Source organism: Paenibacillus sp. FSL W7-1287, assembly GCF_038004245.1.
In the GTDB taxonomy this organism is placed as follows: Bacteria; Bacillota; Bacilli; order Paenibacillales; family Paenibacillaceae; genus Pristimantibacillus; species Pristimantibacillus camelliae.
The window spans coordinates 3,276,717-3,392,059 of sequence record NZ_JBBORD010000001.1 but is presented as its reverse complement, the minus strand read 5'-3'; the positions used below and the strand labels follow the sequence as shown (position 1 = coordinate 3,392,059).

The following is a 115,343-nucleotide window of genomic DNA, read 5'->3' as shown; positions in this document are numbered from 1 at the left end:
GAATGCGGTTCGTTACCTGCTTGTACGCGATGGTGCACGTATTCCTGATGCACAGATGAAGGCGCTTATGAATTTGGCTGATGGCAAGGAGCCTGTCACGCGTCTAGAAAAAGAAGTGAAGTCCTCTTATGGCGAGGAGACACCTGCTGCTGCGGTTGTTCTATTGCAGCAAGAAGATATTTCGTATAAGGATATGTTCACAGGCCCTCCAACTGAGTCGATGAACAGCAAGCTTGATTATTTGAAAAAGCTTGAGCTGACAGCATTTAACGAAATCATTTACGGTAATAAGGACATTAGTGCGTTTGATGATTTTGTCAAGCAATGGAAAGCTGATGGCGGAGATCAGATAACAGCCGAAGTCAATGAGTGGTATAACGGCGTGAAGTAGTAGCTTCACACCCTACAAGTGAGGATCATTTACAAGCTCGTTCAGTGCTGGTTACTAGCTGCTGAACGAGCTTTATTTTTCAGACATTCTTGCTTTTCAAAGATGTTGTAATCGTGCCATGAATATTGGTTTTGTGGGCTGTCGAATGGTCAGCACCTCTAGCTATAATTTTCTTATTAGGGATGTTAAGCAAAGTAGTATATCGAAGCAGTACATGAAATGTTTAAGGAGGCGTTGTTATGAAGCGAATAAAGGATTGGCCCTTTCATCTTATGATTTTGCCATCGCTGCTGTTTCTCATCGTGTTTAACTATGTGCCTATGCTAGGGATCGTCATTTCGTTTCAGGACTTTAAGCCTTGGCTTGGTATTACAGGCTCCCCTTGGGTTGGCTGGGATAATTTCAAGCTACTGTTTGAACGTCAGGATAGTGTACAGGTCATATGGAACACCTTCATTATTGCAGGTCTAAAAATTGTGTTTAACCTGCTCGTACCTTTTATATTTGCACTATTGCTGAATGAAATTCGTAAGGCGTATTTAAGCCGCACTATTCAAACGCTCGTTTATTTGCCTCACTTTTTATCATGGGTCATTCTGGGCGGTATTCTCGTTGATATTTTATCGACAGATGGAGGGCTCGTTAATCGCTTCTTAATGTCCATGCTTGGCATAGATCCTGTACCGTTTTTATCGAACGGTAACTGGTTCCGATTTACGGTGGTCGTCTCTGAGGTGTGGAAGGAGTTTGGTTACGGAACGATTGTGTTCATTGCTGCTCTAGCGAATATTAATCCTTCATTATATGAGGCTGCTGAGGTTGACGGAGCATCACGCTGGAAGCAAACCATCTACATTACAATTCCGGCACTGCTGCCAATGGCTGTTGTCGTTGGTACACTATCGCTTGGCAACGTCCTCAATGCGGGCTTTGATCAAATTTTCAACCTTTATAACGCGCTTGTATACGAGAAAGGCGATATTATTGATACCTTCGTCTATCGAACAGCTATTTTGGAAGGAAAGTTTGGTATTGCAACAGCGGTCGGTTTATTCAAATCCGTTGTGTCTATGGTGCTCATCGTAATCTCGTACCGTCTAGCTTACAAGCTGGCCAATTACCGAATTTTTTAGCTAAAGAGAGGTGGAGCGGAAATGTATCATAAAACATTACCTTATCGTGTGTTCAATGTGTGCAATACCATTATTCTGCTGTTAGTCGCTATTTGCTGTGTATTGCCTGTCTGGCATGTGCTGGCTGTATCCTTTAGTGCTAAGGCTGCTGCGGATGGCAATTTGGTCAGTCTATGGCCAGTAAATTTTACAACGATTGCTTATGAAAAAACATTAAATAACCCAGTGTTTCTTGGCTCGATCTGGGTAGCTGTTAAACGAACAGTTATCGGCACGCTTATTACACTCACACTAGCCTGTCTAGCAGCCTATCCATTATCGAAGGAATCTCGAGCGTTCCGTGGTAGAAATGTTTACGCATGGATATTCGTATTCACGATGATCTTTAACGGTGGACTTGTTCCGTTCTATGTCGTTATTCAAAAGCTGCAGCTAGTCAATTCCTTCTGGGTGCTTGTTCTACCCGGTGCGGTCAATGTATGGCTAACGATTCTTCTGCTTAACTTCTTCCGAGGAGTACCGAAGGAGTTGGAGGAAGCGGCACTTATTGATGGTGCGGGACATTTCAGAACGATGTTTAGTATTTATTTACCGGTATCACTACCCGCACTTGCTACTTTAGGGCTGTTCAGCATTGTATTCCATTGGAATTCATGGTTTGATGGACTGCTATATCTTAATGATAAAACCGACTATCCACTAGCCACCTTCTTGCAAACCGTAATCGTACAGCGCGATATGAGCTCGATGAGCTTTAATCCGAAGGAAATGGAGCTATTATCTCAAACAACCGTACGTGCGTCGCAAATCTTTCTAGGTGCTTTACCAGTAATGATTATTTATCCGTTTCTGCAAAAATATTTTGTCAAAGGACTAGTGCTCGGTTCGGTTAAGGAATAAGTCTAGGCAGATTAGCTAGAGTAGGTAGATTAGTAAAGCAAGTCAGGTAGTTTATGTGGGCACAAGTCTAGTAGCATGATGAAAAGTATAAATAATCAATGTAATGGAGGAATGGTTTATGAGGGCACGTCCTTGGTTTAGTATTGTTCTAGCAATCGCAATGTTTTGCTCTTTGTTTCAAGCAGGGCTTACAGCGGTCTATGCGGCAGATGAGACCTTTTACAATTCTAAGTATTTAACGGTAAACGGCAAAGAGACGAACTGGCAGCTAATTGGTCAGCAACCAGAAACCTTTGGTGACAACGAGGCTGGACCTGTACGGCTAGAGTATTATAGCGACAACGCGCTAAATTTTGAATTGAAGTCAGTGCAGACTGATATTTCGGCAGGGGTGTATCAGCTGTCGATGGAGCTGTTCAGTGAGGATGCCTCACCAGGGGCAGATGCAATGTTCTATGCAGAATCAAGTGAAGGAACATACTCTACATCAATCTCTTATTCAGGGAGCGGCTGGGAAGAACCAGCTACGATTAGTATTCGTGATATAGTCGTTGGTGAAGATGGTGAGCTAACGATCGGAGTAAAGATGATTAGCACAGAAGCTCATTATGGCTACGTTCGTAATATTCAATTGACGGAATGGGAAGAAGCTCCAGCAGCACCTGTAGAAGTGGCTGCCGTAAAGCCTAACTCCGCCATTCTTAGACCGAGCTATACCGTGCAGCTAACGACGAGCTTGGGCGATGATCAACGTGTGAGCTATGAATCCAGTGATGTAACGATTGCTACGGTTAATGAGCACGGCTTAGTTACAGCAGTTGGTGATGGAGAAGCAATTATTCATGCCACTGTATATGAGCAAGAGGAAGCGATTGCTGCCGGCACTAGTGCAATCTATGTTTCTAGCACATTGCAAAGCAGTGCTGCACCAATCAAGGTAGAGCCTGTTAATGAGTTAAGCGAAGGTAAGCGAAGTGATTTTATTATGGGTGCTGATATATCTATGCTTGATGCTTTATTAGAAGTGGATCGAAAATTTTATAATGAAGCTGGAACAGAAAGTTCTTTAATTGATGAGCTAAAAGCTAGCGGTGTGAATTGGGTTAGGCTTCGTTCCTGGGTAAACCCTTCAGATGAGCATGGCAACCCATACGGAGCGGGCAATATTGACACCGCTGCGCTAGTAAGAATGGCTTCTCAAGTAAAGGCTGCGGATATGAAGCTGCTTGTTGACTTGCATTATAGCGATTTTTGGACGGATCCAGGCAGACAAAGCACTCCTAAAGCATGGAAGGACTTAAATGCGGAAGAGCTAGAGCAGCAGGTCTACACGTATACGTATGAAACGCTTCAAGCTCTTGCTGACGCGAATGCCTATCCAGATATGATTCAAATTGGCAATGAAACAAACGGAGGGATGCTATGGTCGTTAGGTAACTCACCAGAAAAAGCGAAGCGATATATTGCTCAAGGCATCCAAGCCGTTCGTGATTTTGAGACGGCATCAGCAGGCGAGCATATCGATATCGTCATTCACCGCGCGAATCCAGGTGATGGTCTACAGCGTGTTAGCAGCTTTTTCGGCATATACGATGATCTAGACTATGATGTCATCGGACTGTCCTATTATCCATTCTGGCACGGTTCATTGGACAATTTACAGACGGTGATGGATGAACTAACAGCTGCTTATGATAGAAAGGTAGCTATCGTGGAAACGTCATATGCGTACACATTGGAGGAGCCAATTCACAACGGTCCGACAGGTCATATCTTCGGTCAAGCGCAAGCAGATGCTGCCGGATATTTAGCCACAGTACAAGGGCAGGCAAGTGCTATTCGTGATGTGATCGCAGCAGTTGCTGCTGTCCCAGACCAGCAAGGGATAGGAATTTTTTATTGGGAGCCAGCATGGCAGATGGGGACCGATACAGGCTGGGCAACAAGTCATGCCGCAAGCTATCAGGGTGAAGCAATTCCTGTTGACGGAGGTAGTGGCTGGGCCAATCAAGCTCTGTTCAATTATTTTGGTGAAGCACTGCCATCACTCAATGTATTCACCGCGGTTAGAGCACCAAGAGACAGCTATGTGGCACCAACGATTGTAGCGGTCGATGACATCGAGCTGACAACAAGTCAGGATGAGTATATTGAGCTGCCTAAGACAGTGAAAGCACTATATAGTGATGATACTTACCGCACGACGGAGGTCATATCTTGGTCGCCAAGCAGCTATGACTATACCGTTCCTGGACAATATGAATTAACGGGGACGTTGCACGATAATCGCAGCATTAAAGCATACATTACGGTACGCCCAAAAAACTATGTTATTAATCCGGGATTAGAACACGGTGATATGAGTGCTTGGGAGCTCGTTAATAGCTCAAGAAGTACAGATGCTGCTTATTCTGGCAGCTATGCGATACATTTTTGGGATCAGGACACGTTAAGTGCGAAGCAGCACTTCACGAATTTGCCAAACGGAGAATATGAGCTATCTGTTCAAACTCGAATTGGTGTGGATGAGCATCCAATAGCTGAGTCAAGTGTGCTGTATGCAGTAGCTGGAGATAAGCTTTATGCAACGCTATTGGAAGTAACGGGCTGGGACAAATGGAAGAAAATTACCGTTTCTAATATCGTCGTTGAAGACGGTACCTTAGAAATTGGCGTGCTCGTTAATGAGGCGAATAATGATTATGGAGATTTTGATGACTGGGAGCTTATCCGCATCTCAGGGGCAGAGCCGACTCCTTCCCCAAGCAATCCAGTCACAGTACCGGTAGAAGCACCTATATTAACAGCAGCAACGATAGATGGTAAAACCGTACTGACGGCAAAGCTATCGGATACTGCAACAGAGCTAAAGCTATCGATTCATGAGCTTAATCGAGCTGCTGATGCTGATATCGTTATAGAATGGGGACAATCGACGCTTGTTATTGGTCGTGAACAGCTTAAGCAGGCTATCAAAGATATAACGATTCAAGGGATAACAATTAAAAAAGAAGCAATAATTGACCAGAAGCAGCACGCTGGCCATGCTGATGTAGCTGTGTTAAAGGCTGCAGGATGGCAAATTATAGCTGAAACAATGGATGGTAGTGAAGCACTACATCTTTCGCTTCTGTGGACAGATAAGCTGCAAACAAGTGAAGCAGCTGCAAGTATAGCACTGTACCAAGCAAGTAATGATCAAAAGTTAATCTATAAGCAAGGAATTGGAAGTGACTATTCACTGCAGGCAGTGATTCAGTCTAACCAACTTTATATTGTTGCAGCTGTTACACGCAGCTATGTGGATGCTCCGGAGCAAAGTGATGCTGTACGCAGGCTGACAGCCATGGGCATCGTGCAAGGCAATCAACAATCAAAGCTTCAGCTGCACCAAGCTGCGACACGAGCAGAGGTCAGTAAGCTAACTGCTCTTCTACTAAAGCTGCAAGGAGAGTCAATTGCGGTTAAACCTGCTGGCGAACCGAAGCTATTTTCCGATGTGCCACAATCGCACTGGGCTAAACCATACATCGATCAGCTGACCCAGCAGAGGTGGTTGCTCGGCGTTGGGGAGAACAGCTTTGCGCCTAATGCTGCGATGAGCCGTGAGTCGCTATATGTAATGCTTGCACGCATACTGGGCCTATCAACAGAGGAAACTGAAATAGGCGAGCTCCCTGCTATTGCCGCTCATTCATGGGCGATGGATTCAATTCTTGCGCTACATGAGGCGGGCTGGCTGCAAGGGCAGCTAGAAGAAACTGATTATACAGCAGCGATTACGAGAGAAGAGCTATTTGAGCTATTCTATCAGGTGATTATTTTACTAGAGAAGTAATTATAAGTAGTTGGATAAAGCAATAGCAAATTAAGCTTATTGACTAGGGGGCAGGCACTCCCAAGCGATAACCGAAAATCCTCTTTAAGCATCGCAGGCACCATGTCTTAGCGAAAAGCTTAAAGAGGATTTTTTCACTTATGATTTATTTGTTGCAGTCTATGAGTGATTTATCCAATCTGAACTCAATAATAGTAAGATTAAATTGTAACACTGCGTTCTAATTTCGAGGTAAGCCCTCTATAAGTGACAATATTGTTGTTAGCTGTGTGTAATGCAGTAATAAAGGAGGAGGCTATGAAAAAAATATTAGTACTAGTATTTATATTCTTGTGTTCATGTGGTGCAAATCAAACTTCCAATATAAATACGTTTGACGGTTCACACTCCTCTATATATGAAGCTAACATAAATGAGAAGCTTCCCGCCCCGTTTACAGTTGAAGCCTTGGAAGCAGCATTTGTAGAATATGTAAACTATTATAGTTATTACTATCCGGAAGATAACAACATTAATCTTTATCAAGATCGAATGAATGATCCGGTAAATATTGAAATAAGAGACTACAGTCAACCAGTGTATCAAAAAAATTCAAATAAGTTTGAAGTACCTGTAATTTATGGTGTGGATAAGAAGACTGGTGACTATATTTCTTTTTAATATAATAAGGAAAGTAAGCAGGTGTACGTCAATACGATCACTGAAGCGCAGTATACCCCATTTTTAGACTCTACTGCACCTTATGATTCGTTAGGAGATGTTCAAGTTCGAATTCCTGAAGTAAAATTCCCATTTACAGAGGAAATTTCAGAATATAAAGCAAAGAAACTTTCAGCTATAAAAGTAGAGGTAAAGCGTACATTCGATATCTTGCAAATGGATTATCCAGACGCCAGGTTTACGATTAAAATTATGAATTTTCTTGACAACCAGCATGAAACCTGGATGCTAATCGAAGGCTCGAATAATATGAATATGTATGCTTTACTAGTAATTGACGAGTATTTATATTCAACAAATGACATAGCGAAGGATGCTAATACTTTAGTAGATATGGAAGTTACGCGCGGTGAACTCATGGAGATAACTTTAGATGAAGCTTGGTTTAATTTACAGCTGGAATCAGACGCTTACTACCTCAAAAAAATGTTTCTAGAAGACCCTCCATTATCAACTTTGGAAATTGATGGAATAAAGAGTTAATTATTAGGAAGTGTCCGATATAGTTTCTACAAAAAAAGTTGGGAGGAAAGTTATTTTTCACCCAACTTTTTTTGCATCTGCTTATAGATTAAACTAACGAAACAGCAAAGAAGATTGAAAAGTGATAGTGGTGAATTAAACCTCTTCAAAAAGGAAGCTTCCTCACAAAGACTTAAAAACTAAAAAAATCTCAGGCTTTAAACGTGAGTGAAGAACACTTTGTTCCATAGCGTCCTATTAGTTCTTGCAATTCAAACACCATCGCCATATAGTAAAGATGAAAATGCTGTAATATATGCTAGCAGAGTATCTTAAAACTCCTAATTTATTAGATTCAGTAGATATAGGAATGAGGGATTTTGAATGCGCTTTCGCCAATCTGTCAAATACCGGTTAATGATAGGCTTTGTGCTTGTGATGATCCCAATTATTGCTTATATGCTGTTCAACAACAGCATCTCTCGTGAGCTTGTTAAAACAAAGGTTTCGGAAACCTATAGCAACACTTTAAGCATTTTTTCAGGTCAAATCGATCACTACTTAATGCAGATCGATGATTATTTGTACAAGATGGCTGTTCTAGATCCAGATATAGGCTTACTCTCGTCGTATCCTGTGAACAGCAATGAATATACGCTGACCAAGGTACGCATTGATGCAAAGCTTAATCGTGACGTTGGTGTATATAACCTGCTTAATTCAGTTTTTTTATTCCAGCCTAATGACATCATATTCGGAACAGAAAGCTTATACGGTGAAACGCATAAGCTGATCAATGCACATATGCTTGCTGATAAGGACAGACAAGATGAGATGCTGCTATACGGAAAAACGAACTGGTACATTGGAGAAAGTGAGCGAATTGATGGTAAGTACTTTCTTATCAACTACATAAAGATTAACGATAGCATTTACTTTGGAGCAATCGTAACGATTAAGGCAATTCATGAGCTGCTGCTCATTCAATGGAACGATGGAGAAATTGGCTATAGTGATATTTATTTAACGGAAGAGAATGGGCTGACAGCAGCCTTAACGGGACTAGAAGGACTAGAGCAGGATTCTACATCCTCAATTATTGAGAGTAATGAGCGTGAATTTGTCATTATGGATCAATTCAGTGATGTGACCAATGTTGCTTATCGACTAGCGATTCCAGAGAAGACAATAATGAAGGAGCTGCTGTTTTTCCGCAATGCAACGCTCGTTGCACCAATCTTTTTCTTAGTCGTACTAGGGCTGTATGTATTGTTTATGCAGCGTATGCTGTTCAAGCCGCTTCATGAACTCATGCTTGGGATGAAGAAAATATCGCTCGGTAATCTCGGTGTGCGCTTGAAGCACAATAAAACCGTTGAATTTGATTTTCTAGCTAATACATTTAACGATATGGCAGAACAAGTGAAAAACTTAAAAATTGATGTGTATGAAGAACAGCTGCGTGTAAAGCAGGGTGAGCTCAAGCAGCTGCAATCTCAGATTAATCCTCATTTTTATATGAACTCCTTAAATATCATTTATAACTTTGCAGTGCTTGAGGAGATGGAATCAGTAAAGAAAATGTCGCTTCATCTTGCGGATTATTTCCGCTTTATTATGACGTCGAATCAAGAGATGATTACATTACGAGAAGAGCTGAAGCATATCGAAAATTATATCGTCATTCAGCAGCTCCGCTTTCCTAATCGACTAGAGATGAACATGCTCGATGTCGAGCCCTATCTTGATTATCGCATTACAGCATTAACGATTCAGCCCTTTATTGAAAATGCGATCGTTCACGGCTTTAAGAATCGCAAGCAAATGTTCCGGATTGTGGTCACTGCAAAACAAGCGACAGCAACGACATTCACGATTACGATTGCTGATAATGGAACGGGCTTTACAGCAGAGGTGCTAGAAAAGCTGCAAAGACGAGAGCCAATTGTGGATGAGCAGCGCAGAAGTCTTGGCATCGGCAATGTGATCGAGCGGCTTGAGCTTCTATATGGCGCACGAGCAAGCATTGCCTTTTCCAATCATGCTGAAACGGGTGGCGCAGTTGTGGATATTACTTTTCCTATCCAAGAGGAGGGATCATAATGGGCTTTAATTTGTTAATCGTCGATGATGAGGAGATAGCGATTCGCGGTATTGTAAAAGGAATTAAGTGGGAGGAGCTGCCATACGAAAACATCTATACAGCAATGGATGCAGATGAAGCACAGGACATCATGCGAGCGAAGAAGGTGCATGTTGTCCTATCCGACATCGATATGCCTAACCAGAACGGATTGGAGCTGCTAGAGTGGATCAATGAGCAATTCCCACATTGTGTTACATTGTTTTTGACGGGGCACGCTGATTTCAAATACGCACAGCAGGCGGTACAGCTGTCGAGCTTTAATTATTTGCTCAAGCCTATCGATCACCGGCAATTGCAGCTGGCGCTACAGGAAGCATGTGAGAAGGCCGCAGAGATTGCGTCCTTCGATTCCATACGAGCAACGTATAATCAATTCTATCAGCAGTGGCAGCTCGAACGTCCATTGCTTATCGAGCGATTCTGGCAGGATCTCATTCATTACCGCCAATCTTTAGCTAGTGCATACCTTGATTCAGCGTTGAAAAACTACAATCTTCCGCTGCAATCTGATAGTCATATTATGCTTATACAAATCAGTATCGAGCAATGGAAGGAAGAATGGTCTGCTCGTGATGAGGAGATTATGACGTACGCAATAAAAAATGTAGCAGAGGAATTCTTTCTCAAAAATACAGAAACGAAGGGTCACTGTATTCAGGATGGTCATGGCATCCTTTACTTGATTATTTATGAGCCCCAGCAGCTTGCTAGCAGAGATATTGAGCAGCTCGGACAGTCATTTATCGAGCATTGCAGAGAATATTTACATTGCTATCTTTCCTGCTATATTGGAAAGGACATCCCACTAGCCTCCATACGTGAAGGCATTCGTGCACTGCTTCAGATCGAGCGGCAAAATGTTGCAGAGTCTTGTACAGTTCAGCTGGAACAATCACTTAGTCAGCGCACAGAAAGCGCAATTGCAGCGATGGTTCACTTTCCAGATTGGCTGGTCATGCTCGAAACGGGGAAAATGACACAGCTTAACTATCAAATTGATGTGTACTTCGATAAGCTTCTGCAAGCGAAGGTGGGCTATCACGAGCTAGCAGCGTTTTACTTCGGATTTATGAATGCAATATTGCAATGGCTGCAGTCGAAGGGCATTAGCAGTACAGATGTGATGCAGGAGCAGAACTGGGATTTGAAGGAAGGAAATTTGAAGTCATTAGTTCGATTAAAGAGCTGGACCTCGATGATCTGCCAGCAAATTAGCAGCTATATCGATGCGGAAGGTAAGCAGGTATCAAGTGTAGTAGACAAGGTAAGGCAGTATATGCTTGCGCATTTGGATGAAGAATTCAGCAGAGAAAAGCTAGCTGCACAGGTTTATCTCAATCCTGCTTATTTATCGCGATTGTTTCGCAGAGAGACCGGTTTGTCGTTAACGGATTATATGGTAAAGCTAAGAATGAATAAAGCGAAGGAGCAGCTTGAGAGCAGTAATCTTAAAGTTAGTGATATCGCCTATCTCGTTGGTTACGCGAACTTCTCACACTTCTCAAAGCTGTTCAAAAAGACGACAGGGCTTACGCCGCAAGAATATCGGAAGATGTACGGAAAGGTATAACCTCTGCTTACGAATCGAGTAAATAGTCATTATAGCGTTAATCAGGTCACGACACCGACAGTTTTCGGTGTCTTTTTTTTATACAATTTGGCTATAGCAGCTAGAGAAAAGAAGGAAAGGGTGGGGTTATGAGTACACAAGCTGTACATTTGGATCTGGAACAGCCGCCGAGAAGGAAAGCTAAGTTTATTCGGACGGTGAAAAAGTATTGGATGTTTTACCTGATGATGCTCCCCGCATTACTCGTACTGCTACTTAACAACTACATCCCCATGTTTGGGATCATCATCGCCTTCAAAAATATTAATTACACCGATGGGATATTGGGTAGTCCATGGAGCGGGTTTTCTAACTTTAAGTATTTGTTTATGACCTCAGATTCTTGGGTTATTACGCGCAATACGTTGCTGTACAACAGTGGCTTCATTATTCTGAATTTGATCTTCCCACTTGCCTTCGCCATTATGCTCAATGAGATCAAGAATCGTTTTCTAGCGAAGATGCATCAAACGGTTATGTTTTTACCTTATTTTCTATCGATGATCGTCATTAGCTATCTGACCTACGCATTTTTAAGCGACACAAACGGATTTTTCAATAAGACGCTGCTGCCCATGCTCAATATCGATCCGGTAAATTGGTACTTTACGAAGGAAGTATGGCCTTATATCTTATCAATGGTCAATACATGGAAAAGTATGGGTTACTATACGGTCATCTATATGGCTGCCATTATTGGCATCGATGAAGAGTACTATGAAGCCGCTACGATTGATGGGGCAAGCAAGTTCAAGCAAATTTTCACGATAACGATCCCACTGCTGACCCCGATTATTACCATTATGACCTTGTTGCAGATCGGTCGAATATTTAACGCAGACTTCGGATTGTTCTTCCAGGTTCCAAGAGAATCGGGTGTCCTGTTCCCAGTGACGAACGTTATTGATACGTATGTTTATCGAACCTTTATTACAGTTGGAGATATAGGCTTATCCTCAGCTGCCGGGTTAATACAGTCCGTTGTAGGCTTTACGCTTGTATTTCTGTCGAACTGGATTGTTCGAAGGATTGATAGCGACAACGCATTATTTTAGGAGGTGGACCGATGAGTGCAGAAACCGAGAAAGCTATTCATATATCTAATCCGAAAAATCGACTGCCTAAGCTGGCTACCTTCGGAATTCATACGATGTTTACCATTTACTCATTGCTGTGTATCATCCCACTTATTCTCGTTATTATGGTTTCCATCTCAGATGAAACTGCGATTGTCAGGAGCGGATATAGCTTCTGGCCAAGCGAATTCAGTCTAGATGCCTACCAATTTTTATTCAAGGATGCAACAGCAATCGTTAGAGCGTACGGAATCTCAATTGCAGTCACGTTAATCGGCACGATCACCAGCATGATTATTATTGCCTTATATGCCTATCCGATCTCACGCAGAGATTTTCCGCATGCTAAATTTTTTACCTTCTTCGTGTTTTTTACGATGCTGTTCAACGGTGGCTTGGTGCCTTGGTATTTAGTGTACGTTCAGCTGCTTGATCTGAAGAATACGATGCTGGCGCTTATTGTACCGCTGCTCGTTGCAGCATTCTTTGTTTTAATAACACGCACATTTTTTCAGACAACGATTCCACAAGCGATTTTGGAATCTGCCAATATGGATGGAGCAGGCGAGCTCACGATCTTCTTCAAAATTGTATTGCCGCTATCTCTGCCTGTGCTTGCCACGGTCGCCTTATTCCAAACCTTAACGTATTGGAACGATTGGTTCCTCAGCCTTGTGTTCATTACGAAGGAAGCTAATATTTCAATTCAGTATTTAATGTACAAAACGATGCTGAACATTCAATATTTGGCCAATAACAGCACAGCTGCCGCAGCGATAAGGGCAGCGGGGGGAGAGTTTAAATTCCCGAGTGAAAGTGTTCGGATGGCAATGGTTATTGTCGGAATTGGTCCTATCGTATTTGCTTATCCTTTCTTTCAAAAGTATTTTGTTAAAGGTCTCACGGTAGGCGCAGTAAAGGGTTAATGGAACAACGATTCATGATGACAGTGAAAGTGAAAAGATGCTTTAGATTAGGTAGGTGGCTATATCCAGCTTATTGCTGGTTAGCATATTAAAATTTATTGGGAGGTCAGTACAAATGAGAAAAAACAAGCGTGCTTCCTATGTAGCTGCAATCATCCTTACAATAGCACTCATTGTCACAGCTTGTGGCGGAAACAACACAAAGAACACCGGCGAAAATACGAGCAATAATAAAGAGCAAACTTCAACGAACACAGAAAATAAGCAAAATAACAATACGGAGGTAGTGACAGATTCCGAGCTTAAGCCATATAAGCTATCCATCGTATACCCTGGTCCACCACAAAAGGACGAAGCGTTAATTGAAGAGGAGCTTAATAAGCTGCTTACTGAAAGAATTAATGCGACAATCGACCTAATGCCGATTGATTGGGGCAGCTGGGATGAAAAGGTTAACCTCATGATTGCTTCTCGTGAAGAGGTTGATATCATCTTCACCGCACAATGGAATGGTCACGCGATGAATGTTGGGAAGGGTGCGTTCCTTGAGCTGAATGATTTAATCGAACAATACGGTCAAGGTGTGCTTGATTCTCAGGACCCGGCATTCCTAGAGGGTGCAAAGATTAACGGTAAAAACTACGGCGTTCCTACTACGAAGGAGCTAGCAGCTTCCGGAGGAGTCGTGTACCGTAAGGACATTACGGATGAGCTGGGCATTGATATGACAGAGATTAAGACGATTGAAGATCTTGATGCTGTTTATGCTAAAGTGAAGGAAGCACATCCAGAGCTTACACCGCTATATATTTCCTCGACGGACAATACATTTAACTCTCACTTCTTCGGCAACTATGACTTCCTAGGAGATGCCACGATTCCAGGTGCAATCTTCAAGGATGGCAACGAAACAACTGTTGTACCGATTGAAACGACAGATCGCTGGCTAGAGACAACGCGTCTCACTCATGAGTTCTTCAAGAAGGGCTATATCAATGCCGATGCGGCAACAAGCCAAGTATCTTCTGCTGATGCTTGGAAGGCAGGAATTGTTTTCTCTGCGATAGAATCATTGAAGCCGGGTAAGGACGAAGAGGTTGCAGCAGCAGCTGGACTTAGTGGCAAGCTAGGACAGATCGAGCTTACGAATAAAACGATCGCTACCTCTGAGACAGCCGGCTCTATGCTTGGGATTTCTTCAACTTCACAGGATCCAGAGCGTGCCATGATGTTTATTAATTTGCTGCATACAGATAAAGAAGTAAACAATTTGATTAATTTTGGTATTAAAGATGTTCACTATACACTGAATGGTGAGATCATGTCGAAAACTGATCGTACTGGGGATTACAGTCCAGGTCATGCTTGGATGTTCGGTAACCAGTTCTTGAACTATCTATGGGATACCGAGGATCCAGAAAAGTGGGAGAGATTCAAGGAGTTTAATACAGGTGCCATTAAGTCTCCAGCACTTGGCTTCGTATTCGACAGTGAGCCAGTTAAAAATGAGGTCGGTGCTCTAGCCAACGTCATTAAGCAGTATCAAGTGGCCATTGATCGTGGTGTTGTAAATGTGGATGATGTGCTTGATGAGTATATTGCGGCACTAAAAGCGGCTGGACTAGATACCGTCATTGCGGAAAAGCAAACTCAATTTGATGCATTCCTTGCAGGTCAATAAGGAGAAAAAGCTGGAAGCTCATTGATTCATAGAGCAAATAGCTCATGTTGTTGTGAGAGAGAGCAGTTCGGTACGATATGCCGGGCTGCTCTTATTTTCGTGATGTAAATCAAGCTATTGCTAGCATATAGGTATAGTAGGCGGTATGAATAGTCACAATAGGAGTAGATCACTACGAAGGAGGCGTAAGCATGCTGTCAATTCCATCTACTTTTATTGAAGGAAAAAGAGCGTTCTATGGAGAGGTGAGAGAGGATTTTGAAAGCTTAGGTTTTGTTATTAATGGAAATTGGGAGTATCATAAGGCTATTTTCGATAACATATTGAGTCAGCATGAGGGCGTAACGATTTATTTGCGCATACCTATTTATGTGCTGCAAGGCCAGCTTGATCGGGACGATGCATTTTTTGAGTTTGGTGAACCATTTCTGCTAAAGCACGTCATGCATACAGGCATTGACCCGGATTCTGATTTTAGTGTTATGGAGGTTATTGGCTTAAGCCAGTTCCAGCCACCACTAGATCCTGATGATAAAATTGAAAATGTAGACAAATGGCGCCATGCAGGAAAAACATCAGTAGAACGCTTGGCAACGTTTTTTTGTTAATATCATCGCCTGAGCTGTAGCAGCTCAGGCGATGATTTGTTGAGAGCCCTTTTTCTACCTTTAAATATGACGGTGATTTAGATAAAATAATTGTATTATGTTTATTTCTGGAAATGTGGGGTGATGTCGATGAAGGTACGAACGATACAACGTTTCTTATGTTGGGCTAGCGTATTGTTGCTAATCTTCTTAAGTGCTGCGTGCACGAATCGTGAGCCTTCCCAGGTTGTAGTCGAGCATTATGAAAGCGTTTTAGACGAGGGTGCACAACGAGATCTCAAGGATGCCTACACCTTAAAGCTTGTCTATATCGGCACACCACAGCTTGATGAACAGCTTGTGGAGCGGGAAGCGAGTCAGTATTTGATGGAAAAGCTAAATGCAAAGCTGGATATCATTGTTCTAGATTGGGGCTCTTGGGATAATCGGCAAAATATTATGATTGCATCACGCGAGGAATTCGATGTGATCTTTACGTCACAATGGAGTCGTCATTCAGTCAATGTGTCCAAGGGAGCCTTCATTCCACTTAATGATTTGCTCGAGCAGTACGGGCAGGATATTATCGCATCGCTAGATCCGATTATCCTGCAGAGTGCCCAGCTGGATGGGATCAATTACGGTATTCCTACTAATAAGGAGTTTGCAGCACAGGGAGGAATTGTGTATCGCAAGGATATAGCCGAGCAGCTGAAGCTGAATATGAACTCCGTGCAAACGATTATGGATTTAGAACCGATTTATGCTGCCATTAAAAGAGATATGCCTCAGATCACACCATTGTTCGTTAAGCATGGTGAAAATTTAAACTCTCATTATATGAACAACTATGATGCACTCGGAGATACTTCGATTCCAGGATATATATTGAAGGACGATACCTCAACGGTTGTGAAGCCGCTCTATGAAATCCAACGCTATATTGATAATTTATACTTGGCAAGATCCTTCTATTTAAAAGGCTACATTAATATGGACGCGGCCACGACGCAAATGATGGTCAGTGATGCGCTCGCCTCCAATGAATACTTTTCTATTGTATCCCCAATTAAGCCAGGCAAAGCTGAAGAATTAGGTGTACAAACAGGCTTAGCTGGAAAGCTTGGCCAAATTGCTATCAATCAAAAATCGTTAGCGACATCAGAAACAACTGGCTCCATGCTCGCCATCTCATCGACCTCACGACATCCTGAATTAGCGATGCAGCTAATTAATCTACTCCACACCGATATATATTTGAACAATCTTCTGAACTTCGGGATCGAAGGCATTCATTATGAAAAGCTGTCTGACAATGTTATAACGATGACAGAGGCGACATCTCGCTATAGTCCAGGGGTGAATTGGATGCTTGGGAATCAATACATTAACTATTTATGGGATAGCGAGGACCCAATGAAGTGGGAGCAGTTTAAAGCTTTTAGTGAGGGGGCGGTCATCTCTCCAGGTCTAGGCTTCGTATTTGACGGGGAAGAGGTAAAGTCAGAGGTAGCTGCAGTTGTTAATGTAGATAAGCAGTATTTGATCGCTTTGGAATCTGGCTCGGTTGATCCTGAGGTCGTTCTGCCCGAATACATGAAGAAGCTTCAGATCGCAGGCATCGATAAAATCATTCAAGCAAAGCAAAAGCAGTTTAATGCGTTCCTTATTAAAAATGGAAGAGAGCTGCACACGGAGTAAACAGCAATAACGGATCTCTTGGAACCTATGTAATAGTAATGACCTGACAAACCAATGAGAGGTGACGTGCAGAGGCGTATATCTCTTAATGACTACATGCTGCTTGATAGCGACTTTAACACAGGTCCTAGACCACCTCCGACCATGTAACTAGAGGCTTCCTCGACCATGGTCTAGGTCAAAAACCGCCGTTAGTCCGTTTTGCATCTTACCGAATCCATCTATACTAAGTACATAAGCAAACAACGCAAACAACAACAGCAAAAACAAATTAGGGATGAACGAGGTGATACGAAAAAATGAATGGCAAATCATTGATCGGTGTGATCTGTATCTTAATCGGAGGATTGCTAGCACTGAAGTTTCTAAGTATAAATCTAGGTGCGATCTTCAGTTTCTTGCTTCCAATCATATTGATTGCATGCGGATTTATCGGATTGAAAAACGGTCAGAAGGTAATCGGAAGCATATTTCTAGTCATTGGATTTGTAATGCTTCTAGGAAAACTTGGTGGTTTCATGACACTGATCTTCTCAATCGCGTTGATCGGAGCAGGTATTTTCTTCATTACAAAGAAATCGCGCCACCATTAATAATGCAAATAGATTAGAGTTTAGGAGGTTATAAGATGGGAATTTTTAGACGCATCCGAGACATATCAGTGGCGACGCTGAATGATCGTCTAGAGAAGGCTGAAGATCCTGTCAAGCTGATTGACCAATTTCTATGGTCTACACGCGATGACATAATTCAAGCAGAGCGATTGCAGCAACAATACATGATGCATACGAATCAGCTCAAGGCACAATGGCTGCAAGCTGAGCAAAACATTGAGCAAAAGGAAAAGCAAGCAATGATCGCACTTAAAGCAGGTGAAGAGAATATTGCACGCTCCTTGCTCACTGAAAAAACGATGCACGTTGAGACAGCTAACAATTATCGTGAGCTGTACGAGCAAAACAACAATTCTTTATTAGAGCTAGAGGCACAGCTTAAAGAGCTGCGCACCGAATATCAAATGGTTTACGATAAGCGTGCTTACTATGTTGCCCGTATGGAATCCATTCGTCTGCAGCAGCGCTTAAACCAAAGAATGAGCTTCAACAACGGCCAACAGCCTGGTGAAGTGATGCGTAAGATGGAAACACGCATTCAGGATATGGAATATGAGACGCAAAGCTTGCGTGAGCTTAGACAACAAAACAATGGCTTATATGGCAATTCACTTCAAACAAATCGTCGCAGCGAGGAAGTTGATCTTGAACTGCAGCAGTTGAAGGAGAAGTTAAATAAGGAAGGATGGTCCCTGTGAGAAAGCAGTTATATCGCTCTAGAGAAAATAAAATGTTCACAGGACTATGCGGTGGATTGGGAGAGCTAACGAATGTTGATGCGACATTGTATCGTGTGCTGCTAGTTGTACTTACGATTTTATCAAGCGGGATATTCATTGTACTGTATTTCATCGTAAGCGCAGTTGTACCTAAAACACCAAGTTTGCACACACCATTCGGGCATCACCAGCGTCCTTACGGTGGAAACACGTACGGTGGCAATCCATATGGCGGCAATCCATATGGCGGTACTCCATACGGCAGCAATCCGCAAGGCTATCAAGACCCAATGCAGCAACAGCGTCCAAATTGGAATCAAGGCGGACCAGGACCAAACTATACGCAACCGCATGGTCAAGCACCGTTTCAATCAACAAGTACATCAGATCAAATGATGGATGATCTTGAAAAGAAAGCATTACGCCGTGAAATAGAAGAACTAAAAGAAAAAATTTCCAAGTTAGAGAAGGGAGAATAATACGATGAGTATTTTCAAAAGAATGAAGGATATGACAAAGGCTTCAGTGAATGATTGGTTAGATAAATTAGAGGATCCAGTTGTTATGCTTAATCAGTATCTTCGTGACATGGAGGCAGAGATTCATGCAGCTGAGGTAACGGTTGCTAAGCAAATGGCTAGTGAGCGCAGCATGAAGCAGCGCTTAGACGACAGCCTTCGCAATGCATTTGATCGTGAGTCAAAAGCAGAAGCTGCACTTCGCAACAATCATGAGGAGCTTGCACGCAAGCTACTAGAAGAAAAACTATACTTCGATCAAAAAGCAAGCGAATATTCTGAGCTTCATGCGAATGCAGTTGCACAGGCTGAAGAGCTTAAGCTACAATTACATTCAATGAAGGATGAGTTCTACCAGCTTCGCAACAAACGCAATGAGCTTGCTACAAGAGCTCAGCTTGCTAAAGCACAGAAGCAAATGTCTTCGATTAGCTCTAACCATACGATTGATGGCGGAACAGCAGCAAGAGGCTTCCAACGTATGGAAGAAAAAATTATGCAGCTAGAAGCTGAAGCAGATGTTGTTCGCTCACCATATAGCTACGCGCCAACAAGCAATGGCTCCGCGCCATCTGCACCTGTAACGGTTGCAGACCTTGAGCGTCAAGTGAAGGTTGATGAGCAGCTAGCAGCATTGAAAAATAGATTGAATCCAAGCAACGCTGAAAAAAACACGGAAAACAAAGCTGAAAACAACGCTGAGTAATGGAACACGTTGAATAGCAAATGGGAAGGCGGACCGATGCTCGGTCTGCTCTTTCCTGTGTTATTAGCTAAAGCGATAGAACAGGAGCGCTGGCGCTGTGAAAAACAATGAATCTAATGATAATGAGCAAAAGCTATTTAGAAAAAGAAAGCTGCTTGAGACAGGGCTATGGCTGCTAATTATAGGCTGCTTTCTAATAATTATTTTACAGGCCATCGGCATATTAGAGTTTTTACGCTTGCAAGGTCGCTGGATCATCATCATGCTGACCGCCGTTGGTATTGGGCTTGCGTTTTCTGCTATTTATCAATACACAATCAATTCAAGACTTAAGGCTTCCCTCCAGAAGCTTATGCAGCAGCGAAATACATACTCACCCATTACAATCGGTGGCACGGGGAATGAGGAAGATGAAGCTAATGCTGAGCCGAACAGTGAGGAAGAGCGAGTATGGAAGGAACAGGTTCGGTTTAATGCCGTGATCGAGGAAAGACAGCGTCTCGCACGAGAGCTCCACGATGCAGTGAGTCAGCAGCTGTTTGCGATATCGATGACTGCGACTGCGGTTGGCAGAACGATCGAGCATGATTGGCAAAAGGCACAGCGTCAGGTACAGCTCATTGAAGAGATGGCCTCTGTAGCGCAATCTGAGATGAGAGCATTGCTGCTGCATCTTCGTCCTGCTCATTTGGATGGAAAAAGCTTAGGCTCTGCACTGGCTACGCTTGTTAGCGAGCTGCAGCAAAAAATACCGATGCAAATTGAGATGGATGTCGATACGACAATTGTGATGAGAGAAGAGAATGAAGACCACTTATTCCGTATTGCTCAGGAGGCATTATCTAACGCACTTAGACATGCGAAAGCAGATCATATGCTCATTAAGCTGTACCGTCTTGAGGAAGAGATTAATATGGTTATTCAGGATGATGGAATCGGATTTGAATTAAAGGGCAGGAAGCAAGGCTCGTATGGCTTGTTAACGATGGAGGAACGAGTCATTGAATTAGGCGGACAGTTTCGCATAATATCTGAAGTTGGTGAAGGTACAGCGATCTATGTGACAATACCGTATGAACCACCAATGGTAGGAAGCAATGGCTAACTGAGAGGAGAAATGGAATGGAAAGACCGATAACGGTACTATTAGTAGATGATCATGAGATGGTTCGTATAGGATTAGCAGCTGTGCTAGATACAGAGGATGGGATTGAGGTTGTAGGTGAAGCGAGCAATGGTCATGATGGTATTCGTTTTGCAGAAAGCTATAAGCCTGATGTTGTGTTAATGGACCTTGTCATGGAGCCAATCGATGGTGTTGAGACTACGCGTCAAGTTCTTGAGGTGCACCCAGAGTGTAAAGTTATCGTGCTAACAAGCTTTATTGACGATAGTAAGCTCTATCCAGTAATTGAAGCTGGGGCATTTAGTTACTTGCTGAAAACATCTCGAGCAACAGAAATCGCTAATGCGATTCGCGCTGCTGTTCGTGGGCAGTCCGTTATTGAAGCTCAGGTTGCAGCCAAAATGATGAACCGTTTGCGTCAGCCTAAAGTAGAGCCAGCATCTGTATTGCATGATCAGCTAACGGATCGGGAGATGGATGTTCTGAAGGGTGTAGCTAGAGGCTTGTCGAATCAGGAGATCGCAGATGAATTATTTATCGGGGTAAAAACCGTAAAGTTCCATATAACGAACATATTTAACAAATTAGAAGTCGAAGATCGGACACAAGCAGCAATCTATGCTCATAAGCACGGTATTGCTGAGTAGAATTTTATAGATGATAACGAGACGCCAGCTGCTTAAGAGTAGAAAGGATTAGCAGCTAGCGTCTTTTATTGTGTGGATATTTAAGCCGATGATGTCGAGAAGAGTTGACCATTGGAATGTAGCCTTAGAGCAAATGACATATTGTTAATGAGGCTGTCGAAACGAAAAAACGTGACTGAATTTGCTTCGGCTTTGTCGTACGAAAGTGACCTGTAACTAGCAGGAGGCGCCCTTTTAATCTCGTATATGTTAAGTGAAATATGTGATTAGGGGGCATTAACGTGATGTATATGATGACACCTCATAATGAACAAAGTCAGAAGAAAAGAAAGCCGAAACGCAAACAAACAAGTAAAAGAACGTCAAGCAGATTGCCATGGAAGCTCATGCTAAGTGTGCTGCTTGTTGTTGTTCTTATGCTCACCGCTTGGATTCAGGAACGATCGATATCAGGTAGTCAAGCAGACGATGCAGCGATTCAAGATTTTGAATTGCTACTGGATTGGAGCAACGAGCTAATAGATGGAGGAACGATGACTGGACAATGGTCATTTAGATGGGATGCTACCTTATTAAATGGTTCGATGGAAGGGCTTGCAAAAGAGCTGTTTATAACGCCAAAGGGAGAGCTGCTGCATCGCAATATACGAGAAAACGGCAATGCTATGGATGGGCAGTGGCAGCTTCCAGATAGTGTTATTAAGCTAGTTCGTACTGATCAAGATAAGATAGCTGAAAAAGTAACGGTTATGCTACAATTGGATGCCAGTGAGCTCGAGAAGGCTGCCGAGCTAAAGAAGTCAGTGCGTGACCTGCATCGTCTTCTGCAAGAGAAGGATCAAAATGTACAAATGAATATGAAGGTTTTCGGGCAAGCTAAGCATAATCAAGTGTTAAGTGATCTAAAAAGTCTTGCTGTTGCGCAAACGTTAGAGGAATATGGAGATCATGGGACAACGAGTGTTACCTATTTCTCTAATAGAATCAAGCAATTTCGCTGGCTAAGCAACGGGAAGATGGTTAATATTCAAGCCTCTCTACATAAAAGCTCTATTGATGGAGATTACACCCTCACGATTGGCGTACCGTTAATCAGTGGAGAATTCGGTGAAATCGTTGAAGAGCAGCCTCCTATTAATTAGCTGTACTGAATAAGACGATTAGTATTTTTTATGGAAACTTCATGGCGAATTCAGGATGAATATGCTAAACTACATTACATGTAAATATGTATAAAAAATTTTAAAGAAAGAATGAGATAAATGACCTACACAACTTCAATGGAATCCGTAGCACCAGAAGGCGCAATTTATTATTTGTTTGGTGCAACTGGTGATTTAGCACGTCGTAAATTGTTCCCAGCATTGTTCAGTTTATATAAAGAAGGCAAGCTATCTGAAAATTTTGCGGTCGTGGGACTTGCTCGACGCGCTCGTACGAATGAGCAATTTCGTTCTGACCTCTATGATTCAATTCAAGAGTTCTGCCGCTATAAGGCTGACGATTTGACGATGTGGAATCGATTTGCTGAGCATTTTGTTTATATGTCCTTGGATATTAACGATGTTGAAGGCTTTAAGGAGCTGAATAAACTGTCTGACGAGCTGGACCAGCAGTTTAATATTCCAGGAAATCGTCTGTTCTATCTAGCACTTGCTCCATCCTTATTTGGACCAGTATCGTTTAATATGCGCGATGGTGGCATGCTAGAATCTAAGGGGTGGCACCGCCTTGTCATTGAAAAGCCATTCGGCTATGATCTTCCATCCGCTCAAGAGCTGAATGAGCAGCTAAATCAAGTCTTTAAAGAAGAAGAGATTTTCCGCATTGACCATTATCTTGGAAAAGAGATGGTACAAAATATTCAAGTATTGCGCTTCTCGAACTCCTTCTTCGAGCCGCTTTGGAACAACAAGCATATTGCCAATGTTCAAATTACACTTTCTGAAACTGTAGGTGTTGAAGAGCGTGGTGGCTATTATGATAAATCTGGTGCTCTTCGTGATATGGGGCAAAACCATATGCTGCAAATGCTGGCGATGATCGCAATGGAACCACCAAGCCGACTAATTGGTGAAGATATTCGTGATGAGAAGGTTAAGGTGCTTCGTTCACTACGTAACTACGAATCGAGCGAGGAAGTACGTGAAAACGTCATTCGTGGTCAATATGAAGCAGGGAAGTTCGGTGATAAGCAGCTTCCGGGCTATCGTGAAGAAGAGTCCGTGGATGCTGCATCTACTACGGAAACATACTTTGCTGCTAAAGTATTTGTTGATAATTTCCGTTGGGCTGGCGTTCCGTTCTATATTCGTACGGGCAAGCGTCTCCCTGTAAAAACGACGGAGGTTGTTATTGAATTCAAGCCAGTTGCGGATAATATTCTATTCGGCACTCGTCATGATCTTGCTCCAAATCTACTCGTTATTCGTGTTAACCCGATGGAGGGTATTTACATTAAATTAAATGCCAAAAAGCCTGGCTCCGACACAGAAATTCAAGCGGTCAATATGGAGTTTTGTCAAAGCTGCCTAATCGGCATTAATACGCCAGAAGCTTATGAGCGCTTAATTCACGATGCTGCACGTGGGGACTCTACATACTTTACTCGTTGGGATGAAGTCGCACAGGCATGGTCATTCGTAGACAGAATTGCGAAGGCATGGCGTGAAGAAAGCTCCGATCTAGCCTTCTATCCTGCTGGCTCATGGGGACCTGAATCTGCAGAAGCATTGCTCAAAGCAGATGGCTTCCAGTGGTGGCCGGTGAATGGGCAGGAGGAGGATAACGTCATCTGGATCACCAACAGCCGTTAAGAGGACGTTCAAAACATTGGAAAAGGACGATCAAAACGTCCGACTTTGATGACGATGAATGGCGTTGTAGCGTATTCGACGGCGAATATTGAAAGCTAGCGATAAGCTATTGCTTCCGATGCATGTTTTCTTCGAAAACATTGTAGGTGCTCACTTCTAAGAATGTACGCTGCGCTCCTGGATTTCTAGTATTAACCCCAGCGGAGCTCAATGTCTCCATCAGCGACCCTCATTCCATAAGAATGTTCGAGCGAGGGAGATATTTGAGCGGAGCGCTGAAAGCCGAGCTTTTTAGACCTCGATTGGAAGGGAAGTCTAAAAAGCACGACTTTGATGACGATGTTAAAGCACTAATCATAAAATAATTAAGAACTTTCTGTAATGAAGGGAAGGCAAGTATGAGTCTAAGCGAAGAAATTAAAAAAGAGGTCGAGAAACGACGCACATTTGCTATCATCGCCCATCCCGATGCAGGTAAGACGACATTAACAGAGAAGCTCCTCCTATTCGGAGGAGCTATCCGTCTTGCAGGCTCCGTTAAAGCCCGTAAGGCAAATCGTCATGCCACATCAGACTGGATGGAAATTGAAAAGCAACGTGGGATTTCGGTTACTTCCTCCGTTATGCAGTTTGATTATAAGGGTCATCGTGTCAACATCTTGGATACACCTGGTCACCAAGACTTTTCTGAGGATACGTATCGTACATTGACAGCAGCAGATAGTGCAGTCATGCTTATCGACGTAGCTAAAGGGGTCGAGGCGCAAACAATTAAGCTTTTCCAAGTTTGTCGTCAACGCGGAATCCCTATCTTTACATTTATTAATAAGCTGGATCGTGAAGGGAAAAGTCCATTCGATCTAATGGAAGAGCTTGAGCAGGTACTAGGCATACGCTCCGTTCCAATGAACTGGCCGATTGGTTCAGGTCGTGAGCTTTGCGGTGTATATGATCGTATGAAAAACCAAGTGGAGCTGTTCCAGGGGAAAGATCATGAAACGATCGAGGTTAAAAAGGTCGAAGACTATAATGACTCGATCATTCGTGACATGGCTGGAGATTATTTAACTGATCAGTTAATTTCTGATCTTGAGCTGCTTGACGTTGCAGGCGATCCATTCGATTATGAAAAAGTACGTAATGGTGAGCTAACACCGATCTTCTTCGGAAGTGCGGTTAACAATTTTGGTGTGCAAACCTTTCTAGAAAACTTCTTAGAGCTCGCACCACAGCCTGGAGCTAAAGTGAGTGAGGAAGGTCCTGTTGATCCTACAAGCGATAAGTTTAGTGGTTACGTATTTAAGATTCAAGCTAATATGAATCCCGCGCATCGTGATCGTATTGCGTTTTTACGTATTTGCTCTGGTCGTTTCGAACGTGGAATGGCGGTTAAGCATGTGCGCAATGGAAAGACAATTAAGCTTTCTCAGCCTCAACAGTTTCTAGCTCAGGATCGTGATATTGTTGACTTAGCTTATCCTGGTGATATTATCGGTTTGTTTGACCCAGGTATTTTCCGAATTGGCGACTCCTTAAGTCAAGGCACTGATATTGTGTACAATGAGCTGCCAACGTTCTCTCCTGAGATATTTGCAAAGGTTACAGTGAAAAATGCACTGAAGCAAAAGCAATATCAAAAGGGCTTGGATCAGCTAACAGAAGAAGGTACTATTCAAGTTTTCTATTCTGTAGGTAGCTTTAGTGATACGTATGTAGGGGTAGTTGGTCAGCTGCAATTTGAGGTGTTCCAATACCGAATGCAAGCGGAATATGGAGTTGAAGTCATGCTTCAACGTATGAGCTATCAGTTTGCTCGTTGGATCGTCGATGAGAAGATTGATCCGAGCAAGTTCCGTATTAATTCTACGCTTGTACAAGATAAGAAGGATAATTACGTTGCGCTATTCGAAAACGAGTATGCTATGCGAACAGCAATGGAAAAAAATCCAAACACTAAATTTCTTGAGGTCGCTCCATAGGAGCGATCTTTTTTATTGATTTTGAATTGACAAGTAAACGATTACATGAAATAATGTACGCGTGTACACTATCATATTTTCGCAAATTTATTCGAAAAGGAGGTTTATGAATGAGCAGAAAAGACGTTGCTAAGCTAGCAGGGGTGTCGGAGGCAACCGTATCGCGTGTGATGAACAATGTCGGGCCTATAAAAAAGGAAACGCGTGAAAAGGTGCTGCAAGCCGCATCACAGCTCGGTTATGAATTAAATGCGTTAGCTCAGCAGCTGGCTCGTCAAAAAAGCGGAAATTTAGGTGTTGTTCTTCCACATGTACCTAAAGTTCATTTATTCTCAACCTATTACTTTTCAGAAATATTAAGCGGGATTGCAGAGGTCGCACGACATGCAAATGTTAATTTGCTAATGGTGTTTCAGGACCCTGCGCAGCACAGAGATTATACTAAACTATTTCGCTCTAAAAAGATAGATTCCTGCATCATTCTTGGTTCGACTGACAATGAGGAGGAGCGCGCAGCATTACAGGAGTTAACTGACAATGACTTCCCGTTCGTTATCATTAATCAACGATTTCCGGGGCAATCCTATCGATTTGTTGATGGAGATCATGAATACGGTAGTTATTTGGCGGTTACTCATTTAATTGATCAAGGAAGCAGAAAGGTAGCATTACTGAACGGACCTAAGCAATATTCTAATAGTATAGATCGTTATAAAGGTTATATTAAGGCACTTCAGGAACATAATATACAGCTGAATGATCAGTGGCTACTCGAAGGGAATTACGGTCGTAAAAGTGGGATTACCGCTGCTGATGTTCTTGCTGAGAGAATTAAGGACGGCACGATAGACAGCATATTTGCAGCAAATGATCGAATGGCGATCGGCGCGATGGAGGGCTTAGCGTCACACCAGCTTGAAGCTGGCAAGCATTATACCATTATCGGCTATGATAACTCCGATGGTGCGAATATTGTAACCCCTAAGCTGTCCAGTGTCGCGGTTCCTTTCTACGAGATGGGCGTTAAAGCCGCAACTATGCTGCTTGATGAGGAGCATATGGGGGAGACGCAGGTGATTGTTCCTGTGTCGCTCGTAGTACGACAAAGCTCAAACTTGTAAGGGGAAGTTCAAAAGCTCGAATTTGATGACGATGTTAGACATTGTAGTGGATTCGGCATCGAATATGTCTCGCTACCGAAAGCTACAGTGCTCACGTACCAAAAACGTACGCTGCGCTCCTCGCTTTCTAGTATCGTGCCATCTTCTTGGTCCTGAAATCCAAGCTTTTGAACACATATTGAAAGAGGAAGTTCAAAAAGTACAGTCTTGATGACGATGTAACTCGGTGCAGCTTAGTCGACGTCGAATATGAAGCCCTACCGAAAGCTCTGTTGCTCACGTACCAAAAACGTACGCTGCGCTACTCGCTTTCTAGTATTGCTTCATCTTCTCGGTCCTGAAGCCTGAACTTTTTGAACACATATTGTAAGGGGAAGTTCAATTCCTATAAAAGAAAGGTGGAATTATAATGACTCAAGTTCGAATTGGTATGGTCGGTTATAAATTTATGGGTAAGGCACATAGCAATGCATATCGTGTACTGCCAATGTTTTTCCCTAATAGTGCAGTTCCACAAATGAAGGCTATCTGTGGCCGTAATAAGGAAGCACTTGAGGTTGCTCGCAAGCAGTTTGGCTGGGAAGAAGCTGTAACTGATTGGCGTGAGCTACTGCAGCGTGATGACATCGATCTTATTGATATTAATGCACCAAGTGACGCACATAAAGAAATTGCTATCGCTGCAGCAAAAGCAGGCAAGCATATTTTCTGTGAGAAGCCACTTGCTCTTACTCTTGCAGATTCAAGAGAAATGCTAGAAGCTGCGGAAGCAGCCGGTGTTAAGCATATGGTTGGCTTTAACTATCGATTTGCACCGGCCGTTCAGCTAGCGAAAAAGCTAATCGAAGAAGGTCGCATCGGTAAAATCCATCATTTCCGTGGACAGTTTCTACAGGATTGGATCATGGACCCACAATTCCCGCTTGTATGGCGCTTGCAAAAGGAAATTGCAGGCTCAGGCTCGCTGGGTGATCTTGGTGCGCACACGATCGACTTGGCACGTTATCTAGTTGGAGAGTTCTCCGAGGTAATCGGTATGAGTGAAACGTTCATTAAGCAGCGTCCACTTGCCGCTGAGATGACTGGACTTAGCGCAAAAAGCGGCGGAGCCTCTACTGAGATGGGCGAGGTAACGGTCGATGATGCTACGTTGCTTATGGCTCGATTTGAAAATGGTGCGTTAGGCAGCATTGAAGCGACACGCTTTGCTGGTGGACACCGCTGCACAAACGGCTTTGAGATCAACGGCAGCAAGGGCAGCGTACGCTTTGATTTTGAGCGTATGAATGAGCTGGAAGTATACTTTACGGATGATGCAGAGGATGTTCAAGGCTTCCGTCGCGTGCTTGCTACAGATGCCGCTCATGCGTATATGGACGCTTGGTGGCCAGCAGGTCATACGATTGGCTATGAGCATACTTTTACACATGAGATGGTTGAGCTTATGGATGCCATTAGCAACGATCGTCAGCCGGTTCCGAACTTTGTAGACGGTGTAAAATGCCAAGAGGTACTTGAAGCGGTAGAGCGTTCGATCGAGGAGCGTCGCTGGGTATCAATTAGCGAGATGTAACGACGGAATGGAAACGAACGATATTCAATCGTACGCTACTGGTATAGTGTACGAACATAAAAGCGATATGTGTCTAAACATAACGCTCTAACTATTGCAAGCAACAGAGGGGGATAAATAATGCGCAAGGCATTAATCGTATGGGGTGGCTGGGATGGTCATCAACCTGAGCAGGTAGCAAATATTTTTAGAGGACAGCTAGAAGCAGAGGGCTTTGAGGTAGATGTACAGGATACGCTAGAGGCGTTTCGCGATGTCGAGTATCTGAAAGGACTTGATCTCATCATCCCTGCATGGACGATGGGGGAGATTGATCAAGAGCTTGTAAACAATGTTTCCGCAGCTGTACAGAGCGGTGTTGGCTTAGCAGGCTGTCATGGCGGCATGTGCGATTCTTTCCGTAAAAACGTAGACTGGCAGTTTATGACCGGTGGACAATGGGTTGCTCACCCAGGTAATGATGGGGTGCGCTATACTGTTGAAATGTGCAACACCTCCAGTCCGCTAGTGGATGGCATACCTAATTTTGAGGTTTCATCTGAGCAATATTATTTGCATGTTGATCCAGCAGTTGAAGTGCTGGCTACAACACGATTCCCAACGGTTGATGGCCCGCATGTACTGAACAAAGCGGTCGATATGCCAGTGGCTTGGACGAAGCGTTGGGGAGTTGGACGCGTGTATTATAATTCCCTAGGACATCAGGCGAACATCATGGAAATACCTGAAGTGATGGAAATGATGCATAGAGGCTTCTTATGGTGTGCCGACGGAAAAGCGATTGCTCTACAATCGGGAGAGCAAGGCGGTACGTATACTGGTATGCAGGACAATCAAGTCAATTAGGCGGATAGGGTGACGATGCGATGAATAAAATAAAAGTTGGTATTATTGGTGCAGGCAACATTAGCGGTATTTATCTTGAGAATGGTCGTAAGTTTGACAGCATGGAGGTTGTAGCGATTGCTGATCTAGACCTTGACCGTGCTCGGGAAAGAGCTGAAAATTTTAGCATCAAGGGCTATTCTGTTGAAGAACTGCTTGCTGACCCAGAAATTCAGATGGTGATCAATCTAACGATTCCGCAAGCACATGCCTCGGTTTCCCTACAGGCATTGGAAGCAGGAAAGCATGTCTATGTAGAAAAACCTTTCACAGTTACTCGTGAGGAGGCGCAACAGGTTCTTGCACTAGCCGAGAAGAAAGGTCTTATCGTCGGAAGCGCACCAGATACATTCTTAGGCGGAGGCATTCAGACCGCTGTTAAGGTTATTGAGGATGGCTGGATCGGCACGCCGATTAGTGCATCAGCATTTATGCTGTCTGGTGGCCACGAGCGTTGGCATCCTAATCCTGAGTTCTATTATCAAGTTGGTGGCGGACCGATGTTTGATATGGGACCGTACTACTTAACAGCGATGGTTGCAATGCTAGGACCGATTCGTCGCGTCACAGGTGCAGCTAACATCTCTTACCCAGAGCGCACCATTACAAGTCAGCCGAAGTTTGGGCAAAAAATTAAAGTTGAGGTGCCAACGCATGTCGCTGGAATTATTGACTTTGCGGGCGGTGCGCTTGGAACGATCATAACTTCGTTCGATACGCCAGCTCATTCCACACTGCCTCGTATTGAGGTGCACGGCAGCCACGGCACGCTCGTTGTACCTGATCCTAACAACTTTGGCGGTGAGGTTCGCATTCATCGAGCGGGCACAAGTGAATGGCATAACGTGCCGCTGCTGTATGGCAATACGGAAAATAGCCGTGGTCTTGGAGCAGCAGACATGGCCGCTGCTATTATCGAAGGACGCCAGCATCGTGCAAGCGGTCAGCTAGGCTATCATGTGCTTGAGGCGATGCACGGTATTCATGATGCGGCTAGTGAAGGCAAGCATTATATGATGCAGAGCTCCTGTGAAAAGCCGCAGCTGCTACCACTTGGTATGCGCAACTTTCAGCTGCTTGATTAATACATGCAAAACTTTTATAGCATATAAATTAAGTAGTGAGTCATCGCTATTATAGTTGTTCAAAATCAGAAGCAAGCAATGCCAGCGTTGTCGTAAACGCTGGCATTTTTATTCCCTCAGTGATCTCAAACATCTACATTAAGTAGTACAAGGAGTAAGTATATCTATAATTCAAGCGGCACGGACCGAGCTCTAGCATTTTACAATTACTTCAGAACAATTTACAATTAATTTAACTCTACATAGGAAGGATGAATCAGGTGAATGGGTTAGAGAATAACGGTATTAATAATACGTTAACGATCATTGCCTCTGGTGTAGTTGTGCTAGAAAACGAATGTGTTTCTGCTACAGTTGTCATTGTAAATGATCGCATCCATCGTATAGTCGATGCTTCCATTTCTATGGATGATATCGTAGCTGAGTGCGAACAAAGCATGAGCTTCAGCTCGAAAACAATCATCGATGCGTCAAGTAAATACATATTTCCAGGCCTAATAGATATTCATTGTGATGCAATTGAGAAAGAGGTTCAGCCGCGTCCTAACACGTTGTTTCCTCTAGAAATGTCACTTCTTGAGTTTGAGCGGAAGCTTCCAGTGCATGGCATTACGACGATGTATCACTCATTGTCGCTTGGTGTTGGCTTAAGCCTGCGCGGCTACCATCTCGTTAACGAATTGATCGAGCTTATTCATAAGTATAATGCAGAGCGAAGTCTAGTACGTAACTACATCCATTTACGCTATGAGGTGTCCTATCAGGATGGACTGCCTTATATTGAGCGCTATATACAGGATAAGCTTATTCATTATCTATCGTATATGGATCACTCACCTGGCCAAGGTCAATATCGTCAGGAGGGCTCCTTCGAGCGGTATGTGATGAAAAATCAAGGGGTGACGTTAGCAGAAGTAAAAGGCATCGTCGATGCACTGATGGAGCAGCGCCAAGCGATTGATTGGGATCGGCTAACGCAGCTATCGCTATTAGCGAAGGAAAGCAGCATCGCTGTTGCTTCACATGATGATGACAGCTATGAAAAAATCGATCGCGCTAAAAGCAGTGGAGTTACCGTAAGTGAATTCCCGATCACCTTGGAGGCAGCACAGTATGCAGTTCAGCAAGGGCTTCAGGTATGTGTAGGCGCACCCAATATTGTTCGTGGTGCTTCGCATGATCATAATCTACGGGCAGTGGATGCGATTAAAGAAGCTGGCGCTCAGATTATATGCTCGGATTATCACCCATCCTCTATGCTGCAGGCGGTGTTCAAGCTAGAGCGTGAGGCGAATATTCCGCTGCACGAGGCCGTAAAGCTTGCAACCCTACATCCCGCTGATGCAATGGGAATTGCTGAAGAAGTCGGTTCGATCGCAAAAGGAAAGAAGGCCGACATCATTATTGTCGACCAATTTCATGAGCTGCCATTTGTGGAGATGACCATCGTGAACGGCAACATCGTTTATACGTCACAGCCTTATTTCAAGGCTTAATCTGCAACAAGCGACATATGGCTCTTTCTCTAAGATTGATTATAGAGATACATGGAGTAATCAAGTCGATTGAATTCAGGCGGGATACGCTTAGCGATCCCTGTCTGGATTGCCGCTTCAATGACGGCTGTTCTTACTTGCTGTACTACTTTTTCATTAAAAATACTTGGAATAATATAGTGCTCATTCAATTCTTCCTCTGTCACAATCGAGGCTATCGCTTGAGCAGCTGCAAGCTTCATCTCATCATTGATCTTTGCAGCTCTGCAATCTAGTGCTCCACGGAAAATACCAGGAAAGCATAGGACATTGTTAATTTGGTTTGGAAAATCACTTCGGCCAGTAGCAAGAACTCGGACATAGGATTCAGCCAGTTCAGGGTCAATTTCAGGCTCAGGGTTTGCCATGGCGAATACAATGGAATCCTCAGCCATTTGCTGTATATCCTCTACGGTAATGACTCCAGGAGCTGACACACCAATAAACACGTCTGCGCCTTTAATTACATCAGATATGGACCCCTCTACTTTATCTGGGTTCGTAACCGAAGCAATTCGTTCAAGTGTAGGATGATCATAGCTGTTTCCAGCAACAAGAGCACCGCAGCGATCTACCGCTATTAACTGCTTTACACCAGCAGCTAGCAGCATATCGATACATGCCGTTCCTGCGGCGCCAACTCCGCACACTACCACCTTAATCGTATCCAAGCTTTTACCTACTAGGCGAAGAGAATTAATGAGTCCCGCCAAGATAACAACAGCTGTTCCATGCTGATCGTCATGAAATACGGGGATTTCAAGCTCTTCCTGAAGTCTACGTTCAATCTCAAAGCACCGCGGAGAGGCAATATCCTCTAAATTAATACCGCCAAAGCTAGGGGAGATTGCTTTAATGATGCTTACGATTTCGTCCGTATCCTGAGTTTGCAGGCAAATCGGGAATGCATCTACATCAGCGAACTGCTTAAAAAGCATCGCCTTTCCTTCCATTACGGGCATAGCTGCCTCAGGACCGATATTGCCAAGTCCAAGCACCGCTGTTCCATCTGTTACAACAGCAACCATGTTGCGTTTAGAGGTAAGTGTAAATGCTTTGGATGGATCCTCATATATTGCCATACAAACTCTAGCCACGCCTGGTGTATACACCCTTGAAAGATCTTCGCGGTTTTTAATCGGTATCTTAGGTGTAACTTGAAGTTTTCCGCCAAGATGAGCAAGAAATGTACTGTCGGATTCATGAATGATTTTCACCCCAGCAAGTGAGCGAATATGGCTTGTAACTTTTGAATGAGCTTCAACGTTTAATTTAACGGTAAGGTCTCTGACGGTAATATGCTTGCTGGAGCGAATAACGTCAACTGCAACAATATCTCCGCCGGCATCATTGATCGCCGTTGCTACTTCGCCAAAGCTAGCTTGATGTTTATCCATTTCGATTCTAAAGATAATCGTAGTATTAATTGACATCCTGAAACCTCCTTAACCATTTACTAACGCTGTTGCACTGTGTTACTAAGAGTACCTAGTCCGTCTACAATACATTCAATAGTATCCCCAGCTCTCATAAAATCAGCCCCTGCAGGTGTGCCGGTCAAGACGACATCACCAGGCATCAAGGTCATAAAGCCACTAATATAGCTAATCATTTCATGGATTGGAGTAATGATCTGCTCCATCGTACTGTTTTGTAGCTCCTTTCCATTCAAGCGCGCTATAATTCTAGCGTTATTATAATCAAACTCTGTATCGATATAAGGACCTAATGGACAGAACGTATCGAACGCTTTTCCGACGGTCCAATGTCCTTCCTCGTGAAAAAATTGAAACGCTCCAACATCATTGGCAATCGTGCTGCCCAGTATATAATTTGAGGCCTCATCAGGTGTAATCGCTTGAGCGGTTTTACCGATGACGATTGCAACCTCCGCTTCAAACTTTGCTTCTGTTACGCTGCTCGGGAATAAGATCGGATCATCAGGACCAATCACTGTCGTTATAGGCTTAAAGAAGAAAATAGGCAGCTCGGGCATTGGTGGCTTAATCGATCCTTCTGCTACAAAGTTTTTGCCTATTCCAATAATATGTCTTGGAATAATAGGTGAAAGAAGCTTAACCTCATGGAGAGCATATTTCTCCTGCAAAATCTCAATTTGCTCGAATGGGCTGCCGCTATATGTATGAATGAAATCTCCCTCGATAACGCCGTTATACACTTCAGCTTTGCCTTCAAATGAAAATCTAGCTAGCTTCATGATAAGAACCTCCCTTTTTTGAATTGTTCATCATAATAAACAATGTATCTTAAAATTGGAGATGGGCTTGAACAGGAAGTGTTTCTCGGGCCTGTTATCCGGCAGGAGCATAAGGAAAGAACGATAAAGTATATAGAGTCTGGCATTCAGGACGGAGCACATCTACTGCTTGACGGCAGAAAGGTGGAGGCAGCTAATGGGCCAGGGTATTTTCTAGGAGCAACGATATTTGATCAGGTGAAGCCAAGCATGAAAATTTGGCAGGACGAAATTTTTGCTCCAGTGTTAAGTGTCGTACGGGTCAATAGTCTTCAGGAAGCGATTGAGCTTACGAATAGCTCGGAGTTTGCCAATGGCGCTTGTCTATATACAGATAGTGCTAAAGCAATTAGACAATTTCGTGAGGAGATTGATGCGGGTATGCTCGGCATAAATGTTGGTGTTCCCGCCCCAATGGCGTTCTTCCCATTCTCTGGCTATAAGAAGTCCTTTTATGGTGACTTGCATGCAAACGGTAAGGATGGTGTAGAATTTTATACACGCAAAAAAATGGTTACAGCTAGGTATTAACGAATAGTTAAATGAAGCTAAAAGCATAAAGGGGTGTAAAGATGAAGATCGGATTTATTGGACTAGGTAATATGGGTATGCCGATGGCACTTCAATTAGTTCGTGCGGGGCATGAGGTTTATGGCAAAAACAGAAGTCTAGGCAAGGAGGAAGCCTTTGTAGCTAATGGCGGAAAGGCAGCGAGCTCCTATACGCAGCTGGCGCAGGAGATGGATGTTGTGATTACATGCTTGCCAATGCCAGCTGATGTAGAGCAGGTTTATCTTGGAGCTGGTGGATTGCTGGAAGCAGCTAGAGCTGGATTAACGTTTGTAGATTGCAGCACGGTTTCGCCTGAGCTTAGCAAAGTATTATTCGACGCATCTCTGAAGGCTGAAGTGCAATTCCTCGATGCACCAGTAAGCGGAGGAACGACAGGTGCAGCAAGTGGAACGTTAACAATTATGGTTGGGGGAGTAGAGGAAACCTACAATCAAGTGCTTCCAATTCTGCAGGCGATGGGCAAGCAGATCCATTATGTTGGTGAAGCGGGCAGCGGCTCAGCTGTAAAATTAATCAATCAGCTGATGGTCGGTATTCACACACAAGCGACAAGCGAGGCACTTTCACTAGCGGAGCAATTTGGGCTTGATCAAGAGCAGGTATTCCAGATTCTTAATCTTAGCTTTGCACAAAGCAAAATTATGGAACGACATTATTCACAATTTATAGCTGAGCAAAACTATGAGCCAGGCTTTGCGATTCGACTCCTATCGAAGGATCTGAATCTCGCAATCGAAGCCGCCAATGCCAAAGGGGTACATACGGTTATGGGCTCTCGCGTAAAGGCTTTATTGCAAAGAGCGATCTCAGAGGGGCATGGAGATCACGACATGGCAGGCATGTACGTTTATCAGCAGGAGCGTGATCAGCGTAGACGTGAGCATGGCGAGCTGAAGCATTTTGCAGTATTTCTGCCAATGCTTGATCCAGAGAAAAGTGTAACGTATCGAGAAGAGCATCTTGCGTTTCTGTCTGAACGACGTCAGGCCGGCATGCTGCTCGCTAACGGTAGATTTGTCGATGGAGCAGGTGGACTCGTTATCTATCGAGCAGGCTCTCAGGAGGAAGTGGAGCAATGGGTGAAGCAAGACCCGTATATTATTCATCAAGCAAGAAGCTACGAAATTCATGAATGGGATATCGTATTGGCAGATGAGTAATAAATGATTGAAAGATTTATGATTGATTGTATGATCGGATAGATTTCGCTTAGATATATGGACTAATCCCTGGTCAAAGTTATACGGCCAAGAGGATTAGTCCTTTTTAGCATTGCACAAGGAAAATGGCTATAGTAGAGTAATTTAAGACAATTTTTACTAGTAAGGGTATAACGAATAGCTGCTTCACAGAAAAAGGTCGACATTATAATGTCGGCCTTTTTCTTATCACTTGTAATTGCGCATAAGCGACATTCGTACGGGATATTCACCAATACGTTACAGACTATCGCTACGTACAGTCTTAGTATGAAGGTGAAGCGTTAGAGGTGTTATGATCGGATTGCAGATGCTGATACAGGGTTTCCACCATTGCCGTTTGTTGAGTCTCGTTAGAATCCTTCCAAATGATTTCAAATAGAACGCCGAGTCCTGGAAGTGCACGCTCGTCCGCACCACAGGAATCTGCAATGGTCTCATGAAGATCATTTTTAGTGTTGTCTTGAATGCGATTAATGATCGCTTGTCTTAGATCAAAGTTTTGCATACCAAGTTCTCCTTTATGTAGTAAATATGTTAACAGCTTTACTGTGCCCAGATAAATAAGGTATCATTCAACATAGCAGAGGTTGTTCAGATAACAGCAGAGTATGTTGAACATATTTGCATTTGCAGTAAAGTTAAAAGTTCCTGCGAAAGTGTTATAGACAATCAATAGCAGTTAATAAAGGAAGGTTCAGTGGATACAATGACAAAAGAGCATATGCTGCTATCCTCCGTACAAAATGAGCGTGTAAAGCTGTGGGCTTCATTACTGGAGAAAAAGCATCGTGATCGTCAAGGGTTATTTATTATAGAAGGTATACATTTACTTAAGGAAGCGATCGCTTCTGGAGCTGAGATTGAAGCGATTGTGTATGATGCGGACAAAGGGCTGCCGAAGGAGATCTCAGAGGTTCAAGATAAGGTAGCGAGTTTCACTGAATGGTACAAGGCTACACGTAATGTGATGGCGAAGTGCACAGGTACGGATTCCGCACCACCTATCTTTGCTGTGCTTGGCAAGCTTAAAGCTGATGAGGAGAAGCTGTATAATCCGAACGGCTTAGTTGTCGTACTAGATGGTGTGCGTGATCCTGGTAACGTAGGTACAATTATACGAAGCGCCGATGCAGTCGGCGCTGACGCCATTATATTAGGCAAGGGCTGTGTCGATCTGTACAATCCGAAGACCGTACGTTCCACTATGGGGTCATTGTTCCACTTGCCAATTATCGAGGGCGAGCTAAAAGCCTACATAGATCAAGCGAAGCAACGGGGCATACAAATGGTAGGGACAAGTCTGCAGGCCACTCACAATTGCTATGAGTATAGCTGGAAGCAGGGCAGCTGGCTCGTGATGGGCAGTGAAGGTGACGGCTTATCTGCTGAGGTTGAAGCACTTGTCAATCAGACGGTTATTATCCCGATGAAGGGACAGAGCGAATCGCTTAATGTCGCGATGGCAACGACGGTGCTGCTGTACGAGGCAATGAGGCAGCGGGAGTTTAGTTAGCTCAATACATGAAGAAAGTATTATCTCATTAATTTATTTTACTAAAGACTGGAACTTGGCGGCATTTGTCCATCAAACTCCAGTCTTTTTTATATAATTTCGAATTCACTTATTTTATGAGATACAAATGATGCAAACTAAGGTAAAAACTTACAAAAAAGTTATGGATAGAAAAGTGTGTAACATTAGCAGAAGTTAATTCGTCTGGATGGTAGAAATATAAGACAGGTGGAGAGAATGTGAGTATAAAAAAACTGATCCTACTTTGCTTATCTTTAGTCTTTACATCGAATATAATTGTTGGCTGCCAAACAGTGAAGGGTACGGGTACCATTCATAACGATAGTGAGATTAATTCTGAGCGTGTTAATACAGCGGTAAAAAACAAGGCAGATGCTATTCATCAACCGGAAGAATATAGCGAAAAAATGATAGTTGAACGTATGATCCTTTCAACAGGTCAAGTTACATTGGTTATAGAGGATGAAGAAGCAATCGAAGAGATTGAACCCTTAATATCAAGCGCTGCAAGAGAGAACGGTATAGTCAATATGGCTAGTCCAGAGCATACTTTCGAGATTGTATATTCAAGTGAAGATATCCAAAGATACTTTTTGTGGATCGGTGAAAAGGGCCAGAAAAGCACCTTAATGAGATCAGATGATATAAGTACCATATATACTGTTTCAGAGGAACTGACGGACAGATTGATTGAGTTAATGGAAAATGCTGAATAAGGCAAATGAGGTGATTTCCTTGAAGCGAAGGACACTAGCATTGACGATTGTGCTAACGATAGCTGCAGCATTAACGTTATGGTACATAGTAGGTTCATCGACACCTTCAGAAAGCGAACGAAAGGCTTCTACACTAGAATACTACAAGGAGAATTGGGGAATGGAATTCTCAGAGCCTGATCGCATCGAAACGATATGGAGCTCAAGAGGTTGGTTCGGCGATGGTGAGTCAATTACTGTTATGGAATATGTGAACAGCAACCTAGATTTGCTCAAGCAAGATATGAATTTAATCACAGATGTTAATCTTGAGATAGTAAATCATATGATTCGAAAGTTTACTGAAAATACGCTTTCCATGCAAAGTAATTCAACGGAGTTAGAACATGTGTTTGAACAGCATAATGTTGAAGTCGATATTCACGATTATTACCATAAGCAAGATCGCAATCGAACCAATTATATTATTGCGGTGTATAAGCAGAACGATCAAAAGTTATATATATTAGAATGGTATCAGTGATAAAAAGGAGTTGCAGAGATTACTTTAGAGGCTGTAGTTAAGAACAATATTCTAAACTGCAGCCTTTTTTGTTTGATTACAATATAAATGGATATTTTTGTAATATACTGAAAGAAGAACATCCTTAACTATGGAATGCTATATTAAAGCTGAAGGAGTTAAATAATGAGGGCCAAAAGGAAAGTTGGTTTTTTGAAAGTAACCGGGTATGTTGTATTGTCATTGGCAGCACTAGTTTTGATTTGGATTGCTTATCATCATGCGATGATCGCGTATGAGCAATCGAAATATCCAGCCATTGGACAGTATGTTGATGTCAAGGGTCAACAAATGCATGTTTATACAAAAGGCGAAGGAGAGAAAACAATTGTATTATTAAGCGGCTTGGGGACAGCTGCTCCTGCTTTAGATTTTGAGCCTCTAGTGGATGAGCTAGCTAAGACGACTAAGGTTGTTGTAGTAGAAACGTTCGGCTATGGGTGGAGTGATCGGACTTCGCATGATCGAACAGTAGAAAATATCGTTGAGGAAATAAGATCAGCTTTACAGCAAGCTAATATTACGGGCCCATACATTTTAATGCCGCATTCTATCTCAGGAATTTATAGTATGTATTATACAAACACGTACCCAGATGAAGTCGAAGCAGTAATTGGAATTGATGCTCTGTTGCCGCAAGCGACACAGTATTTTCATGTTCCCCCGATGAAGCTGCCTAAACTTTTTAGCGTGGTTGGTCCTACAGGATTAGCACGATTAGCAGTAGCTTTAAACCCAAGAGAATATTTACCTATAGCAGAGGATGGATTATATACTGATGAAAATCTAAAGATGACGAAAGTGTTATCAGGATGGAATAGCTATAATAAAAGCGTTCTGAATGAAATTAATGAAACAGAGAATAATGTGTCAACGACTGAAGCAATGTCGTTTCCTAACAATATGCCAGTACTGTTCTTCACTCCAAAAGAAGAACGAGTGATCGACGGCGGAAAAAACAATGTGTCATTTTATGAGACACAATTAACTCAATCTCCTTTAAGCAGCATTATTGTATTGGAAGGAGATCATTATTTGCATTGGACACACTATAAAGAAATCGCAAGAGATGTTAATCAACTGATTGATGCGATGTAGGAGTTGTTACTATAAGCTAATGAGGTCATTCTTACAGTGTTAGTAACTAAAAAAGCCTGCGATCATAAGAAGATAGTTGTTTACAAGTTTGTTGCTATTAATTGTGCAGGTGGAGTAAATGATTCGAGTATTTACTCCACCAAGATAAGTCAATAAGCAGTCCAACCACCGTCAGCTACGATCACTTGTCCGTTTATAAAGCTTGATTCGTCCGAGCCTAGGAAAATGGCTAGCTTTGCGATTTCTTCTGGTTGACCAGCACGAGGATTAATAGCAAGGCCTAGCGCTTGCCTGCCAGCACCGAATTCACTAATATTGGTCATCGTAGTAGCAATATTCGTAATGACCGCACCAGGTGCAATTCCATTACACCGAATATTTTGCTGCGCGTACATAAAGCCAGTATTTTTCGTTAACCCAACGACAGCATGCTTGGAAGCCGTGTATGCAGCTCCTGCACGAGCGCCCATCAAGCCACCTGCCGAAATGTTGTTGACGATCACGCCATGTCCTTGCTCTAGAAAAATATTGACCGCCTTGCGCATCGTTTTCATTACAGCTGTAGTATTCACTGCAAACAGCTTGTCCCAGCGCTCATCGGATAGCTCACCTACTGGCTCCATGCCATCCATAATTCCTGCATTATTCATAAGTATGTCCAGTTTGCCGTATTGTGTCATCGTAGCTGTAAACAGTGCATTAATATCAGAATGATCGGCAACATTCGTTTTAATAGACATCGCTTGACCGCCACTTGCTTTAATTTCTTCGACAACGGCTTTAGCACCTTCCTCGTTAAGGTCTGATACAACAACCTTCGCACCTTCGGCTGCATAGCCTATTGCAATGGCTTTTCCCATTCCCGATGCAGCTCCTGTAACAATTGCGACTTTATCTTTAAGTCTTTGCATAGTATGTCCCCCCGTTAATAGTCTGTTGTAATAGTTGGTTTGCATTACATCTCGATAATGTAAGCACATTTCCATAATGTATCCAATACGACAGTAAATATGTTAATAATGAATCTGCAAGCGGGCATGGATGTTTATGTAAAATAAGCCAGGGCACGGGGCAAATCATCTCTAGCTGTGAGTAAGGGATAGTCTATTCGTTTATGATGCATTTTCGCAATGGGTATAGCTTTAAGCTATAACTAAGTATAGGTAAAGAAGATTAGTTAGAAGTGGAAAGTCATGTTAAGCTGTTAGCAATAATTGTTAATCAGCTAAAGGAGAGATAAACATGGCGTTGAGCAGTAATTTAGGCTACCCTCGAATCGGTAGGCAGAGGCAATGGAAGAAGCATATTGAACAATATTGGGCAGGACGTCTTGACGAAGAAGCGTTGCACGAGGAGCTAAGGCTTATACGACTGGAGCATTTGCGTAAGCAACAGGAAGCGGGCATTGAACTGATTCCTGTAAATGACTTCAGCTATTATGATCAAGTACTGGATACAGCTGTAATGCTAGGAGTCATTCCGACTAGATTCGACTATGCAGGTGGCAAAGTCTCCACTAAGCTCTATTATGAAATTGCTCGTGGCTCGAAGGATCAGCCAGCAAGTGAAATGACCAAATGGTTTAATACGAATTATCATTATATCGTTCCTGAGCTTAATGATGTAAAGCCGCAGCTTACATACAATGCTCCACTGGAAGCGTTCCGTGAAGCAAGGCATGAGCTGGGGGTTGAAGGGAAGCCAGTCATTATTGGACTGTACAGCTTTCTGAAGCTGGCCAAGGGTTATCGTGCAGACGAGACAAGTCAATGGATTGAGAAGCTGCTGCCACTGTATGTAACGATTTTGAAGGAGCTTGAGACGGAAGGAGCAACCTGGGTTCAGTTCGATGAGCCAGCACTCGTAACGATGATTACAGATGAAGCTTTGGAGCAGCTTCGTTATATATATGAGACATTAGCGAAGCAAGCCCCATCCCTTCGAATCATCCTGCAAACGTACTTTGATAGTATTGAACGTTATGAAGACATTATTCAATTACCAATCACGGCCATTGGGTTAGATGGTGTACATGGCTGGGAGCAGAATTTGTCACAGCTGCAAGCTTACGGCCTGCCAAAGAACAAATGGCTCGCAATTGGTCTAATTGATGGCAGGAATATATGGCGAACGAACCTAAGTGAGGCAGGTGTGAAGCTAGATCAGCTGCTGCATCTAGTTGAGAGCGAGCGACTAATCATTCAGCCATCGTGCAGCTTGCTGCATGTGCCCGTAACGGCTGCGGATGAAGCTAAGCTTCCTGCAGAGATCAAGCAGGTTCTTGCATTTGCTGATGAAAAGCTAGATGAGGTAGTTCAGCTAACCAATCGCTGCGAAGTTTTATCAGAGCAGTGGGAGCGAAACTGTATTGAGACAGTAGAAGCTTATGCTGCCTTCAATCACCTCGAGCAACGAAAGCAGCAACAGACGATTACAGAACGTCTGAATGAACTGCTTGAGCAAGGCATAGCAAGAACAGCAAGCTTCAATGAGCGGTATCCGCTGCAGCTAGAGAAGCATCAGCTGCCTTTGCTTCCAACGACAACGATCGGCAGCTTTCCACAGTCAGCACAGGTTCGTGCTGCGCGAAGCCGCTGGAGAAAAGGCGATTGGACGACAGAGGAATATGATACATTTATTGCCGAGGAAATAAATCGCTGGATTGAACATCAGGAGCAGCTTGGTTTAGATGTGCTTGTACATGGTGAGTTTGAACGAACAGATATGGTAGAGTTTTTTGGTGAGAAGCTAGGCGGATTTTGCTTTACAACGAACGGGTGGGTGCAGTCCTACGGCTCTCGCTGTGTAAAGCCTCCTATCATATATGGAGATGTTACGTACCGTGGTCCGATGACCGTTAAAGAAACAGTCTACGCCCAAGCTAGGACGACAAAGCCTGTGAAAGGTATGCTAACGGGGCCTATTACAATTATGAACTGGTCGTTCACAAGGCAGGATATACCAAAAGAAGCAATCGCATTTCAGCTAGCCTATGCGCTCCGTCAAGAGGTTGAGGCTCTTGAGAAGGCCGGAATTTCTATTATTCAAGTGGATGAACCCGCAGTACGTGAAGGTCTGCCGCTTAAAGCTGATGCACAAGCACGCTATCTAGAAGCTTCTATTGCTGCCTTTAAGCTAACAACAAGCGTGGTGAAGCCAGATACGCAAATTCATACGCATATGTGCTATTGTGATTTCCATGATATGATCGCTGCGATAAGGGAAATGGATGCTGATGTTATATCCATCGAAACCTCTCGAAGTCATGGAGAGCTTATTCATAGCTTCGAGGAGCAAACCTATGATCTTGGAATTGGTTTAGGCGTATATGATATTCATAGTCCACGTGTTCCAGCTGCAGAAGAAATGGTCGAATTAATTGAACGAGCACTGCAGGTACTGGATTCTAGACTATTCTGGATCAATCCAGACTGCGGCTTAAAAACAAGAGGAGAAGAAGAGACGATCGCTGCACTACAGCAAATGATTCAAGCGACGTCAATTGTAAGAGAAAAGCTACTCAGCGGCGTAGTACATCCTTCATAATCATATCTATACAGTTAGTTAGCAATGAAAAAAGCTTGCGTACAGCTCATCCACGTCAATACGTTGATAGCTGTCGCAAGCTTCTTTCTATGAGCTTGGTTTATTATTCGTTATAAAATCAATAATTTCGTTTAACTGAGTAGGATTACTGGAAGCTACCGCATGCGTTGCACCCCAATAATCATAAGCGGTATCTCCGGGCTCTGGATAACCGTATAGATCGAGATCATGTAATATTCTGTGCATGTATCTCAGTGCATTTGGCTCATACTGTGAGACGGCAATCTCATGCAAAGCCAGCAGATTATTCATGTCATTCACAATATCTTCCTCTTCTGCAAATGCCTCGGAGATGGAAGCGTAATTGTCAGCATTAAGCAGCTCCGATTCCAAAATATCACTCCAGCCCTCATCACTACCTTGTGCGTATTTTTGCATTTTATTGCCTAGCAAATGCAAATCTGCCTGGTTGTGCAGCTCGCGGATAAGCTGGATTGCCTTATATTGAGGAGTATCGGGCTCAGATGCATAGGATTGTGCTGGAAACTTGACTGGTGTGTTTGTTACATTGCTGTCCTTCTGATCTAGTCCATATAACGATGCATAGTAAGACTGCTTATATTGCTCATCCTCAATTACTTTTTGTACGATTAAAACTGTCGCAACAATGATCGCAATAAATGCTACAATAAAAAATATGCCGATCATAAATCCAATTTGTTTACGTTTCACGTTTGATTGCTCCCGTTGAATAATTGTATTTCGCTTGGTGCCCTGGTGCTAAACGAATATTATAACTTAATTTATATAGCAGCACCTTGAAAATTATCCCATTATTAACGAATACTACTCCAATTATGCGGCAAGATGATAGGAATGGTCAACCTCTTCCTTACATTACGATAATACAATTCCCTTTGTATAATGCACTCTATACCCGGTAAACCCTAGGCATGAAAAGGAGTTAGAAGATGATTGAATTTAAACCATTAGAAGAAAAACATTTGGAGGATGTTCGAAGCATTTATAATGATTATGTTGCTCATACGACTGTTTCGTTTGATCTGGATGCGGCATCGCTCGACAAGATGCGTGAGCTTACATTGCACGATGATCCGCGCTTTTGTTCGTTTGTCATTATGTATGAAGGCTACATTATTGGTTACATGATGCTTAGTCCCTTTATAAAAAAGCATAGCTGTTCGCGTACAGCAGAGATCACGATATATCTGAATTCACAGCATAAGGCTCGAGGAATTGGCTCTCAGGCGCTTCGCTTTCTAGAGGAGCAAGCAGTCGAATTTGGCTTTCATACGTTAATTGCTGTGATCTGTACGGAGAATGAGTCCAGTATGCATATGTTTCAGAAGCAAGGCTATACACTTAAAGGAATCTTAGAGCAGGTCGCCTATAAATTTGATCGTTATTTGGATGTGGCATACGTTTCAAAATTGTTATAAAATAATTACTTTAGAACTTGAACATATCGTATATGCTGGCTGAAGTATAGATGTGGTATAGTAAATGCATAGAGATTAATGAGAAAAGTGGGATATAGAATGATTGTCATTAAAACAATGGATGAAATAATGAAGATGAAAAAGGCTGGAGAAATTTTAGCAGCTTGTCATAAGGAAATCGCTAAAATGATTAAGCCTGGCATTACTACTATGGAAATTGATACCTTTGCTGAGAAGTTTATTCGAGATCACGGCGCAACACCTGAACAAAAAGGCTACCATGGTTATCCGTTTGCGACATGTGCCTCAGTCAACGATGTCATTTGTCACGGATTTCCGAGCAAGGAGATGGTGCTTAAAGACGGAGATATCGTTACGATTGATATGGTCGTTAATCTTAACGGCTGGCTAGCAGACTCTGCATGGAGCTATGGTGTTGGAGAGCTGGAACCAAAAACACAAAAGCTGCTTGATGTAACAAAGGATTCACTATACAAAGGGATTGAGCAGGCAATAATAGGTAATCGAATCGGAGATATTTCAAATGCGATTCAAAAATATGCAGAAGCAGAAGGCTTCTCAGTCGTGCGAGATTTTATCGGACATGGCATTGGCTCTAAAATGCATGAGGAGCCTCAAGTCCCTCATTATGGTCCTGCGGGTCGAGGTACGCGCCTGAAGGAAGGGATGGTTATTACGATTGAGCCAATGCTTAATGTTGGTAAATATCATGCAAAAATTGATGAGGACGGCTGGACTGCAAGAACGGTTGATGGCAGCTTATCTGCACAATATGAGCATACACTGGCCATTACTGCAGACGGACCTTTGTTAATCACAGATCAATCATAATTAAAAATGCCTAGGTTATGGGTAGCTTCCATAACCGGGCTTTTTTTAATGCAAAATGTAAAGAAACGAAGTGAATACATGCTAGAACAGTTTTTAATGAGTAAGCAATCGCAAGTACTGTTGAATAAGGTGCAGCGACAAGCAGTTGGCAATATAGAAGGGCCTATGCTGCTGCTTGCATCACCAGGATCGGGTAAAACAACAACGATGATGATGAGAATTGGCTACTTGCTAACTAGCTGTAAAGCCAGCAGCGAGCGCATTATTGCAGTTAGCTTTAGTAAGGCATCAGCCGCAGATATGGCTAAGCGTTATGAGCAGCTATTCCCTGAGCTGCCAAAGGTTAAGTTCTCTACAATTCACAGCCTTGCCTTTGATATTGTCCGTACGCAGGTCAGGCTAGAAGGCCGAAGCTATCGAATGATTGATGGCTATGAAGCAGTCGAGGATCAAGAGCAGGCCAACGATTCAGGAGTAACGGCTGGCGAGCCAAGTATAAGCAAGCATTACATGCTTAGGCAGCTGTTTGAGCAATATAATGGTACGACCCCAAAGGAAGAACAAATGGAGGAGCTAAAAACGTATATTAGCTACTTAAAAAATAAAATGCTTCCAGAAGAGCAATGGGGTGAGGTTAGCTGCAATGTTCGACATGCAGCTGACATCGCAAAGCAATACGAGCAGAGCAAGCAGCACGGATACGGAGAGCTATTACTGGATTTTGACGATATGCTTGTGCTCGCAGAACGCTTTTTACGAGAGAATGTACAGCTGCGTCATCGGTACCAAACACGCTATGATTACGTCTTAAGCGATGAAAGTCAGGATACATCCTTATTGCAGCATCGGATCATCAACTGGCTCGTTGAGAAGCATCAAAACCTGTGCGTCGTAGCTGATGACGATCAGTCCATCTACAGCTGGCGAGGCGCTGAGCCAGAGTATTTGCTGGCCTTCAAGCAGTACTATCCAACAGCTACTATTCTATATATGGAGCAAAATTATCGCTCCTCACGAAATATCGTGGAGACGGCGAACCAATTTATAAAGCGAAACCTCCAGCGTTATCCAAAATCAATGTTCACGGAAAATGATTCTTCCGATCCCATTACAATTAAGCTTCATGCTAATGTTGCAGAAGAAGTCAAGGAGCTTGTTCTGCAGCTACAGAATATTGAACGGTTAAATGAAACAGCAATACTATATCGCAATCATAGCTCATCCTTAATGTTGATTGATGAACTTAATCGTCGAGGCATTCCGTTCTATATGAAGGATGCAGATGAGCGGTTTTTCAAGCATTGGATTGTCGAGGATATGCTGAATATTATGCGTCTAAGCTATACAGATCGTCGTTTTGATATATTTGAGAAGGCGATTGTAAAGCTTAACGTCTACCTAACGAAGCAGCAAATAGCAAAGCTTAAGGCCATGCATACGAATCAATCAATTTTTGAGCTGCTGCTGGATGAGACAGAGCTAAAAAGCTATCAGCTGCTGCGTATCCATGAAGTGAGGGAAAGCGTTGGAAGGCTTAAAACGTTGCCTCCTAAGGAAGCGATTGTACTGATCCGACAGCAGCTGGGCTATGACAAGCAGATTGAAGAGATTAGTGAACGCTTTGGCTTTCAAAAGGATGGCTTGCTGCAGGTATTAAGCAGCTTAGAGATGATAGCAGAGGGGCTAGATACGCTCGAGCAGTTCGCCTTTCGACTGAAGGAGCTGGAACGACTGCAGCGTCAAGCTAGACATCAACGTCCGCAGCAGAAGGCTGTCACGCTGTCTACGCTGCATAGTGCAAAGGGTCTCGAATTCGATAATGTGTTCATGATTGATCTTGTACATGGTGTAATTCCAAGCAAGCAGGAGCAAGGGAAGCATGAGCTGCTTGAGGAAGCCGCCCGCTTATTTTATGTAGGCATGACACGCGCGCGTTATCGGCTGGAGCTGCACACTGTATCGTACTGGCAAGGTGCTAAGGCTAAGCCATCACTATTTATCGATGATGTACAAAGGCTGCTTGGTGCCTCTTCCGTTAGTAATGGTTCAAGCTATACAACACCGTTCAACGCTAGAAATTCAGTTAGTGAAGGTCCTGTTACAGTCATCGAATACGCACATTCTCATTCAAATGGACAAGCTGATCGAGAAGAAAAAGTGGCAGATCAGGTTTGGAAAGAGCTCGGTGGATTGATAACTGAGGCGAATGAGCTTGAGGCAGGGATAGAAGTGGAGCACAGGAAATTTGGCAAAGGCATGCTTGAAAGCATCGAGCAGAATAAGCTTCACATTACCTTTGAGCTGTATGGTAAAAAGTCCATATTAACATCGTTGGTGCTAGAAAGAGGTATGCTTCGTAAATGTTTGACCTTATCACGTAAGTGCTTGACCTGATCATCGAGCATACATTAATACTACTAGCAAACGCCTAGGTATAATTTGAAGGATAAATATAAGGTAGGTGTAAGGATGCCGCTTAAGCTTAGTCTGCATCGCGTTTCACAGCGCTTCCTGGATGAAGGGAAGGAATTGTTCCAACCATATACAGCTTCTATTCGGGAAGGGTCACGCATTGCTTGTACCGGTGCCTCAGGACAAGGTAAAAGCAGTCTATTAAAAATATTAGCCCGTCTTCAACTTCCCGCATCAGGCACGTTAAGCTGGAATGATCAAGAGGCAACGGAGATACCGATAACGAATTGGCGACGACATATTCATTATGTCGCACAGCATGCGACAATGCTTTCGGGATCAATCGAAGATAACCTAAAGCTGCCTAGTCAGCTGCATCAGCTGCCTTTCAACAAGGATACTGCTGAGCATTTGCTGGAAAAGGTAGGGCTCAGTGCACTTGACTGGAAGTCTGACGCTCTTCAGTTGTCAGGTGGGGAGCAGCAACGATTAGCACTCGTTCGAAGTCTATTGCTTGAGCCGCAGGTACTGCTGCTGGATGAGGTTACTGCATCACTAGATGAAGCACATACGCATCATGTTGAGGAGCTCCTCAAAGGCTGGGCTGAAGAACGGGATCGCGCCTATGTATGGATCACACATCAGCCTGACCAAATTGCTCGAATTGCTAACGAGCAGTGGAGCTTCGATAATCACGTCATAACGAGCAACCGAGTAGAGGTGACGGCATGAGTTATTTAGCACTAAGCTTTACGTTAATTTTTATCGCTGTGACGATGTTCATCTCACTCAGAAGAAAGCTTGGATTAGAGAAGGACATTATTATTGGAACGGTTCGGGCTACGATACAGCTGCTCGCAATTGGCTACATTCTTGGCTATGTATTTGCGCAGCACAAGCTATGGATGCTCATTGGAATTATTATGGTTATGATAACTACCGCATCGATCAATGCGGCGAAGCGAGGAAAAATATTCAAGCCTGCAGTGTGGAAGCTGATGCTGTGTATCGGTTCAGTTGAAGCATTTGTTATGCTTATGCTCCTTGGGCTAGGGATGATTGAGCCAACAGCACAGTATATTATCCCATTAAGCGGTATGACGATAGGAAATGCGATGGTTGTTTCGGGCTTATTTCTTACTCAGCTGAAGCGGGAAGGTGAAGCTTCGAAGGAAGAGATTGAGATGTTTCTTGCTTTAGGTGCTACACAGAAGCAAAGTCTGCATCGTCTTATGCAGCGTGCAGTTCGCTTTAGCATGATTCCAACCATAGATGCGCTTAAAACAGTCGGACTAGTCCAGCTGCCCGGCATGATGACAGGGATGATCATAGCTGGTGCTAGTCCGACTGAGGCAGTGAAATATCAGCTGCTTATCCTGTTTGTACTAACAGGCGCAGCAGCACTTACTTCAATATTGATGAGTATATTGTTTCAACGTGCACTGCTTACTGAGGATTTGCGTATTCGAAGCTTGAAGTAGCTTGAGCAATCTCTTAAAGAACTTCTTGTCGTCATTACATTTCCTGCTACAGCTTAAGAAGATAAAATTCACAATCCGCCCGATTGTGATAGGTAAGATCGCTCACATTGCTTTGTGTAATGACCGTGCTCTCATTAAAGCGTATAACAATAACTCGATGCTCTACAATATGATTATCCTTAAAGACGCGGATCAAGCTTTCTTGATCGACAGCTTCTTGAAAATCTTCGTCGGTAAACAGCTTGCGAAGTATGGACATAACTCCTCCTTAGTGAAAAGATAGATTTCGTTTGCAACTATTATAACGTCAATTATAATCAATGAAAATGAAATTATGGGCAATGTAGGCTAAGCTGGCTATCCTAATATTTGTTATGCTTCTAATTAAAGGATGTTCAAAAAGATCCCCCTTTGATCACGAAGTCATACTGTATGTAACTCGACATCGAATTTTGAATTCACCCGGGTCTTCCGGTGCTCACGTACCAAGTACGTACGCTGCGCTCCTCATTCCCTAGCTTTATTCAAACTTCTCGGTGCTGAAAGGTGAACTTTTTGAACTTGTATCTAAAGGATGTTCAAAAAGGTCCCCCTTTGATCACGAAGTCATACTGTATGTAACTCGACATCGAATTTTGAATTCACCAGGGTCTTCCAGTGCTCACGTACCAAATACGTACGCTGAGCTCCTCATTCCCTAGCTTTATTCAAGTCAAGCGCTTTGAAAAAACGCACATCGGAAGGTTACTCTTCGGTGCTGAAAGGTGAACTTTTTGAACTTGTGCTTAAAAGGATGCTCAAAGTTAGGAGTGAAGCTAATGAAATTTGCGGTGTTTACTGTAATGATGCCAGACTGCAGCCCAGAGGAGACAGTTCGATTGCTTCAGAAGCATGGCTATGATGGTGTGGAGTGGCGATTCACTAATCCTGATCAGAGTCGCTCTCATGAGGCACCTTCATTCTGGGGAAATAATCGTTCTACTGTACCCGCGGACAGCACTGAGGAGGAGCTGCGCCAGATTGCTGCCATGACTCAGGCACACGGCTTGGAGATCCCTAATCTAGCTGCTTATATTAGAGAAGGTAATTTGCAGGCTACAGAGCAAGCAATGAAGGCTGCTGTCCTACTCGGCTCGCCATCAGTGCGTATATCTGTGCCAGGGTATTCCCATGACACTCATTATTGGGACGCACTAAAGGCTGGCAAAGGCTATTTGAAGCAGGTGGAGGCTTTAAGCAAGCAGTATGGTGTGCAAGGTTTAATTGAGACGCATCACGGTAATATTGCTTGCAGTGCATCGGCAGCAAGGCGGCTTGTTGATGAATTTGACCCTCAGCATATTGGGGTCATCTATGATCCTGGCAATTTGGTGCATGAAGGCTTTGAAGCCTATCGAATGGGTCTTGACATACTAGGTCCATATCTCGCCTATGTTCATGTTAAAAATGCGGCTGCACGACATATACCTGGAGCAACACCTCCATGGCAGGTAGAGTGGCGCACGATTGATGAAGGCGAGGTTTACTGGCCGCAAGTTATGGAAGCGCTTCATGATATCGGCTACGACGGCTGGTTAAGCATGGAGGACTTTAGTCTGGCGCGACCTACGGAAGAAGCATTAGCACATCATATATCCTACATAAAAAGTTTACTGTAGTAATAAGGAAAAGCATGCTGTAGCTGGCTCCGTCCAGCTTACGGCATGCTTTTTTAGTGTTTTTTAGTGTGCAGTGCGCCCTTAATAAACTGTTGCTTACCGCAAATGAATTTCCTTATAGAGCCGTCCATCGAACAAACTCTGCTCGTCTTTTTCAATAGGTTAAAGCATACGATAAGGAAGAAGGGGGTGATGCGATGGCTAGATGGGGACGAAAAGGATTGAGCTGGTATTTATCACAGTGGCTAACAGGGAAAGGTCAGCGAGCATATTCAGCCTCAAGCTGGAAGAGAAAACAGTGGAGCGTTCAACCAGCATCTTCTGCAAAAAAGAAGCCAAGTGTTTTTAAGTCAAAGCCAAAAGCAGCGAGCATAAGCTGGGGGCGACTGCGTATCCATCGAGATGCTGATCAGCCGGCTTCATCATTTTCACCTTCCCCAGGTAAATTAACTGCCCGTACTGCGCGGAAAAAGGGAGGCTGGAAACGAGGGCTGCTCATTGCGTTCATTCTAATGCTTATTTTTGCGGTGCCTTCCTTTGTGTTTATCGAGAAGAATATTCGTCAGCCCTTAATGCATGTTGCGAAAATTAGAATTAAGCAGGTTGCCACACAAGCGATCAATGGTGCAATTACGGAACAGGTTGCTCAGCGTGCTGCATCAGAGGAGCTCATTGAGTGGAAGATGGACAGCAAAGGTAAAATTTCTGGCTTTATGCTCAACTATAATGAGCATATGCGGATCACATCGTCCACCATTCAAACGGTTCAAACGACGCTGTCAGAAATTCAACATATGCCTGAAAGGATTCCACTTGGGCACGCATTAGACAGTGCAATTATTTCCACCTATGGTCCGAAAATACCGGTTACATTTGAGCCTCTTGGAGCAGTGAAGGTTGAGCTTAATACAAGGGAGAAGAATGCAGCGATTAATATGGTGCTTGTCGAGGTCTATATTAAAGTCATCACGGAGGTTGCTATTATTATTCCGTTCGATACAGAACCAGAAATTGTAGAAGCTGAGATACCGATTTCCTATCTGCTCGTCGTTGGGGATGTGCCGATGTATTATTATGACAGCTCGGGTAAGCCTATTGGCGAATCCGCACCTCAAGCTCCGAATATATCTGTACCGCTTCATTCTGGCCAAGGCATTTCGAGCGACCCATCTAACACGGTGTCCAAGGATGGAAATGCTGACCCTGTTGAAGAGATTAAGGATGAGCAATCAGTCAGTAGCTTCAGCCTAACGCCGTAGAGATATTACGTAAAAATAACAAAAAAAAGCGCAGCACGCACATCGCTATTTGCGAAGGCGTCTGCGCTCTTCATTTTCCCAATGCTTGAGGCTCGGGTAAGGATCAAAAGCCCATTCAATAAATCCTCGATCACTATATATGCCGTAATGAAGATGCGGAGGGAATTTTCCAGATGTTCCAGGCTTGCCATAGCCTGAGCTTCCTACCCAGCCAATAACCTCACCAGGCTTAACCGTCTGACCGATAGCAAGCTCCTTCGTAAAGCCAGATAGGTGAGCATAATAGTGATAATGACTATTAAGATCGCGTATACCTACTCGCCAACCACCGTAGCGATTCCAGCCTTTAATTTCAATGACGCCATAGCATGTGCTTCGCACCGGAGTCCCGTGGCCAGCAAATATATCGGTTCCTTCATGGATGCGACGTCCACCCCAGCCTCTTCGGTCACCCCAAGTGTCACGATAAGAATAGTTATTGCCTATAGGCAGTGGAAAGGCATGCTCGAACAAATTAAGCTTCTCGTGTTCACTGTATAGCTGGTGAAATTGCTGGATACGCTGTACTGCTCTCGGATTCTGATAATACTCCCACAGCCCAATCGCGATATCCTCGTCAGTAATCCCATGCTGACTCACAAGATGCAGGATCGTATAGAGCAGATCAGTGTCGTCTGAACGGCTCGCTAATCCATCACCATTACCATCTTTACCTATACCCTGAAAAAATTCTATGGAGAACAACTGCTCATCGCTTGGGTCTGGATTAAATGCTCCGGCCCAACGGTACTCATCGATATATACACCGGTTAAGTCTCCGAGCTGTGGTCTTAGCTTTGGCTTGGCCTTTGTCATTGTTCGTTCATATTGATCAATGGCAGCAATCCATTCCCAAGACATGCCCGTCATCACAGAAAGGTTATTGTATAGCTCTAATCGTTCTGTAAAGATTTCTTCAGTACTGCGCTGTTTCTTTTTTTCAGCTGCAGTATAAGGGGAAGTATAAGCGTAAGCTGGAAGTAGAAAGATAGCAATAAGTAGAACGGACATAACATATCGGAGCCCAGTCACATCAATCATCCTTTCAGACAGAGGTTTTGCGTTAACCATATTGTTCACCAAACATGCTGAAAAATATCCAATACTGACTGGTTCAGTTGGAATAGCCGCTTTTATTACTGGAATTTATGTTATAATAAGAGCAATGTCATCGTTTGAAAAGTTATTGAAAGCAGGTACTGTCCAATGAAACAACGTGAAAAATTAGAAAAACCAGACTGGCTTCGCATTAAGCTAACAACCGGTGGTAACTATACAGAAATTAAACAAATGATGCGAACAAAAACTCTACATACGGTATGTGAAGAAGCTCGCTGCCCTAATATTTATGAATGCTGGACGAATCGAACGGCAACATTTATGATATTGGGAGATATTTGTACTCGAGCATGCCGGTTTTGTGCTGTAAATACTGGATTGCCAACTGAGCTTGACTTACAGGAACCAGAACGTGTCGCAGAGGCAGCTGAGCAGATGGATCTTCGTCATTGTGTCGTTACTTCCGTTGCTCGTGATGATTTGGCGGATGGCGGAGCTTCAATATTCGCAGCTACCATTCGTGCTATTCGCAAGCGTTTGCCGTTTTGCCGCGTTGAGGTGTTAATTCCAGACTTTATGGGGAACTGGGATGCCCTGCAGGTCGTTATGGATGCCAACCCAGACATACTAAATCATAACATCGAGACGGTTAGTCGCTTATCGGATCGCGTACGTGCGAAGGCAAAATATGAAAGATCGTTAGAGCTATTAAAGCGTGCGAAGGAAATGAAACCGAAAATTCCTACGAAATCAAGCATTATGCTGGGCGTAGGTGAACAATGGGATGAAATATTAGAAGCGATGGATGATTTACGCGCGGTTGACTGCAATATTTTGACGCTTGGTCAATATTTGCAGCCTACACCTAAGCATCTACCAATTGAGCGTTATGTACATCCAGATGAATTTGCACAATTAAAGCAAGAAGGTTTGTCACGTGGCTTCCGTCACGTAGAGTCAGGCCCTCTCGTTCGCAGTTCATATCATGCTCATGAACAAACTGATTCTGCTTACGCAGCAATCGAAGCAGATCAGCAAGTACAACAAACTACTACAATGTCAGAAGCTACAGATCAGTCAAATTCATCTGGCGCATGTTCAAATGTTTTGATCTAAGCTGGGGAGAGGTGCTGCAATGGCATTTATTCATATTGCAGGTAATACGTATGAATTAATATTTGAGAATCGAAATGGCTGGAACGTCGAAGCATTTCGTAATCGTTATAGTGAAGTATTAGAACGATATGACTATATTGTAGGAGACTGGGGTTATAACCAGCTGCGGTTAAAGGGCTTTTTCCGTGATGGTCACCAGAAGGCAACAAAGGATTCAACATATTCCTACATGACGGACTATATTAACGAATATTGCAACTTTGGCTGTGCTTATTTCATTATTGAGAAAAAGCAGGGTTCAGAGGCTCTGGAAACAAGCGATGACGATATCTTTATTGAAGAGCTTGAATATATTCGACCAGTTCCAGTTCCTAGGGAACAGAAATCGAAGGATAAAGATAAGTCTGCTACTGTTTCGTCCGCTGAGGATAATGGTGGAGCTAATCAAAAGGACCAGCCAACACAACGCAGCAAGCGTGCTGCACATCGTGATAAATCCGGACATGACTCAGCCTCTGAGGATGGGGCTCATGAAAAGCCGCGTCCGCGTAATCAGCGACAGGGCGGCTCTAAGCAAAAGCATGCTCAACAGGACAACGCTGAGGCTAGTTCTGACACGAAGCAAGAGCATAAAAAGGAAGGGAAGCCAAAGCGTAAGGATTTTCATCGCAGAGGACCTCGTCCCTTTGATAAAAAGAACAAAGGCCCAAAAGGCCAAAATAATGAAAAAGAAAAAGCATCAAATGCAATAACGAATGAATAAGTAAAAAGGCTATGCTAGGTTAATTCCTAAGCATAGCCTTTTTGTCATTTATTTTTATTTAAGAGAGTCGACTCCAATAAAGGCATTGCGAACACGATCCCAGAATGGAAACGGTCGATAGCGTGCAAAGCTCACTTTCTTCGATGCAACGGTGCACTTGATCGATACAACATCATCGAACATTTTACCTAAATGGTCAACATGTATTTGAATACGCTGCTGCTTCATGCAAATAATATCGCAGTAATGATGCTTTGGAAGCAGAACGGAGGAGCCAAGTGTACGGTAAACGATATTGTTGATTGAAGCAATCTCGGTTACCTGCAGAGCTTCGATCGCTGGATGAACGATTGTGCCACCTAGACTTTTATTATATGCCGTACTTCCAGTTGGAGTGGATATAACGATTCCATCGCCACGGAACATCTCGAACTGTTCTCCATTAATGTTTACTTGAGCGACCATCGTGTTGTCGACGCCCTTTAGTGTAAATTCGTTAAGCGCAAAATAATTATAAGTGCCTGACTTCGTAACTAATTCAATATTAGCTAGCGGATATCGAACGATCGTCGGATCGATCGTGCTCATTTTATCTATTAACAGCTCCAGCTCGTTAGCTTTCCAATCCGCATAAAAACCAAGATGGCCAGTGTGGACACCAACAAAGGCAACGGAGTCAATTTGGGCGATGTATTGATGAAAGGCTTTTAATAGTGTGCCATCTCCACCAATCGATATGACGATATTAGGCTCTTGCTGATCATGCTGAAGACCTTTACTCTCTGCTAATTCAATAAATGTTCGTGCTAATTGTTTAGATAATGAATCTCCGCGGTCAATAACAGCATATTTCAATGTCATAAACTCCTTTGCAAATTCCTGTTCTATATTGAGCATAGCTGAAAAATGATCAATGTTCAAGAACATGCGCCTATTCTATTTCGGTCCCAGCCAGTCCCAAAGTGCATACAGCAGCAACACAGAGATGATGCTATGGGCGAAACGCGATATAAAAAAAGGCATATAGCGTATACTCGTTTGGCTGAGCAGGCTTGCAACCTGTGCATGTACAGAAAGTCCTCCCCAAGATAGAATAGCAACGGCGATCGCTGCCTGATGCTGCAAGGGCAGTGAAGCCATACTTGCTTGCTGGGCACCTAGCGTTACCTCAAATATGCCAGGGATAATGGCTTCTGCCACTGAGGTAGAAATTCCCAGTATTTGAAAGAGCTCCTGAAGGGCAATAATAAGCATATATAGCACTTGTCCATCAGATAACAGCTGCAGAACGACAGAGAAAAACACAACGAGACCACCTACAACGATCATCATTCGAATGGCAGAGTTAATCGCTTGCTGCAAAATGACGGAGAAAGGTCGTCCATCTAGCAATCTGGCCTCATGCATGGCACGCAGTGCCTGATGAAGCAGCGTCCGTCTATAGCTGAAGCTTTTAATATGCAGCTTAGCGTCTGGTACATGTCGGTCATCTCGAGCATCATGAAATCTCATCAACAGACCGATAATTAACGCCCCAATATAATGTGCTGCTGCAAGCACAACTGCAAGCTCAGCTTGTCCGAAAAATCCGATTGATACCGCACCAATTAGGAAGATTGGATCGGAGGAGGTTGTGAAGGCGACAAGCCGCTCGCCCTCTCTTCGATTGAGTAATTGTTGTTCATATAGCTGTGCTGTTAATCTAGCTCCTACGGGATAGCCGGAGATATAGCCAAGCGTAACAACAAAGCCACCGATACCTGGAATTCTAAAAATGGGGCGCATAAGCGGATCAAGGATTTTACCGAAAAAATGGACGACGCCAAAGCCGAGCATCAGCTCCGATATAACAAAGAATGGGAAAAGTGCAGGGAAAAGCACCTCCCACCAAATCTCAAGTCCTCGTAGCGAGGCAGTTAGTGCTTGTGAAGGAAATAATAGCATTAACAGCAAAATGATAAGCGACAAATAAGAGAGCAATGCTAACGGATGCAATATCTTTTTCATCATGAATTTACGTCCTATCCTATGTATTTATATTCGAAGGCGAATATGCTAAAAGTGTTACAACGTAATCAAAGCCGAGCATTTTGAACTACCAATTACAATGAAGGTTGAAAATGTTTGGCTTTCAGTACCAAGAAGATGGCCCGATACTAGAAAGCGAGTAGCGCAGCGTACGTTCTTGGTACGTGAGCAATGGAGCTTTCGGTAGCGTGACATATTCGATGCCGAATCCACTACACGATCTAACATCGTCATCGAAGCTGAGCATTTTTCAACTACCAATTAAATATGGGTTGAAAAAGCTTGGATTTCAGAACCGAGAAGATGGCCCGATACTAGAAAGCGAGTAGCGCAGCGTACGTTCTTGGTACGTGAGCAATGGAGCTTTCGGTAGCGTGACATATTCGATGCCGAATTTACTTAAAGTGTTACTTCGTAATCAAAGCCGAGCATTTTGAACTACCAATTACAATGAAGGTTGAAAATGTTTGGCTTTCAGTACCAAGAAGATGGCCCGATACTAGAAAACGAGGAGCGCAGCGTAGAGCGTTGCTACGTGAGCACCGCAGTTTTCGGTAGCGAGACATATTCGATGCCGAATATGCTAAAGGTGTTACAACGTAATCAAAGTCAGACATTTTCAATTACTTATAGTGATGTATATGAGCAATTTGGTACAAGCAGACCCCACTATTTATAAGAAAAATTAAAATCAACATTAGAAATATGAGAAAACCATGTTATACTATAGATATATGAAATGATGGAGTGATGATTATGAGCATTCTAGCAGGAATTCTTGTATGCGCCTTTATATACGTGATCAGAGAAGCGATATCCACCCCACCCAATTCAAAGGATTATGATTATAAATAGTCTACTTTCAAGCTGCTCGGCACTTAGCTGAGCAGCTTTTTTTGCTATGCTGGAGTCATATTTAGTTGAATGAGATATGGTATAATGAAACAGAACGATTGGTAGAGCACATTTAGGAGTGATGAAGCTATGGCGCAACAAAGTACTTACGAGCTCATTGGTGGTGCTGATACGATTCGCAAAATCGTCGAAGCCTTTTATCCAAAAGTTCAGAAAAATCCGGAGATAGGGCCTTTGTTCCCAGAGGATATTACACCAGTGATGGAGAAGCAGTATATGTTTCTAACGCAATTTTTTGGTGGGCCTATGCTGTATACGGAAGCGTATGGTCATCCGATGATGAGGGCACGTCACATGCCTTTCCCTATTACGGAAAAAAGTGCGAATGCATGGCTAAGCTGTATGAAGGAGGCATTAGCCGAAGTAGAACTGTCTGAAACACTTCAGGCGCTTGTATTGGAAAGACTATCAGGACCTGCATATCATTTTATTAATACAGCCGAACAGGAGTGAATTTGATTGGATCCGTTATATCTCTCTACTGCTGAGTGTCCATGCTGTCAAACAACCTTTAAGGTGACAAAAGTTCGTCCAAGCTTCAAAAATCCATATAAGTCTGATACTGATTTCTGTGGTTATTATAAGAATGAGGTTAATCCTGACTATTATGTTATTCGTGTTTGTCCACAATGCGGCTATGCTTTTTCGGAGAATGCAATCAAGCGTATGACCGACGAGCAAAAACAGCGTTATTACAACGAAATTGGCAAGCATTGGACTGAACAATTTTTCCATGGTGAACGTACCATTGATCAAGCACTCACTACATATAAACGAGCGCTCATCATTGCCCAGCTTATGAAGGAGGAGCCTCGTTTAATCGCTGGATTTTTACATCATATTGCGTGGTTGTATCGATATAAGGGACAAGCAGAGGAAGAAAAGCGTTTTCTCCAATTTGCTTTAGAGCAATATATTGTTGTGTTTGAACAAGAAACGAATAGTGAAAAAAATGCGAGGCTGCTTTATATAATCGGAGAGCTGAATAAGCGCGTTGGCAATTTTCAAGAAGCAGTGAAATGGTTCTCTCGAGTCGTTAACGACCAGTCCATTGTAGATGCCGGCATGATCCGTGCTAGTCGTGAGCAATGGAAGGAAACGGCAGAGCTTGCAGCAGAGCAACGGGAGCGTGCGAAGAAAAGCGTGTAGCTCGTATTAAACATAAAAAGCTACAGTTTAAGGTAAAATAATTACTCTTAAACTGTAGCTTTTGCTTCATTTACTTAGGATAGGAGCGAACCTTACTATCTGCTAAAAAATAGTCCTGATCCATGTCAACGATCGTTAGCTTCGAGAAGCAGCATGGAAAAACAAGAAGCTTCTTTTTTCCGCTTTGAATATCAGGTACTTCTTTCTTTTTTAGCGGCAGCAATACCTTTTCGGTTTTGCAAAAAGGACACTCCTCTACATAATAGTCATTCATAATGACTTCATAAGGCCATGTATTTTCGAAAGGGATCATGCATCAGACTCCTTATTAGACTCTTCCTGTTCATCTGATTCAGGTTGTGGTGTTTGTTTTTTGGCAAGCTCTGCGAGCTTTGCCAGCACGATATGCCTTGGGGTATGGACAAGCTGCTCAATCGGAATGCCTAGCTCCTTGGCAAGCTTTATTGCAGTATCTGGTGATAGCTGCTTCAGCATGGTGTTGCACCTCCCAACTCAATATACTTACTGTTATACACCTAAGTGTACAAGTTTGGCAAACCTTAATACTCTGAAGTCTTTGGTTTTAATGGTAAAATATGTATGATGATGTATTATTAATTTAGAAATGAGGAATCGATATGACCTATAGTCAGCAATGGGAGCTGGAAAGCATTTACCCAGGAGGAGCAAGCTCTCCAAAGCTAAAAGAAGAAATTAAGCAAGCAGAGCAGCGTATAGCTGAGCTTCGAGAGCTGCTTAAGCAAGCAAACGCTGCTTCCTATGAAAGTCTAGTGAAGCAAACAGAAATTGTTGAAGAGGTGCTTGCCACGCTGCGTGAAGCCGATTCTTATACAGCCTGCCTTATGGCGCAAAATATGTTTGATAAGGAAGCGGTGCTGCTCAATGACCGCTTGAAAAACTTAAGTGCTGCATATACTTCCGCTCTTACGGAGTTTGATCATCATCTGGGCAGCATTGAGCAGAAGGAGTGGGTGAGACTTTTATCACAGCCAGCGCTTGCTGTTGTTGCTTATAATCTAAATGAACGAAGAGAGCTGGCTAAGAAAAAGATGGCGCCTGAGCTAGAGTCACTTGCTGCTGATCTAGCCATCGATGGCTATCATGGCTGGGGAGACTTCTACAATACAATCGTTTCACGTATGACGTTCAAATTAGACGATGATACGGTGCTTTCTGCAGGCCAAATGTCAAATCGACTGGATGATCAAGATCGAAGCAAGCGGCTAGCTGCATTTAAGCTTTGGGAGCAAGGCTGGGGTGAGCAGGCTGATTTGTTCACGGACACCCTCAATCACCTGTCAGGCTATCGCCTAAAATGGTATCAGAACAGAGGCTGGAGCTCATATCTCCAGGAGCCACTGCAGATGAACCGGATGAGTGAAGCAACGCTAAAGTCGATGTGGCAGGCGGTTGAACAGGGGAAACAGCTGCTCATACCTTACTTTGAACGCAAAGCTAAGCTGCTTGGCGTTGATAAGCTGGAATGGCATGACGTTGAGGCACCGCTTGCGACGGCGAGCGGAGAACAGATGAGCTATGACGAAGCAGCAGCCTTTATTATTGAGCAATTTTCAGGCTTCAGCAGTGAGCTTGCAGCGTTTGCGAAGCAAGCCTTTGAAAAGCAGTGGATTGAAGCCGAGGATCGTCAAGGAAAGCGCCCTGGCGGCTTCTGTACTTCATTCCCGAAAAGCAAGGAGACGAGAATATTTATGACCTTCTCGGGCTCTGCGTCGAATGTATCGACGCTAGCTCATGAGCTTGGTCATGCGTACCATCAGCATGTCATGAAGGATATGCCTCCGCTCACGCAGGAATATGCAATGAATGTCGCGGAGACGGCTTCAACATTTGCCGAGATGATTGTATCTGATCGTGCGCTGCAGCGTGCTGTGAGCAAGGAGGAGAAGCTAGCGCTAGTCGAGGACAAAATTCAACGTGCGGTAGCGTTCTACATGAATATACATGCTCGATTTATTTTCGAGAGTGCCTTTTATGAAAAGCGCAGTGAGGGACCGCTAACGACTGAAATGCTGAACGAGCTTATGGTGAATGCGCAGCAGGAAGCATTTGTCGATCAGTTGTCTGTGTATCATCCACACTTCTGGGCAGCCAAGCTGCATTTTTACTTAACGGATGTACCGTTTTATAATTTTCCGTACACGTTTGGTTATTTGTTCAGCGCAGGAATTTACAAGCGTGCGTTAACGGAAGGTCCGAGCTTTGCATCGGCCTATGATGCATTGCTTCAGGATACAGGACGATTGTCGGTGGAGGAGCTAGCGCAGAAGCATCTCGCCGTTGATTTGACACAAACTGATTTTTGGGAAGAAGCCGCAGCACTTGTAGCTGAGGATGTAGAGCTGTTTCTAGAGCTAACGGAGCAACAGACGAAGTAAATTCTACGATATCGGAGGAGATTGTAATGGAAAGAACATTTGTCATGATAAAACCAGATGGCGTAAAAAGAGGCTTAATTGGAAAAATTGTAACTCGCTTTGAGGAAAAGGGCTTTAACATTGCCGAGGCTAAGCTGATGACGATCTCAGAGGAGCTGGCTAGTGTTCACTATGCACATCTACAATCGAAGCCTTTCTTCGGTGAGCTGGTGGAATACATTACATCAGGTCCAGTGTTTGCTATGATTCTGGAAGGACATGAAGCTGTTCGCAATGCACGTACGCTAATTGGCTTTACGAACCCGATTGAGGCAGCTGCCGGCACGATTCGTGGAGACTTTGCGACAATCGTTGATTACAATGTCATTCATGGCTCCGATTCCGTGGAAAATGCAGAAATTGAAATTAAACGCTTCTTTGGTTAATTGCTTCTAGTTCATAACAAACTAGCGCACATAAAGCCACTAAAGTTAAGGTTGACAGTTATTGGCTAATTGTGATACATTTTGAAATAATAAGAAACGGAAGCACCGTATAGTCGCTGTCAGCTGACAGCGCCCTATGCGGTGCTTTTTTGTGTTTCTGCTAAGTTTCATATGGTAAGTGCCGGCAGTGCTATAGAAGGAGGTAGAATTGTGAGTATTACGATTGCAGTTATTGCATCTGATCTTGAATACATTACGCGATTGCTAAGCTATATGAAGGCTAGTCCCATCTATCATACGTGGCGTTTCCAGCTGTATACGAATGCGGAGCGTCTGCAGCCCGTAACTGAGCTGGAGCGGGTAGAGCTCATTCTTGTCGAGGAGAAACTGTTGCCTTCCTTTCTAGCTCGCATCGACGCGTGTGGAGGACAGCTTGACGAGCAAGGCTATATTAGCAAGGGAGGCAATGTTCCTATGGCGGTGCTCGTTACAGAAAGACGTGAGCTTAAATCTGGAGAGCTATACAAATTCCAGTCGGCCTCCTCCTTACTGCATCAGCTGCAGCAGCGCTATGAACGAGGTAAGAGTAGTTATGGAAAGAGAGCGCTCATGCCGCAGGAGCAGCCTAGAACGGTTGCGATATGCTCTACGCTGGAGCAATGCGGAAAAACGATGATGGCACTTCATACAGCGGCTGTATTAGCGAGTAAGGGATACCGAGTATTCTATTGTAATTTCGAGCTGTGGAATACGTCAGAGCTCTTGATGCCCCAGTTGAAGAGTCAAGGGTCAGCCTCCTATTCAGACCTGCTATATGCAGTAAAAAGCAATGCCACTCAGGCTGCAGCTTGGCTTGCGGATAATGTCCTTATAGAGCCAACTAGTCGCCTGCATACACTTCGTGCCTTCCAACATGAAGCTGATCGTTCGATGCTAAGCGCTGAGGATGCGAAAGAGCTGCTGCGCGTAATTGCTTCGAGCAATCTGTATGATTATGTCATCGTTGATATGCCTGCGGGCTTGGACAGCTGGACGCTACCTGTGCTTACCGAGTGTGATATGCATTATATGCTTATGCTGCCTCAGCCAATCTGGCAGCTCAAACATCATATGGCTTTAGCACAAGCAGAGCAGCAGTTTTCAGAATGGCTAGCTGAAATTAGCAATAAACGTTGGTATGTGCTAAACGACCCTTATGGTAGCTGCTTAAATGAATCTAGCAATCCTATCCATGAGCAATTACCTTATGTCAAAGCGTGGCAAGAAAGGGAACCGCTGCTGCTAGACTCAATTAGCTATCGTGCAGCAATTGAACGCTGCGTACAGCATCTCATGATTATAGGGGAGAAGGCAGGATGATCGAGCAAACTATCTATGAGTTAAGAGATCAGCTCCGTGATAGCCATCTGTTCTCGCAAGCAATGACAGATGAAGAGCTTCGTCATTGGATTGAGCAAGCTGTGCTTGATTGGAGTGCTTCAAGACATGTGTCTACAGCTGACAAGCTACTCATGATTCAGGCGCTTTTTCATAGCTTTCGAGGCCTTGGACCGCTGCAGCCTTTGTTAGAGGATCGCACGATCTCTGAAATTATGATTAATAACGAGCATGATATTTTTATAGAACGAGATGGCTATGTTACCAAGCTGGATATGAAATTTGAAAGCCGTGAGCGGCTTGAGGATTTGATTCAGCAAATCGTATCTCCGCTTAATCGAATCGTCAATGAATCATCTCCGATTGTGGATGCTCGCCTGCAAGACGGATCGCGCGTTCATATCGTATTACCACCAATCGCCTTACGAGGGCCGTGTATAACGATTCGAAAGTTTCCTGAGCAGCCGTTAACGATGGATCGTCTTATCCAGCGCGGAGCTCTGACTGAACAAGCCGCTACTTTTCTACAGGTGCTCGTGAAGGCTAAATACAATATTTTTATTGGCGGCGGGACTGGCTCTGGGAAAACAACCTTCCTCAATGCTTTGTCGAGCTACATTCCGAGCGATGAGCGAATTATAACAATTGAGGATGCTGCTGAACTGCAAATTCGAGGGATACCTAATCTCGTATCACTGGAAACACGGAACGCGAACACCGAAGGTAAAGGTGAAATCTCAATTCGGGAGCTTATCCGTGCCTCTCTAAGGATGCGGCCAAACCGCATCATCGTTGGTGAGGTTAGGGGAAAGGAAGCACTCGATATGCTGCAGGCGATGAACACTGGGCATGAGGGGTCGATGAGCACGGGGCATGCAAACAATGTTTGGGATATGCTATCTAGACTTGAGACAATGGTATTAAGCGGCAGTGATCTTCCATTACCTGTCGTGCGCTCACAAATTAGCTCAGCCATTGATATTATGATTCATCTAACTCGATTTAACGATCGAAGCCGTGGCGTTTACTCTATTAGTCAAATGATTGGTATGGACAATGGTGAAATAGTACTGCAGCCGTTGTTTCAATACGACAGCGAGGAAAAGGACGCAAGCCAAAGGCTGAAGCGAACGAATTTTCCACTTTATCGAACGGAAAAGCTTACACTTGCAGGTCTAGCTATTCAAGAGGATGTGGGGTGATGTATTGAACAAGCAGATGAAAGCTAAGCAGCCTCGTTTGCTGCAATGGCATCGCAAGAAAGCTAAGCAGCATCCTACGATGCCGCGAGAGCCTACCAATGAAGCGAATCTGAACAGGCTCATTCATTACGATTACTATATGATGACACGTGTAGAGCTTATTCAGAGCATTGGCATTTGGAGTGCACTGCTCATATTAATTACGTACAGCCTATATCAGTCATGGCTGCTTTCCCTCCTAGTTACTCCAGCCTCCATCTTAATGCTCTCCTATGATAGAAAACGGCTCATACACAAAAGAAAGCAGCGAATGAAGCTTCAGTTGAAGGATATTCTTATGTCGCTCGTCTCTTCACTAGCAGTAGGACGTTCGCTTGAAAACTGCTTCGCCGTAGCGAGTGATGATATGGCGATGCTGTATCCTCATACGAATGTCGAGTTAATTGCAGAGCTAAATATTATTAATCAACGCATTCGAAACGGGGAAACGATTGAGGATAGCCTACAAAAGCTTGCTGAACGTGCCAATATTGAGGAGCTGACACAATTCGTTGATGCGTTGCGAACATGTAAGCGAAGTGGTGGAGATCTGTTATCCGTAATGCGTCGCACAGCATCTATGCTTAGTGATCAGATCTCCATTGATAATGAAATCCAAGTCCTCATAGCACAGAAAAAGCTTGAGGGCAGAATGATGATGGCTGCGCCGTTTGTGTTATTGCAATTTCTCCATACGATGTCACCAGATTATATGGCCATGTTAAATTCAGGGCTCGGCTACGTGTTGTTAACGGTTGTGCTGCTGCTGCTCTTATTGCTGTTTTGGATTATGGATAAATTAACGACAATCAGAATGTAGGTAGGTGAAAAAAATGCTGTACGCAGCAGCGCTAATCACACTGCTTTGGTTCATGCTTTACGTGATGGGAATGCGAGTAAGTCAGCTGCCAAGTGAGCAGTTCATTAAAGAGATCATGCAGTTGAAGCTGGAGGCTAAGGAACGGCAGCTAGCTGCGGCAGGAAAGGACTCAAAAGCCACACATGCAGCAATGGACAAGCCTAAGAAGAAAGCTAAAGCACGAAGGAAGTATAAACAAGCAAAGCCGCCATCAAAGCTAATCTATGCTCCTGCCTATCTGCTGTATGAAAAGCTGAGGCTTGAGCAGCGGGCACCGATGCTGCTGCACATGCTGCATAGCTATCTGATGCAGTATCATCGCTATCAATGGAGCTTTGAAGCAACGGTGTTTATGCTCAATGAGGCCATCGGTGGTGCGCTGCTCGTTTTAGTTGCTGGCTGCTGGGTAGCTTATTCCCTCAATGAAAATGCGATCGCAATAATAGCAGTTGTCATCGCAGTAGTTATGGTGCTTCAGCTGTATCAGGGTACAAAAAATGCGTTGGCACAAAGAAAAAGAGCGATGCTGATGGAGCTGCCTAAGCTGCTAACACAGCTAACGCTGCTCGTAGGGGCAGGTGATTCAGTACAGCAAAGCTTTGTCAAAAGCATGAAAAATAAGCAGAATAGCAAGCATCCGCTCTATGTGGAATGGAATCAGGCTGTATTCGAGCTAAGTAATGGTGCTTCCTTCGGGACCGTTGTTGAGAAGCTGAACCGAAACTGTGCCCTACAGCAGATGTCCATGCTTACTACGATTCTGCTGCTCAACTATCGTAAAGGAGGTGAGCATTTTATTAATTCAGTGCAGGAGCTAAATATGTCTTTATGGGAATCGCGTAAGACGATAGCCCGACTTAAGGGTGAGGAAGCCTCCTCGAAAATGATCTTTCCTCTAGTAGGTATATTGTTTTTATTGATGGTGCTCGTCGTAGCACCGGCAATTTTCATGATGCAGTTTATGTAGTGAAGCAATGAATACAAAGGAGAATGAATATGAAAAAGCTATGGAATGCTGCAAAGCAAGGAACCGTTTCATTTTGGCGGAACGAACAAGGAATCGGAACACTAGAGATCGTATTAATTATTGCCGTTGTCGTCATTATTTTTCTAGCGTTTAAGGATTTTATTATTGAATATGTAAATAAATTTCTTACGAAATCGAAAAAAGGTATAGATGACGCATTTAAATGATGTATACACTCTGGTGTAAATTTAGTCGGCTTACCCATTACCTCCGCCACATCACCAAACGGCTTCAGCGATTTACAACCGATGAGCGAGGCAGTGCATCACTCGAAGCGGTGCTCGTGTTTCCACTTATTGTTGCAGTAATCATCATTATGATGCTTGCTGCGGTGTACGCCTATCAGCTCGTCCATGTGCAGTACGTAAGCTTAACCGCAGCAGAGCGGGCAAGCTACAATTGGGACGCTCGTGATCGTGAGTTTCATACAGCACAAGCAGACAGTACGGAATATTACGGTCTCTATGAGCACGAGCAATCCGCATTGCTTCTAAGAAGCCTAATTCCGCTATCCTCCAGTCAGTTGAATGAACAGTACACCATCCATGCATACACACCTACAATGGAGAAAAACGGCAAGCTTATTCAAGATAAGCTAGCTAAGACAGAGGCCTATATCGTAGGCGCAGGCGGTCATGTTACCGGCAGTATGAGCTTGTCTCAGCGTATATTATCGACGCAAATAACCGTCTCGTTACAGAAGGGAATCTCTCCTTTATTTTGGCAGCAGCAGGCTTTGCTGCCTTCCCCAAGCTATACCGCACAAAACACAATTCATGCCCCGACTCAATTTATACGGAATGTCGATCTGTTTATGTATTATACCAAGCGCTTGTCGTCGATGACGAGCGAGCAAAAGCAAAAATGGAAGAGCAGTGGGGGGAAGGCTGTAAAATCCTTCTCCTCCTCATAAGGAAGGTGCCTTATATGAAGGCTATGTTTTTTCGCGAAGATGGGACAGTAACCATATTTTGTGCCCTTCTCATGACGGTGCTTATTTTGTTTTTTATGGTGCTTATAGATATGTCTCGGATATATTTGTTCCATCGCACCACGGAATCTGCATTAAAGCTGTCCGCCCAATCTGTCATCTCTGCATATGATCGACAGCTCTATACCAAGTATGGTCTGTTTGGGAGAGGCGGATCGGATGCGGAGCAGCTGTTCAGACAAACGCTTGAGTTGAACCTAATGAATAGCCTGTCGCTGTTTTCTCTTGATCAAGGAAGTGACTTCGCTGCTCCTCATATCGAAGAGCTAGCCATCTATGAGACAGAATACTTAGGTCAGCATCATGTATTCGAGCGACAAGTGCTAGAAGAGATGAAATACAAGGGACCCATCGACTTCACGCTTGAGCTGCTTGAGCAATGGCTTCCGCTCCAGGACGCTGTAACCAAGGCCGAGGCCATGATTTCAATCATTGCTGAGCTGCAGAAGCTGTACGAGGAGCGAGAGGGTCATCTTAAGCAAGCATTAAGCCTGCAGCAACAGCTGGGCAAGCTGCTTACATCCAGCTTGCAAAATGCAATAAGCAGTGGTACCTCGAGCACATTAATTTACTATCCTCAATATATTTCAAGGCTAGCTCATGGTCAGCGGATATATGAGCTGATTCAACAAAACTACGATACATTGGATGAGAAGCAGCTCCAGTCGCTTCTTGAAGATGCCAGCAAATACGATACGCAGATTAGCTCTTACCAGCGAACGGCCAGTAATACGACAAGTACGATCATTTATGAGGGAGAAAGCCTGCTTGATAAATCCAACAAGCTTGCCGAGGAGATTGACTCCCATCTGCAAACAGCCAGTGCCTTAGATCAGACGATGCAGATTAAATACGAGCTTTATCTTAACGAGATATCAAAGCAAAAAACAAGTGGGCGCTCACAGCTTGAAAATGAGCTTGATGAGGTACAGTTCGATGAAACGATGCTGCGAGGCGAAGATTATTTTAAGCAGTACCGCAAAGCAGCAACTGAGCAGCATAATAAGCTGAATGAAGTGCTCGTAGGGGGATTAAGTCTCGCTAGCACCATTAATGGGCTTGTTGAGAGTCCCAATCTAATTGATGGACGTGCAGATGAAGTGCAGGAGGCGACGGAGCTCAGCAATAGGCTTCAAGAGCATATCAATCAATACCGTTCAGCATATTCCTCGCCTGCAACCTTGCTGCAGACATGGGAGGATAGCATCAATAGTCAACAAGCGATACGCTCACAAATGAGTGATTATGAGGAGCAATTTGAGGAGGAAATGTTATCTCTCCACATGCTGATGTCTTTGCTAGAGTCAGGAGAGCATCTTCAGGAGGCGAGAGGGAAATTTGAGAAGCTCGGTGAGCTATATCAATACAATAAAGAACGGAATGCCATTACCGTCGATGAGTTGTTAAACCTTTTGCCGCTTGATCACGAAGGACAAGAGCAGGCAAAGCAATCAACCTCACAGCTGTCAACTGTGCTGCAGCTCCTCGCCTCAGCAGCAACTGCCGTTCGTGATGAGGTCTATATCAATGAATATATTATGGGCAAGTTTTCTGCCTTCCCAGTTGGCGACATAAAAATAAGCGAAGGTGAGCTGTCTCCTGAGCTGCTTGAGCCCTCTAACCAAGAGATTGAATATATTTTATACGGTGTCCACGAGCCGATAGCCAATGTTTTACTGGCATTTGGAGAAATTTTTACAGTTCGGTTTGCGATTCGAACGATTGAGGGGTTTATAGCGAATCGTGCACTTGGCCATCCTTTGCTTATTTTGAGTGCTGCAGTGGCATATGGTGCACGGCATGCAGTAAGCGATATGAGGAAGCTGATCAATGATGGCAAGACCGTGCTCTCAAAATATGCACCAATTGATGTGAGCTATGAGCAATATTTACGATTGTTTTTACTGCTTCACGTAGGGGGAAAGACAGCGAGAAAATCAAGAATGGTCGCAGTGATCGAACAGAATACAGGCCTATCACTGCTACAGGTTCCAACCTCTATTACTGCGTCAGCACAAATGTCGATGAGGCTATGGTCTATGCCTGGGCTTGCGCAAATAACGAATATATTGAGTTCAACCGGTAGCGAGGTAGATGGCAATGAATATAAAAATTATGAAATGGTTACCGCGTCCTATTAAGCGCGATTGCAGGTGGCTGCACAGAGAGGAAGGCTCTATAACCTTCGAGGCTGCGCTTGTCATGCCTCTGTTTATTGCCTTTCTATTCGTTTTTTATGCCGTCATAACAGCTATTTCCTCGCAAATGGCATTACAGCATTTGGCTTCGCAATCTGCTCAAAAGCTAGCAAACTATATGCATCCAGCTGCCTTAGTTGGAGATTATGTGAATGAAAAGCTGTCGTCAGGAGAGCAGGCGGACTTTGGTGATGCAGCGGAGGGGGTGTCCGAGCTTGTATATGAGATTGGCAGCTTGCTGCCACATCCGCTCGATGTATTGCTGCAGGAGGGCTCAAAGGGGAATTATTGGCCAGCAGCCAATCTAGCAGCTACCGTTCTAGGACGTGATGTTCTCGAAGGAATCATCATAGGTGGCGAAGATTATTCTGTACTCGTAGAGGAGAATGTAAAGCTCGTATACTTGCAGCTTCCTGATCTTGTTCACTATACAGACCATAATGTCATTGTTGCTTTGCAATATGACTTGCCATTTACATTGCCCTTTTTTGGCCACCGGCTATCGGTAAGAGAACAAGCTGTACAACGAGTATGGCTGCCGGATGCGCGCCCAGCAACCTTCTCAATAGAGGAAGAAGAGGATGCTTATATCTACATCACATCGTTAGAGCCTAATCCATTGAAGCCTGGAAGAAAAGCAACAATTAAAGCGACTACATTGCCCAATTCATCGATCTCTCTGGAAGTTATCTATAAAAGCGGAAGCAGTGTTGCTAAAAATCTAGGCACGACAACTTCCAATGATAAGGGAGAAGTGGAATGGACATGGCATGTATCAGGCAATACAACACCAGGCATATGGACGCTTCGACTGACGCTGCTTGAGAAGGATTACAAGGTGGAGAAGCCCTTTCAGGTGAAAAAGTAAGATTTGTACTCTAAGAATAGAAAGGATGACGGTGATGACTCTCCATTTATGGCTTGCAATCGGTACAGCAGCCATAGCGCTTTATTATGATGTAACGAACTTTAGAATACCGAATTGGCTGTCACTTAGCGCCTTTTCAGCAGGAGTCATCTGGCATAGCCTAATAGCAGGAGGAGATGGACTAGTGTCTTCATTGTTAGGCATGCTGACAGGCTTTGTTCCGATGCTCGTTCTATATTGGTGCAAAGGACTTGGAGCTGGTGATGTTAAGCTATTTGCTGCACTGGGAGCATTGCTTGGGGTGTCTATGATTATCCAGCTAATGGTGCTTTCCTTTGTTTTCGGTGGGGTGATTTCTTTGCTGTTGCTCGGTTATCAGTCGCTGCTGAAGCTAACAAAGCGCAAGCATTTTTACTCAAATGCTCTATTAGTAGAAGTGCCCTCAAGTGAGCGATTAATGCTGCTTGGTTTATTTAAGCTTCATCAATTTCCATTTATGCTGGCAGTTGCTCCAGCGATGGCGATCGTCTGGCTGTTTCCGGGCGTTCAAGTTTAAGTAGGGAGGAGGGAGCGCTGCAGCTTAATTGTTATCGTTGAATTAAGCTGAGGGCGATATATATGAGGTCATTACATATTGATTTTACTAATTATAATGGACACCAAATGGTTATTTCAGGTAAGGAAGCATTTCGTCGCATTGATCTGCATGAGCTTGAACTTAATATGTTAAGCGATAATACCATTCGTACATTACTACCGATGAGCTGGCTAGAGGTTGATGATCACATCAGCTTTAATTATCAGATTCAGGGCTTTCGTTTAATGTCGCACCATCTGCGTTCAGAGCAGCTGTCGATGCAGCGTTATTACAGCCTGCTGCTTTCATTAGCGGATGGTCTGGCAACCTGCTATGACTATATGCTTCGTCCGCACTGCTGTTTAATTGACGAGCAGATGCTATATATAGATGAAACGCTAGAGAAAATAGGCATCGTATATTTACCTCTACAGCAGCCGCATACCGAACAGCTGGGTCAAAGTCTGCTGCTGCTTGCTGTTCGTTGGTCAGGACTTGTTACCGATCTTGATGCTGCTGGATATCATCGTATATTGCAGCTGCTTTCCACGGAGGAGCTTCCGATTAACCCTTTACGTCAGCTGTTGCTAGATCTCATCCACGAGCAAACTCAGCGTACAAGCGTGCACACAAGCACCGAAGACAATGCTCAAAAAAGGGTGATGCCACAGACAACCTCACAAACTCCGGAGCTAGAAAAAGCACAGCAGGCTTCGCCGCTTTATAACAATCAGCGCATACATGGAGATAGCTTGACTGATGCTGAACAGCCAGGCGATCATGCGAGCAGCAAACTAAGTGCTGTGCGTAGCATATTAGCAGGGACGCCGAAGCCAGAATTTCGCCACGTTGATGAATTAGAGGAAGATGATGATGAGCTTGATGATGAGGAAGAGGAGCAACGGCTGACGTGGAAGCATGTTGCCATCATAGCAGTAGTCGGAGCAGCGATTGGCTTAACATGGATGAAGCTGTATACGGGAGAACAAAGCTTTGACCAGTTGCTGCTATGCAGTGGCATCACGATCGGCCTGCTTGCTTTGGTAGGGCTAGTTCTTCTTAAGCCAGTAAAGGCTTGGATTTCGGCAAGCAAGCTGAATGAACCGATTGCCTTTGACCTGATGACAGAGCATGCAGTCCAGGCTTCAGCTAGATTGTCGCCAAGTATACCGAGTGGTACTGTGAGTTCTGATTCTCCTTCATTGAACTCTATTCCCGCACAACGACCCATATCCCCCTCTAATATGCTGGAAGCTGCAGCATCGAAAACGATAAGCAACTTCAATGAGTCCGTCCGACCGCAATCGAATGCTAAACAATCACTTGCAACTGTTAAGCTGGACGAGCTGCAGGCTACTGCCATGCTGAACGAGCAGCCGCTGCTTGTGCGAAGTCTTCAAGGTGAAGAGGATAGGATTATGATAGATGAAGGTACCTTTCTTATTGGACGTGCGGAGGAAGGTGTACATTATCAGGAGATGGCAAAGGGGGTATCTCGGGTACATGTGGAGCTTGAATGGAAGCTAGGCAAACTACAGGTAAAGGATGTTGGCTCTCGTAACGGTTCATATTTGAATGGCCAGCTTATGGTTGCATACAAGGCTTATCCACTGCATGCAGGAGACAAGCTGCAGCTCTGCAGCACAGAAGGGCCGATCTACGAGCTAGTGAAAGGCTAAGAAGTGCATATTCAAGAGTCACAGTTTAGTGACTCTCTCTAAGTTATGCCTACTATGCTTTAACAGCATCTACAAATTTTTTTGCCTCTATCAATGACATACCTGTTTGTTCTCTTAAAAACTTCACCGTTTTAACCTCACCAATGCAATGGTATTCAACTTTTCTTTTACTGAGGCAATCAGCTTCTCGTTATACACATCATTATAGTCCATTGTGCACACTCCTTTCTCATTTAGGTTCATATACGACTTCTAGTCCCTCAAGTTTCTTAGTTTCAGTTACACTCAAAATTCGAATCGTCCAATATAAAGCAAAATGAGCAAACTGCCTACAAAAAACGTCAAATTCAACATTCCATGAAGGAATCTGAATTTGACGTTTTTATGTTACTTATGCTTAGACATTATTTCTTTTCGATGCTCTCTAGCCATAACTGCTTAGTGCCAGAATCACCGAATGTTTTCTCTACATATTCGAAGCTAACCGCCTCGTCACCATGATATTCAGATATAATATGCTGCAGGTCTTCGTCAACTTGTAGCGCCAAATAACTCTCGCCAACTTGAATCTCTACCGTATGACTATCAGCAGCACCAATATATGTGCCCTCAGCTTTAATAACATCACTTATTGATTCATTTAGTTCGGGATCGTTGGATGTATTGTTGCCATCCTCTGAATCTGAACCTTGTTCATCCTGACCTGGAGTCAGTGTTCCTGGGTCAAGTACACCAGTGTCCTCTGGCAAATTATCAGATGGAATAGTTCCTTGATCGGTTTGCTCTTGCTCTGTGTCTGGTGTAGCCGTAGGTGTAGTCGGTGCATTGTTGTTGTTATCGCTACAAGCAGCAAGCATTAGAGCGATTAGAATGGCACTTGTAGTTGTGGCTGTGCGCTTCATTCTATTCTTCCATTTCATTAAATAGCCACCTCCTTACTTCTCATGAGCCTGTTGATTATACTTTACGTTTTTTCTCCACATGAAAAGTATATCCTTAGCACAGTCTACCTCTTTATACGCTGTAAACTATGAAAAGGTTGCGGATTTCTATTTATTTATTAAATGCTCATAGCGGCTATAGTCGATTTGCTTCTTGTTTAGAAACGAGATTAAGCTTTTATAATCGCGCTTTGGCGTCGCTCGTATGTAGCCTTCGATACAGTGCTCCTTCGTAACCTCTGTTGCTCCGCTTTCTATGGCAACCTGCCCAATCCGTGCAGCAATGGAGTGCGAAGCGATATCTCGAAAAGGAGTTGGTACAGGAGATACTAGCACTGCTAAAAATTCCTTAGCTTCATCCGTCCACATATGGCGGCTTCGCTCAACCCAGTAGTTTTGCCAATCGAGCTTAGACTTACCGTCACCCATCGGCATAATTTTCAAAAACTTTCTGAACATAAAGAATCCGCCGATGCCCATTGCAATGAGCATAACGATTGCCCAAAATATAATGAAGTACATAAACCAATCCGACATTTGTTCGTTCACCTCATCGAAAATTTGCTATTCCTATTTGACATTATAGCCTGAAACTTGCAGGTTGGGCACCTTTTTAGCTAGAATCGTTGAAAGTTGGGTAAGATGTAGCCATAAAGCTGTTTTTCGCTTGCGGAATGCAGCAGGCTTGCACTACAATAAAGTGTAATTAGCCTCAGAAGGAGAGTTAAATATCATGTTGAAAATTGGATCGCATGTGTCATTTTCAGATAAAGGTCTAGTTACTGCTGTAAAAGAAGCTGTTACCTATGACTCTAGCACCTTTATGATTTATACGGGAGCACCACAAAATACCCGCCGCAAGCCGATTGAATCCATGTACATTGAAGAAGGCAAGGCGTTAATGGAGAAGGCAGGCATTCATGAGATTGTAGTGCATGCACCTTATATTGTGAATCTCGGATCATATAAGGATAATACATACGAGCTAGGAGTTTCTTTCCTACAGGAGGAAATTCGTCGTACGGATTACATAGGAGTAAAAAACATTGTGCTTCATCCAGGTGCCTATACGGATAAAGATGCGGCCTATGGTATATCTCGCATCGCTGAGGGCTTGAATGAAGTGCTATCGGGTACATCTGAGACTAATGTTAACATCGCACTAGAGACGATGGCTGGAAAAGGAACAGAGGTTGGTCGTACCTTTGAAGAAATTGCTCAAATCATCGAAAAGGTGGAGCGCAACGATCGACTAACGGTTTGCCTTGATACCTGCCATATTCACGATGCGGGCTATGATATTGTTAATGATCTTGATGGTGTTCTTCAGCAGTTTGATGACATTGTTGGTCTTGATCGTATCGCTGTTGTTCATATTAACGACAGTAAAAACAGCATCGCTGCGCATAAGGATCGACACGCACCGATCGGCTCGGGCTATATTGGCTTCCAGACGATCCATAATATCGTCCATCATGAAGCGTTAAAAGGTAGACCATTTATTCTAGAGACACCTTGGATAGGTAAGGACTCTAAGCTGACTGCACCGATGTATGAAGTGGAGATTGCGCTGCTGCGCGGCAATGTTGCTGAGCATTTTGGTCCGTCATTTGTTGAAGATGTTGAACGTCTAAACCATTTCTTTGCAGGTAAGGAAATCAACCCTCAGCAGTTCACGGCAGAGATTTGGGAGCTTCTTAAAAAGGACGCAAAAGCGAAAAAGGCAGACCCGCGTGAGCCGCTGGAGCGTTTATACGATCTTATTATTGAAGGAAATGCCTTAAGCTCGGAGCTGAGCGAAAGCGAAGTGAATAAACGCTTAATTGCTGCGCTGTCTGGCGTAGATAAGTTTTAATATTATTGTAGATAAAGGAAGGTTATCATGTCACAAACTCAACCATCTCGCGAATACGAAAATCGAGCGAGAATGCTAATTTCCTGCCCTGACCGTCCTGGTATAGTGGCAACCGTATCACAGTTTTTACATGAGCATGGCGCGAACATCGTACAATCTGACCAATATACGATGAACCCAGAGGGCGGAATGTTCTTTATCCGCTTTGAATTTGATCTAAAGGATCTGGAGAAGGAGCTACCAACGATTGTTGAGGACTTTAGCCGTGTAGCTGACCGCTTCGATATGAAATGGAGCACATTCCGTGCAAGCCGCAAAAAGCGTCTGGCGATCTTCGTATCCAAAGAGGATCATTGCTTGAATGAGCTGCTCTGGCAGTGGAAATCTGGCGATCTCGATGCTGATATTACGATGGTCATCAGTAATCACTTAGATATGAAGGATCAAGTGGAATCGTTCGGTATCCCTTATTACCATGTACCGGTTACAGCAGATACGAAGGCGGAGGCTGAGCGCAAGCATTTGGAGCTGGTGTCTGGCAAAGCGGATCTGATCGTGCTTGCACGATATATGCAGATTATTCCACCAAAGTTTATTGAGGAATTTCCAAATCGAATTATTAATATTCATCATTCGTTTCTACCGGCCTTTATTGGTGGAAGTCCGTACGCACAGGCTTACAAACGCGGCGTAAAAATTATCGGTGCAACAGCTCACTATGTTACGGAAGAGCTGGATGCAGGACCGATTATTGAACAAGATGTGCAGCGTGTCACACATCGTGATGATATTGTGAATTTGAAGCGTATTGGTCGTACGATTGAGAAGGTTGTTTTAGCTCGCGCTGTCAAATGGCATCTTGAGGATCGTATCCTTGTCCATCAGAACAAGACAGTTGTATTTAATTAAAAATAGATGGTACAATATTCAACGTAATTAACGAAAAACGACGTTTTTTTACAAAAGATAAAACCTTGGGAGGAAACTGAAATGACTGTTTCTCAAAAATCAATAGATCAGTTATCCATTAACACGATCCGTACATTAGCTATTGATGCAATTGAAAAAGCAAAATCGGGTCATCCTGGTATGCCGATGGGTGCTGCACCGATGGGGTATACGCTTTTTGCGAAAAAAATGAATCACAATCCAGCAAATCCATCTTGGATTAATCGTGACCGCTTTGTTCTTTCTGCAGGTCATGGTTCTATGCTGTTGTATAGCCTGCTACATCTATCAGGCTACGATCTTCCACTAGACGAGATTAAACAATTCCGTCAATGGGGATCAAAAACTCCTGGACATCCTGAGTTTGGACATACGGCTGGTGTAGATGCGACTACGGGTCCACTTGGACAAGGTATCGCGATGGCGGTTGGTATGGCTATGGCAGAAGCACAGCTTGGTGCAACATATAATAAAGATCAATTCAAGGTTGTTGATCACTTTACATACGCGATTTGCGGTGATGGCGACTTGATGGAGGGTATCTCACATGAGGCAGCCTCTCTTGCAGGTCACTTAAAACTTGGCAAGCTTGTAGTATTGTATGATTCCAATGACATTACACTAGATGGTGTGCTAGGACTGTCATACTCCGAAACAGTACAAAGCCGTTTTGAGGGCTATGGCTGGCAAGTGCTTCGTGTACAAGATGGTAACGACCTTGCAGCAATTGAGGAAGCTGTTGCAGCTGCTCAAGCTGAGACAGGCAAGCCAACATTGATCGAAGTTAAAACGATGATCGGCTATGGATCTCCTAACAAAGGCGGAAAAGGTGGTCATGGCGGTACGCATGGTTCACCACTAGGCGCTGAAGAAACAAAGCTTACTAAGCAATATTACGGGTGGGACGAGAATCATGAATTCCACGTGCCAGACGAGGTACGCGCTCATTTTGCAGAAGTGAAAGCAAAAGGTGAAGAAGCGAATGCACAGTGGAGTGCAATGTTTGAAGCATATAAAGCTGCTCATCCAGAGCTTGCGAAGCAGTTTGAGCTAGCGACTACTGGTGCGCTTCCACAAAACTGGGATGCTGAGCTGCCTGCATATAAAGCAGAAGATGCAGCGATGTCTACTCGTGTAGCTTCCGGAAAAGCGATTAACGGTCTAGCAAAACAGGTGCCTAACCTGGTTGGTGGATCTGCTGACCTTGAAAGTTCTACAATGACTCATATTAATGACGAAGCAAGCTTCGGTCCTGAGGACTACTCTGGCCGTAACATTTACTTCGGTGTACGTGAGTTTGGTATGGCTGCGGCTATGAACGGAATGCTTCTACATGCAGGTCTTAAGGTTTACGCGGGTACATTCTTCGTATTTACCGACTATCTGCGTCCAGCGGCTCGTCTATCAGCACTAATGAACATTCCTGCGATTTACGTGCTTACACACGATTCTATTGCAGTTGGTGAGGATGGACCTACGCATGAGCCAATCGAGCAGCTAGCTTCGATTCGCGTTATTCCAAATCTAACGGTTATCCGTCCTGCTGATGCGAATGAAACATCCGCTGCTTGGGCGTATGCTGTTGAGAACACAGGTGCTCCTGTAGCGCTAGTGCTTACTCGTCAAAACCTTCCTATTCTTGAAGGTACCGTTGAAGGCGTTCGCGAAAACCTTAAAAAAGGTGCTTATGTACTGTCCGATGCTGCAAACCCAGTTGCTCAAATTATTGCAACAGGCTCTGAGGTTCAGCTTGCAGTTGCAGCTCAAAAAGCGCTTGCTGAAGAAGGAATCGCAGTTCGTGTGATTAGCATGCCGAGCTGGGAGCTATTCGACAAGCAGTCTCAAGAGTACAAAGATTCTGTTATTCTGCCTGAGGTTAAAGCTCGTCTTGCTATCGAGATGGCTCATCCAATGGGCTGGCATAAATATGTTGGCGACAAAGGTGATGTGCTTGGTATCGAAACGTTTGGTGCTTCAGCGCCTGGCGATCGCGTAATCAAGGAATATGGCTTCACTGTGGAAAATGTCGTTAGCAAAATTAAAGCATTAGTGTAATAAGAATCGACGATTCAATCAGCAAAGGGGAAATTCCGAATGTCTCAATTCGATAACGTTTCAATTATCAAAAAAGCAAATGTATATTTTGATGGAAAAGTAACAAGTCGTGCAGTGGTATTTCCTGATGGCACGAAAAAAACATTAGGTATTATGCTGCCGGGTGAGTATGAGTTTGGAACTGACACAATTGAGATTATGGAAATATTAGCTGGTGAATTAAAGGTGCTACTGCCTGGACAAGCCGAGTGGCTTCATATTAAAGGCGAGGGCCAATTCGAAGTGGCGGCCAATGAAAAGTTCAAGCTAGTCGTTACGGAAGTAACAGATTACGTTTGCTCTTATCTGTAGACTGCTGACTTTATGCTTAATAGTGCTGCTGTTGCTCAAAGACAGCAGCACTATTTTTTTGTTTAATTCCCACTTGACACATAGGAATTATTGGAGTAATCTAACATTAGAAATTTTAGCCAATACCATTTGAATGTTAAAAACTTCAGCGCTAAATGATTTGGCGATGAAAGTCAATATATCGGCCGATTAGACGACTAAAGGCACGAAATCAATTGCTACCCTTCTAAAAGGATGCAGCTGATTTGGTGCCTTTTTTCTTGTGCCAGTCATAGGAGGGATAAACATTACTGACAAGGGCAAGGAGTTTTTAGAACGTCACTATATGATCGGACAGATCAATATCGATGTTATCTTTAACAGCTTAACGGAAGCTGAGGTCATTCAGCAGATTCGGATTTTTGGCAAGCTAATTGAAAATGTTGAAGGCATGTCGGATAAGATATTGGCCGCTGTACATTCGAATATGGATGCATCAATGGTCAAGAGGGGCAGCGAGCAATACTTAACCTATTAATTTTATATACGAGGAGTGTTAATGATGGGACATCCAACCATTTATCCAACAGGAGCTACGATTTATAACCCACAAAAGGCATGGAGTGGCTTTACGATTTATCAGGCAGCAGGCGTAGGAGCTTTGCTCATTGACATGAACGGTAAAGAGGTTCATCTATGGAAAGGGCTAAGAGGCTTTCCGAATAAGGTTTTCCCAGGTGGCTATGTGCTTGGCAGTACGAAGCAGCGAGACCCGCGCTTTGGCTTTCAGGATGAAGCGAATCTCGCGCAGGTTGACTTCGATGGCAATATTGTATGGAAGTTTGACAAGCTGGAATATATTGAAGACCCTGAGCAGGAGCCGCAATGGATGGCACGTCAGCATCATGATTATCAGCGCGAAGGTAGTCCAGTGGGTTATTATGCACCAGGACAAGAGCCTAAGACAGATTCAGGCAAAACACTCATTCTAGCACATCGTAATGTGCATAAGCCGGAAATTTCTGATAAACGATTGCTTGATGATCTCATTATTGAGGTAGATTATACGGGGAACATCCTTTGGAGCTGGAGTGTGAGTGATCATTTTGACGAGCTTGGCTTTGATGAGGCGGCGAAAAATGTGTTATTCCGCAACCCGAATGCACGCTCCTTTGGTAGTGAAGCAGATGGCGACTGGATGCATATTAACTCTGCCTCCTATGTAGGTCCGAATAAGTTTTACGATGCAGGAGATGAACGCTTCCATCCAGACAATATTATATGGGATGCGCGAGAATCGAATATTATTGCCATAACAGATAAGAAGACAGGGGAAATTGTTTGGAGACTTGGTCCAGATTACTCCTTGCCCGAGTTGAAGCATCTTGGCTGGATTATTGGACAGCATCATGCCCACATCATTCCAAAGGGCTTGCCGGGTGAAGGCAACTTGCTAGTATTCGATAATGGCGGCTGGGGAGGCTATGGCTTGCCTAATCCTGCCTCACCATATGGCTTAAAGCATGCGGTGCGTGACCATTCTCGCGTGCTAGAGATTAATCCTGTCACATTAGAAATAGAATGGGAGTATACACCGACGAAGGCTGGCTTTAATGAGCCAACGGATTCATACCGCTTCTACAGCCCTTATATTAGTTCTGCGCAGCGTCTGCCCAATGGAAACACGCTGATTACTGAAGGAGCTGATGGCAGGCTGTTCGAGGTAACAAGTGAGCACGAAATCGTGTGGGAGTACATCTCTCCGTATAAAAATAATTTTAACGCCAATATGGTATATCGTGCTTACCGTGTCCCGTATGAGTGGGTGCCTCAGCTTCAGAAGCCAGAGGAAGTAGCCATCGAACCGCTTGATGTGGCGAATTTCCGAGTGCCTGGTGCTGCACCTGCCGGTACTGAGTCTGTTGTAGAGGTAGCGGGTACAACTTCAGATACGCTGGAGGGAGCGCTTTGCGTCGTCAGCAATCTTGAAGTAAAGCAAAGAGAAGATAATCAAGAGGAGTAATGAGCCATGATAAATAAAAAAGCGTTAGGGTGGAGTTTGGTATTAATCCTAGTATTCACATTGATATTATCTGGATGTGGCAATGAAGACTCAGCCTCATCTCAGCAAGCAAATGCAAAAGGTGCTGCTGCGTCAGATGTAATAAAGCTGACGTTCGCCGACATTATTACCAATCCAACGTTTCAGGTCGCATTAGAGGAAGGGATATTTGAAAAGTACAATATTGATGCAACGATTGCTACGTTCGCAACACCAGCTGAAGGCATTAATGCATTATTTATTAATCAAGTCAATGTTGCTTATGGAGCCGATTTCCCAGTACTGAATGCTGTAGCAAAAGGTGACTATTCGATTATTGCATCGAATGGAACTGGATTAAGAGAAGAAGATGCGAAGCGCTGGAAGCTATACGTTAGTAACGACATTCAAGCGCCAGAGGACTTCGTAGGAAAGAAGCTAAGCTTCAGTCGTGGGACCTTTATTCCTTATTTGTGGGATGAGTTTTTGACAGAGCAAGGGGTAGATCCTGATAGTGTTGAGTTTATCGGTCAAGGGGGCTTTGACGAAAGCTACATTGCATTAAAGGGCGGAGAGATCGACGGTGTGTGGGCGGTTGGTTCCGTACTGCTTGATAAGCTTGCTGCGCTAGATAATGCGTACGAATACACCGATATGTCAGCTACAAACGTTCGAATTGGTGGTGACCTTATCGTTCAGAGTAAGCTGATTCAAGAGAATCGTGAAGGTGTAATGAATCTCTTGCTCGCGATTGATGAAGCAAGTGCATTTATTGCAAGCAATCCTGAGCGTGTAGCCGACATTATGTACGATAAAGTAAAGCAGCCTAAGGAGCACACAATTCGTGACTTGCAGGATAATACGTGGAATCTTCATTATTCCGAAGAATCATACGAGAAAATAAGCAGCCTTAAGAGCTATATGCTCGCTGAAGGCATCATAGAGAATGATTTTGATCTGGCTTCCAAGTTCGATCTAAGCTTGCTGCAAGAAGCATTGCCTGATCGTGTAACCTATGTCCCGTAAGGAGGAATCGACATGTCACTTGCCATTCAATCACCAGAGCAAACGATCACGATTGCTAATTTGAACAAAAGCTACGATCAAGCTGTAAAAGGTGAGCTTCATTATATATTGAAGGATGTAAATATTACGATAAAGGGCGGAGAGTTCTTCGTCCTTCTCGGACCTAGCGGATGCGGTAAATCGACGCTGCTGAATATGATTGCAGGCTTCGTTAGTAAGACCGAAGGTCAGCTAAAGGTTGGTAAGCACGAGGTGCATAAGCCGGGTCAAGATCGCGCTGTCGTATTTCAACAGGCGGATGCCTCATTGTTTCCTTGGCTCAATGTTAGAGAGAATGTTGAATTTGGCTTGAAAATGAAAAAGGTCAGTAAAGCAAAACGGCAAGAAATCTCTAGCCATTACATCGAGCTTGTTGGTCTCAATGGACACGAGAAAAAATTCCCTCGTGAGCTGTCAGGAGGGATGAAGCAGCGCGTACAGCTGGCACGGGTGCTTTCGAATGATTCTTCCATTCTGCTTATGGATGAGCCGTTTGGCGCATTAGACGCGATGACAAGGCGAACGATGCAGAAGGAGCTGTCTCATATATGGAGGAAAACCGGGAAAACGGTCATATTTGTAACGCATGATATTCAAGAAGCGGTGCTGCTCGGGCAACGCATCGGTATTATGTCACGTGGACCTAACAGTAAGGTGACCGATATCTATGATGTTCCTTTCCAATATCCGCGTGACCCGGGGCAGCAGGATTTTATTAAGCTAGAAAAAACAATACAAGCGCATTTTGATCATGAATATACGATCTAGCGAAAGGAGTAAAACGAATGAAGATACTGACGAATAAATGGATAAGCAACGTTTTGCTCTGGATCATGGTGATTGCTGTCTGGCAGATTGGGGCTGTGATCTATGGACCTGATGTCATTCCTGGACCGCTGGCAACGCTGAAAAGTGCGGGTGAGCTTATCGCCGATGGTTCGCTGCTTCATTATATCGGAATCAGCTTCTATCGCGTATTTGTCGGCTGGGTGCTTGGGAGCAGCATCGCGATTCCACTTGGCCTTCTCATTGGTAGAGTAACCATCGTGCGTATATTTGCCGAGCCGTTTCTTAACTTTATACGTTTCATCCCGCCGATTGCTTTTATTACGCTATTTTTAGTATGGTTCGGCATTGGGGAGCAGTCGAAAATTGCATTAATTCTATATGCTACGCTATTTATCGTCATAATGAACACGCTGACGGGAGTGCTTGCAGTAGAAGAGGATAAGATTCGAGCAGCTCGCAGTCTAGGGGCATCAGAATGGCAAATTCTCGTTCATATAGTCATCCCCGCAACAGTACCCTATATGTTTACTGGTGTGCGACTTGCGATGGGGACGTCATATATGGCTATTATCGGAGCAGAGATGATAGCTGCGAATGAAGGCTTAGGGTATCTAATCTGGAACTCAAGGCTGTTCTTCAGAACGGATTGGATCTTTGTCGGACTTATATCATTAGGGCTGATCGGCTTCTTCACTGATCGATTGGTCGGCTTACTCGGCAGAAAGGTACTCTATCGATATGGAATTGTCAGCTCTGAGCCGATCAGAAGATAAGCATACAGTTACGTCGGTAACTACTATAGCTTCAATGATCAATGGTTAATATCAATCTACTACAAATTTAGGGGCATATCTAAGAGGAGCTATCTGAGGTGATATAGGTGTGCTGAGCTTATGCAAGCATGTCGGATAGCAAGCCACACTATCGGTATGCCCCTTGTACGTATGTTCGTCTGCTAGCACTACATATACTCCAAAAACTCCACGCGATTGCCGAAGGGATCATTGATGAAAAAACGCTTCACGCCTTCTTCTGACCGCTCATTATCATCGGTAATGTTTTGCTTGTGCATCAGTAGGTGATTGCGCAATTGATCAAGCCCTGCGACCTGAAAGCCAGGATGAGCTTTAGTAGCTGGAACGAAGTCTGCTTGTACGCCGATATGGACCTCATGCATGCCACACTGGAACCAAACACCACCTCTCTGACGTAAAGCGACCGGTTTCTCAATCTCCTTCCATCCAAGCAGCTTGCCGTAAAAGTTACGAGCAGCTTCTTCACAGCCCGCTGGAGCAGCAAGCTGTACATGGTCAATCCCCTCAAAGTTAAACGTATGATTCATCGCAATCACACCTCTTCCATTACTTAGTTTCAATAAATGAAACTAAGTTTCATATTATAATGCCAACCACTACGAGATGCAAATGAAGTTGTTTTATGTTGTAATCAATACTCCGATAACGTTGTTGAAGTTATCATATATTGGCTTGGCCCCTTGCCTTTGTATGAAATCGTATCTAATCCGTATAACAATATAAAAGTGAAGGTTAAATGTTATATAGCTCCATTAGTTTTATTATATATCTTCGTCTTTGCAAGCGCTTTATAATGAGGGTAAAAGCGAAGGTCACTCTAGTAAAGGAGCGGATAAGATGACGATTGAATTTATTAAAGGCGCAGATATTTCATTTGTAGATGAGATTGAACAGGAAGGCGGAGCGTTTTATGAGCATGGAGTAGAACGTGATGTGTTAGATATCCTAAAGGATAGTGGTGTTAACTCCGCTCGCTTACGGATCTGGAACAATCCAACGTTCGATTACTGCAATCCGAAGAAGACACTTATGATGGCAAAGCGCATTAAAGAGAAGGGTATGCACTTTTTGCTGGACTTTCATTACTCCGACTACTGGGCAGATCCTGGAAAGCAGCATATGCCAAAGGCGTGGGAAGGCCTTAGCTTTGATGAGCTAGTAGACGCAGTGGAGGGGTTTACTGCATCCTTCATCAACGAGCTAAAGCAGCAGGGCACGCTGCCTGATATGGTGCAGGTCGGCAATGAGATTACGAACGGGATGATCTGGGGAGAAGGTAAAGTAGACGGTGAGCACAATACTCCAGAGCAGTGGGAAAAGCTCGGTCAGCTGATTGCTGCTGGCATTCGTGGTGTACAGTCGGCAACAAGTGGTGAATCGAAGATACCGATTATGATTCATATCGATCGCGGTGGTGATCATGAAGGGAGTCGTACGTTCTACGATAAGATCGCCAGTCTCGGTATTGAGTACGATATTATCGGTTTATCCTATTATTCGTGGTGGCATGGAACGCTAGAGCAGTTTACGGACAATATCAATGATCTTGCTGTACGTTACAGGAAGCCAATCGTTGTTGTCGAGGTGGCATATCCGTGGACGATGACACCGCCGGATGAAAAGCCGCTTATATTCAACACTGAGGAGTGGGTTTATCCTGGCTATCCTCCTACGGTAGAGGGACAAAAGCAGTGGCTGCTAGAGCTGATGAAACGCATTAAGGCGATTCCTGATGGACTTGGCTTAGGCTTATATTATTGGGAGCCGTGCTGGATTCCATCGAAGCAGTCATGGTCGGTAGGGCACGAAAACAATTGGTCTAATCTTACACTGTTTGACTATAAAGGCAACAAGCTCGATTCACTGAATGCGTTTCGAGAAGACGAATGAAGCAATCCGTGAACGTTTATATGGTTGCTTGAGCTTCAACCGATCATGCATAATAGTAGGTATCAACGCTTAGGTGGTGATACCTTGGAATGGGGAAATGAGAACATTCGCTATGTATTTTCAACGATAGAACGGTCGCTGCCCTTATACTTAGAATCGATCGGCTACAGTGCTTGGGAAAGAATATTTCATCGACCTGAGGGATACCCGTATTATCACTGGCTTCATACGCTAGAAGGCGAAGGTCACTTCGAGCTATTAGGTGAAGCGGTAAAGTTGACAAAGGGAAAAGGGGTGCTGCTGACGCCTTTTACGCCGCATAGCTACTATCCCGCCTCTGATCGTTGGTCAACGATATATATAACATTTGGCGGAGCGTCTGCCGCATCGATTATGCAAGCGCTTGATATGAACGAGTCTACGTTTTACGAGGAAGAGGATCATCAATTTGGCAAGCTGTTCAGTGATTTGTTCCAGAGAATTTCGAATGCGGAGTCGCATTCCAATTTCGAGGTTTCGGCTGATCTATATTCCTTCCTTATGCAGCTTCGCAAATATGGCATGCTGAATAGTCAGCCTTCACTCTCTCAATACTATCGAAAGCTTCGGCCCGTAGTGACGTGGATGGAGCAGCATATAAGCGACAACATTGGATTGCAGGAAATATCTGATCAATCTGGCATTGGCATTAATCAGCTGCATGAGCTGTTCCAGCAGGCATTTGGTTTAAGTCCATATTCGTATCTAATTCAGCTGCGCATCCAAAAAGCGAAGCGCATGCTACTAGATGATCCAGATCTGGCCTTACGTCAGGTAGCTGAACATACAGGCTTTAACGATGTGAGTCACTTTGTGGCTACGTTTCGTAAAAAGGAAGGAATAACGCCCGGTAAGTATCGAGAGCTTCACTTAACAAGTGAAGAGCAAGAGGTAGGTGCGACGAGGGAATAGCCTGATATGAGGAAGCTGGAGCAGAATTGATTCGGGTTATGGCTAGAGATGAATAATTGAACAACATACAACAGATGCTAGCTTCATTCTTAGCGGAATGAGACTAGCATTTTTGTTTTATAAAACGTCGTTTTTCTGTTACAAAAGCGTCAAGAATGAAGTGGATTAGAAGATCATAATAAGCTAAAGTATTATAGATAGGAAAATTTAAGGAGGTACATACGGCTATGAAAGAAAGAAACTATACACCGCTCGTTCTGATTTTGACAGTGGTCATCGTTGCATTAATTGCAATACTATTCTTCCTTCCTGCTTATGATGGTGAGGTTGGCTTTGATGTTCACATACTGCCTATGCTGAACGCGATTTTTAACAGCTTTACATTTATCGCGCTTGTCGTAGCGCTGGTAGCCATTAAAAAGAAAAACATAAGCATGCATAAAACCTTCGTCGGTGTTGCCTTTGTGTCGACGACGCTGTTTTTGATTTCTTATGTAACGTATCATTACTTAACTGAATCAACATCCTATGGCGGTGAAGGGATTCTACGAGGTATTTATTTCTTTGTGTTAATTACACATATTGTACTTGCTGCGGTTGTAGTTCCATTTGCGCTGTTTTCGGTTATACGAGGCTTAACGAATCAAATTGAGAAGCACCGTAAAATCTCCCGCTGGACGATGCCCATCTGGCTGTATGTAAGCTTGACAGGTGTTATCGTTTACTTGATGATCTCACCTTATTATTGATCGTTTAGTTCGTCTTGTGAGATAAATAAGTACAAGCTCCTATAAAACATATTTGTATCACCATTCAATAGTTATTATAGCTGCTGTACTTGTGTTTAAGGTGCAAATTCGCTATCCTTAATTAAAAGTCATTTCATATTTAGAGAATGAAGCTATGCTTCGGAATTTTGGAGGTCTTAAAACGATGGGAAATACAGTAAAATTTGACTACAGCAAAGCTTTGACATTCGTTGGTCAGCACGAGGTTGATTATTTTTCTGAGCAGGTGCGCGTGGCACATGAGCAGCTACATAACGGTACAGGTGTTGGATCTGACTTCTTAGGTTGGATTAATCTTCCAACTGAATATGATAAAGAAGAATTTGCTCGTATTAAGCAAGCAGCAGAAAAAATCCAACAGGATTCTGAAGTATTGATTGTTATCGGAATCGGCGGATCGTATCTAGGAGCGAGAGCAGCGATTGAGATGCTGTCTAACTCTTTCTATAATATTCAATCCAAAGAGCAACGTAAAACACCTCAAGTATTATTTGCAGGTAACAACATTAGCTCTACATACGTGAAGCATCTTCTTCAGTTGATTGAAGGACGCGATTGGTCAATTAACGTTATCTCCAAATCAGGTACAACAACTGAGCCAGCCATTGCTTTCCGTATTTTCCGTGCTGAGCTAGAGAAAAAGTATGGCAAAGAAGAAGCACGCAAACGCATTTACGCTACAACAGATAAAGCAAAGGGTGCGCTTAAGTCCCTTGCAACAGCTGAAGGCTATGAGTCCTTCGTTATTCCTGATGATGTAGGCGGTCGTTACTCTGTACTAACAGCTGTAGGCTTGCTTCCAATCGCAGTTGCAGGCATCGATATCGATGCAATGATGAAGGGCGCAGCAGATGCTTCTGTTGAATACAGCAAGCCTTCTCTTGCTGAGAATGAGGCATATCAATACGCTGCGATTCGTAATGCGCTATATCGCAAAGGTAAAGTAACAGAGATTCTTGTAAACTATGAGCCAAATCTACACTTCGTATCTGAGTGGTGGAAGCAGCTGTTTGGTGAATCAGAGGGTAAGGATTATAAAGGTATCTATCCTGCATCTGTTGACTTCTCTACAGACCTGCACTCCATGGGTCAGTTCATTCAAGAGGGTAACCGTAACATTTTCGAAACGGTTATTCAAGTGAATGAAGTGCCAGAGCAAATTACAATTGAAGCAGACGAAGCAGATCTTGACGGTCTAAACTTCCTTGCTGGTAAAACGATGGACTTCGTTAACAAAAAAGCATTCCAAGGTACACTACTTGCTCATACAGATGGACAAGTACCTAACTTGATTGTTAACCTTCAAGATATGACGCCTTATACATTTGGCTATATGGTGTATTTCTTCGAAAAAGCATGTGCAGTGAGCGGATACCTGCTAGGTGTGAATCCATTCGACCAGCCAGGCGTAGAAGCATACAAAACGAATATGTTCGCGCTGCTTGGGAAGCCGGGGTTCGAACAACAGAAAGCAGAACTAGAAGCTCGCCTTTAAGAGAGGAAGTTCAAAATGTCCAACTTTGATCACGATGTAACTCGTTGAAGCTTATTCGGCATCGAATCTTGAACTCAGCCGGGCTTTCCGGTGCTCACGTACCAACTACGTACGCTACGCTCCTCAATCCCTAAGCTTCGTTCAACCTTCTCGGTGCTGAAAGCCGGACATTTTGAACACTCATTTAAGATGTAGTTCAAAACGTCCGACTTTGATCACGATGTAACTCGTTGAAGCTTATTCGGCATCGAATCTTGAACTCAGCCGGGGACATGCTTTGGAAGTATGTTTTCTGCGAAAACATTGTAGGTGCTCACGTACCAACTACGTACGCTGTGCTCCTCAATCCCTAAGCTTCGTTCAACCTTCTCGGTGCTGAAGCCTGAACTTTTTGAACACTCATTGTAAGAGGAAGTTCTCGCACAATATGCAAAAGTTAATCCTGCACAACGTCTGTGCAGGATTATTTATTAGGCAAGGAGGGATTTGTTTGCTGCAACGTTATCGAACGGTAAGACAGGATGGTAGCAAGGAGATTGTTATTAAGAAATCACGCTTTATCGGCTACGCTAGACCTGTTGAAACAGAGGAAGAGGCCGTTGCCTTTATTGACGAGATAAAAAGGCTGCATCGTCAAGCTACACATAACTGCTCTGCTTATATCGTAGGAGAGCGAGATCAGTTTCAGAAGGCCTCCGACGACGGAGAGCCAAGTGGAACGGCGGGCAAGCCAATACTTGAAGTAATTAAGAACAAAGGGCTAAAAAATGTCGCTGTCGTCGTAACGAGGTATTTTGGAGGCATCATGCTAGGCGCAGGTGGACTTGTGCGTGCGTATACCGATGGGGCAGTTGCAGGGTTAGAGGCAGCGGAAGAGATCGTCTACGTGCTGCACCGTGAAGTATTTATAGAGGTTGATTATACGTGGTATGGCAAGCTGGAGAATGAGCTGCATGGACGCGGTACAAGGCTTGGCAATGTTGATTTTACCGATAAGGTGACCGTATGCTGCTTGCCAGAAGCAGATGAAGCAGAACAATTTGTGGCTTGGGCTACGGATATCACGCAAGGCAAATCTGTCATTACGCTTGGTGAAGAACGCTATTATATTGAAAATGAATAGAATATATCCGATTGTAAGCCGATACCCACTGGTCTAGCCAGTGGGTATTTTTTGTGCATTTATCTATTAATTTCCGTATAGATGCGACAATTAACGACAATTCATGATAGAATAGATAGTAGATAAATAGAGTTTTAGCTAGATTTGATTTGAAGTAGGTGAGAGCTTATGAAGAAACATACGAAATTTATAGCAGCTATCATGATAATTATATTTACCTTAATAACAACAGCTGAACCTGCAGAAGCGGGTTTCTTTGATCGAGCTAGAGATATATACAACGTTCCCGATAAAATAGAGGAGCTGCAGCAGGAATACAATAAGGCTAAGCAGGTGTTGGACGAGCAGCTTGCCGCTCAGCAAGAGCAGCTAGAGCAATCCCGCCAGCAAACGGAGGAATTGTTGAGCAGGCAGCATGAATTGCAGGAAAGCAACGAATATTACCGCCAGCAGAATGAGCAATACCGTGAACAGACGAATTTGCTAATCGCTGAAAATGAGAATTTGCTGCTTAAGATGGAGAAGATGGAACAGGATCGCAAAGCGTGGTACCAAAGGCTTGTATTATTAGTTAGTGCAATGTTCCTGCTTATTCTCCTATATGCGTTATCTGTGCGTATATGGCGTTATATCGCATGGCGTAAGCATGGAAGAACACGGAGTGTACAGCTGCCATGAACATCGTATCTCCTTCGCCGCTCGGACATGTTCGTATAACTCTCGAAGAGGATGAAGTGCTTCACGTGCTGCATTCCAAGTCCATACTAGCCTATAACGGGTCACCGCTTGGACGTGAGGACAAGCTAATGGGAATTGGTGGCGCTTTTCGTAAGAAGAAATGGATACGATCACGTCTGCAAGGACCTTCGTCATTTTTGCTTGGGTTGCCGGCAGGCTATTCGTTTCAGGCATTAGATATTGGAGAAGGCAGTAATCTATTGTTTGATTTCCGGCACGTTGTCTTTTTTTCAGAAGGCATGAATGCTCGCAGTAAAGTGCTTAAGCTGAAAACGGCATGGATTACGAAAGAGCTGATTCGTGTCAAATTCTCTGGGCCAGGCAAGCTTGGTGTGATTACAGTAGGCGATCTAGCAACGATGCAGCTAGATCCCGAGATCCCTTTGTTTGTCGATAAGAGTGCTTTAGTTGCTTACCCGGAGGATGCATCCATTCATCTGACCGTGTATGGTAACTCCTTGGCAAGTCAGCACATGAATGTTCAATGGGAGCTGAAGGGTTCGGGACCTGTGCTAATTCAGACGGGCTCACAGGATCGACAATTAGAAGCAAAGCTTTCTGAGGACGGCTGGTTCAAGCGATTACTGCGAGAGCTGCTCCCCTTCGGAAGCGTCTATATTAAATGAGTTTTTAGATAATGCATGCTATGCACAATAACATATCCAACAATAAGCCGCCTATCCGATCGATACTGCATCGACCAGATAGGCGGCTTATTGTTGACCACTTTTTATGCCAATATACGCTGCCGTAGTGTGAACAGGCGATAACTATTAATCGAAAAAAATACATTGACTTCCAATACATGTGAGTGATACATTGTAAATACCTAGTATTCAAGTGGGATTAATTAATATTACTGGAGGCAAGCACATTGAACTCACTTTTCCGCAGCCAAAAATGGAGCTATAGCTTTCGAACGATCGTATTTATATACTTTATCGGATTGATTATTATTCCGATTATTGGCATTTATACTCAATCCTTTTCATCAGGAATTACTAGCTTTATAGACAATCTCTCTGATCCGCTAGCTTGGAAGGCCGTGCTATTGACGCTTAAGCTTGCTGCAATAGCAACGTTAATTAATACAGCGATTGGTACGATGATCGGCTGGGTGCTCGTCAGATACGAATTTCCTGGCAAACGAATGATTAACAGTGTCATTGATTTGCCGTTTGCACTGCCTACCGCAGTCGCGGGCTTTATTATATTGCTGCTAGTCGGGCCTAGCAGTCTATTCTATGAATGGTTTGGCATTGATGTAGTGTTCCATGAGCCGGCTATCGTACTTGCGATGGTCTTTGTTACCTTTCCATTCGTTATTCGTGGCTTACAGCCATTGTTAGAGGAGCTCGATAAATCAGAGGAGGAGGCTGCCTACACACTCGGCTCATCCAAGTCCCGTACATTTTTTCAAATTATCCTCCCTACAATGCTTCCTGGCATATTAAGTGGAGCGATGCTGGCCTTCTCTCGTGCGATAGCAGAGTTTGGTGCCGTCGTGCTTATTTCTGGAAATATACCAGGAAAAACATTAGTGGCTTCTGTATATATTTTCGGGGAGATTGAAAGCAATAATCCGCAAGGTGCAGCGGCGGTTTCCGTGCTTCTGCTAACGATATCATTCCTGATCCTGTGGTTTATACATAAGCTTAATCGTGGAGGTCAGGCATGATGATGAGAAGGCTATGGATTACGTTAACCTATATCGTTGTTTCGCTGCTATTGCTGCTGCCGTTATATAAAATTTTTACTGGCGCCTGGGCAGACGGTCTGTCGGGCTTTATGGATGCCTTGCTGCGTGCTCAATCCCTGCATGCGCTAAAAATGACTGGACTCATTGTTATTATCGTGACCGTCATTAATACGCTATTCGGTGTGATGCTGTCTATTTATCTTGTTCGCGCGACCTGGCTATCTCCGCTTGTTAAGCGACTCAGCAATAGCATCGTTGATTTACCATTTGCAGTGTCTCCTGTTATTGGAGGCCTAATGATCGTGCTGCTGCTCGGGCCGAATACCGTGCTAGGAACTATGCTCGGCAACGTTGGGGTGTCGATCGTTTATGCGTTGCCAGGCATGGTGCTTGCGACGTTGTTCGTTACCTTTCCAATCATGGTGCGTGAGGTTATGCCTGTACTGCAGGAGATCGGTGACCAGCAGGAGCAAGCAGCATCGACGCTCGGCGCCTATTCTTGGTATACATTCTGGAAGGTCACTTGGCCGAATATTCGATTTGCCGTGATGTATGGCGTTGTGCTGACAGTAGCACGCTCGCTAGGTGAGTTCGGTGCGGTGCTAGTTGTATCAGGAAATATCATTAACAAGACGCAAACCGCAACAACGCTCGTTTATCAGGATGTCGAGAATTTTAATGTTGTTGCTGCAAATGGCATAGCCTTGGTGCTTGCCGCATTTTCTATCATGCTCCTGCTTCTAATGGAGTGGACGAAGAAGAGAAAGGAAGTGCACTAGCCATGCATATCGAAGTGAAGAATCTTAATAAGGAATTTGGCAGCTTCCATGCTGTGCAGGATGTCAGCTTTGAGATTGAAAAAGGGAAGCTTATCGGCTTTTTAGGGCCGAGCGGTGGCGGTAAAACATCAATTCTTCGTATGCTTGCTGGACTTGAAACGCCAACCTCTGGCGATATATATTTCCATGGCAAACGTGTAAATGATCTCCCACCACAGGAGCGGGGGATTGGCTTCGTCTTCCAAAACTACGCATTGTTCAAGCATATGACGGTGTTTGATAACATTGCATTCGGGCTAAAGGTGAAGAAGCAGAACAAAGCCTTTATTAAAGAGCGTGTGCAATATTTGGTTGAATTGACAGGGCTAAAAGGCTTTGAGCATCGCTATCCGCATCAGCTGTCAGGCGGTCAACGTCAACGTGTCGCATTTGCTAGAGCACTTGCACCTGAGCCGCAGCTGCTATTGCTTGATGAACCGTTCGCGGCAATTGATGCGAAAATCCGTACGGAGCTCCGCACGTGGCTGAAGGATATGATTGGAGAGCTTGGCATTACTTCGATATTCGTTACACATGATCAGGAAGAAGCGATTGAGGTCGCAGATGAGATTATGATTATTAGTAAAGGCAAGCTGGAGCAGAAGGGAACACCTTGGGAAATATATAAGCACCCACAGACTCCGTTCGTCGCAAGCTTTATTGGCGAATCGTCACTAATCGAGCGCATCCAATGCTTTAAGGGCTTCGAGGATGTAGCAACATCTAGCGGCATAAAGGCCCTCATTCGTCCTGAATATGTAGAGGTTGGCAAATCAGGTGAGATTGTCCTTGCATCAGCGACGATGGATGCAGCAGTGAAGCATTTACATTTCCGTGGTAGTGAATGGATGATCGAACTGGAAATTGAGGGGCAAAGGCTAATAACGTACCGTTCCTTGGAGAAGGAGGTCCTTCATCCAGGTGAGAAAGTGAAGGTGCTTATCCATCGTGCTTACTTGTTCAATGAAGAGAAGAGCTGGATTATGGAGAATCCTCTAAAGGTCGATCCGCTGCCAATCTATATCTAGCAGCAATACTTTATGCGTAAAAGGTGTGGGAATAACGTTGACAAACCGATTAAAAGCAAAAGCTGTCAGTATAACACTGCTATTCTGTCTACTCTTAACAAGCTGTAGTACGCCCAATTCTTCTATGGCTGACCCACATGCAGCAGCGGAGGAAGTGACACTCGTTGTAGGCGCTTATTCTGTTGCCAAGGATGCACTGCAAGAGCTGCTGCCGCTTTTCGAGGCTCAATGGCTTGCGGATACTGGACAGCGCATTAAGCTGCAGGAATCCTATGAGGCATCGGGTACTCAGGCTAGAGCGATTATTGGCGGCTTCGAAGCTGATATTGCGATATTAGCTATGGAAGGCGACATCGACATTATTGAGAGAGCTGGTCTCATTACTCATAATTGGCGAGAACAGGGCGTCCGCGGGATGGTGACGGAGTCTATCGTAGTGATGGGCACCCGTGCAGGCAATCCTCATAGCATACAAGATTGGGACGATCTGGCTAGAGAAGGAATAAAGGTGCTTTATCCTAATCCGAAAACATCAGGTGGCGCACAGTGGGATATTAATGCCATATATGGTGCAGGCTTGAAGCAAGCTGAAGAAGAGCTAGGCAGCCCAGACGCGGAATATGCCAAAAACTATCTAAAGCGAATTCACGCCAATATCGAATCACTGGATAAAAGCGGTCGCGCCTCCATGGCTGCGTTCGAGTATGGCGTAGGTGATGTGATCGTCACCTATGAGAATGAGCTGCTGGCACGCATTGCCAAAGGCATCGAATATGATATCGTCGTACCAGAGCATACAATTTTAATAGAAAATCCGATTGCACTAATTGACAAGCATATCGAGCAGCATGGGAATCGAGACGTTGCAGAAGCGTTTTATCAATTTTTAATGTCAGAGGAAGCGCAGTATATTTTCGTTAAGCATGGCTTCCGCCCGGTAAACGAGGCTGTTGCTGAAGAAACGAAGCATCAGTTCAGCAATCCATCGGGAATATTCGACATTGATTATCTCGGTGGCTGGGATGAGGTTCGAGAGCAACTATACTCGAAGCGGGGAATTTGGTATCAGGTGCTTGCCGATTTGTAGCGAATACGTGAAAAAAAAGGGATTTGGAAAATTTGAGTCGAATAGATTCAAATATTTTCTGACATCCCTTTTTTTGTTGTTGCTTTATTTGGCAAAATAGCATACCATTATTTTAGAATCATTCTAATTTGAGATACGATTAGATGAAGCTTGCCTTGTATGGCTGGGAGGCGAAACTATGAATATACAGGCTGAAATTGAAAAAATAAAACACAGCTTAATGGAAAGCGGCTATAAGCTGACAACGCAGCGTGAAATCATTGTTCGAGTACTGCTCGAGAATGAGGAGGATCACCTCAGCGCAGAGGATGTCTATATGCTTGTAAAAGAAAAATTTCCAGAAATCGGGTTAGCTACAGTATATCGTACGCTTGAGCTGCTAGCCGAGCTGCAAATTGTTGCGAAAATGAATTTTGGTGATGGGGTAGCTCGTTTTGATCTGCGTGGTCAGGATCATGAGCATATGCATCATCATTTGATCTGTCATACATGCGGTGCATTAGAGGAGATTAAGGATGATTGGCTACTGGAACTGGAACAGCGGTTAGAGGTAGAGTTCGGTTTCAAGGTGCTCGATCATCGTCTGGATTTCATAGGGAATTTTTCAAGCTGTCCTAATAAAAACTGTAAAAGTCATCTATAAGGATTACAATACACGAACACCTTTAAGGGAAACTGCCAACCATTGGCGGGAGCTTGAAGGTGTTTTTTGTTGTATGCTGTGCAATTGTGATGCTCCATTGGGGCCTGTGAACTATTGCGAAATGTAGAACCAGCAAGCCAGCATAAGCTCATTCGTTGAAGTTAAAAAGGTGAATAACGAGCAATAAGGAAAGAGAGCTTTAAATAAAGAGGATTAAAGAAGAAGCTGTTTTTAGTTATCGCATAGGCGCAACGGAAACAGCTTTTTTGATTCACGCATAGGAATATGAGGATTGATTACGTACATTTAAAACTCTGAAATTACGTTTCTGACAAAAATAGTGCAAGATAAGACATGATACGCCACTATTTTTAGTATTTAGTATAATTTAATGTAATGATATATTGTCAATGATTTCCAACGAGCCAGCAATATAATTTATTAATAAACAAATGAAGTTATATTCAAAAACTGCTGAAGTGATCACCTAACCTAGAATAGGAGCTGAGATCCATGAACACTAATCTAATACTTAGGCTCGTAGATGTTGAAAAACGCTATAAGCAGGGACAAAGTGAAGTAATCGCGCTTCACAAAAGCGGGCTTGAAATAGAAGTGGGAGAATTTGTTGTTATTATGGGAACGAGCGGGTCAGGAAAAACAACGCTACTTAACATAATAGGGGGTATGATTGCTCCCACCGCTGGGACTGTATATTTGCGTGATAAAAAAATTAAGTATGATAACAAACATAGTGAACAGCTTTCCGATTATCGAAGGAAAGAAATTGGTGTTGTGTTTCAGGATTTTAATTTAATTGATGCAATGACAGTTAGCGAAAACGTTGCTATTCCATTGATTTTAGAAGGTGAGGCTGCTCCTATCATTATTGAAAAAACAGAATCAATGCTACGGCAGGTAGGACTTGAGAAAAGGGGTAATTTTAGACCGTACGAGCTTTCTGGTGGGCAGCAACAGAGGGTTGCTCTAGCTAGAGCGCTAGTTAAGCAACCCTCCATACTGTTAGCTGATGAACCGACGGGGAATCTTGATTATAATACGTCTAAGGAGATACTAGAGCTTCTTTTGAAGATAAAGAACAATGCAAGGCAAACGATTGTTATGGTGACGCATGACCCAATGATGGCAGCATACGGCGAACGCATTTTATTTATGAATGATGGTCATGTCTATGAACAGCTGAAGTTATCTGAAGAATTGAGTCCAGAACAAAAAAGAGAGACGATTGTTTCCGCGTTCTATAGTATGAAGGGAATGTCGTCGTCATGCTAACGTCAATGCTTGGTATAGCATATCGGCTGTCCGTCGCAAATCGTTCAAGAATGATTGCTTCCATTGCAAGTGTTGCGGTTGCTATGAGCTTAATTGTTTCGATGTCACTGCTGTTGTCGAATATGGAGAGATTTTATAAGCATCAACTAGCAGATGTTTTTGGCGATGTTGACATCATCGTTACACCTCCCAAGTATTTAGATCATCAAATTGTTTACTTCGATCAGCAGGAGCAGCAGTACATTGCAGAAGCTAATGGAGTTAAGAAAGCTTCTTTTATATTGCTAAATCCGATTGAGGGAGAAGAATTGTTTCTGATTGGCCTGCAGAATGATGAGCTTGCCAAAATAAGATATAAATTTACAGAGGATTTGCTTGAAAATGAGGTTGTGATAACGGATAGCTTGGCACAACGACTCGGTGCTGTACAAGGGGAAGTTATTCATCTTCCGCTTAATCATAGTGAAGGCTATGAATGGAAGCTGAAAGAAATTATAGAAGATGTTAATGTTACATCATTCCCTGATCTTGTATATATGAATATTTCTACATTACAGGAACTTAGCGGAGTCGGGAATGTTTCCTCCGGTGCCATGCTTGATATTGGTGAAGGTGTGGAACCTTTATCTCTAGTTAGGCTTTTAGAACGGACGATTCAAGCTCCTGTAGCCTATCAACTAGTTACGGATAGCGATCTAGCAAAAAAAAATACGGAAAGCATGCGCTGGATTTCCAGTTTTATCACGATTGCTACATTATTGGCTAGTCTGGCTATCGTGTTAAGTAATTTTCGTCTCATGCTGCAAAGCATACTTCATCCTCTCATTGTACTGCATACGAATGGAGCCAAAAGGAGGGGGCTATTCTCAATTGTACTTTACCAGGTTGCAGGGGTAATTGGACTTGGCACGATTCTAGGTGGAATGGTTGCTGCAGTGTTCAGTGTATCGGGAGCAGCGCTGCTGGAGCGTGTTTTTTCCATAGAGCATGCACAGGTTACTTTCAATTTAAGAGAGCTGTTACTCACTATGCTATCATACGGGTGCATTCTCTTTTTATTGCTTTTACCATTGCTAGCTAGAGGATTTTCAAAGCTGCCGTTAGAATTTCGTAATGTGATAAAGTCTAAGGAAAGAGGCATATCTAGAGCACGAATATTTGTTGCATGCCTGTTATTGCTTCTTTCTATAGCATCGGTTATCCCTCCATTGATTTTCTCGGGTAGCGTTCTTCTGTATCCAGTGGCTGGAATTATGCTCGCTTGTGCGATATGGCTTTCCATGCCTATCATATTTCAAAGCTGGCTTAATTGGCGCATAAATCGAGGCTTGCGAAAAAAGCAAAAAGAAAAAGTGATTGCACTGCAATATTTGTCCAGTTACTTTAAACAAAATGTACTTGTTATTTTGGCGATCTCAATTTCAATTAATGTGCCTGTCATTGGTTTTACAGTATTACATTCGGCGAAAGAGGCCAATATTCAAATTGTAAATGAAGAGTTTGTGGCAGATATTCATATGTATAATAATAGTATTACGGTATCTCTTCCAGAGAGCGTTGTATCAGATGTGACAAATATAAAAGGTGTACAAGCTGTTATTCCGGTAAGTCAGGATGATTGGGCCTTAGTTATAAATACTAAAGCGTTACCTAAAGAGGAGCGTTACCATAATCTTTATTATAAAAAAAGTGATTTGCGGCAATTGGTTAATAAGGGACTGCTTCCACCTTTGCCAAACGATCTGTCTAATGTCGTAGTACTAACTTCTGATTATGCCAAGGAGCTTGGGGTTACTGTCGGTGATGAGCTTACACTGCGAGATCCTGAGCAGGAAAATTTGCCTCTTGGCAATCTACTTGTTGCAGCCATTGTAGATGGATATATGCCCGGCTCAATGAGCATTAATACGCTGGCCTATGTTGATTCAGAGCAATCCATCATAGGCGCAAATAAAGACTCATTAGTTGGTAGCAGAGCAAGAGAATGGAACACATTGTTGCTTTATATCGATGAAGATCAGAGAGCAGCAATATACGATGAGCTTCAGGCATATGCTTCATTCCACACAAGCATTCGATATGGTGACAAGCAGCTAGCATTGAGCTCTATGGAGGAATTTGCACATCAGCGCTTCATATTTTTATACGCTGTTGTTGTGGTGACCTTACTTGTTAGCTTGATTGGCATTTATTATACAATGCATGCTTTTGTAAACGGCCGTCGCAGGGAATTTGCTATTTTATTTAGTATAGGGATGAACTTTAGGCAATTGCGAACGATGCTTGTACTGCAACTAGGGTGGTTTTGTTTGATTGCGGGGATAACAGGAATTGCTACGAGTTTAGTTATTTCGAGTACGTTGCTGCTTGCAATGGAAAGTCCGTTGATCTCAGTGCCGTGGGCCTTCATAGGCTACATTATATTTGGGCTGCTCAGCTTTGGATATGGTCTTGCTCTAGTATTGGCACTAACATTAAGAGATAAAAGTATACCACAGCTGATGAAAGCTGGTTAGGTTAGAGGATTTATAAGTAAAAGCTGCCCCCTTTATTGAAGAGAAGCAAAAGTTTACGTTGCTTTTCTATCATTGAGGGGCAGCTTTTTTATCGGTTATATATTAATATTTGATCAACACAACACCAGCTTATTGCCCTTGAATCACAAACTTCTCGATCACATGCGCAACGCCATCCTCATTGTTGCTTAGCGTGATATAATCTGCAAGCTCCTTCAGCTGCGGCACGGCATTGCCCATGGCAACGCCAAGACCTGCCACTTGAATCATCTCACGGTCGTTCCACGCATCACCGATACCGATCGTTTGCTCCATGGTACAGCCGATATGCTCTGCCATAAATTGTAGGGCGTGTCCTTTTGTGCCTTCTTTATGCATAAACTCTAGGTAGTGTGCCTTAGACTTCGTAATATGAAGCTGATCGCCGAGCAGCTCCTGCAGTACAACGATATGCTCATCAAGCACCTCAGGCTCGTCAATAATAAGCATCTTATGGTTAGGCTTGTCAATTAATAGCTCGAAATTAGGCTCAACGACATAAGGAATGTTGACTAGCTTAGAGTAGGCTTGAATTTTAGCATTATCTTCAGTCCCATACAGCACGTCATCTACATAAAGTTGAAGATGAAGGTTATGCTCCTTCGTATAAGCAAGCAGCTTGCGCGCAGCATCGGCAGGTACACTGCGCTCATACAGTACCTTACCATCGAGTAGCGTTTTGACTAGAGCGCCCTGATAGGTGATAATTGGTACATTGAGTTCAATTTGATTAGCAATTTTTTGAGCGGAAGCGTACATGCGTCCAGTTGCGAGAGTAACAGTGACACCTGCATCAATGGCACGCTTTAGTGCTTTTTTTGTTGCTTCCGTTACAATAATATCATCGTTCAGCAGCGTATCGTCTATGTCAATTGCGATTAGTTTGTAGCTCATGAATGTAGAAGCTCCCTTCAGTATGAAAAAATATATTTATGTATGATTGTACCATAATATCGACAAACAAGGAGAATCACCGATGGAACCAAATGAACAATATGAACCAAACGAACGAAATCAACACAAAAAACGTCAGCCTCAATCGTATGTCGCTATCATTACGATTATTGCACTGGTAGCAGGCTTTATCGGCGGTCAGCTGTGGACAAAGCGTAATTACTCCATCATGAATGCCGATGGCTTTAAGCTGCTCCAGGCGACCTATGACCGAATTAACGATAAGTTTTTATACACAGCAGAGCAAGATAAGATGCTTGATGGTGCGATTGTCGGTATGGTAGCCTCGCTCGGAGATCAATATTCACAGTTTTTGCCGGATGAGCAGGGTGAACAGTATGTGGACTCCTATAAAAGCAATTTCTATGGAATAGGTGCCGAGATCATGGTTGTTAATGATCGCTATTATATTTCTTCACTCGTTAAGGATATGCCAGCTGAAAAGTCAGGTCTTAAGCCTGATGATGAGATCGTTACTGTTGATCAGCAATCGACCAGCGGCATCAGTATGAATGAACTGCTCGGTATGGTGCGTGGTGAGAAAGGAACGAGCGTAGTCATTGGCGTGAAGCGTCAAGGGGTAGAGCAGGTGCTTGAATTTGAAATCGAGCGTGCAGAAATTCCAGTCTACACGGTTCATTCCGAGAGTCTTGAAGGAGATATAGGTAAAATTACGATTTCACGCTTTGGCGAAGCGACAGGCAAGGAATTTACAGAAGCTTTGCAAGGGCTACAGCAGGAAGGTGAGCTGAAAGGGTTAGTCTTGGATCTGCGCTCTAATCCTGGTGGAAGACTCGATGCGACGATTGACATTGCCCAGCAATTTATTCCTGACGGTGGAAAAATACTTGATGTTGTATTCAAGAATGAGTCTCATACGAATAGCTATATCTCTAAGCAGAAAGATCCACTGCAACTGCCCGTTGCGTTATTGATCAATGAATATTCTGCGAGTGCCAGTGAGGTGCTAGCAGCGGCGTTAAAGGAATCAGCGGATGCCTATGTTGTTGGCGTTACCTCTTATGGTAAAGGCATTGTACAAACGTATGAGTCGTTTAGAGAAGGCTCCGTGCTTGTGTTAACGGAGGCAGAGTGGAAAACACCAAGCGGCAATGGGATACATGAGGTTGGTGTAGAGCCGACGCATGTTGTGGAGTTGCCTGAATACTCGAAGCTTGGTATGATTTCAGCTGGTGTAGAGCTGAAGCGCGGAAGCTATGGCGATGATGTAAAGCTTCTTGAGCAGTATTTGCAGGTGTTAGGCTATTCACCTTCAATGGAAGGCCTGTTCGATGAGCGCACAGAGCAAGCACTTAAAGCCTATGAGAAAGATAAAGGCTTTGCTGAAGATGGTGTATACAGTTCAGAGGTCGGAGCAGCAATCGTCGAAGATATTCGAGAGCTCCTGCAGCAAAATGATACACAGCTTCAAGAAGCGATAGAGCTGCTCTCTAATACTTAGTTGTATGAATAATGCTGGAAAAAGATATAGGACTTGTGTTGTCTGGTTTTATGTGCTACAATGAGTTTATTCAATATTAAGACCTTAGTCGCTGTGTGCAATAGGCTTTTAGTAAAGAATAGCCGATTGTATCATCAAGCGACTTTTTTGTTATAGACACAGGGACTTAATAAATTTAATTAAGGTGGTAACGACTTTGGAACAAGGTATCGTTAAATGGTTTAATGCAGAAAAAGGCTTTGGCTTTATTTCCGTTGAAGGTGGCAACGATGTATTCGTACATTTCAGCGCAATCGTAAGCGAAGGCTTCAAATCTCTAGATGAAGGCGACCGTGTAGAATTCAACATCGTTGAAGGCAACCGTGGCCCTCAAGCTGAAAACGTAGTTAAACTTTAATTGCGTCTTCAAAAAGCAGCGAGCATATGCTCGCTGCTTTTTTTTTATCTTCAATGCTTAGGCGCATTCATTGACAAGAGATGAGTCGCTGCTATCATGTTCTATTCTTTAGTTGTTATTGACTTTATCGGTGATAATCATTATCATTTAATGTGATGACTTTGATGTTTATGACGACGAACAGTGGGAAGGTGCGACATGAAAATTAAATATTGCAAGCGTAGCTTAGATCATGGGCTAAAGCCTGTATATAAAAGCATGAAGAAGAAATACCCTGACCTCAAGCATAAGAAAACAGACTGCTTAGGCCAATGCAAATCCTGTAGATCAGGCTGCTTCGTCATGATCAAGTCAGAACCGGTAATCGCATCATCACCCAAGAAGCTCTACAAATGCTTAAAGAAAATCGTAGGATAATTTCGTTGGATATTAATGTTTAGACTTCTATTTTCTTATTTATAATTTTTATGTTAGAATAATTACAAATAAGGAATGCGAGGTGCACTAATGATGAATGATCGATTAAAGAAAGCACTTAATGACCAGATGAACTTTGAGTTTTATTCTGCGCACGTGTATCTAGCAATGGCGGCGTATTGCTCTGCGGAGGATTTAGATGGCTTCGCTAACTTCTTCTTAGTTCAAGCGGAAGAGGAGCGCTTCCATGGCATGAAAATCTATAAGTTTTTGAATGACCGTGGTCAACGTGTAGCGATTCAAGCACTTGGAGAGCCGAAAAATGAGTATGCTTCGATGCTGGATGTATTCGAACACGCCTATAAGCATGAAGTGCAGAACACGAAGAATTTTTATGACTTGTCCGATCTTGCCATTGAGGATCGTGAGCATGCAACGATTAACTTCCTGAAATGGTTTATTGATGAGCAGGTAGAAGAGGAAGCGTTGTTTGACGGAATCATTACTAAGCTTAAACGTATCGATCAGGACAGCCACGCGTTCTACATGCTGGATGCAGAGTTTGCTCAACGCAGCTTTGATCCTGCAGCAGAGGAATAGGGTTATCTATCCAGCAATATGAATATAGATGTTGAGGCCTAGCATTTGCCAAATATATGGCATAACGCTAGGCTTTTATAATTGGAAGCAGGACAAGCCTTCTTTTTTGTAGCAAATTTCGTTACAATAGTAGAATGAGCATTTTGAAATAATCTGTATCTACTTAGAACGAACAATTGAACGAATGAAAGCTGAGGTACCCTTTATGAAGGTCGTATTATCGACGTTAAACGCAAAATTTATTCATACATCATTAGCGCTACGCTGTCTGAAAGCGTACTGCGGTCATAAATTCGATATGGATATCGCTGAGTATACGATAAAAGATCCAGCGATGAATATCGTATCGGATTTATTCTCACGAAATCCTGATGTAATCGGCTTCTCTTGCTATATATGGAACATTGAAGAGACGATTGTTGTCGTGAATATGCTGAAGAAAATTAAGCCTGAGCTGAAAATCGTGCTTGGTGGTCCGGAGGTTAGCTATGACACGGACTACTGGATGGAGCGTCTGCCTGAGGTAGACTTCATCGTCATGGGTGAAGGGGAGGAAACCTTCGACCATCTGCTTACAGAGATTGAAACGACAGAGAAATACCATATGGTGTTCGGTATCGCATATCGCAAAACGACAGAGGCTGGCGTTGAAATTCGGGTTAATCCGGGACGTCCTAAGCTTGATCTGAATACACTGCCTTCACCACATCGATTTGCTGAGGATCTTCCGCAGCTTGCGAATCGAATTGTTTATTTTGAGACAAGCCGCGGCTGTCCGTTCAGCTGTCAATTCTGTCTATCGAGCATTGAGGTTGGTGTACGATATTTTGATATTGAGCGAACGAAGGCGGATATTATCTATCTCATCGACAATGGAGCGAAGCTCATTAAATTCGTCGATCGTACCTTTAATATTAAGCGTGATTACGCGCTAGAGATGTTCCAGTTTTTAATTGAGAATCATCGTGGCTGCGTGTTTCAATTTGAGATTACGGCGGACATTATGCGTCCTGAGGTGCTTGATTATTTGGCTGAAAATGCGCCTCCAGGCATATTCCGCTTTGAGATCGGTGTGCAATCAACGAATGACCCAACGAACTTGGCAGTACAGCGTAGACAGAATTGGTCGAAGCTCGTTCGTACCGTAACGAAGGTGAAGGATTCGCAGAAGATCGATCAGCATCTTGATCTTATTGCTGGCTTGCCGCTTGAGAACTACGACACATTCCGCGGAACGTTTAATGATGTATTCGCATTGCGTCCAGAGGAGCTCCAGCTCGGCTTCTTGAAGATGCTGCGCGGGACAGGCCTGAGAAATGACGCCGATAAGTGGGGCTATATCTACATGGACACAGCACCATACGAGATGCTTGCGAATGATCTGATGCCATTTAGCGATATTGTCCGCATTAAACGAGTGGAGGATGTGCTGGAGAAATATTGGAATGCGCATCGGATGGATCATACGCTGCTTTACCTTGTTGATCATGTGTTCAACTCACCGTTTGATTTCTTCCAAAGCTTCGGTGATTATTGGGAAGCGCAAGGATGGCAGAAGATTGGCCATCAGCTGGAGGATCTGTTCTCCCGCTTATGGGCTTACTTGAATCATGCACGAGAGCAGGAGGGTGTCGAGCTGGATTTGCCAGTAATCGAAGGTCTTATGAAGCTCGATTATTACATGAATCACCGCTACAAGCCTCGTAAGGTATGGTGGGAGATGGAGCTAGACAAGGCAGAGTGGTCCTATTGGATGAAAGCTCTTGCTGAGCAGCCGGAGCTGGCAGGTGAGCAATTTGCAAGCTACAAGTTTAATGAGCGTGAGCTGCAAAAGCATATCGTTATGGAGAAGGTTCCTTTCGACATGCCGAATTACTTGAATACAGGTGAGCTCGTGACGGAGGGTGAATCATTGCTTGTGATGATGTATGTACAAGAGCAAGGTGAAGCTAAACCGACTGCCAAGCCATACAGCATACACCTGTCTAAGGCGGATCAGACCGTATAAAAAGCTAGAGTTAATATCTAAGTAGCAATAAATAAAGCGAAAGCCGTTGCTTTAGTATGTGAGGTGGAGAACTGTCCAGCCGCTACGAGGCAACGGTTTTTTGTTGTTTCATCCGACTAATATATGAGGTGCGAGGTACAGTGATATTGTTTATTGCTGAAACTTTTTTCCAGTTGCCTTCGTATTATAGTGCAATTAAATCAGTTTGTTGGAGAGGAGTTCAAGTATGTCTGAAAAAGGTTGTTTAAAATGTGGAAGTAAAAATGCAGCCCAAAAGGAAGTTGCGATGACTGGAACAGGTCTATCTAAAATGTTTGATATTCAGCATAATCAGTTTATCGTTGTTTATTGTAAAAACTGTGGTTACTCTGAGTTCTATAATAAACAATCTTCTACTTCATCAAATATTCTTGACTTATTCTTTGGCTAGAAGAAAAGACTCCACTTTGATCAAATGATTCAAAATGGAGTCTTTTATTTATCGTTAAATGCTCGTTATCTAAATCCAACGTTACGCTATTCCTAATTTACGCACTCGGTACAACAGAGCGCAGTACCGTTAAGCTACCTGCTAATGAATAATCTCCTAGCGTAGCTGGTAATAAGAAGCACTCCCCAGCTTTCACGTCATGTACTTGCTTTAAGTCCTCGCCCCAAGCAATGCTTCCGCTACCTTCCGCTACAACAAGTATTTCAAAGCTATCTGTATTGGTTGTAAGCTTTGTAGCAGCTTCGATTAAGCCCTTGTCTACTTTAAAGTACGGAGACTCAGCAATCGTTAGCCATTCGCCAGCCTTCATCTCGCTCGTATCTACATAGGCAGCGCCAGCTCCTTCATAAGCGATGACCTCAAGAGAGTCCTCGATATGAAGCTCACGAGGCTTGCCATCAAGACCAGGACGGTTGTAGTCATATAAGCGATACGTAGTATCGGAGTTTTGCTGAATCTCTGCAACGACGACACCTGAGCATAGTGCATGAACCGTTCCAGCAGGAATGTAGAATGCGTCTCCAGCTTTAACAGGCACCTCCTGCAGAAGCTCCATCACTCCCTCGCCAGTAAGTGCTTCGGCTAGCTGCTGCTTCGTCACCTGATCCTTCAATCCGTAAATGATCTTCGCATCTGGCTTAGCAGAGAGTATGTACCACATTTCTGTTTTACCTAGCTCGCCTTCAGGCAGCTTATCGTACTCATCTGTTGGATGTACCTGCACAGACAAGTCATCGTTGCAGTCAAGCAGCTTAATAAGCAGCGGGAAGCGTTGGCTTTTACCTGAAAGTCCGTTTTTCCCGAACCACTGAGCACCAAATTGCTCACGCAGCACATCAAGACCTGTGCCAGCGAGTGGGCCGTTCACAATTTTTGTGATGCCGTTAGGGTGATCACTAATCATCCAGCCTTCACCAATAGCACCGTCAGGTGGCGTTAAGCCGAACTGCTCTAATGCCCGTCCGCCCCATACTCTTTCCTTGAATTCAGGCTCAAACTGAAGCGGGTAAGGCTCGATCTTTCCTGGCTCAAACAGCTCGAGAAATTCTCCATCTGGGCCATAGAAGAAGAAGTATCTTGAGCCATCAGGAAGAATAGTGAGCTCATCGTCCTGCAGCTTTACTTCAGGGAGCTGCTTCATACGCTCGAACTCTGCTTCAATATCACTAACCGTAAATGCGAGATGGTGAACCTTGCCTTCAGCAGGCAAAGAAGCATTATAGCCTTGAATAAGCTCAAGCACCGTATCATTAGAATGTGGATAAGCTAGAAAAGCAAGCGTAATGATTCCGTTGGAGTGGGGCATCGTGCGTATATGCTTTAGCCCGAGTACCTTTGTATAAAAAGAGATAGAAGCTTCAATATCTTTTACCATAATGCCAACATGCTCAATTTTTTGAATAGTCATTTGTGCTCTCCTTTATAATAGAATAATTAGCTGCGCGGAGCTTTTCGTTCGACTGCTACAAGATAAGGCGCAGCAGGACGCTGAGGCTGGCGATACAGTACACAGTTGGCTTGCTCATGAGGCAGGGCAGCTGCCCAGCGCTCAACTGCTTCCGCTTCGATGTCACCGCCAGGATGGCCAGGATAAAGCACGCAGGTTAAGATGCCGCCAGGACGAAGCAGAAGTAGGCTCTGCTCGAGTGCACGAAGCGTGGAATCCGGCTCTGTAATGATCTGTTGATCGCCCCCAGGGAAGTAACCAAGATTAAACATAATAGCTCCAACCCCGTGAGCTGCATACTGTGACATGTTGTCGTGACTGTCCTTGATGAGCTCAACCTTTCCCAGCTTGTCTTGCTCCTCGTAGGAATGTAATCTATGTGCAGTCTTATTAAGCGCCTCCTGCTGAATGTCGAAGGCTAGCACTTTACCTTTTGGTCCAACAAGCAAGGCCAGCTGCAGTGTATCCACACCGCCGCCAGCCGTAGCATCAATGACCGTTTCACCTAGCTCCACACGCTCTGCTACCCAGCGCTGTGCCATTGTAAGTACGGAATAAAATCCCATTTATATTATCCCTCCGCTTGCCAAAGCTTGCCTTGCCATGTATTACGCTGCCTTAGCTCACGGTCAATGCCGTTGAGCACTTCCCATTTTCTTAAGCTCCACGTCGGTCCGATTAATAAATCGCGAGGAGCGTCGCCAGTTAAGCGGTGCACAATCATCTCCGGCGGTAGGAATTCTAGCGTATCAACAACGAGTTTTATATATTCATCCTGTTCAAGGAAGCGCAGCAGCCCAGCCTCGTATTGTTTAACCATCGGTGTCTTGCGCATTAGGTGTAGCAAGTGGATTTTAATGCCTTGCACATCCATCTTAGCAACCTGTCGACCAGTTTCTAGCATCATCTCATGTGTTTCCTGAGGCAAGCCATAAATAATATGTGTGCATACTCTAATGTTACGTTCACGAAGGCGGCGAACCGCATCAACGTAGCAAGCAGTATCATGTGCACGATTAATGAGCTGCGAGGTCGATTCGTGAACCGTTTGCAGGCCCATCTCTACCCATAGGTAGGTTCTTTCATTCAACTCAGCCAAATAATCGACAACATCATCAGGCAGACAATCTGGACGAGTAGCGATCGATAATCCAACGACTCCAGGCTGCTCAAGAATCACTTCAAAGTATTCTCGCAGCGTTTCTACGGGTGCGTACGTATTCGTATAAGCTTGAAAATAGCCGATATATTTCGCTTCTGGCCATTTAAGATGCTGACGATCGCGAATGGTGTTAAACTGCGTCACCAGATCATCTCTTCTGCGACCAGCAAAGTCACCGGAGCCTCGTGCGCTGCAAAAAGTACAGCCGCCCTTAGCGATAGAGCCATCACGATTGGGACAGGTGAATCCAGCATCAAGCATAACCTTGAATACCTTTGTATTGAATTGCTCGCGCATTTCAAAATTCCATGTATGAAAATTTTTATCTCCCCACATTAGAGGATTATCTAAGCTGTTTTGTGAAGTAATCATGTATTCCCATCCTTTTCACTGCTTCAACCTTCATTGTAACGAAAAACATGACGGAATACCATATTTTCTAATGTTTATGCTTGTGAATGTTCGGGAATAGAGGACGGTCTAATTACGCCTTATAAACTTGAAAAATATTACATGGTATGTTATATTGAAAGTGCGATAAATCAAGAAAAAAACCTAACATAAACTTTTTGAAAACGAATACAATTTCGCATAAATTTTTTAGTTTTTCATATTCTATGAATGAGGTGATTGATATGGAAAAAACAAAAATTCCAAACGGTGATGAAATTGTAACAGTTGAGCTTACGGTTAAGGAGCTTATTGCATTGACAGGTGTTCGTTTGTATGACAACAACACTTCTAAAATTTCAGCTTATAAGAAGCTACAGCATACATTAGAGAAAACGTGGAGCGGTGACGACAAGGATTCGGCACTAGCGTAACGAAGAGAAGGGGTGCTGCTGGTCATGTAACGATGACCTGCAGCACCCCTTTATTTGTACACAACGTATTGTAAAGCTTAATTACTGATTGCGCGATTCATTCGTTCGTGCGTGAGGTTAATTTACGGGCACGAATTTCCACTTTTGGTTGTTGCCGCCCCAGTAACTGTACTGAATAACGTTGGAGCCATTATCTGTGCCTGATGCATCAAGTGCTCTTCCGCTATGTCTACTTACAATGCGATAGGAATCGTTGCCGACATATACGATGCTCCATTGCTGATTGTTACCGTCATTGTAGGTGTACTGTATGATGTTGCCATGGTTCTCAGTGGATTGATTCGCGACATCGAGCACCAAGCCGCTATTCACATTCGTGAACCGATAGTAATTGCCTACCGCCTCGACCGTCCATTTTTGATTGTTTCCTCCCCAGTAGCTCCATATATCTATATTAGCTGCATTTGCTGTCGATTGATCTTCGACCTCCAGCACTCTTCCGCTAGCAACATTAACGATTTGATACTTTTGGCCTGGTGTAAATTCACCTCCGCTGGTGCTGCCCGTAATGATTCCCGTCGCGGTATCAATATCTAAGCTTGGATACCAGTTCATTTCGAGAGTGGTGCTAGTAGGGAAGGAAAGTGGCAGCCATACGTAGCGTGAGTTGTTGACAGGCTCTCCCCAAGCTCCGGCCCAGCGGTCACCTAGATACAGGTATGAGGTAGTTGAGCTGCCCTGCACAGGAATGACATATGCGGACTGCGAGCCGTAAGTGGTGGAGTCTCCAAAATTAACTGGATTGCTCCAGGTTCCTTCGATACTCGAGGCGGTCGCATATTTGGCTTGGTTAGGATTCCAGCCGGTCGCACCAGAAGTAATCATGAAATAAGTAGAGCCTCGCTTGAACACAGCAGGTGCCTCACGGTATTGCCCTACCCAAATCGTTTGGACAAGCTGCTCGACATTGGTGAAGTCAGCATTTAACTTAAAGATGTTCATGTCTGAGTTAGCAGCGGATCCCTTAGTAGATGAGAATAGATAGGCTGTGCCATTGTCGTTGAATACGGTCATATCTCGAGACTCATAGCCTAGTGGTCTAAAGCTCCCATGATACGTATAAGGTCCTTCAATATTGCTGGCTGTAGCAACGGCTACTCTGCCTTCTGAGTAATCGATGCCGTTTTCCTTGTGCATCCACATAACGTATTTTCCTGTTGTGCTGTTGTAAAGCAGCTTTGGCCGTTCAATGTTAGCCGTAGCCAGTTCACCGCCCATGCTCTTTGATAAGACATGTGCACGAAACTCCCATGTTTTTAGGTCTGTTGATCGGTATAGGGAAACGAGATTAGTGCCGTCACGATTTTCACCAATCCAATAATAGTAATTGCCAACCTTGATCATACCGCCGCCATGCGCATGTAACACATTGTTGTTTGTGTCCTTGAACTGAATGCCGTTGACAACATTCACCATTGCTGCAAATGCGTGTTGTGAGAATGAGGTCGAATAGGTGACGCCTGCTAGTAGCCCAAGCACCAGCAGATAAACAAACCACCTTTTGAGCTTTATGACTGACATCGTTTCAATCATTTCGCATTCCTCCTCAACTTTAATATGAATCAGATTGGTGATCCTAGTTTCAGTAGCATGATGCTGCAGCATGATGCTGCCGAACGATGGATCATCTTTATCGTAAGTGGAAGGAAGCTTTCGGACAATTGAACAACCTTGTCATGTGTTAACTATTGTGAGATTTATAGTTTCATATTTTTGTCATTCGTGAAAAAACGCTAGTAAATTAAAGGTATTTACCTAAGCAACTCGTTTAAGGACTTTACAAGCAAGTTGAAGTTATGCACAATAATATTGGATTAACAGAAGGATAGACGAAGGAGACATTAGTGATGCGCTTAAGAGGTAGGAAAGGCATTCTTGAAAGTATTGAATCCCAAACGGATTTAGTTGTATTAGATGCATCTAAATATAAAGGTAAATGGCATGAGTTTTTCGGTAATGATCGTCCGATCCATGTGGAGCTAGGCATGGGGAAGGGTCAATTTATTAGTCAGATGAGTGTACGCAATCCTGAAGTGAATTATATCGGTGTAGATATGTATGACGAGCTGATTCGTCGAGCGAGTGAAAAGGCACGTGCAGCTTGGAGTGAGCAAGGAGTGGAATCACCTCCGAACCTAGCACTACTTCGTGCTAATATTGAAAATATTGATGATATGTTTGATGAAAATGAACTAGAGCGCATTTATTTGAACTTTAGCGATCCTTGGCCTAAGAGTAAGCATGCGCGTCGAAGACTAACTCATCCACGCTTTGTTGAGCGTTATATTCATAAATTAAATACAAGGGGCGAAATCCACTTTAAAACCGATTCTCAATCGTTGTTCGACTTCTCATTAAATAGCTTTGCAGATATGGAGCTAGTGATGCGGAATATTTCATTAAACCTGCATAAGGACGGCCCGCGTGAGGATTTAGTATTTACAGAATATGAAACGAAGTTTCATGAGATGGGACAACCTATCCATCGAGTTGAAGTTGTCATCGGTGAGCAAGTGCTGCACGAGCACCGCGAAGAAAAGAAAACGAAATATCGTATGTAAAAATGATTATGCGTAACATTAATTCGAGCTAGTATTTGGTTCGCTAATATTTAAGTGAAGGTCTGTCTTCTTCTGACGTAAGCTGTGTTGTAGTTAGTTGCTGAGCGAGCAACGCTAGTCACAGCTTACGTTTTGGACATACCTTCACTTTTTTTGTATAGATCTAGTGGCCTGTATACGCTTTGTTAGTGATTGTCTGAACCTATCCGCAATATATTATGAGGTAAATCTAATGATAGAATTATGAAAATTATGTATAATCTTACTATTGTTACATATTGGGGATGAGGTGTTACCGTGAGGGACGATAATGAAGCGAAGAATGATAGAACAAACTCTGAAGGTTTAACAGAGAATTTAACAGAAAATTTGACTGATAATTTGACAACGCAGCAGACAAGGCGCAACAGAAAACAGAGAGTTATCCGTTACTTGATCTTAGTGATGGGGGTACTTATCGTTGCGGCTGTTTTCCTTGTTTACTATATTAAGTCTAATATTGACGACATGATTATACCTCATAATATAGTAGTAGATTCTGAGTCGGAAATATACAGAGAGGTCGATGCAGCTCCTATTCCTGATGAAGAAGATCCAGATTTATATTTTTTAATTATGGGCCTAGATTATCGAGGAGAGCATAATGCTTTACTAACCGATTCACTTATGATTCTGCACATCATCCCTCAGATTGAGACCGTTAAATTACTGTCAATACCAAGGGATCTACTTGTTGAGAATACTAGCGGTCATTCAGTTAAAATAAATGCATTATTTAGTGAAGGGTATACCCTTTATAAAAAGAAAGCAGAGCAAGATCCCTCTATTCTAACCGGAGATACGATTCAGCTAGGGACAAAAACATTAGATAAAGCCGTACTTAGTGGAGCGATTGCTAATACTAGAGGTAAGCTAGAGGAACTGCTCGATATCGATATCGACAACACTGTATTAGTAAATTTTAATACAGTTGTATCTTTAGTTGACGAAGTTGGCGGAATCGAGATCGATGTAAAACGTTCAATGAAGTACAGACCTACTAATCTTTATCTTGAGCCAGGACTGCAGGTGCTAATGGGAGAAGATGCATTGGGCTATGCACGCTTTCGGGAGGATGATCGAGGCTCACGATATTTTGCTAGCGATTTTGAGCGGGGGAAGCAGCAGCAAGAGGTAGTCAAAGCTTTGGCAGAACAAATTTTTTCATGGCAAAACAGTGGAAAGGTGCTCACATTATTGAAAATCGTCTCTGAAAACATACAGACAGATATGGATTATTCGACAATGTATTCGATGATTACAAAGTACTACAATGTTTTTAACAGTCATTCATTTTTATCTATACCTTTTCCTGAGCACTATTCACAGGATGGGGATGTCGTTATACCTGCGGATGCGTTATCCAATCTACAGCGAGCATTTAAGTCGGTAGAGATTGAGCAGAGCGTTGAATAAGACTGTCAGTAGTTTTACGCTGTCATTATAGAGAATCCACCTATAACTTAAGTTAAAAAAAGACTGCTCCACCACAGAGCTAAGCTGAGGTGAAGCAGTCTTTTTTATATATTCTTCTTTGTAGACGTAAGTGTAATTGATTAATTGCCTGTTGGCGTGTGCCAAAAGTATTGAACCGCAAGTGCAGTTAACGTACCGATAATACCTCCGACTAGAACATCAGACGGGTAATGAAGTCCTAGGTACATACGTGACCAAGCGACAGATACCGCAATAATAATCGCTAAAGGAATGACAAAAAACGGGAATAGAGACGCATTTATGACAATCGGGATGATGAATGCGAAGATAGCCGTTGTATGTCCAGATGGGAATGATGGGTCAGCTAGTGGCTTTAGACCTGTATTAACATCAGGAAGTTCTTGATAAGGGCGCAAGCGTTTAAATTTATATTTCAAAAGTGCTACTGGAATATGACTAATTGCCAGAGCCGCGAGACATTTCCAACCTACGGTTGATATTTCACCTCGTCCAATAAAAGCGATGAACAAGGAACAGCAAATCGTAAATGTTGCTCCTCCAAAATGTGTGATAGCACTCATCCAACGATGAAGAAAGCGAAAGCCGAACGTATGGTTAAGGCGGCGATTAGCCCAAATTAATAAGCGGTTTTCGTGAAATCGAAGCCAGCTAATCCATTTTTCCATGTATGACATCCTTCCAAAAT

108 protein-coding genes and 3 pseudogenes (1 of these 111 only partly in view) are annotated in these 115,343 nt (G+C 43.6%); 90 read left to right on the top strand and 21 right to left on the bottom strand.

Annotated features, from left to right (window positions below; genetic code table 11):
• The 27 genes from NSQ99_RS15415 to NSQ99_RS15285 form a co-directional block, all read left to right on the top strand.
• Window positions 1-391, top strand: partial view of an extracellular solute-binding protein gene (locus tag NSQ99_RS15415; RefSeq protein WP_340837619.1) — the 3' end only. 1,313 nt of this gene lie to the left of the window's left edge; the window shows 391 of its 1,704 coding nt (coding positions 1,314-1,704); its start codon lies beyond the left edge, outside the window; its stop codon occupies window positions 389-391.
• Window positions 392-630: 239 nt separating this feature from the next.
• A complete protein-coding gene (locus tag NSQ99_RS15410; RefSeq protein ID WP_251666182.1) occupies window positions 631-1,524 on the top strand; it encodes an ABC transporter permease in 894 nt (297 codons plus the stop codon).
• A gap of 21 nt (window positions 1,525-1,545) precedes the next feature.
• A complete protein-coding gene (locus NSQ99_RS15405; protein ID WP_251666181.1) occupies window positions 1,546-2,424 on the top strand; it encodes a carbohydrate ABC transporter permease in 879 nt (292 codons plus the stop codon).
• Window positions 2,425-2,542: 118 nt separating this feature from the next.
• On the top strand, window positions 2,543-6,262 hold the full coding sequence (locus NSQ99_RS15400) for a glycosyl hydrolase 53 family protein (protein ID WP_340837616.1): 3,720 nt from the start codon (window positions 2,543-2,545) through the stop codon (window positions 6,260-6,262).
• A 297-nt stretch (window positions 6,263-6,559) separates the two neighbouring features.
• The gene (locus NSQ99_RS15395; protein WP_340837614.1) at window positions 6,560-6,922 is read left to right on the top strand and encodes a hypothetical protein; all 363 of its coding nucleotides are present in this window, start codon (window positions 6,560-6,562) and stop codon (window positions 6,920-6,922) included.
• Between the two features lie 21 nt (window positions 6,923-6,943).
• Window positions 6,944-7,465, top strand: coding sequence for a hypothetical protein (locus NSQ99_RS15390; protein WP_340837613.1), 522 nt, complete (start codon window positions 6,944-6,946; stop codon window positions 7,463-7,465).
• 363 nt (window positions 7,466-7,828) lie between these two features.
• Complete coding sequence (locus NSQ99_RS15385) at window positions 7,829-9,547, top strand: sensor histidine kinase (RefSeq protein WP_340837611.1); 1,719 nt, start codon at window positions 7,829-7,831, stop codon at window positions 9,545-9,547.
• On the top strand, window positions 9,547-11,160 hold the full coding sequence (locus tag NSQ99_RS15380; protein WP_340837609.1) for a helix-turn-helix domain-containing protein: 1,614 nt from the start codon (window positions 9,547-9,549) through the stop codon (window positions 11,158-11,160). Before NSQ99_RS15385 ends, NSQ99_RS15380 begins: the two co-directional genes overlap by 1 nt.
• A 128-nt stretch (window positions 11,161-11,288) precedes the next feature.
• Window positions 11,289-12,254: an ABC transporter permease gene (locus tag NSQ99_RS15375; protein ID WP_340837608.1), complete on the top strand. Its 966-nt coding sequence runs from the start codon at window positions 11,289-11,291 to the stop codon at window positions 12,252-12,254.
• 11 nt (window positions 12,255-12,265) lie between these two features.
• A complete protein-coding gene (locus NSQ99_RS15370; protein WP_251666175.1) occupies window positions 12,266-13,201 on the top strand; it encodes a carbohydrate ABC transporter permease in 936 nt (311 codons plus the stop codon).
• A 115-nt stretch (window positions 13,202-13,316) separates the two neighbouring features.
• Window positions 13,317-14,882: an ABC transporter substrate-binding protein gene (locus tag NSQ99_RS15365; protein WP_340837607.1), complete on the top strand. Its 1,566-nt coding sequence runs from the start codon at window positions 13,317-13,319 to the stop codon at window positions 14,880-14,882.
• A 191-nt stretch (window positions 14,883-15,073) separates the two neighbouring features.
• Window positions 15,074-15,490, top strand: coding sequence for a YugN family protein (locus NSQ99_RS15360; protein ID WP_340837606.1), 417 nt, complete (start codon window positions 15,074-15,076; stop codon window positions 15,488-15,490).
• Between the two features lie 129 nt (window positions 15,491-15,619).
• Complete coding sequence (locus NSQ99_RS15355) at window positions 15,620-17,170, top strand: ABC transporter substrate-binding protein (protein ID WP_340837605.1); 1,551 nt, start codon at window positions 15,620-15,622, stop codon at window positions 17,168-17,170.
• Window positions 17,171-17,469: 299 nt separating this feature from the next.
• Entirely contained in the window at window positions 17,470-17,763 is a 294-nt protein-coding gene (locus NSQ99_RS15350; RefSeq protein ID WP_340837604.1) for a LiaF transmembrane domain-containing protein, read from the top strand.
• Between the two features lie 35 nt (window positions 17,764-17,798).
• Complete coding sequence (locus tag NSQ99_RS15345) at window positions 17,799-18,482, top strand: PspA/IM30 family protein (RefSeq protein ID WP_340837601.1); 684 nt, start codon at window positions 17,799-17,801, stop codon at window positions 18,480-18,482.
• On the top strand, window positions 18,470-18,982 hold the full coding sequence (locus NSQ99_RS15340; RefSeq protein ID WP_251666169.1) for a PspC domain-containing protein: 513 nt from the start codon (window positions 18,470-18,472) through the stop codon (window positions 18,980-18,982). The genes NSQ99_RS15345 and NSQ99_RS15340 overlap by 13 nt, the downstream gene beginning before the upstream one ends.
• Before the next feature lie 4 nt (window positions 18,983-18,986).
• On the top strand, window positions 18,987-19,727 hold the full coding sequence (locus NSQ99_RS15335) for a PspA/IM30 family protein (RefSeq protein ID WP_251666168.1): 741 nt from the start codon (window positions 18,987-18,989) through the stop codon (window positions 19,725-19,727).
• A 97-nt stretch (window positions 19,728-19,824) separates the two neighbouring features.
• On the top strand, window positions 19,825-20,832 hold the full coding sequence (locus NSQ99_RS15330; protein WP_340837598.1) for a sensor histidine kinase: 1,008 nt from the start codon (window positions 19,825-19,827) through the stop codon (window positions 20,830-20,832).
• A 17-nt stretch (window positions 20,833-20,849) separates the two neighbouring features.
• Window positions 20,850-21,500 (top strand): response regulator, encoded by a 651-nt coding sequence (locus tag NSQ99_RS15325; RefSeq protein ID WP_251666166.1) that lies wholly within the window; start codon window positions 20,850-20,852, stop codon window positions 21,498-21,500.
• A gap of 284 nt (window positions 21,501-21,784) precedes the next feature.
• Window positions 21,785-22,642: a YwmB family TATA-box binding protein gene (locus NSQ99_RS15320; RefSeq protein ID WP_340838809.1), complete on the top strand. Its 858-nt coding sequence runs from the start codon at window positions 21,785-21,787 to the stop codon at window positions 22,640-22,642.
• A 138-nt stretch (window positions 22,643-22,780) separates the two neighbouring features.
• Window positions 22,781-24,316 (top strand): glucose-6-phosphate dehydrogenase, encoded by a 1,536-nt coding sequence (zwf, locus tag NSQ99_RS15315; RefSeq protein ID WP_340837596.1) that lies wholly within the window; start codon window positions 22,781-22,783, stop codon window positions 24,314-24,316.
• A 398-nt stretch (window positions 24,317-24,714) separates the two neighbouring features.
• Entirely contained in the window at window positions 24,715-26,295 is a 1,581-nt protein-coding gene (locus NSQ99_RS15310) for a peptide chain release factor 3 (protein ID WP_251666163.1), read from the top strand.
• Window positions 26,296-26,405: 110 nt separating this feature from the next.
• The gene (locus NSQ99_RS15305; RefSeq protein WP_251666162.1) at window positions 26,406-27,416 is read left to right on the top strand and encodes a LacI family DNA-binding transcriptional regulator; all 1,011 of its coding nucleotides are present in this window, start codon (window positions 26,406-26,408) and stop codon (window positions 27,414-27,416) included.
• A 409-nt stretch (window positions 27,417-27,825) separates the two neighbouring features.
• Complete coding sequence (locus NSQ99_RS15300) at window positions 27,826-28,989, top strand: Gfo/Idh/MocA family protein (RefSeq protein ID WP_251666161.1); 1,164 nt, start codon at window positions 27,826-27,828, stop codon at window positions 28,987-28,989.
• A 120-nt stretch (window positions 28,990-29,109) separates the two neighbouring features.
• Complete coding sequence (locus tag NSQ99_RS15295) at window positions 29,110-29,835, top strand: ThuA domain-containing protein (protein WP_340837593.1); 726 nt, start codon at window positions 29,110-29,112, stop codon at window positions 29,833-29,835.
• A 20-nt stretch (window positions 29,836-29,855) separates the two neighbouring features.
• Window positions 29,856-30,959, top strand: coding sequence for a Gfo/Idh/MocA family protein (locus NSQ99_RS15290; protein WP_251666159.1), 1,104 nt, complete (start codon window positions 29,856-29,858; stop codon window positions 30,957-30,959).
• Between the two features lie 260 nt (window positions 30,960-31,219).
• Window positions 31,220-32,455: an alpha-D-ribose 1-methylphosphonate 5-triphosphate diphosphatase gene (locus NSQ99_RS15285; protein ID WP_340837590.1), complete on the top strand. Its 1,236-nt coding sequence runs from the start codon at window positions 31,220-31,222 to the stop codon at window positions 32,453-32,455.
• Window positions 32,456-32,484: 29 nt separating this feature from the next.
• Here the strand turns inward: NSQ99_RS15285 and NSQ99_RS15280 are convergent, their stop codons facing one another.
• Together NSQ99_RS15280 and NSQ99_RS15275 are read right to left on the bottom strand one after the other, a co-directional pair.
• Complete coding sequence (locus NSQ99_RS15280; RefSeq protein ID WP_251666157.1) at window positions 32,485-33,927, bottom strand: NAD-dependent malic enzyme; 1,443 nt, start codon at window positions 33,925-33,927, stop codon at window positions 32,485-32,487.
• A gap of 23 nt (window positions 33,928-33,950) precedes the next feature.
• The gene (locus NSQ99_RS15275) at window positions 33,951-34,712 is read right to left on the bottom strand and encodes a fumarylacetoacetate hydrolase family protein (RefSeq protein ID WP_340837589.1); all 762 of its coding nucleotides are present in this window, start codon (window positions 34,710-34,712) and stop codon (window positions 33,951-33,953) included.
• A gap of 48 nt (window positions 34,713-34,760) precedes the next feature.
• Between NSQ99_RS15275 and NSQ99_RS15270 the strand changes: the two are divergent.
• Window positions 34,761-35,282 (top strand): annotated as a pseudogene (locus tag NSQ99_RS15270) (aldehyde dehydrogenase family protein); the annotation flags it as partial.
• Between the two features lie 41 nt (window positions 35,283-35,323).
• On the top strand, window positions 35,324-36,484 hold the full coding sequence (locus tag NSQ99_RS15265; RefSeq protein WP_340837587.1) for an NAD(P)-binding domain-containing protein: 1,161 nt from the start codon (window positions 35,324-35,326) through the stop codon (window positions 36,482-36,484).
• Window positions 36,485-36,788: 304 nt separating this feature from the next.
• Here NSQ99_RS15265 and sspI read toward each other — a convergent pair whose 3' ends face one another.
• Window positions 36,789-37,031, bottom strand: coding sequence for a small acid-soluble spore protein SspI (gene sspI, locus NSQ99_RS15260; protein WP_251666138.1), 243 nt, complete (start codon window positions 37,029-37,031; stop codon window positions 36,789-36,791).
• Window positions 37,032-37,232: 201 nt separating this feature from the next.
• On the opposite strand from sspI, the gene NSQ99_RS15255 reads away from it, so the two are divergent.
• The 4 genes from NSQ99_RS15255 to NSQ99_RS15240 all read left to right on the top strand — a co-directional run bounded on the left by NSQ99_RS15255 (window position 37,233) and on the right by NSQ99_RS15240 (window position 40,436).
• Window positions 37,233-38,039, top strand: coding sequence for a TrmH family RNA methyltransferase (locus NSQ99_RS15255; RefSeq protein WP_340837584.1), 807 nt, complete (start codon window positions 37,233-37,235; stop codon window positions 38,037-38,039).
• 239 nt (window positions 38,040-38,278) lie between these two features.
• Entirely contained in the window at window positions 38,279-38,776 is a 498-nt protein-coding gene (locus tag NSQ99_RS15250) for a hypothetical protein (protein ID WP_340837582.1), read from the top strand.
• Window positions 38,777-38,795: 19 nt separating this feature from the next.
• Window positions 38,796-39,299: a hypothetical protein gene (locus NSQ99_RS15245; protein ID WP_340837580.1), complete on the top strand. Its 504-nt coding sequence runs from the start codon at window positions 38,796-38,798 to the stop codon at window positions 39,297-39,299.
• 165 nt (window positions 39,300-39,464) lie between these two features.
• A complete protein-coding gene (locus tag NSQ99_RS15240; RefSeq protein WP_340837578.1) occupies window positions 39,465-40,436 on the top strand; it encodes an alpha/beta fold hydrolase in 972 nt (323 codons plus the stop codon).
• Between the two features lie 149 nt (window positions 40,437-40,585).
• Here NSQ99_RS15240 and NSQ99_RS15235 read toward each other — a convergent pair whose 3' ends face one another.
• Window positions 40,586-41,347, bottom strand: coding sequence for an SDR family oxidoreductase (locus tag NSQ99_RS15235; protein WP_340837577.1), 762 nt, complete (start codon window positions 41,345-41,347; stop codon window positions 40,586-40,588).
• Between the two features lie 331 nt (window positions 41,348-41,678).
• On the opposite strand from NSQ99_RS15235, the gene metE reads away from it, so the two are divergent.
• Window positions 41,679-43,982 carry a 5-methyltetrahydropteroyltriglutamate--homocysteine S-methyltransferase gene (gene metE, locus NSQ99_RS15230; RefSeq protein ID WP_340837575.1) on the top strand — a complete coding sequence of 768 codons (2,304 nt, stop codon included), beginning with the start codon at window positions 41,679-41,681 and terminating at the stop codon, window positions 43,980-43,982.
• Window positions 43,983-44,069: 87 nt separating this feature from the next.
• Here the strand turns inward: metE and NSQ99_RS15225 are convergent, their stop codons facing one another.
• Complete coding sequence (locus NSQ99_RS15225) at window positions 44,070-44,714, bottom strand: hypothetical protein (RefSeq protein WP_340837573.1); 645 nt, start codon at window positions 44,712-44,714, stop codon at window positions 44,070-44,072.
• Between the two features lie 239 nt (window positions 44,715-44,953).
• Between NSQ99_RS15225 and NSQ99_RS15220 the strand changes: the two genes are divergently transcribed.
• The 5 genes from NSQ99_RS15220 to NSQ99_RS15200 all read left to right on the top strand — a co-directional run bounded on the left by NSQ99_RS15220 (window position 44,954) and on the right by NSQ99_RS15200 (window position 50,187).
• Window positions 44,954-45,442, top strand: coding sequence for a GNAT family N-acetyltransferase (locus NSQ99_RS15220; protein ID WP_251666131.1), 489 nt, complete (start codon window positions 44,954-44,956; stop codon window positions 45,440-45,442).
• Between the two features lie 99 nt (window positions 45,443-45,541).
• Entirely contained in the window at window positions 45,542-46,294 is a 753-nt protein-coding gene (gene map / locus NSQ99_RS15215) for a type I methionyl aminopeptidase (protein WP_340837570.1), read from the top strand.
• Window positions 46,295-46,342: 48 nt separating this feature from the next.
• Window positions 46,343-48,688, top strand: a complete 2,346-nt coding sequence (locus NSQ99_RS15210; RefSeq protein ID WP_340837568.1) for an ATP-dependent helicase — start codon at window positions 46,343-46,345, stop codon at window positions 48,686-48,688.
• A gap of 45 nt (window positions 48,689-48,733) precedes the next feature.
• Complete coding sequence (locus NSQ99_RS15205) at window positions 48,734-49,438, top strand: ABC transporter ATP-binding protein (protein WP_340837566.1); 705 nt, start codon at window positions 48,734-48,736, stop codon at window positions 49,436-49,438.
• On the top strand, window positions 49,435-50,187 hold the full coding sequence (locus NSQ99_RS15200) for an ABC transporter permease (RefSeq protein ID WP_340837565.1): 753 nt from the start codon (window positions 49,435-49,437) through the stop codon (window positions 50,185-50,187). The genes NSQ99_RS15205 and NSQ99_RS15200 overlap by 4 nt, the downstream gene beginning before the upstream one ends.
• 46 nt (window positions 50,188-50,233) lie before the next feature.
• Here the strand turns inward: NSQ99_RS15200 and NSQ99_RS15195 are convergent, their stop codons facing one another.
• Window positions 50,234-50,446: a hypothetical protein gene (locus NSQ99_RS15195; RefSeq protein ID WP_251666126.1), complete on the bottom strand. Its 213-nt coding sequence runs from the start codon at window positions 50,444-50,446 to the stop codon at window positions 50,234-50,236.
• Window positions 50,447-51,005: 559 nt separating this feature from the next.
• Between NSQ99_RS15195 and NSQ99_RS15190 the strand changes: the two genes are divergently transcribed.
• Window positions 51,006-51,845: a sugar phosphate isomerase/epimerase family protein gene (locus NSQ99_RS15190; protein WP_340837563.1), complete on the top strand. Its 840-nt coding sequence runs from the start codon at window positions 51,006-51,008 to the stop codon at window positions 51,843-51,845.
• Window positions 51,846-52,042: 197 nt separating this feature from the next.
• On the top strand, window positions 52,043-53,104 hold the full coding sequence (gene yunB, locus NSQ99_RS15185; RefSeq protein ID WP_340837561.1) for a sporulation protein YunB: 1,062 nt from the start codon (window positions 52,043-52,045) through the stop codon (window positions 53,102-53,104).
• A 45-nt stretch (window positions 53,105-53,149) separates the two neighbouring features.
• Here yunB and NSQ99_RS15180 read toward each other — a convergent pair whose 3' ends face one another.
• A complete protein-coding gene (locus tag NSQ99_RS15180; RefSeq protein ID WP_340837559.1) occupies window positions 53,150-54,154 on the bottom strand; it encodes a M23 family metallopeptidase in 1,005 nt (334 codons plus the stop codon).
• A 195-nt stretch (window positions 54,155-54,349) separates the two neighbouring features.
• Between NSQ99_RS15180 and lipA the strand changes: the two genes are divergently transcribed.
• Both lipA and NSQ99_RS23255 read left to right on the top strand, forming a co-directional pair.
• Entirely contained in the window at window positions 54,350-55,318 is a 969-nt protein-coding gene (lipA, locus tag NSQ99_RS15175; RefSeq protein ID WP_251666123.1) for a lipoyl synthase, read from the top strand.
• A gap of 19 nt (window positions 55,319-55,337) precedes the next feature.
• Window positions 55,338-55,608, top strand: a pseudogene (locus tag NSQ99_RS23255) (YutD family protein); the annotation flags it as partial.
• A gap of 527 nt (window positions 55,609-56,135) precedes the next feature.
• Here NSQ99_RS23255 and NSQ99_RS15165 read toward each other — a convergent pair.
• A complete protein-coding gene (locus tag NSQ99_RS15165; protein WP_251666121.1) occupies window positions 56,136-56,936 on the bottom strand; it encodes an NAD kinase in 801 nt (266 codons plus the stop codon).
• A gap of 81 nt (window positions 56,937-57,017) precedes the next feature.
• Window positions 57,018-58,091, bottom strand: coding sequence for a sporulation integral membrane protein YlbJ (gene ylbJ / locus NSQ99_RS15160; RefSeq protein WP_251666120.1), 1,074 nt, complete (start codon window positions 58,089-58,091; stop codon window positions 57,018-57,020).
• A 475-nt stretch (window positions 58,092-58,566) separates the two neighbouring features.
• On the opposite strand from ylbJ, the gene NSQ99_RS15155 reads away from it, so the two are divergent.
• From NSQ99_RS15155 to NSQ99_RS15145, 3 genes are all read left to right on the top strand, one after another.
• On the top strand, window positions 58,567-58,788 hold the full coding sequence (locus NSQ99_RS15155) for a hypothetical protein (protein ID WP_340837555.1): 222 nt from the start codon (window positions 58,567-58,569) through the stop codon (window positions 58,786-58,788).
• 305 nt (window positions 58,789-59,093) lie between these two features.
• Window positions 59,094-59,477, top strand: a complete 384-nt coding sequence (locus NSQ99_RS15150) for a globin domain-containing protein (protein WP_251666119.1) — start codon at window positions 59,094-59,096, stop codon at window positions 59,475-59,477.
• Window positions 59,478-59,483: 6 nt separating this feature from the next.
• On the top strand, window positions 59,484-60,173 hold the full coding sequence (locus NSQ99_RS15145; RefSeq protein WP_251666118.1) for a DUF2225 domain-containing protein: 690 nt from the start codon (window positions 59,484-59,486) through the stop codon (window positions 60,171-60,173).
• Between the two features lie 70 nt (window positions 60,174-60,243).
• Here the strand turns inward: NSQ99_RS15145 and NSQ99_RS15140 are convergent, their stop codons facing one another.
• Both NSQ99_RS15140 and NSQ99_RS15135 read right to left on the bottom strand, forming a co-directional pair.
• Window positions 60,244-60,486 (bottom strand): hypothetical protein, encoded by a 243-nt coding sequence (locus NSQ99_RS15140; protein WP_251666117.1) that lies wholly within the window; start codon window positions 60,484-60,486, stop codon window positions 60,244-60,246.
• On the bottom strand, window positions 60,483-60,668 hold the full coding sequence (locus NSQ99_RS15135) for a YycC family protein (protein ID WP_340837552.1): 186 nt from the start codon (window positions 60,666-60,668) through the stop codon (window positions 60,483-60,485). The genes NSQ99_RS15140 and NSQ99_RS15135 overlap by 4 nt, the downstream gene beginning before the upstream one ends.
• Before the next feature lie 143 nt (window positions 60,669-60,811).
• On the opposite strand from NSQ99_RS15135, the gene NSQ99_RS15130 reads away from it, so the two are divergent.
• The 12 genes from NSQ99_RS15130 (at window position 60,812) to NSQ99_RS15075 (ending at window position 73,832) form a co-directional block, all read left to right on the top strand.
• Window positions 60,812-62,590 carry a M3 family oligoendopeptidase gene (locus NSQ99_RS15130; protein WP_340837550.1) on the top strand — a complete coding sequence of 593 codons (1,779 nt, stop codon included), beginning with the start codon at window positions 60,812-60,814 and terminating at the stop codon, window positions 62,588-62,590.
• Window positions 62,591-62,616: 26 nt separating this feature from the next.
• Entirely contained in the window at window positions 62,617-63,015 is a 399-nt protein-coding gene (ndk, locus tag NSQ99_RS15125; protein WP_340837548.1) for a nucleoside-diphosphate kinase, read from the top strand.
• Window positions 63,016-63,225: 210 nt separating this feature from the next.
• The gene (locus NSQ99_RS15120; RefSeq protein ID WP_340837547.1) at window positions 63,226-64,374 is read left to right on the top strand and encodes a hypothetical protein; all 1,149 of its coding nucleotides are present in this window, start codon (window positions 63,226-63,228) and stop codon (window positions 64,372-64,374) included.
• Window positions 64,371-65,594 (top strand): CpaF family protein, encoded by a 1,224-nt coding sequence (locus tag NSQ99_RS15115; protein ID WP_340837545.1) that lies wholly within the window; start codon window positions 64,371-64,373, stop codon window positions 65,592-65,594. Before NSQ99_RS15120 ends, NSQ99_RS15115 begins: the two co-directional genes overlap by 4 nt.
• 16 nt (window positions 65,595-65,610) lie before the next feature.
• The gene (locus NSQ99_RS15110) at window positions 65,611-66,453 is read left to right on the top strand and encodes a type II secretion system F family protein (protein WP_340837543.1); all 843 of its coding nucleotides are present in this window, start codon (window positions 65,611-65,613) and stop codon (window positions 66,451-66,453) included.
• 4 nt (window positions 66,454-66,457) lie between these two features.
• Window positions 66,458-67,459: a hypothetical protein gene (locus NSQ99_RS15105; protein ID WP_340837541.1), complete on the top strand. Its 1,002-nt coding sequence runs from the start codon at window positions 66,458-66,460 to the stop codon at window positions 67,457-67,459.
• A gap of 29 nt (window positions 67,460-67,488) precedes the next feature.
• Window positions 67,489-67,686, top strand: coding sequence for a Flp1 family type IVb pilin (locus tag NSQ99_RS15100; protein WP_340837539.1), 198 nt, complete (start codon window positions 67,489-67,491; stop codon window positions 67,684-67,686).
• Window positions 67,683-68,432: a TadE/TadG family type IV pilus assembly protein gene (locus NSQ99_RS15095; RefSeq protein ID WP_340837537.1), complete on the top strand. Its 750-nt coding sequence runs from the start codon at window positions 67,683-67,685 to the stop codon at window positions 68,430-68,432. Before NSQ99_RS15100 ends, NSQ99_RS15095 begins: the two co-directional genes overlap by 4 nt.
• A gap of 14 nt (window positions 68,433-68,446) precedes the next feature.
• A complete protein-coding gene (locus NSQ99_RS15090; protein WP_340837536.1) occupies window positions 68,447-70,651 on the top strand; it encodes a hypothetical protein in 2,205 nt (734 codons plus the stop codon).
• Window positions 70,626-71,576, top strand: a complete 951-nt coding sequence (locus tag NSQ99_RS15085) for a TadE/TadG family type IV pilus assembly protein (protein ID WP_340837534.1) — start codon at window positions 70,626-70,628, stop codon at window positions 71,574-71,576. Before NSQ99_RS15090 ends, NSQ99_RS15085 begins: the two co-directional genes overlap by 26 nt.
• 25 nt (window positions 71,577-71,601) lie before the next feature.
• Complete coding sequence (locus NSQ99_RS15080; protein WP_340837532.1) at window positions 71,602-72,132, top strand: A24 family peptidase; 531 nt, start codon at window positions 71,602-71,604, stop codon at window positions 72,130-72,132.
• Between the two features lie 62 nt (window positions 72,133-72,194).
• Window positions 72,195-73,832 carry a DUF6382 domain-containing protein gene (locus tag NSQ99_RS15075; RefSeq protein WP_340837531.1) on the top strand — a complete coding sequence of 546 codons (1,638 nt, stop codon included), beginning with the start codon at window positions 72,195-72,197 and terminating at the stop codon, window positions 73,830-73,832.
• Window positions 73,833-74,236: 404 nt separating this feature from the next.
• On the opposite strand, the gene NSQ99_RS15070 is transcribed toward NSQ99_RS15075, so the two are convergent.
• Both NSQ99_RS15070 and NSQ99_RS15065 read right to left on the bottom strand, forming a co-directional pair.
• On the bottom strand, window positions 74,237-74,752 hold the full coding sequence (locus NSQ99_RS15070) for a hypothetical protein (protein WP_340837529.1): 516 nt from the start codon (window positions 74,750-74,752) through the stop codon (window positions 74,237-74,239).
• Between the two features lie 129 nt (window positions 74,753-74,881).
• Window positions 74,882-75,310 carry a DUF2621 family protein gene (locus NSQ99_RS15065; RefSeq protein ID WP_251666106.1) on the bottom strand — a complete coding sequence of 143 codons (429 nt, stop codon included), beginning with the start codon at window positions 75,308-75,310 and terminating at the stop codon, window positions 74,882-74,884.
• Window positions 75,311-75,506: 196 nt separating this feature from the next.
• Here NSQ99_RS15065 and NSQ99_RS15060 point away from each other — a divergent pair, with 196 nt between their 5' ends.
• The 9 genes from NSQ99_RS15060 (at window position 75,507) to NSQ99_RS15020 (ending at window position 84,629) form a co-directional block, all read left to right on the top strand.
• On the top strand, window positions 75,507-76,628 hold the full coding sequence (locus tag NSQ99_RS15060; protein WP_340837527.1) for a deoxyribonuclease IV: 1,122 nt from the start codon (window positions 75,507-75,509) through the stop codon (window positions 76,626-76,628).
• A 27-nt stretch (window positions 76,629-76,655) separates the two neighbouring features.
• Entirely contained in the window at window positions 76,656-77,537 is an 882-nt protein-coding gene (purU, locus tag NSQ99_RS15055) for a formyltetrahydrofolate deformylase (protein WP_251666104.1), read from the top strand.
• A gap of 81 nt (window positions 77,538-77,618) precedes the next feature.
• The gene (gene tkt / locus NSQ99_RS15050; protein ID WP_251666103.1) at window positions 77,619-79,631 is read left to right on the top strand and encodes a transketolase; all 2,013 of its coding nucleotides are present in this window, start codon (window positions 77,619-77,621) and stop codon (window positions 79,629-79,631) included.
• Window positions 79,632-79,670: 39 nt separating this feature from the next.
• The gene (ppnP, locus tag NSQ99_RS15045) at window positions 79,671-79,982 is read left to right on the top strand and encodes a pyrimidine/purine nucleoside phosphorylase (protein ID WP_251666102.1); all 312 of its coding nucleotides are present in this window, start codon (window positions 79,671-79,673) and stop codon (window positions 79,980-79,982) included.
• A 262-nt stretch (window positions 79,983-80,244) separates the two neighbouring features.
• Window positions 80,245-80,499, top strand: coding sequence for a hypothetical protein (locus NSQ99_RS15040; RefSeq protein WP_340837523.1), 255 nt, complete (start codon window positions 80,245-80,247; stop codon window positions 80,497-80,499).
• Window positions 80,500-80,523: 24 nt separating this feature from the next.
• Window positions 80,524-81,984 carry an aryl-sulfate sulfotransferase gene (locus NSQ99_RS15035; RefSeq protein WP_340838808.1) on the top strand — a complete coding sequence of 487 codons (1,461 nt, stop codon included), beginning with the start codon at window positions 80,524-80,526 and terminating at the stop codon, window positions 81,982-81,984.
• 6 nt (window positions 81,985-81,990) lie between these two features.
• A complete protein-coding gene (locus tag NSQ99_RS15030) occupies window positions 81,991-83,028 on the top strand; it encodes an ABC transporter substrate-binding protein (protein ID WP_340837521.1) in 1,038 nt (345 codons plus the stop codon).
• Window positions 83,029-83,040: 12 nt separating this feature from the next.
• Window positions 83,041-83,835 carry an ABC transporter ATP-binding protein gene (locus tag NSQ99_RS15025; protein WP_340837519.1) on the top strand — a complete coding sequence of 265 codons (795 nt, stop codon included), beginning with the start codon at window positions 83,041-83,043 and terminating at the stop codon, window positions 83,833-83,835.
• 17 nt (window positions 83,836-83,852) lie between these two features.
• Window positions 83,853-84,629, top strand: a complete 777-nt coding sequence (locus tag NSQ99_RS15020) for an ABC transporter permease (protein ID WP_340837517.1) — start codon at window positions 83,853-83,855, stop codon at window positions 84,627-84,629.
• Between the two features lie 188 nt (window positions 84,630-84,817).
• On the opposite strand, the gene NSQ99_RS15015 is transcribed toward NSQ99_RS15020, so the two are convergent.
• On the bottom strand, window positions 84,818-85,198 hold the full coding sequence (locus NSQ99_RS15015) for a VOC family protein (RefSeq protein ID WP_340837516.1): 381 nt from the start codon (window positions 85,196-85,198) through the stop codon (window positions 84,818-84,820).
• A gap of 310 nt (window positions 85,199-85,508) precedes the next feature.
• On the opposite strand from NSQ99_RS15015, the gene NSQ99_RS15010 reads away from it, so the two are divergent.
• The 14 genes from NSQ99_RS15010 to NSQ99_RS14945 all read left to right on the top strand — a co-directional run bounded on the left by NSQ99_RS15010 (window position 85,509) and on the right by NSQ99_RS14945 (window position 100,740).
• A complete protein-coding gene (locus NSQ99_RS15010; RefSeq protein WP_340837514.1) occupies window positions 85,509-86,561 on the top strand; it encodes a glycoside hydrolase family 53 protein in 1,053 nt (350 codons plus the stop codon).
• Between the two features lie 84 nt (window positions 86,562-86,645).
• The gene (locus NSQ99_RS15005; protein ID WP_340837512.1) at window positions 86,646-87,512 is read left to right on the top strand and encodes an AraC family transcriptional regulator; all 867 of its coding nucleotides are present in this window, start codon (window positions 86,646-86,648) and stop codon (window positions 87,510-87,512) included.
• Window positions 87,513-87,739: 227 nt separating this feature from the next.
• A complete protein-coding gene (locus NSQ99_RS15000; RefSeq protein WP_251666094.1) occupies window positions 87,740-88,261 on the top strand; it encodes a DUF420 domain-containing protein in 522 nt (173 codons plus the stop codon).
• Window positions 88,262-88,445: 184 nt separating this feature from the next.
• Window positions 88,446-89,795 carry a glucose-6-phosphate isomerase gene (locus NSQ99_RS14995; protein ID WP_340837510.1) on the top strand — a complete coding sequence of 450 codons (1,350 nt, stop codon included), beginning with the start codon at window positions 88,446-88,448 and terminating at the stop codon, window positions 89,793-89,795.
• 490 nt (window positions 89,796-90,285) lie between these two features.
• Complete coding sequence (locus NSQ99_RS14990; protein ID WP_340837508.1) at window positions 90,286-90,918, top strand: YigZ family protein; 633 nt, start codon at window positions 90,286-90,288, stop codon at window positions 90,916-90,918.
• A gap of 168 nt (window positions 90,919-91,086) precedes the next feature.
• The gene (locus NSQ99_RS14985; RefSeq protein ID WP_340837507.1) at window positions 91,087-91,596 is read left to right on the top strand and encodes a hypothetical protein; all 510 of its coding nucleotides are present in this window, start codon (window positions 91,087-91,089) and stop codon (window positions 91,594-91,596) included.
• The gene (locus NSQ99_RS14980; protein WP_251666090.1) at window positions 91,593-92,282 is read left to right on the top strand and encodes an AIM24 family protein; all 690 of its coding nucleotides are present in this window, start codon (window positions 91,593-91,595) and stop codon (window positions 92,280-92,282) included. Before NSQ99_RS14985 ends, NSQ99_RS14980 begins: the two co-directional genes overlap by 4 nt.
• Before the next feature lie 248 nt (window positions 92,283-92,530).
• On the top strand, window positions 92,531-93,334 hold the full coding sequence (gene cysT, locus NSQ99_RS14975) for a sulfate ABC transporter permease subunit CysT (RefSeq protein ID WP_340837505.1): 804 nt from the start codon (window positions 92,531-92,533) through the stop codon (window positions 93,332-93,334).
• A gap of 2 nt (window positions 93,335-93,336) precedes the next feature.
• On the top strand, window positions 93,337-94,134 hold the full coding sequence (locus tag NSQ99_RS14970; protein WP_340838807.1) for a sulfate ABC transporter permease subunit: 798 nt from the start codon (window positions 93,337-93,339) through the stop codon (window positions 94,132-94,134).
• 2 nt (window positions 94,135-94,136) lie between these two features.
• Window positions 94,137-95,201, top strand: a complete 1,065-nt coding sequence (locus NSQ99_RS14965; RefSeq protein ID WP_340838806.1) for a sulfate/molybdate ABC transporter ATP-binding protein — start codon at window positions 94,137-94,139, stop codon at window positions 95,199-95,201.
• 25 nt (window positions 95,202-95,226) lie between these two features.
• Window positions 95,227-96,288: a sulfate ABC transporter substrate-binding protein gene (locus tag NSQ99_RS14960; protein WP_445670525.1), complete on the top strand. Its 1,062-nt coding sequence runs from the start codon at window positions 95,227-95,229 to the stop codon at window positions 96,286-96,288.
• 178 nt (window positions 96,289-96,466) lie between these two features.
• Window positions 96,467-96,931 (top strand): ferric iron uptake transcriptional regulator, encoded by a 465-nt coding sequence (gene fur, locus NSQ99_RS14955; protein ID WP_285855573.1) that lies wholly within the window; start codon window positions 96,467-96,469, stop codon window positions 96,929-96,931.
• 513 nt (window positions 96,932-97,444) lie between these two features.
• Window positions 97,445-98,224, top strand: coding sequence for an ABC transporter ATP-binding protein (locus tag NSQ99_RS14950; protein ID WP_251666086.1), 780 nt, complete (start codon window positions 97,445-97,447; stop codon window positions 98,222-98,224).
• Window positions 98,225-98,229: 5 nt separating this feature from the next.
• Window positions 98,230-100,740 carry an ABC transporter permease gene (locus tag NSQ99_RS14945; RefSeq protein WP_340837501.1) on the top strand — a complete coding sequence of 837 codons (2,511 nt, stop codon included), beginning with the start codon at window positions 98,230-98,232 and terminating at the stop codon, window positions 100,738-100,740.
• A 129-nt stretch (window positions 100,741-100,869) separates the two neighbouring features.
• Here the strand turns inward: NSQ99_RS14945 and NSQ99_RS14940 are convergent, their stop codons facing one another.
• Window positions 100,870-101,673 (bottom strand): Cof-type HAD-IIB family hydrolase, encoded by an 804-nt coding sequence (locus NSQ99_RS14940; protein WP_340837500.1) that lies wholly within the window; start codon window positions 101,671-101,673, stop codon window positions 100,870-100,872.
• 82 nt (window positions 101,674-101,755) lie between these two features.
• On the opposite strand from NSQ99_RS14940, the gene NSQ99_RS14935 reads away from it, so the two are divergent.
• The 6 genes from NSQ99_RS14935 (at window position 101,756) to NSQ99_RS14910 (ending at window position 107,047) form a co-directional block, all read left to right on the top strand.
• Window positions 101,756-103,195 (top strand): S41 family peptidase, encoded by a 1,440-nt coding sequence (locus tag NSQ99_RS14935; protein WP_340837498.1) that lies wholly within the window; start codon window positions 101,756-101,758, stop codon window positions 103,193-103,195.
• Between the two features lie 196 nt (window positions 103,196-103,391).
• Complete coding sequence (locus tag NSQ99_RS14930) at window positions 103,392-103,592, top strand: cold-shock protein (protein WP_251666082.1); 201 nt, start codon at window positions 103,392-103,394, stop codon at window positions 103,590-103,592.
• Window positions 103,593-103,790: 198 nt separating this feature from the next.
• Entirely contained in the window at window positions 103,791-104,009 is a 219-nt protein-coding gene (locus NSQ99_RS14925; protein WP_285855571.1) for a DUF1450 domain-containing protein, read from the top strand.
• Between the two features lie 93 nt (window positions 104,010-104,102).
• The gene (locus NSQ99_RS14920; RefSeq protein WP_251666360.1) at window positions 104,103-104,609 is read left to right on the top strand and encodes a ferritin; all 507 of its coding nucleotides are present in this window, start codon (window positions 104,103-104,105) and stop codon (window positions 104,607-104,609) included.
• A 205-nt stretch (window positions 104,610-104,814) separates the two neighbouring features.
• Complete coding sequence (locus tag NSQ99_RS14915) at window positions 104,815-106,617, top strand: B12-binding domain-containing radical SAM protein (protein WP_340838804.1); 1,803 nt, start codon at window positions 104,815-104,817, stop codon at window positions 106,615-106,617.
• A gap of 226 nt (window positions 106,618-106,843) precedes the next feature.
• Window positions 106,844-107,047 (top strand): zinc ribbon domain-containing protein, encoded by a 204-nt coding sequence (locus tag NSQ99_RS14910; RefSeq protein ID WP_251666080.1) that lies wholly within the window; start codon window positions 106,844-106,846, stop codon window positions 107,045-107,047.
• Between the two features lie 97 nt (window positions 107,048-107,144).
• Here NSQ99_RS14910 and NSQ99_RS14905 read toward each other — a convergent pair whose 3' ends face one another.
• The 4 genes and pseudogenes from NSQ99_RS14905 to NSQ99_RS14890 form a co-directional block, all read right to left on the bottom strand.
• Entirely contained in the window at window positions 107,145-108,125 is a 981-nt protein-coding gene (locus NSQ99_RS14905) for a type I phosphomannose isomerase catalytic subunit (RefSeq protein ID WP_251666359.1), read from the bottom strand.
• Window positions 108,126-108,152: 27 nt separating this feature from the next.
• A pseudogene (locus tag NSQ99_RS14900) lies at window positions 108,153-108,515 on the bottom strand (VOC family protein); the annotation flags it as partial.
• A gap of 26 nt (window positions 108,516-108,541) precedes the next feature.
• Window positions 108,542-109,120, bottom strand: a complete 579-nt coding sequence (locus tag NSQ99_RS14895) for a tRNA (mnm(5)s(2)U34)-methyltransferase (RefSeq protein ID WP_251666079.1) — start codon at window positions 109,118-109,120, stop codon at window positions 108,542-108,544.
• 5 nt (window positions 109,121-109,125) lie between these two features.
• Complete coding sequence (locus NSQ99_RS14890) at window positions 109,126-110,088, bottom strand: TIGR01212 family radical SAM protein (RefSeq protein ID WP_340837496.1); 963 nt, start codon at window positions 110,086-110,088, stop codon at window positions 109,126-109,128.
• A 263-nt stretch (window positions 110,089-110,351) separates the two neighbouring features.
• On the opposite strand from NSQ99_RS14890, the gene NSQ99_RS14885 reads away from it, so the two are divergent.
• A complete protein-coding gene (locus NSQ99_RS14885; RefSeq protein WP_251666077.1) occupies window positions 110,352-110,540 on the top strand; it encodes a hypothetical protein in 189 nt (62 codons plus the stop codon).
• A 117-nt stretch (window positions 110,541-110,657) separates the two neighbouring features.
• Here the strand turns inward: NSQ99_RS14885 and NSQ99_RS14880 are convergent, their stop codons facing one another.
• Window positions 110,658-112,133 (bottom strand): RICIN domain-containing protein, encoded by a 1,476-nt coding sequence (locus tag NSQ99_RS14880; protein WP_340837493.1) that lies wholly within the window; start codon window positions 112,131-112,133, stop codon window positions 110,658-110,660.
• A gap of 314 nt (window positions 112,134-112,447) precedes the next feature.
• Here NSQ99_RS14880 and trmB point away from each other — a divergent pair, with 314 nt between their 5' ends.
• On the top strand, window positions 112,448-113,161 hold the full coding sequence (trmB, locus tag NSQ99_RS14875) for a tRNA (guanosine(46)-N7)-methyltransferase TrmB (protein WP_251666075.1): 714 nt from the start codon (window positions 112,448-112,450) through the stop codon (window positions 113,159-113,161).
• A gap of 297 nt (window positions 113,162-113,458) precedes the next feature.
• Window positions 113,459-114,616: an LCP family protein gene (locus NSQ99_RS14870; protein ID WP_340837491.1), complete on the top strand. Its 1,158-nt coding sequence runs from the start codon at window positions 113,459-113,461 to the stop codon at window positions 114,614-114,616.
• Between the two features lie 140 nt (window positions 114,617-114,756).
• Here NSQ99_RS14870 and NSQ99_RS14865 read toward each other — a convergent pair whose 3' ends face one another.
• Entirely contained in the window at window positions 114,757-115,323 is a 567-nt protein-coding gene (locus NSQ99_RS14865; protein WP_251666073.1) for a phosphatase PAP2 family protein, read from the bottom strand.
• Between the last annotated feature and the right edge of the window lie 20 nt (window positions 115,324-115,343).

Bases quoted from the DNA above. Each gene is read 5' to 3' on its own strand.
- NSQ99_RS15410 (WP_251666182.1), top strand. From the start codon at position 631: ATGAAGCGAATAAAGGATTGGCCCTTTCATCTTATGATTTTGCCATCG.
- NSQ99_RS15405 (WP_251666181.1), top strand. From the start codon at position 1,546: ATGTATCATAAAACATTACCTTATCGTGTGTTCAATGTGTGCAATACC.
- NSQ99_RS15400 (WP_340837616.1), top strand. From the start codon at position 2,543: ATGAGGGCACGTCCTTGGTTTAGTATTGTTCTAGCAATCGCAATGTTT.
- NSQ99_RS15395 (WP_340837614.1), top strand. From the start codon at position 6,560: ATGAAAAAAATATTAGTACTAGTATTTATATTCTTGTGTTCATGTGGT.
- NSQ99_RS15385 (WP_340837611.1), top strand. From the start codon at position 7,829: ATGCGCTTTCGCCAATCTGTCAAATACCGGTTAATGATAGGCTTTGTG.
- NSQ99_RS15380 (WP_340837609.1), top strand. From the start codon at position 9,547: ATGGGCTTTAATTTGTTAATCGTCGATGATGAGGAGATAGCGATTCGC.
- NSQ99_RS15375 (WP_340837608.1), top strand. From the start codon at position 11,289: ATGAGTACACAAGCTGTACATTTGGATCTGGAACAGCCGCCGAGAAGG.
- NSQ99_RS15370 (WP_251666175.1), top strand. From the start codon at position 12,266: ATGAGTGCAGAAACCGAGAAAGCTATTCATATATCTAATCCGAAAAAT.
- NSQ99_RS15365 (WP_340837607.1), top strand. From the start codon at position 13,317: ATGAGAAAAAACAAGCGTGCTTCCTATGTAGCTGCAATCATCCTTACA.
- NSQ99_RS15360 (WP_340837606.1), top strand. From the start codon at position 15,074: ATGCTGTCAATTCCATCTACTTTTATTGAAGGAAAAAGAGCGTTCTAT.
- NSQ99_RS15355 (WP_340837605.1), top strand. From the start codon at position 15,620: ATGAAGGTACGAACGATACAACGTTTCTTATGTTGGGCTAGCGTATTG.
- NSQ99_RS15350 (WP_340837604.1), top strand. From the start codon at position 17,470: ATGAATGGCAAATCATTGATCGGTGTGATCTGTATCTTAATCGGAGGA.
- NSQ99_RS15345 (WP_340837601.1), top strand. From the start codon at position 17,799: ATGGGAATTTTTAGACGCATCCGAGACATATCAGTGGCGACGCTGAAT.
- NSQ99_RS15340 (WP_251666169.1), top strand. From the start codon at position 18,470: ATGGTCCCTGTGAGAAAGCAGTTATATCGCTCTAGAGAAAATAAAATG.
- NSQ99_RS15335 (WP_251666168.1), top strand. From the start codon at position 18,987: ATGAGTATTTTCAAAAGAATGAAGGATATGACAAAGGCTTCAGTGAAT.
- NSQ99_RS15325 (WP_251666166.1), top strand. From the start codon at position 20,850: ATGGAAAGACCGATAACGGTACTATTAGTAGATGATCATGAGATGGTT.
- NSQ99_RS15320 (WP_340838809.1), top strand. From the start codon at position 21,785: ATGTATATGATGACACCTCATAATGAACAAAGTCAGAAGAAAAGAAAG.
- zwf (WP_340837596.1), top strand. From the start codon at position 22,781: ATGGAATCCGTAGCACCAGAAGGCGCAATTTATTATTTGTTTGGTGCA.
- NSQ99_RS15310 (WP_251666163.1), top strand. From the start codon at position 24,715: ATGAGTCTAAGCGAAGAAATTAAAAAAGAGGTCGAGAAACGACGCACA.
- NSQ99_RS15305 (WP_251666162.1), top strand. From the start codon at position 26,406: ATGAGCAGAAAAGACGTTGCTAAGCTAGCAGGGGTGTCGGAGGCAACC.
- NSQ99_RS15300 (WP_251666161.1), top strand. From the start codon at position 27,826: ATGACTCAAGTTCGAATTGGTATGGTCGGTTATAAATTTATGGGTAAG.
- NSQ99_RS15295 (WP_340837593.1), top strand. From the start codon at position 29,110: ATGCGCAAGGCATTAATCGTATGGGGTGGCTGGGATGGTCATCAACCT.
- NSQ99_RS15290 (WP_251666159.1), top strand. From the start codon at position 29,856: ATGAATAAAATAAAAGTTGGTATTATTGGTGCAGGCAACATTAGCGGT.
- NSQ99_RS15280 (WP_251666157.1), bottom strand. From the start codon at position 33,927: ATGTCAATTAATACTACGATTATCTTTAGAATCGAAATGGATAAACAT.
- NSQ99_RS15275 (WP_340837589.1), bottom strand. From the start codon at position 34,712: ATGAAGCTAGCTAGATTTTCATTTGAAGGCAAAGCTGAAGTGTATAAC.
- NSQ99_RS15265 (WP_340837587.1), top strand. From the start codon at position 35,324: ATGAAGATCGGATTTATTGGACTAGGTAATATGGGTATGCCGATGGCA.
- sspI (WP_251666138.1), bottom strand. From the start codon at position 37,031: ATGCAAAACTTTGATCTAAGACAAGCGATCATTAATCGCATTCAAGAC.
- NSQ99_RS15255 (WP_340837584.1), top strand. From the start codon at position 37,233: ATGACAAAAGAGCATATGCTGCTATCCTCCGTACAAAATGAGCGTGTA.
- NSQ99_RS15240 (WP_340837578.1), top strand. From the start codon at position 39,465: ATGAGGGCCAAAAGGAAAGTTGGTTTTTTGAAAGTAACCGGGTATGTT.
- NSQ99_RS15235 (WP_340837577.1), bottom strand. From the start codon at position 41,347: ATGCAAAGACTTAAAGATAAAGTCGCAATTGTTACAGGAGCTGCATCG.
- metE (WP_340837575.1), top strand. From the start codon at position 41,679: ATGGCGTTGAGCAGTAATTTAGGCTACCCTCGAATCGGTAGGCAGAGG.
- NSQ99_RS15220 (WP_251666131.1), top strand. From the start codon at position 44,954: ATGATTGAATTTAAACCATTAGAAGAAAAACATTTGGAGGATGTTCGA.
- map (WP_340837570.1), top strand. From the start codon at position 45,542: ATGATTGTCATTAAAACAATGGATGAAATAATGAAGATGAAAAAGGCT.
- NSQ99_RS15210 (WP_340837568.1), top strand. From the start codon at position 46,343: ATGCAAAATGTAAAGAAACGAAGTGAATACATGCTAGAACAGTTTTTA.
- NSQ99_RS15200 (WP_340837565.1), top strand. From the start codon at position 49,435: ATGAGTTATTTAGCACTAAGCTTTACGTTAATTTTTATCGCTGTGACG.
- NSQ99_RS15195 (WP_251666126.1), bottom strand. From the start codon at position 50,446: ATGTCCATACTTCGCAAGCTGTTTACCGACGAAGATTTTCAAGAAGCT.
- NSQ99_RS15190 (WP_340837563.1), top strand. From the start codon at position 51,006: ATGAAATTTGCGGTGTTTACTGTAATGATGCCAGACTGCAGCCCAGAG.
- yunB (WP_340837561.1), top strand. From the start codon at position 52,043: ATGGCTAGATGGGGACGAAAAGGATTGAGCTGGTATTTATCACAGTGG.
- NSQ99_RS15180 (WP_340837559.1), bottom strand. From the start codon at position 54,154: ATGTCCGTTCTACTTATTGCTATCTTTCTACTTCCAGCTTACGCTTAT.
- lipA (WP_251666123.1), top strand. From the start codon at position 54,350: ATGAAACAACGTGAAAAATTAGAAAAACCAGACTGGCTTCGCATTAAG.
- ylbJ (WP_251666120.1), bottom strand. From the start codon at position 58,091: ATGATGAAAAAGATATTGCATCCGTTAGCATTGCTCTCTTATTTGTCG.
- NSQ99_RS15150 (WP_251666119.1), top strand. From the start codon at position 59,094: ATGGCGCAACAAAGTACTTACGAGCTCATTGGTGGTGCTGATACGATT.
- NSQ99_RS15140 (WP_251666117.1), bottom strand. From the start codon at position 60,486: ATGATCCCTTTCGAAAATACATGGCCTTATGAAGTCATTATGAATGAC.
- NSQ99_RS15135 (WP_340837552.1), bottom strand. From the start codon at position 60,668: ATGCTGAAGCAGCTATCACCAGATACTGCAATAAAGCTTGCCAAGGAG.
- NSQ99_RS15130 (WP_340837550.1), top strand. From the start codon at position 60,812: ATGACCTATAGTCAGCAATGGGAGCTGGAAAGCATTTACCCAGGAGGA.
- ndk (WP_340837548.1), top strand. From the start codon at position 62,617: ATGGAAAGAACATTTGTCATGATAAAACCAGATGGCGTAAAAAGAGGC.
- NSQ99_RS15115 (WP_340837545.1), top strand. From the start codon at position 64,371: ATGATCGAGCAAACTATCTATGAGTTAAGAGATCAGCTCCGTGATAGC.
- NSQ99_RS15110 (WP_340837543.1), top strand. From the start codon at position 65,611: ATGAAAGCTAAGCAGCCTCGTTTGCTGCAATGGCATCGCAAGAAAGCT.
- NSQ99_RS15100 (WP_340837539.1), top strand. From the start codon at position 67,489: ATGAAAAAGCTATGGAATGCTGCAAAGCAAGGAACCGTTTCATTTTGG.
- NSQ99_RS15095 (WP_340837537.1), top strand. From the start codon at position 67,683: ATGATGTATACACTCTGGTGTAAATTTAGTCGGCTTACCCATTACCTC.
- NSQ99_RS15090 (WP_340837536.1), top strand. From the start codon at position 68,447: ATGAAGGCTATGTTTTTTCGCGAAGATGGGACAGTAACCATATTTTGT.
- NSQ99_RS15085 (WP_340837534.1), top strand. From the start codon at position 70,626: ATGAAATGGTTACCGCGTCCTATTAAGCGCGATTGCAGGTGGCTGCAC.
- NSQ99_RS15080 (WP_340837532.1), top strand. From the start codon at position 71,602: ATGACGGTGATGACTCTCCATTTATGGCTTGCAATCGGTACAGCAGCC.
- NSQ99_RS15075 (WP_340837531.1), top strand. From the start codon at position 72,195: ATGAGGTCATTACATATTGATTTTACTAATTATAATGGACACCAAATG.
- NSQ99_RS15070 (WP_340837529.1), bottom strand. From the start codon at position 74,752: ATGAAATGGAAGAATAGAATGAAGCGCACAGCCACAACTACAAGTGCC.
- NSQ99_RS15065 (WP_251666106.1), bottom strand. From the start codon at position 75,310: ATGTCGGATTGGTTTATGTACTTCATTATATTTTGGGCAATCGTTATG.
- NSQ99_RS15060 (WP_340837527.1), top strand. From the start codon at position 75,507: ATGTTGAAAATTGGATCGCATGTGTCATTTTCAGATAAAGGTCTAGTT.
- purU (WP_251666104.1), top strand. From the start codon at position 76,656: ATGTCACAAACTCAACCATCTCGCGAATACGAAAATCGAGCGAGAATG.
- tkt (WP_251666103.1), top strand. From the start codon at position 77,619: ATGACTGTTTCTCAAAAATCAATAGATCAGTTATCCATTAACACGATC.
- ppnP (WP_251666102.1), top strand. From the start codon at position 79,671: ATGTCTCAATTCGATAACGTTTCAATTATCAAAAAAGCAAATGTATAT.
- NSQ99_RS15035 (WP_340838808.1), top strand. From the start codon at position 80,524: ATGGGACATCCAACCATTTATCCAACAGGAGCTACGATTTATAACCCA.
- NSQ99_RS15030 (WP_340837521.1), top strand. From the start codon at position 81,991: ATGATAAATAAAAAAGCGTTAGGGTGGAGTTTGGTATTAATCCTAGTA.
- NSQ99_RS15025 (WP_340837519.1), top strand. From the start codon at position 83,041: ATGTCACTTGCCATTCAATCACCAGAGCAAACGATCACGATTGCTAAT.
- NSQ99_RS15020 (WP_340837517.1), top strand. From the start codon at position 83,853: ATGAAGATACTGACGAATAAATGGATAAGCAACGTTTTGCTCTGGATC.
- NSQ99_RS15015 (WP_340837516.1), bottom strand. From the start codon at position 85,198: ATGAATCATACGTTTAACTTTGAGGGGATTGACCATGTACAGCTTGCT.
- NSQ99_RS15010 (WP_340837514.1), top strand. From the start codon at position 85,509: ATGACGATTGAATTTATTAAAGGCGCAGATATTTCATTTGTAGATGAG.
- NSQ99_RS15000 (WP_251666094.1), top strand. From the start codon at position 87,740: ATGAAAGAAAGAAACTATACACCGCTCGTTCTGATTTTGACAGTGGTC.
- NSQ99_RS14995 (WP_340837510.1), top strand. From the start codon at position 88,446: ATGGGAAATACAGTAAAATTTGACTACAGCAAAGCTTTGACATTCGTT.
- NSQ99_RS14985 (WP_340837507.1), top strand. From the start codon at position 91,087: ATGAAGAAACATACGAAATTTATAGCAGCTATCATGATAATTATATTT.
- NSQ99_RS14980 (WP_251666090.1), top strand. From the start codon at position 91,593: ATGAACATCGTATCTCCTTCGCCGCTCGGACATGTTCGTATAACTCTC.
- NSQ99_RS14970 (WP_340838807.1), top strand. From the start codon at position 93,337: ATGAGAAGGCTATGGATTACGTTAACCTATATCGTTGTTTCGCTGCTA.
- NSQ99_RS14965 (WP_340838806.1), top strand. From the start codon at position 94,137: ATGCATATCGAAGTGAAGAATCTTAATAAGGAATTTGGCAGCTTCCAT.
- fur (WP_285855573.1), top strand. From the start codon at position 96,467: ATGAATATACAGGCTGAAATTGAAAAAATAAAACACAGCTTAATGGAA.
- NSQ99_RS14950 (WP_251666086.1), top strand. From the start codon at position 97,445: ATGAACACTAATCTAATACTTAGGCTCGTAGATGTTGAAAAACGCTAT.
- NSQ99_RS14945 (WP_340837501.1), top strand. From the start codon at position 98,230: ATGCTTGGTATAGCATATCGGCTGTCCGTCGCAAATCGTTCAAGAATG.
- NSQ99_RS14940 (WP_340837500.1), bottom strand. From the start codon at position 101,673: ATGAGCTACAAACTAATCGCAATTGACATAGACGATACGCTGCTGAAC.
- NSQ99_RS14935 (WP_340837498.1), top strand. From the start codon at position 101,756: ATGGAACCAAATGAACAATATGAACCAAACGAACGAAATCAACACAAA.
- NSQ99_RS14925 (WP_285855571.1), top strand. From the start codon at position 103,791: ATGAAAATTAAATATTGCAAGCGTAGCTTAGATCATGGGCTAAAGCCT.
- NSQ99_RS14920 (WP_251666360.1), top strand. From the start codon at position 104,103: ATGAATGATCGATTAAAGAAAGCACTTAATGACCAGATGAACTTTGAG.
- NSQ99_RS14915 (WP_340838804.1), top strand. From the start codon at position 104,815: ATGAAGGTCGTATTATCGACGTTAAACGCAAAATTTATTCATACATCA.
- NSQ99_RS14910 (WP_251666080.1), top strand. From the start codon at position 106,844: ATGTCTGAAAAAGGTTGTTTAAAATGTGGAAGTAAAAATGCAGCCCAA.
- NSQ99_RS14895 (WP_251666079.1), bottom strand. From the start codon at position 109,120: ATGGGATTTTATTCCGTACTTACAATGGCACAGCGCTGGGTAGCAGAG.
- NSQ99_RS14890 (WP_340837496.1), bottom strand. From the start codon at position 110,088: ATGATTACTTCACAAAACAGCTTAGATAATCCTCTAATGTGGGGAGAT.
- NSQ99_RS14885 (WP_251666077.1), top strand. From the start codon at position 110,352: ATGGAAAAAACAAAAATTCCAAACGGTGATGAAATTGTAACAGTTGAG.
- NSQ99_RS14880 (WP_340837493.1), bottom strand. From the start codon at position 112,133: ATGATTGAAACGATGTCAGTCATAAAGCTCAAAAGGTGGTTTGTTTAT.
- trmB (WP_251666075.1), top strand. From the start codon at position 112,448: ATGCGCTTAAGAGGTAGGAAAGGCATTCTTGAAAGTATTGAATCCCAA.
- NSQ99_RS14865 (WP_251666073.1), bottom strand. From the start codon at position 115,323: ATGGAAAAATGGATTAGCTGGCTTCGATTTCACGAAAACCGCTTATTA.